The organism is Colwellia psychrerythraea, assembly GCF_000764185.1.
In the GTDB taxonomy this organism is placed as follows: domain Bacteria; phylum Pseudomonadota; class Gammaproteobacteria; order Enterobacterales; family Alteromonadaceae; genus Colwellia; species Colwellia psychrerythraea_B.
Window position 1 is genome coordinate 115,344 of sequence record NZ_JQEC01000011.1, and the last position, 115,343, is coordinate 230,686.

Genomic DNA, 115,343 nt, shown 5'->3' on the forward strand with positions numbered 1-115,343 from the left:
GGCAAATTACCTTCTAAAAAAGTTAAGCTTGAAATTGATAACTTAGCAAAACATTCTGCTCACTTAGCAGAAGAAGCAAGAGACAGATAACTTAGTTTCTTAGTTACATCGTTAAACGCATTACCCTTTTATAAAAGGTAATGCGTTTTTAACGTTTTCTTGCGTAGTTATCCCTCAAATCGAACAAGCAATAGCCAAACAAATAAAAAGTACAACTTTTTCGAAAAAAACGGTTGACGTAAGGCAGGTAGATTAGCATAATACGCCGCACTTGCTACAGAGCAGGTTGGTAAAGGCTACATAGCTCAGTTGGTTAGAGCACATCACTCATAATGATGGGGTCCCAGGTTCGAGTCCCGGTGTAGCCACCATTTTACTTCGGTATTTATACTTAAGTAGAGAGAGTTCAATACTCTTTAAAAATTTGAATGTAATGCGGGTTTGGCGGAATTGGTAGACGCGCTGGATTTAGGTTCCAGTATCGCAAGATGTGAGAGTTCAAGTCTCTTGACCCGCACCATTTCAAAGCAACTTTGTTGCATAAGTAAAAAGTAAGTACATTGCAGGGATATAGCCAAGCGGTAAGGCAGCGGGTTTTGATCCCGTCATTCAGAGGTTCAAATCCTCTTATCCCTGCCACTTTTTATCAATAGTTTCTAATTCTTAATTAGTATCTGATTATAAAAAGTCTGTAATGTAATTACCTCCCTGTAGGGATATAGCCAAGCGGTAAGGCAGCGGGTTTTGATCCCGTCATTCAGAGGTTCAAATCCTCTTATCCCTGCCATTTTTTTTAAAAAAATGGCTAACAGAGTCAAGTCTCTTTAAACCTTGGATGTATGCGGGTTTGGCGGAATTGGTAGACGCGCTGGATTTAGGTTCCAGTATCGCAAGATGTGAGAGTTCAAGTCTCTTGACCCGCACCATTTCAAATATCTAGAAAATCAAAACACTCCCTTTGTTGTCTAAATATTAAGTATTGCTTATATTGGATAATTACTTGTGTTTTAAAGGCTACATAGCTCAGTTGGTTAGAGCACATCACTCATAATGATGGGGTCCCAGGTTCGAGTCCCGGTGTAGCCACCATTTTTACTTCTGTAAAAGTGAATTCAAGTATATCGGACACTCCCAGTTAGCACCTAAAATCCTTCAAGTAATAAACTCAAATCAGTTCCTAGAAAAATTAAAATCGCATCTATATGCTCGACTGAAATGACTCAAGCTAACTAGTATGAAGGTTCAACTCCCCCGAGAAATGAACCAAGTTTTAATTAACTGTAACTCTGTCTATAAACCACAAGCATAAGCCAAGGCTTTATTCTTTATCGTGCTGTTTAGAAAAGGTACTTTATTAACGGCAAGTAATGCTAAATTACGCGCAACCTTAACAACGGGGGATGGATGACTAAAGCCGGCATATAAAGCGTCCATAGTAGACATCATCAACAAGTTTTCTTTGCGTCTCATTTTTTCATAACGCGCTAATACAGCTTCATGATGCCAAACTTCTCCATTACTAATAGCATCAGCAATAACATGCTGTAAGGCAATAACGTCCTTAAAACCTAAGTTTACCCCCTGCCCTGCCATTGGGTTAATTGTATGAGCGGCATCGCCTAATAACAGTACGCGTTTATGCTGATAAGTATTAGCATGCCTTCGTGTTAACGGGAAAGCACCTTTAGCAAGTACTCTGATGTTACCTAACTGTTTAGGAAATATTTTAAGGACTTCTTGCTCAAGCCGCACATTGGATAATGATACTAAACGAGTAATTTCATTGCGCTGATGATACCAAACTAATGATGCATAACCGCCCAAAGAGCTTTTTCCACCTAAGGGTAAAAATGCCACAGGGCCCGTAGGGGAAAATTGTTGCCAAGTGATATCTTGTTGGCACATGGAGGTTTCAACATTAATCAACATAGCAGATTGTTGATAATCCCAGCCAGTCATACCGATAGCTGACATTTGCCTAACTTTTGACTGTGCGCCATCAGCGCCGATAACAAGTTTTGCCGTTATCGAGCCATTTGTCAGTATTAATGTTGCTTTGTCATGGTCTTGCTTTAAAGATATTAAGCTATCAGGACAAAAAGTTGTGATATTGCTCATAACGTTAATTTTCTGCCATAACGCTAGCTGAATAAGTCTATTTTCAACAATATGACCAAGGTTTATTTGTTTAATATCATCGGCATTAAATTCTGTATAAGCACTTTCATGTTCCCACACGCCAAGACGCTTATAAGGACAAACTCGCCAGTCTTTAATTTTCTGCCAAGCACCTACTTGGCTTAATAACTGTTGGGAAGCTAAAGAAACAGCTGATACACGTAAATCAAAGCTTTGCTCAACAGAATAATCTTTTGCCGGGTGCGGTTCAACCAAAGCGACCTGTAAACCAAGTTGCGCTAGGGTAAGTGCACTCGTCGCCCCAACCATACCACCACCAATAACTACACAATCAAAATGTTCCATGCTTTAGAGTTCACAACTATATTGTAATATGCCCTTATTCTACCCATGCATAACACTATTTTCGACTGCTTTAATGTATTAATCTCACAAGTACATCACCTTTACTGCCACCACATGGGTTATCTAGTTGCTTGCTGGCATAAACGGCTCAAGTCACAGAGCATTATGAGCTTTGCAATAAAATAACCAGGGCCCCAATCAAGAAATCGGTTAACGCGTATATCAGTTTGCTGTTTTTGTTTTTTGTAGCTGAAATAGTTGTTGCTTGTTAGCCTTAAAAGCACCTAGTAGTTAAGCCGTGCTCTTTTTGTAAAAAAATATATTAATGCTTTAATTTCAGTAGCAATAGTTATCGACAAACTTACCTGTCTAGCTTGTTGAGTGTCTTGTAAATAATCGATTTTTTGTTTGAAACTAAGCAGTAAAATAATCAACCCAAGTAGGTTGAAATATCGGGGCTAGAACATGGATGTTAACATAAGCTGAAATAAACAATTTTTTTGATATCAAGGTAGTCAGTCAAAGCTTGTTTATGAATTAATTTCAGTTATAGTAAAATGCCAAGGCATTGAGGTTGCAAGGAAATATAAGCCTAAGCACTAAGGGTGTTTACTTTTAATTAAGTGGTTGCCTGATATGGGAACATGAGTAGTAAATAAATTTATTTAGTAAATCAAAAAGGAAGCACTATGTCTGCACAACCACAGAAATCGGCCACAAAACTAAAAACAGAAGAAAGACGAGTAAGTAAGGATATTAATTTAGTCTATGATTTTACTGAAAAGCCAAATCGTACTCAGTTAAAAGCACATGACGATCGCGCCGTTGTTGCCAAGTTAAGAGCTGATTTAGTATTACCCAACAATAAAATATTAACCGTAGATATAGATTTTGATAGTACAAGCGGATACCATAACAACACTATGTTGGTTATGGATGACTTTGGTGTTGAAATGTTAGTCACAGCCTTCGCAGTAAAATATGGTCAGCCGTTTGCTGATAAAATATCTAACGCTTGGGCAGAAAAACAACATCAAAATGATCCTCGAAAACCCACTTATTTATTGGTTCAAAAGCCAACCGTTGAAGGTAATATGCCAAAGATCTTTGCCGTCTGTGGCGATAGAGAACATGATAAGGATGGTACGAAAGGTACGCCACAAAGCATCGTTTAATACTGATACAAACACTATGGTATATTTTCAGGCTAAGCTCATTAAATTTTTTGCACTTAGCCTTTTCACTTTCAGCTTTATTAGTCACGCTAACACTACCGCACCTCTACAGACCCTTAGTAATATCAATGATATATTACAAGATAAACATGGTTTTATCTGGTTATCGGGTCAACAAGGGTTAACGCGCCTTGACGCCAACAATAAAATTACTTTTTCCCTTAATAATCAAGAGTGGCCATTACCTTTTTCATGGATACATAATATTGAACTCGTTGATAACAAGCTAATACTCTCCACTGAAATGGCTGGTTTATGGTTATTTGATACTCGTAATGGAGAAGCTGAAAAAATAACCACGGGTATCTCAGAGCCAAGCCACTACAAGGCAACACTATTTAAAAATAACTATTATAGTTATGCCGCAAATACAAATAAGTTTTATCGCTTTAATCCAAGTGATAATTCCACCCTGGTGATTGATCAAAATATAGGCATTAAAGACATTGCTCATACCCAAAACCAATTCTACCTATCAAATAATGATGGTTTGTATCAATTGCAAGGTAATAGTTTAGTACAAATCATTACAGGACCAATAACAGCATTAACGGCACTATCAAATGCAGTAATAGCGATAACAGCTAATAAAATCTATCGATTAGGTGATGATGGCAAGCAAACAAGTATCAAACATAATGAAAAGTTATACGGTTTAACAAAGGCCTATCATAATGATAGTTTTTTCACTGTTAGCTCAGAGGGTAAAGTAAGCAAGTATAACGGTGCTAAACTAACTGTACTGCCGCACAATTATGAGAAAAGTAAAACGGGTAGACTGAGAAACATGTTTCATGATGCTTCTGGAGTCTTATGGTTAGTGAGTAGTCAAGGTGTTGAGCAACTTAACGAAAACTATATTAAAAACCACAACCTTACTTTTGATATCCCCATCAATGGCAATGAAATAGCCTTATTTGATAATGACATTATTATTGGCAGTTATGGTGCAGGTTTGCAAAATTTCTTAGAGCCGGTATTTAATCAAGAGAGTAATACAGCTTTTACCCGAAAAGGCTTAAAAACATTTGACTTACTAGAGGTAAATAACAGTCTATATATCGGCTGCTTCGATGGTTTATGGCGTTATGATAAAAGTACCAACCAAGTGACTAAACTTGATATTGTTGGTGATAAATTAGTATTAAAACTAGAACAAAAAAATAATTTACTCTATATAGCCACTGATGGTTATGGTCTATATGTTTATGACTTAATCACTGAAGAGATGATTAATCATATCGATGAAAGCATTGGTTTACTGACCCCTGAAGTTATTGATGTATTACCGCTAGATAATGGTAAAATATGGATTGCTCATAATAACAAGGTCAGTATTTATCAGCAAAATAGCCACACGGTTACTACGCTTAAAACGCCAAATAGAAGCAAAGTTATTTCACTGGTTCTTGCCAATAATAAAATTTTTGCTTCTACTTTAGGTGACGGTATTCTGGTTTTTAACCAACAAGGTGACTTATTAGCCCATTTATCTAATAACCATAGTTTCACTGAAATGTTATTAGTTAATGGTGAGATTTGGGCCTCAGGTAAGCCTGGTCTATATAGGATTTCACCAACAAACTATCAAGTTACCATGATAGAGAACACCCAACAGTATTCTTTTGTTAGCAGTATGTTAGTCAAAGACGACATTCTTTACGCTATCCATTACAGTGGGGTTTTGGCGCTCGACCTTTCTGAACAAAAACAATTCAACCCTAATGTTATTATTAGTAAAACAACCATTTCTGGTAAAGCCTACTTACTCAATAAAACCATAGAAATTGAAAGTGGTAACGATGTAATTACCCTTGATTTAGCTAGCTTAGACCATAGACCGGGCCTAAATAAAAAGTTTCAGTATCGTATTAACAATAGTGATTGGCTGTTAATGAATAATAATCAGCTAACTCTAACGGGTCTTGCTTCGGGTAATTATCATGTAGAAATTATGGCAACCAATAGCTTAGGGCAATGGAGCGATATAAAAGCTTATACTGAAATTAATGTTGCTTACCCTTGGTATTGGACAGTCAACATCAGAATATTTTATGCGGTAATGGTTACCTTGACCATATTATTGACTTGTTGGTTACTTATTTTACGCACTAAATCGATTAGACATATTCATAATATTCTCAAGGACGATATGAGAAATTATGGCCAATTAATGAAGACAGTGCAGCGTAATTTACAGCTTGCCAGCTCATCTTTGAGCAACAATGAACTAGTACAAGGTAAGCAATTAATTGAAAGTAGTTTATTGGCCCTTGAAGAAAAAATTAACAGCCAAGAGCCTAACAATTTAGCCGGAAACACGTTATTAACTGCTATCCCCTTTCTAGGGGATTATCTGCAAAATAAATACCTAGCAAAGTTAAACTTTACTCTTGATGATAAAATCGATAATTGCAACTACGAGCTAAAAGCCGATGTCTATAAAGTAATATTTGAAGCACTTACCTCAGCAATATTTAAAAGTAACGCCGAGAATTTCACCCTTACTTTGCAAGAAGTGAAACATAAATTATGGCTTACCATAAATAGTGACCATAACTCCTTTAGTCAACTGACAAGTAAGGTTGATTTCGATCTGGCTAGCTATACTATTCGTCAAATTACCAATAAACATCACGCTTCTCTTAATACTTTTACGAACGATGATGGTACTAGTCAGTTAGTTATTAGTTTTCCTTTAATGACCTTAAATTAGCGTATTTTTTTGTTTTAAAATAAAATAATAAAGGCATTTACAACTTGTTGCCGTATTAATTCGAAATTTGCGCGTAATTGGTATAAAATACGCCTCCTTTTATCTGTACTGGGTTTGCATAAGCAATTTCCAGTATAATTTGTGCGTAAAGAGTGAAGTAAATGAGTAAGAAGCTATATATCAAAACTTGGGGCTGTCAGATGAACGAGTATGACTCGCAGAAGATGGCAGAATTGTTGGACTCAACCCATGGATTTTCCTTGGTTGAAGAAGCGGAACAAGCTGATGTTATCTTGCTTAATACTTGCTCTATTCGCGAAAAAGCACAAGAAAAAGTATTTCACCAACTAGGTCGTTGGAAGCGTTTAAAAGATACTAAGCCTGATTTACTTATTGGTGTTGGTGGCTGTGTGGCTTCACAAGAAGGTGACGCTATTCGTAAACGTGCGCCGTTTGTTGATATGATATTTGGTCCGCAAACATTGCACCGTTTACCTGAAATGCTTAATCAATTACAACACTCAAGTAGCCCGATTGTTGATGTTAGCTTCCCAGAGATTGAAAAATTCGACCGTCTTCCTGAACCTAAGGCTGACGGTGCTAGTGCTTTTGTTTCGATTATGGAAGGATGTAGTAAGTACTGTACTTTCTGTGTAGTGCCTTATACTCGTGGTGAAGAAGTTAGTCGACCACTGGACGATGTATTATATGAAATTGCCCAACTTGCAGAGCAAGGCGTGCGTGAAGTAAACCTATTAGGCCAAAATGTTAATGCTTATCGTGGTGAAATGCATGATGGCAGCATTTGCCGCTTTGCTGATTTAGTGCGCTTGGTTGCAACTATTGATGGTATCGATCGTATCCGTTATACCACTTCTCACCCTGTAGAGTTTACTGACGATATAATTGAAGCATATAACGATGTGCCAGAGCTAGTAAACCACTTACACCTTCCCGTTCAAAGTGGTTGTGACCGTATTCTTACACAAATGAAACGTGGCCATACTGCCATTGAGTATAAATCTCAAATTCGAAAACTGAAAAAAGCGCGTCCTCAATTATCAATGTCTTCTGACTTTATAATTGGCTTCCCTGGTGAAAGTGATGAAGATTTCATGGCAACTATGGACCTAATTAAAGCGGTAGATTTTGATTTAAGTTTTAGCTTTATCTATAGCGCTCGTCCTGGAACTCCTGCAGCTGACTTACCTGATGATATTAGCGATCAAACGAAAAAAGATCGTTTAAAAACTCTGCAAGACCAAATAACACACCAAGCATTACGTATTGCTAGACAAATGCTTAATACCGAGCAGCGCGTTCTCGTTGAAGGCCCTTCTAGAAAGAACCCAATGGAATTACGGGGCAAAACAGAAAATAATCGTACCGTTAACTTTGTTGCCCCACATAGCGTTATTGGTCAATTTGTCGATATCAAAATTACTGATGTGATTGCTAACTCTTTACGTGGCGAGTTAGTCCGTGAAGAAAAAGAGATGGGACTTCGAATTGCCCACTCTCCTGCTGATATATTGGCAAATAATCACCATACGGCAACGCCAAGTAATCTTGACGAATTAGGTGTAGGTACTTTTACGCCCTAGTATTACCACTTAGCACTCGATTAAATACGATTAATTTAACAAAGCGGAAATGAATTTGAGCACACCAACAACTAAAGCACTTAAGTTAAGCCGAGAAGTTTTCAACTTGGAGCCTGTAGATAATCACAGGCAAGCAAACTTATGTGGCCCGATGGACGATAACTTAAAAACTATTGAACGCCGTTTAGGTGTAGAGATAAGTTACCGAGGTAATGAATTTACTGTCGTTGGTAAACCGTCACATACTCAAGCTGTTATTCAAATTCTTAAAGACCTTTACCTTGAAAGCCAAAAAGTTAAAGGAGAAAGTAAGATCATTACAGCTGAAATGGTGCACTTAGCTATTTTAGAAGCTAATTGTCTTGAGCAAGAGCCAGTTAGAGGTAAGCTATCAGCTGAGTTAGATGATCAGTTAGGAAATAAATACGATGAAATGGTCACCATTAAAACCAAGCGTGGCCTTGTTAAACCGCGTAATGCTAACCAACAAGATTATGTGCAAAATATCATTACCAGTGATATAAGTTTTGGTGTTGGTGTTGCTGGTACCGGTAAAACCTATTTAGCCGTGGCTTGCGCGGTTGATGCACTAGAGCGTCAAGAAGTACGCCGCATTTTACTCACTAGACCTGCAGTAGAAGCGGGTGAAAAATTAGGTTTTTTACCCGGTGATTTATCGCAAAAAATAGACCCTTATTTAAGACCGCTTTATGATGCTCTCTTTGAAATGCTTGGCTTTGAAAGAGTCGAAAAACTTATCGAGCGTAATGTCATAGAAGTTGCCCCCCTCGCTTATATGCGTGGCAGAACACTAAATGATGCTTTTATTATTTTGGATGAAAGTCAAAATACTACCGTTGAGCAAATGAAAATGTTTTTAACACGTATTGGCTTTAACTCACGCGCTGTTATAACTGGTGATATTACTCAAGTTGATTTACCTCGTCATCAAACGTCTGGTCTTCGTCATGCCATAGAAGTTTTACAAGACATCAATGGCATTAGTTTCAACTTTTTTCAATCAAAAGATGTTGTTCGCCATCCTGTTGTTGCCAGAGTTGTTGATGCTTATGATAACCATGAGCAAAAAGTAAATAGGCAAAAACAAGAAAAAAAGCAGGCACAGCAAGCAAAAAATGCTGAGAGCGATTTAAGCTAATGTCTCATGTGATTGATCTACAAATTGCTTGTCAGCAAACAGAGTTACCTAGTAAAGAACAGTTTCAACTCTGGGTCGATACAGCTTTAGCAGCAGTGATCAGTAAACCAAATCAAGAGTTTGAACTTACTATTCGCCTAGTTAATAGTGATGAAAGCCAGCAGTTAAATAGTCAATACCGCGGTAAAGACAAGCCAACCAATGTGCTATCTTTCCCTTTTGAAGTTCCTGATGGTATCGAGCTTAACCTTTTAGGTGACTTAATAATTTGCATTGAAGTCATGAAACAAGAAGCACAAGCACAAAATAAAGCCTTATTTGATCATTGGGCGCACCTGGTTATTCATGGCTGCTTGCATTTACTTGGCTTTGATCATATAAGTGACGATGAAGCGTTAGAAATGGAATCGCTTGAAGTTGCTATTTTATCTAAACTAGGAATTAATAACCCTTATTTAGAGCAGTAAGTTGTTTACTGAGAATAATAACAAGATACTAACCAAATTAATTAGCCAATAATATGTTCAAGCATATACTCAATAGCTTGTTCATTAACTTAATATCAAAGGAATACAAATAGCTCTATGAGCGATGATAACCCCCATTCTAGTAACGGTTCAGCTAATAAGTCCTTTTTGCATAAAGTCATGCAAATATTAACACCTGAGCCGAAAAATAAAGATCAATTGGTTGATGTATTAAATGATGCTCAAGAAAGAGACTTGATCAACCCTGAAACCAAACAAATGATCAAAGGTGTACTAGACGTATCAGAAATGCGTGTTCGAGAGATAATGATACCTCGCTCGCAGATGGTTACTATTGATATTAACCACAGCCTTGAAGAATTCTTACCTATTATTCTCGAATCAGGTCACTCACGTTTTCCCGTTGTTAATGAAGATATCGATCATGTTAATGGTATTTTATTAGCAAAAGACTTACTTGCTTTTGGTTTTAATTCACAAAGCAGTGATTTTAGTCTAAGTGATATTATTCGACCTGCCATCATTGTTCCTGAAAGTAAGAAAGTTGAACCTTTATTAAAAGAGTTTCGTTCTAACCGTTATCATATGGCGATTGTTGTTGATGAATACGGTGGCGTTTCAGGTGTTATCACCATCGAAGATATTTTAGAGCAAATTGTTGGTGAAATTGAAGATGAAACCGATGATGAAAACGAAGAAGAAATTAAACATTTAGCGGGTAATGTATATCTAGTGAAAGCCCTTACTGAACTGGGCAACTTTAATGACTACTTTAACTGTAAATTTGATGAAGCAGGTGCAGATACCATCGGCGGTATTGTTTTGCGTCAGTTTAACCATATGCCGAAAAAAGGTGAATTATTCAGCTTAGGCTGTTTCGAATTTAAAGTATTAGTTGCTGATAGTAGGCGCATGCAAATGTTACAAGTAAGTGTTGATAAAACTCATCAAATTAATGGAAAAATGAGTGACTAATATCAGTATTATTTCCGTTTATCAAGCCATCAAAAATACACTTACAAACCCAAGCAATTGGTTATGTTTTTTAAGTGGCTTTTTGTTGGTTTTTGCTTATGCACCATTTTCCTATTGGTGGTTGGCATTAATATTACCTAGCATAATGCTTTACCAAGTAAACAATGCTGCCCCTAAGCTAGCGGCTAAAAAAATGGCTTTATTTGCCTTTGGCTGGTTTAGCAGTGGTATTAGCTGGGTGCATGTCAGTATTGACCAATTTGGTGGTTTGCCATTAGTTATTTCTTTGCTACTGATGTTAGGCTTATGTGCTTACCTCGCTATATTCCCGACACTTGCTGGCTATTTAACAGCACGATTTTCTAAAAATAAACAATTAAATTTGTGGCTATTACCCCCTGTTTGGTTATTGTGTGAATACTTACGCTCGGTAGTGTTAACTGGCTTTCCGTGGCTCTCTCTTGGCTATACTCAAATAGATAGTCCATTAGCTAGCTTTGCCCCTGTTATAGGTGAGGTTGGCCTTACGGGTATTATCTTGTTATTAAATATTTGTTTGGTCAACATTTACGCTAGCAGTTTGACCTTATTTAAAGGCAAGAACCTAGAGGCAAAGACAAACTCGTCTTGTAAAAACTTAACTTTGTCCCTTGCTCTAGCGACAATTATCATTGTTACTAGCTTTGGATTAAACCTAGTAAGCTGGACTGAGTTAACAGGAAAGAGCGCCAAAGTAGCATTGATCCAAGGTAATATCTCCCAATCAATAAAATGGCAGCCAGAGCAGGAATGGCCGACCATGTTGAAATATTTGGATTTAACGCGGGTTAACTATGATGCTGATATTATTGTTTGGCCCGAATCTGCAATTCCAGCGTTAGAGCCTGCGGTGCAAGATTATTTAACAACCGTAAATCGCTCGGCTATATTAAATAAAAGCACTATTATTACTGGTTTAATTAACTATAATTTTGAAAGCAAAGAGTATTTTAATGCCTTGCTTGTATTAGGCAAGAAAAATGCAGAAGATGATCAAGGTTACTATTACAATCACAGTAATAGATACTATAAAAGCCATTTATTGCCAATTGGTGAGTTTATTCCCTTTCAAGAGTTTCTTCGCCCTTTAGCACCTTTATTTAACTTACCTCAGTCATCTTTTACCGCCGGCAATTACGTACAACCAAACTTAATGGCTAATGGTCTACATATATTACCGTTGAATTGTTTTGAAATTGCCTTTCCAAAACAATTAGCTGCTAACTTTACCGACAATACCGATATGATATTAACGGTTAGCAATGATGCTTGGTTTGGTGATTCTCATGGCCCACATCAACATTTTGAAATAGCTAGAATGCGCGCCTTAGAGTTTGGTCGGCCCTTAGTTCGAGCAACAAACAATGGCGTTACTGGCATGATAAATCATTTAGGTGAAGTCACTGAAATAGCACCGCAATTTGAAGAGGTGGTTCTTAAAGGCACGGTTGAATTTGTTAGTGGTGATACGCCATATAGCCAATGGCCAAATTTAATTTTATGGTTAATGGTCATAGTTCCACTCTTATTCATGAAAGTTATGAGGTTATAACCGTAAAAAAGTGCCTATCTAGGGCACTTTTTAATAACTTAATTAATAATGTTTTATTTTTTAAACTTGTTTAGGATGTAACGAGGTTTTATTACGACCCGTTTCTTTTGATTTATACAAGGCCGCATCAGCGCATTCAATCCAAACCTCATGATTCTCAATGCTCTCGTCAACTTCTGCAATACCAATGCTAATGGTATAGTTTATATCTATATCATTATATTTTACTATAGCTTCACTGACTTCTTTTCGTAGTCGCTCAGCAAATACAAAAGCATTTTTAAGCGGTGTATCAGATAACAGTATAGCGAACTCTTCACCACCATAACGTCCACAAACATCAGTTTCTCTAACGTGGTGACGTATTAACCCTGAAATATGACGAATGACTTCATCCCCGACCATATGACCATAGCTATCATTCACATTTTTAAAATGATCGATATCAATCATCACTAAAGAACTTGCATGTTGACTACGACTCCAACGTTTATGCTCAGCTAATAAACATTGCTCCCAATGCGTTCGATTAAATAACTGCGTTAAACCATCGGTTTGACTTAATATAGCCAACTCTTCGTTAGCTTTTTTCAAACTCTGTTTATGCACGGCATTATCAGTGACATCATAAACCAGTAAACATAAATGGCTTACTTCTCCCGTAGAAGATAATAGAGGTATGAAAGTGGTGTTTTGATACATAAAATCAGCACTGCCTGTGACTGGGCGATAGCTATCAAACTTAAATAAATAAGGTCTTTGTTCCCATATTGTAAAAGCTTTATTTTTTAGTAAAAAAACAGACTCGGCCTTGCGAGTAAACCACTGCCGTGGAATTTCATCAAATAGATCAAATATTAACTTACCTTTTACTTCACGAGGTAATAAGCCACTATGGTTCTCCATAAAGCCATTAAATATTTGCACGGTGAATTCTTTATCAAGCACAACGAGGCCAACATCAATGTTATGCAACATTTCCATTAGCCAATGCAGTTCATTTAATTGTGATTTCTCTAACGTCATAACCTATTCCTGTCGTCGCTTAATCGCGCTAACTTATTCTTTTTGTTCTAAGTAATATATAAATTTCAACTTAGATTAACTGTTTAACTAATCAATTAAATAAGCCAACTTATTATTGAGTGTTTCCATTGACTTCTCAGTAAATAGTAACAGTAAGTCACATTTAATAGGATAATTTTCAATGCTATAGCTAATTTCAATCGCTAAGGTTTTTCTCCACTTACTGGCATTATTGGCAATTAAATCAGATATTTTTCTGTGTTGCCCTAATACCTCAGGATGCCCTTGACTAAATTGAATATCTAACTGCTCTGAGACCCCTTTTAGACAAGCTCCAATAAGTACATTAGCCAAATCCATTAACAACTCTAATTCAGTGCCCATATCAGCGTCGTATTGATAATTCATTAATGATGCGACATCTTTAAAGCTTGAATCGTTTAGGATAAGTAATGCTTCACCTGAAATACCGGCACTAATAAAACCTTGGCAGACACCTGAGGTACTTTCATGATTTTCTATATCTTTTAACGCCATGCGAATTTCACTTACCTCAATAAAATTCACATTTGGTATGGGTAACTCAACAAAAACATTGAGTAAACGAGCAAGTAAATCTCCTGCACGTCCCATTGCAACATTCGCTATTTCTTGGTAACAATCTCGCATGTCCGCTGATAAAGTCATTTCTGGTTCAATGCTCACTGGCGTACTTTCAACAGGAGAAATATCAAGCTGATTAGAAAAGAGAGTTTCCGGGATATCACGGGCTACATTAGAGGTTTCATCAGCCGAATTTTCAACAATGGAGGCAGATTCAATCGAGGTTACTTCGTTGCTGCTAACTACGTCGTTACTTACTTCATTGGAGAAAACCCCGTAAGACGATAAAACCTCGGTTAGAATAGCTTTATTTATCGGTTTTTGAATAAAACCTAACGCCCCTAAACTAGTGACGCGATGATGAGCTTCAGGTTGAATATCACCCGATATAACGATGGTAAGTGTTGGTAAGTCTTGAGCTAAAATGGCTTCGAGTACTTGATAACCATCCATTTCAGGCATATTTAAATCAAGTAAAAGTACATCACCTTTACCTGCCTTTATCGCTTCAATTCCTTCAACACCATTGGCAGCAAAACTTATCTCTACATCCCAACCATCTGGTAATGAACGCGCTACTTGTTTGCGCGCCATATTAGAATCATCACAAATTAATAATTTCGTGGTCATATTAATATTGGACCTTACATAAACGATAACTAAACAATAATAACGCTGGGTAAAAAATATCTACCCTCTATTGATAACCATAGAGTATCCAATTTAAAACACAATGATAAAGTTCTATTTATAGAGTTTTTACCACTAAACGGCTAAAATCACTTCACCTTAACCAATATTTTCAATAAATTATGAAATTTACTACTTCAAACATCACCTTAGCTGCTTTTTTGATCGCCACTTTAAGCATCACATTTGATACTCACGGTTACTCTTTTGATCTCGATAAACTAAAAGAAACCACTAACTTGGTTAAAGCAGGCAACAAATATGTCACGCTTTTAGGGGATCAAGTCAATGTTGGTGAACAAGCACCCACATTTAAAGTAGTTGATAAAAATTTTTCACCCGTGACACTTAATGATTTCCAAGGGCAAACCTTACTTATCTCGGTTGTTCCCAGTTTAGACACGGGTGTTTGCTCAATTCAAACTAAACGATTTAATGAAGAAGCGGCAAAGTTACCTAAAAACATCACTATTTTAACCATCAGTAATGATCTACCCTTTGCTCAAAAGCGTTTCTGTGATGTTGAAAATGTTGATGGCATTAAGATATTATCTGATTCAGTTTGGCGAGAATTTGGTGCTAACTATGGTTTATTGATAAAGGATATGGGCTTACTAACTCGGGCAATATTTATTATTAATGACCAAGGAAAGATTGTTTATAAAGAGCTTGTTGCAAATATCTCACAACACCCTAATTACGATAAAGCACTATCAAAGGTAAAATATACCGCACCTGTCATTGTGCTTGATGGCGATACAGTTAAAAATCAGTTAGAGAACCCGACTGAAACAAAATAAAATAAATCGAATTAAAACAAGTGGTTAAAATATATGATTATTTTTATTTATATTTATTCTTGAAAAAACAGTAATCAATCCCATCTCTAATTGTGTAGTCGCCGAAAGGGACTACACAACATACATTGCCTGTTCATTGTGAAAGGCAATTTATTTTAAATGAAGATAGCTTTTCGTAGTTTGGCTCTAGGCAATATTGTTTTGCTAGAAAATGACTTAAAAGATCAGTTGTACGATTTAAAATAATAATCAATTTATTGCTATATTATAGGATAACTCATTATGCGTAACTCTACAGATTTCAGTCCACTATACCGTTCATTTATTGGCTTTGACCATTTGGCCGGTTTAATTGATAAAGCTTCACGAGCTGACAAACAATCATCATACCCGCCATATAACATTGAATTATTGGCAGAAGATCAATACCGTATTACTATGGCTGTTGCCGGCTTTAGTGAAGAAGATATTGATATAGAATCTAAAGACAACAGTTTAATTATTGTTGGTATTAAACAAGCTGCAACAACCTCAAAATTAGATTCCAGTAAAGGCCAAAGACAGTTTATTCATCAAGGCATTGCTGAACGTAATTTCGAGCGAAAGTTCCAATTAGGCGAACACGTCAAAATTATTGGTGCCTTTATGAAAGATGGGTTGTTACATGTTGATTTAGAAAGAAAAATACCAGAAGCATTAAAAGCACGCAAGATAGCCATTAATGGTAAAAGCTTATTAAGTGGTGATTCTTAAACTTTAATTTACTTCATGTTCTTCCTTTTGTTTTTGCCCAGTCTTTGACTGGGCTTTTTTGTTTTCATGACTCTGTATTTAACAAAATAATTAGCCGTAAAAATTGAAGTAACAATTAAAACTTAAGTGAAAATAATAGCTCAGATAAATCTGGTTGCCATTGAAAATCTTTTAGTTTAACTCTACTGCCAAGTACCACTACCTGCTCATCTTGCAAATGCTGCTTTTGCTTAACAAAATATTCACTGCTAGGCGGAAATGAAATCTTACCTTGTGAGTTTATCACCCGAAACCAAGGCACACTCTGTCCTTGCCAGCCCTCCTTAGGCACTCTACCTAAGGCTTTGCCAACTAAACGCGCTCGGCCAGGCAAGCCAGACAAATCAGCAATTTGTCCATAACATGCAACTTGCCCTTTTGGAATTAACTGTACCGTTTGCCATATTTGATGGTAATGATCATTAAGCATTTTTATAGTCCAATTTTACCTAGCTTGAAATAGAGCACCTTTTCGTTAGCAAGTTTTTAATTACCGACTAAATTACGTTATCATAGCAGTATCTGTAAACGTTACACTAAGGAAAAATATGAGAATTTGGGTCGATGCTGATGCCTGCCCGGTAGTGATCAAAGAAATATTATTTAAAGCGGCTGATAGAACAAAAATAACCACTACTCTAGTAGCAAACCATAATATTCGAGTACCACCCTCACCTTTTATCAGTTTTATGCAAGTAACTAGTGGCTTTGATGTTGCTGATGATGAAATTGTTAAGCGTATCGAAGTGGGGGATTTAGTTATTACCAGTGATATTCCGCTAGCGGATGAAGTTATCGATAAAGGAGGCATAGCACTTAGTCCACGTGGCGAGCTTTATACTAAAGAGAATATAAAGTCGCGGCTCAATATTCGTGATTTTATGGATACCATGCGCGCGAGTGGTGTACACACAGGTGGGCCACCAGCATTGAATCAAACCGACAGACAAAACTTTGCCAATCACCTTGACCGAATAATTACTCAGTTTAAAAAGTCACAATAAGCAAAATAAAAGTAAGCTAACTAACCTTATCTATCAACGTAACAATAAAAAAGGCAGCTACTCAACAAAGTATCTGCCTTTTAAATTTCAGCTAGTTTAATTACTGCTTTATTTACTTATTTAACCTGTTTTTTTCAGTAACAGCGCTTTAATTTCAGCCAGTTCAACTTCTAATTTATCAATTTGCGCACGACTAGCAGGTTCACCGCCATCACCGCTCTCACCGTGTTGCTCAGCACGAAATTGCTCATGCTCTTGGCTCATAACTTCTAAAACAGTACCCACCATCATATTTAAAAAGATAAAGGCTGTTAAAAAAATAAAAGTTAAATAATAAATCCAGCTTAGTGGATGCACGGCCATAGTTTCATACATAACATCAGTCCAATCCTCAAACGTTGCCACTCGAAATAAAGTCAACATTGAAATAGAAACATCCCCCCACAATACCTCGTTGATGGGGTGAAAAAACATACTGCCAATAGCCGCATAGATATAGAAGATGACAAACATCAATAGTGCGATATACCCCATACGCGGAATGGCTTTGAGTAATGCATTAATCAATAGGCGCAATTCTGGTACCATTGAAACTAAGCGCAGAACACGAAATACCCTTAAAAGACGAGCTAATAGAACACCTGAGCCGCCAGACGGAACTAAGCTGCCAATAACTATAACAGTATCAAAAATATTCCAACCACTTTTAAAGAATTTCTTTTTCTCGGGGCAAGCCAAATAACGAATTGATATTTCTACTGCAAAAAAAACAGTTACTGCCACATCCAAAAACAGCAGCACCGCGACAACATTAGCGGATAGATTGTGCGTTTTGGCTCCTATCATTAGCGCTGATAATAAAATAACTGCTATAACAACGCCTTGGAAAGCTTTACTACTGTCTATTTTACTTAAGTTGCGCTGTGCCTGTATTATCATATTAGCCATTACCTAGCTCCTACTGCGGCATCACTAACATGAGGGTTACTACGGCGCTCTTGCCCAAATGTGCTCATAGGACCGTGACCTGGAATAAAACGTACATCATCACCTAAAAGAAATAAGTTCTCACGAATAGAATGAATTAAGGTGGCATGATCGCCGAGTGGAAAATCTGTACGGCCAATTGAGCCACTAAATAATACATCACCAACCTGAGCCAGCTTTGACTCACGATGGAAAAATACGATGTGGCCAGGGGTATGACCTGGACAAAAGTACACTTCTAAGCTGATATTACCAAAACTAACAGTATCATTTTGCTGTAAAAAACGGTTGGAGGTAAATTTTTCTGCATAGGCAAAAGCACTACCAAAAAGTTGTTTTTGTTCCTCAACTTTATCTATCCAGAATACATCTTCTATGTGTGGCCCTTCAATGGCTACATCATAATCGGTGGCTAAAGCATGAGTGGCACCTGCATGGTCTATATGAGCATGCGTTATTAATACTTTCTCAAGGGTTAAGTCATGTTTAGTAATGGCCGCTTTTATTTTTTCAATATCGCCACCGGGGTCAACAACTGCAGCCTGCTTAGTTTCACTACACCAAAATAAAGTACAATTTTGCGCAAAAGGTGTTACTGGGATAATTTCATGATTTAACATAACATGCTCTTCAATAATTACTATTTTCAAAATGGCAGCATTATACCATAAGTTCTCTACGCTTATTAGCTGGTAAAAATGTAACAAAAGCAATGAATAGTACTTCCCCTAAGCGGCTTAACTCGGTAAGCTTTGCGCAACTAATTCTAATGGCTATTAACTACATATGACCACCGCTTCTTCCCGTGATTCTTTTCATTCCCGTATTGGTTTTGTACTCGCTGCAGCAGGTGCTGCCATAGGCTTAGGTAATATTTGGGCCTTTCCCACTCAAGCGGCAAATAATGGCGGCGGTGCCTTTTTAGTAGTTTATCTTGTGGTGACGTTTTTACTTGCCCTGCCAGCACTTTATGCTGAAATTTATATTGGTAATCAAGCACAAACCAATCCGGTATCGGCTTTAGTAAGTGCCTGTGGTGAACGCTTTAAAAAGCTCGGTCATAGTGCAGGTATTATCGGTATTATTGGCGCTATGATGATGTTAAGTTTTTATACCATAGTCGCTGGTTGGATGCTCGCACATGCACTTGCTTCTTTAGCTGAATTAATGGGTTTGATTGATATATCGCAATGGTTGTCTACTTCAAGTACTTGGCGAAATATCATATTTACCCCTGTTTTTATCGTACTTGGCGCAGCCATAGTGCATCAAGGTGTTCACAGCGGTATTGAGCGTTGGTCAGCCCGACTAATGCCAATGTTATTAGTAATGTTATTAGGTTTAATCATCTATATATTACAACAAGAAGGTGCTACTGATGGCTTAAGGCTTTATTTAGTACCTGATTTTAGTCAAATAACTGAGCCCAAATTAATTATATCCGCAATGGGACAAGCCTTTTTCTCACTGGCTATAGGTGTTGGCGCTATGATGGCTTATGGCTCATATATGCCTAAAGGAGAAAGTGTTGGTAAATTAGTATTATCAATAACCTTACTTGATACTTTTATTGCTTTTATTGCCGGTCTACTGATTATCCCGGCTCTTTTTGTTGCCCAGCATAGCGGACAAGAAGTATTTGTTGACGGTCATTTAATTGGCGAAGGTCAGTTGATTTTTAACATTTTACCGACTTTATTTAGCTCTATGGGCACTGTTGGCTTAGTCGTCTCTTTTGCCTTTTTTGCTTTATTATCCATTGCCGCGCTTACCTCTACAATTTCATCAACTGAGGTGCCGGTTTCTTATTTAGTTGAAGATAAAGCCATGAGCCGTCAAAAAGCGACTTGGGTAATCTCAGGCTTAGTTCTTATTGCGAGTATGTTACTCATCGCCTTTTTTGAACAACTGTTTGGCTTAGTTATTCAGTTACTTACCACCATTTTACAACCACTGATGTCACTATTTTACTTTATCGTTATTGGTTGGTTGTGGAAGCGTGGTAATCAACTAACTGATTTATCAAAATTAAACCAGCACACTACCTTAAAATTACTTGGCTTTTATTTACGCTTCATCTGCCCAGTATTATTAGTAGTTGTTTTTGTTAATGTGGCTTTCTAGCCACTGTCAGCTCTATTTATATTGGTGTTATCTATACTGCCGTTATCTATATTTGGTATAAATAGCATCAATAGTACCATCAGCATTCAGTTCTTGAATTACCTTATTAACTGAGTCTCTAAGTTCCTTATCTTTAAAGGCTATATGCGAATATACATCAGACCACAGCCTATGAACTGTAAAGTCTGCTGCATTGGTTTGCGCTTCTCCTTCATAACGTTTATTGGCTAAGTCATGTAAGAAAATATGAATATCACCAACACGGATATCCTTATTGCCAGAAACCATTAAGTAAGTAGTATCTTTAGGATGTGAATGTTCACTGTATTCTGGGTTGGAGAGTGCCATTTGCCTAAATGTATTGCCAAGTAAGTCTTTAGCACCTTGGTAAGCCGCAATAGACAGCCCTGCTAGATCATTAACTTCTTTAACTTCTAGTTTGGCTGTTTTTTTTGATACAGCAACATCGGTATAGCGAAAAATAGGTGTTGATAAAAAAGCATTAACTTTTGAGTCAGAAAATATATTACATGCCACATCAATTCTTTTTCCTGAATTGATTTCATGAAGCAATCGGTGATTGCTCATAAAAATAAATTTCACATTGTATTCAGGTAATTTTTTGAATATTTCTTCAGTTATTTCGAGGAATAAGCCTTTGTGCTCTTCTTCAACAAAAAATGGTGGGAAGTTACCGACACCTATTTTTAATTCTTGCTTAGCCATTGTCATACTTGGTGAAAGTACTAGTGAAAGTAACAATAAACGATACAGAATTTTAATCATAAATGAATAAACACCAAGTAAGTAGTATAAATGAGTATAAACGAATCAATTAACAAGGGTAAACCTTTTGCTTGCAACAACTCGCGATAAGGCATAGAAAAGATAAAAAACAGTAATTTTTTCAATAACACGCTAGTAACAAGTAAAAGTAACGTCAGTTAATATGACTATTCAAGCAGTTCTACCCCTTTTTTTTCAGCAAGATCAACTTGCTCTATTTTCTCAAAACGACTAGATATCTTATCTGCTGAAGTATGTATTTGCTTCACATCAGTTGCCGCTTGATCTATATGTCTCGCAAGGTTAGCAAAACGACCTTTAAAGCGATTAAAGTCTTGCGCCAAATCTGATAAATGCGCCTGAATAATATGAATTTGTTGCCGAGTCGCCTCATCTTTAAGTACCGAACGTGCTGTGGTTAGTATTGCCATTAATGTGGTCGGCGAAGTTAGCCAAACACGTTTCTTATTGGCATATTCAACCAAATCACTTTGATGACCGTGGATTTCGGCAAAAATAGCCTCTGCTGGTATAAACATAATGGCTCCATCTGCCGTTTCGTTATCAATGAGATATTTATCGCTAATATCATTGATATGCTTTTTGATATCTATTTTAAACTGACGCAAAGCGGCCTTTCGTTCAACTTCATGGGCTTCAAAATCGACCATTTTACGATAACTTTCTAACGGAAATTTAGAATCGACCACGACATTACCCGTAGGTTTAGGTAAAAAGAGTACACAATCGGCTATTTTACCGTTTGATAAGGTGTGTTGCAGTTTGAAGCTTTGCTCTGGCAATACGTTTCTGATCAAGCTATTTAATTGCACTTCACCAAAAGCGCCACGTGAACGCTTATCATTAAGAACTTCTTGTAAACTAACTACATTGGTCGATAGCTCAGTAATTTTCTTCTGCGCATCATCAATCAACGCTAGACGTTGTAATATATCACTAAAGGTTTTGGTGGTTTTTTCAAAACCTTCAGCTAAGCGTTTCTCTACTTGGCCACTTATTTCTTGTAAGCGCTTATCGGTTGCCTGGGTTAAACCATCAATGCGCTTACTCATTTGATCACTGCTTTGTGCCAAGGTCTTCGCTAATTCTTCTCGATTGCTATGAGCAGTGGCATTTAAGTGTTTAATCAGTTGGTCGAGTGACTGATTTTGATTTTGATTTAATTGCGATTGTAGTTCATTGAATTGACGTAAAAGCTTAATACGTAAATCAGCCATTTGCTGTTCAAAGCTATTGGCTAACTGTAATTGCTGTTTTTCTTGTAACTGATTAAGTTGCTGTAAAAATTGCGTTTCAGTTTGTTTTGCTAGCTGACTAAATAATTCAATACTATGCACTTGCATACGTTTTTCTTGGCTTGATAGTCGAATTAACACCAGTATTAAAAGTAAAGCCAAAACAAAAAAAGCCAAAGTGGGCAACCAAGTTGATAACAATTGCTGTTGTTCAAGGGTAAAAGTCATTAGTGATTAATCTCAAAAAGTGTTTCGAAAAAAGTGCCAACGCACAACACTGTAAATATTACCAGTACCACTAAAGATAGCAAGTGTAAAAGAAAGAATAAAAACCTTGTCAAAATAGGCCAAAACGAACGGCAGTATCTTTAATCAATGTCTATACTCAGTTTTCCCCAACCTTTTGGCTTTTTACTGTCGAGTGCTAATTATGAAGCAAGGAAATTTCAAACAAATAACAATTAAGAAAAATACCATCCCTTTAAATAAATCATTGAGCATTATCCCCTATCTAGTATTACCCTTAGTGATACTCACTTTAGTCAGTTGCTCTAAAGCAGTGCCCGTGCCAAAAAGCGAATGCGATACTGTGATCAGTCATGTAAAAAGCATATTAAAAGATAAAGCACCAAGTAAATCAAAAATGCTTAAGCAATGTAATGCTGCCACTGATGAAGCCAGAGGCTGTATAATGGCAGCAGATAAACCAATGAAAATACTACAATGTGACTTTTAGTGTTGTTTACTTGATATTGTTTATTTGAACCCTTTTAGACTAAAGCAATCTTCGCGGCGCAAAGCTGTAATTTTGGCAATATAACTGTCAGCTCTTGGCCACGTCGTTTGCGAAATATGAGTACTGATACTTAACGCACCAAACGTGCTGCCAGCCTTATTTCTAACAGGTACAGGAATAGAGGTTAAACCCAGCTATTGCTCAACCAAAGAGTACCTTATTTTCCAGCTAGTGAAATTTCTGCGCCTAGCTCAACTTTGTTAATTAACGTATGCACTGTATATTGATCTAGCTGACAAGTGTTTAAAAAGTCATACAATAGTTTTTCTGTCATTTCAGCTAACAATCAATCGTCTAAGTGATGTTGCAAATGCAGGTTAGCGAGTACCTACATCTAAGCTAACAGACGTTAAACGTTTAGTGCTAGCAACACGCCCGACATAAACAACACCTTCTAAACTGTTGCTGAGCACGACCTATTAAGTTGTTCAACTAGCTGCTACATCAGTGGTTTTGTGTTTTTACAGACATATTTTCAATCGAGGTAAGCAAAACCCAAGTTAACTATTTTCGCGGTTAACGAAAACTGTTTCCCCGCTTGTTTAGCATAACCTTCGTTGACTAAAATCAGTAAAAAACGCCTTGCAGCTGCATGCGTGCCCCATGTGGCCGTAACTTTGTTGCCATTATGACAATGGTAGCAACAAAAACCTTTGCACTTTGCACTTTTCGCCATGTGTATTTGTGTTGGTGTTGGTGTTGGTGTTGGTCAATACATTGCTATAGTTATCGAAAGATACAATGAAAATGAACAATAGAAAGTACACTGGAAATGCATCAGTAATTAATCGAAAGCCTGTAAATCAATCAAAAATGGCTAGCTTTACCTAACTATTTCATTAGTTTTAAAAAGATTTGAGTAACTAATACAATCCTATCTCCTTATTCTGCCAAGCAGTGATTAAATAAGATGAAATAGAATCGCCACTTCCCATTTTATATTGCGAGCTATCTGGAGACTTTGTCCCTTCACTGTTTGCCGTTACATCAGTTACTGAACTGTTTAAAGAAAAAGCTTGGAGTTGTTCACGGGAAAACCACTGTGCATCTTCTAAGTCATCTTGGCTAATATCAATTTTTTCTGAGTTAGCTACAGCAGTAAAACCTAACATGATTGAAGCTGGAAATGGCCAAGGTTGCGAGGCAATATATTTTGGCTTTTCAGCAAAAATGGCGGTTTCTTCTAATACTTCTCTGATCACCGCTTGTTCAAGTGTTTCACCTGGGTCAACAAAACCCGCTAAGGTAGAATACATACCGTCAGGCCAACTTGCTTGTCTGCCTAATAAACAACGGGCAATGCCATCATCAAACATTTTCTCAACTAACATGATGACCGCAGGGTCGGTGCGTGGAAAGGTCATATTCCGACAATCAGAACATCGTCGAGCATGCCCTGCTTCTACTGAGCGATTATGATGCCCACATTGACCGCAAAATTGGTGGCTTATATGCCAATGCACTAACCCTTTAGCAAGCGCTAAAATTGAAGCGTCAATGGCAGATAAATTAGCAGTGACTTTTCTAAGGCCTTGCCACTGTCCTAACTCAGTGAGCTCTTCCTGAGTAGAAAAGCGTAATTTATTAAAATCGATGACAAAAAATGACACGGCTTCAGCTTTGTTATTCTCTATGCTGCATTTACCCTTATCCCCCTTCTCGAATTCACCTTCACCCAAACTGCCTTTGCCTAAATAAAGGCAACTATCAACATTTACTGTTGGCAGTTGCGCTTTATTGAGATAAATAGGAGTAAATAATTCACCTTTTTCAAAAAGGCTCATGCCCTTATTGATAACGCAAAATAAAGTATCTGGGTGATTGAACTCTGCACTTAACCAACGTTTATTCTTCCGTTGATTGGTACATCTATCTAATGGCATATCGCCATAAGCTAAAGTCATGATTTTTTGTTTTCCATAAGTGCTTGAGCCCATTGAGATGACCAAGTGCCTAATGGAGAAATAATTTCAAATAAGTCAAAGCCTTGGGAGGATAATTGATAACCAGATTCTTGGTTTTCAATAAGTTGCAGTGTTTTCAGCTCTTTTAACCGTGTATTTAACAGAGTAGGTGAAATTTTTTCACAACGTTGTTGTAACTCTCGAAATGTTGCTGGACCACTGCGCAGGTTCCAAATAATACCTAATGCCCATGTTCGGCCAAGCAAATCGAGTAACGCCATAATAGGCTTACCTGTTTTAGAGCCGCGCACTTGTGCACCTGGTAGTGGTATTGTCATAATTTTCCCTGCATACATATAATATGAAATGTTAAAAAACATGCTACATTATTTGTAGCAAACTTACTATAGCAAGAAAAAATTGACAACAGTGGTAAAAAATAGTCCTGTATTTATATAAATATTTAACTCTTAACTAAAAGCTTGATTAACCTTTAACGGCTTACCTGCAACGTCAACATTATGAATAGGTAAATAAATATCAAATTGACTGCCTTGGCCAACTTTTGAGATGACATCAATATGACCCTGATGATCTTCAATAATCGATCTTACTATATGAAGTCCTAAGCCTGTCCCCTTACCTACTGGCTTAGTAGTAAAAAATGGATCAAAAATACTTTTCAAGTTCTCTTGAGCAATGCCAGAGCCATTGTCTTCAAAACGAATATTAATTTCTTGCTCAACAATACGTGACGAAATGCAAATACTGCCTTGAGTTTCAATGGCATGAGAAGCATTTACCAACATATTAATAAAAACCTGTAATAACTTTTGAGGAAAACCAATAACACTAGCATCTGCTGCTAAGCGTTTAGTTATTTCTACTTTATACTTCAGCTCATTAGCAACTAGAGTAAGGCTTTTTTCAATTAATACATCAATAGAAATTGCTTCGGGTAACTTATCGTCAATATGGGCATAATTACCTAAATCTTTGATAATTTTACTTACTCTTGCCGCCCCCTCTAAAGTTGAATTTATGAGCGGCTCAATATCATCAAGAATAAAAGATAAGTCTTCTTGTTGATAAAGCTCTTGTGCGCTACTTTTTTTATCAGGTCCTTGTCTTAACTCTATATCTGTTAATTTGATGTAAGCAAGTAACGGTTTAAAGTAATCATTTAGTACATCTAAATTACTACGGATATATCCTACAGGATTATTAATTTCATGAGCTATACCTGCGGACAATTGACCAATAGATGCAAGCTTTTCTGCATTTATTAATTGCTCATTTAATGAAGACAGTGCTTTTTGACTATGTTTCCTTTCATTAATATCATTTAGGGTAATTAAATAATTAACAGCCCCCATGATAATTATTTTCCGCCCAGAGAATTCAATATGCGGGTGTTCGAAGCTAGGAGCTAATAAAGATTCTTCCATATTTCTTAACACTATTTCACTATCAAAGTGACCATCTAAGGTTGCTAACGCCGGTACAAAGTGAGAAACCGGTTTTTCAATAATATTACTTTTTTCATTTAATAATAATTTTTCAGTTTCTATATTGCACTCTTTTATGACTCCTTGTTCATCGACAAGTAACACTGAACAAGGGATGGTATTCATGATGATATTGGCTTTATCATTTGCCTTAACAACATTACGCCGCTCTTGCTCCGCTCGATTCCTTTCAATGGTGATATGCTGAGTAAATTGTTGAATAGCGCTAGATAAGGTGATTACTTCAGTAGGTGCCCGGGTTTGCCTAAACTCAACGTCTGCGTCATTAGTTATCGGCTGCTGGGCTAAAGCAGTAATATTTTCAATAGGTTTTACTATATATTTGCTAAAACAACTTACTGTGAATGTGATAATAAACATATAAAGGGAAAACACAAATAAAGACAGCTTGGTGAAGTTTCCAGAGGCTAGTTCAGCCTGATTCTTTAAGAGATTATTTGCAGTCAAAACTTGTGTTGATAACTTTTCTAAATCGTTAACATACCTTGTCGTAATTCGGTCTGATTCAGCAACAGTAGTTTGCCAAAATTCATTTTCTTGCATTGCGATATCCGAAAATAAATTGACTATTTCATCATTTAATTCAATGCCGGTAATCAAACCTTGTACCAAATATTTATCATCACTCGTTGGCACTTTTATTTTAACTAAGGTAAGGGTTTTTTTAAGTTGCTGCGATTGTTCAGAAATACCTTTGGCTAAATACGTTTGTCTGCCTGAAAAAAGTAAGTCTTGTGTGGTTAACCAAAGCTGCGACATAGTAAATAAATGCTCAATGGTCTGAACCAATAAACGTGACTCATAATGTGCACGAGATACCTGCTCGACCTTTTGGTATTGATGCCATAAACTTGCAAAGATGATTACGCCAGAGAGTAGCGTTGATATTGCTAATAGCTGATTATAATTAGAAATCCTCATAATTGACTCGCCACTTTTTAGTACTTTGAATATGAATGCTATGCTATACCATAACTATAGCTCTTCTAATTCATCTCCCCATAACATTTCGGTTAATAACAAAGTTTTTAATGCACACCGTAAAACTACATTAGCCAGTTCAGGAGCCTGTTGTACTTTTTCCAGCACCTCTTTTTTTGCAGTAACACCATCATTACTTAATAGGCCCTTCAATTCTTGATAGTTTTTACCAATAAAAATATTTTTAAAGCCGATTTCTTGAGCTATTTTCTTTTTCGGGCTTCTACAGCGTTGAAAAGCAAAGTTAGTTATTTTTAAATCCTTATCAATTGCCCACACTATTTCAACCAAGCCCCAATCACTTTGCTCTGATCTAACATGGATATAACCTAGTGATTCTTTGCCTAACATAGCGATATACAAAGTATGTTGACCTAGCTCACTAAAATGTAGATCGTTACTTGGTAATGCAATTTGCACCTGAGCACGGGTGTTATCATTTACCGTTTTAACAATAGATAGCTGATTAGTTTTTTGCGGGTAAAGCTGGCTGATTTGTGCAACTGGGTCACGTAATGAGCAATATGCAATTGCGTTAACATTACCAGACGGTAATATCAGCATAAGTAAAACCAGTATTAATAAAGTCTTTGATAACAATGTTAAGAGAATTTTCATATCAGTACCTATACCTTACTTGTACTCTAGCCAATTGCTGTTTTTTTCCACTTGCCGGGTTATTTATTTGTTGTCCCCCTGACATGCTTAGCTCTAACTGAGTATTAAATTGATAACTAAAGCCAATATTGACTAGTTTATCTGCACTATTTTGAGACTCCCTATCTCTAATAATAAGCTGGCTATATAACTTTAACTGTTCATTAATGGCGGTTTTATTTAGCTCTATTAAACCGTATTTTTCTTTTTGCCAACTCTGATTTTGCTTATCATCTTCACCTAGCGCTAACTCCCCTAATAGTCCCCACGTGGTCCAATAATATTGCCAATCAAGCGCTAGTCTTTTTCGGGAATACCCATCAATTTCCCCATCAAAAATGGATAGGCCAATGACAAAATCTAAGTGACTTAATGAACCAACTCGGCCAGTAATTGCATAAGAGCCATCAACCGATTTGGCTTTGTCTTTACCACCAAGGGTATAACTAACATTATATTCTATTTTGTTTATTACTTTATTAAGACTAAGCCCCCAATCTAACTTGCTTCCTAAATTTTTTCCAAGGTAATAATCAAGTAAACGGCCATTGGTATCAATACTCTCCTCTAGTCCAAAAGGCAGGGTAAAGTGACCCACTCGGATATTAGGCAGCCAATCTGGGCCGGCAGTATAATTGAGATGAGCTTCTCGAATAATAAACTCACTATCATCTTTATTGGTGAATAAAAATGGAACTGGCATGTGGTTTGATAACTTAGTCCAATACAGCTGGCCAACACCGTAACCTATATCACCGTTTGAATTGGTAAATACTTTATGAGTATCTAAGCCTAAGGCGTAAATACGACTGGTATTATCCAATGCTGCATTCTGATTCAAGCGAGCACTACCATCTAAGCTCCACCTGAAATTCTCAGTCAAATTGGCATAACAAGGCATAGATATAACCGCAAAAAAAAGTAGTAAAAAGGTAATTAACAAATTGAAAATTAAAGATTTCATTATTTCCTCACTATAAAATAAGCTTTAAAATTAATGTTTATAAATGAGTAATTACAATTTTACTGCCAATCTATTAAGCACTACCTCTCCAGTACAAACTGAAGCAGCTAAGGAGTACTCAGCATTAATAATCAAATCATCAGTAAGAGTGTCTTCTAAGTTAGCAATCCCCAGATTAGGGCGTAAAAAATTAGGACTATTTTGAGCTAACCAGATAATTCGTTTAGCAAGTAAAACGGCATCGTCAGCGCAGGTTTCAATAAGTAAAATAGCAAAGGTATTATCTCCCCACTTTATTAAGGGATCTGATGCTCGACGTTTTAATAATTTTATCACTGCCAAGTCACGGTTTTTAGTCGATTTTTTGGTATCTATTGCATCTATTTTTACTAACAGTAAACTTAAAGAGTGTTGATAACGTTTAGCGCGTGCTACTTCATAACTTAACCAACTTTCTACAAAATAATTTTTAGATAAGACGCCATCGCTTTCAGCGTAAGAGACTCTACCCATTGCGCCTTGTTTGAATAAACCTCTTTCGATACGAATGAGCAAGGTTTTTATATCAAAGGGCTTTATGATGTAATCATCCGCGCCAGAGAGCAAACCTGCACTTTCCTCTGTTATTTCACAAGTCAGCATAATGATCATAGTCGCGGCAAACTTACTATCACGCCTTAAAATACTACAAGCTTTTAAACCATCCATAACCGGCATACGAATATCCATAAGAATTAAATCAGGCGGGAAATTATTCGCTAAAGCAATAGCTTCTGCACCGTTGCCAGCTTCGGTAATAGATACACGTTTGCTACCTTTATTAAATTGGCGATGAATACCTCTTTTTAATGTTTGTCTAACACCTTCTTCATCATCAACTATGAGGACACTTTTTTCTTTTAACATATTTTCCCCTTATCCTGAAAATATAAAATATAAAAAATAACAAATAACAAATAGAATTTAATTATCTAACTTTAAAAGCGAATAAACGCTGACTGATAGTTGAATTGCAATTGATATACCAAGACATAAAAAAATGATAAAACAGACTTATAAGTCACTATTTACATAGGTTGTAGCAAGAGAAGTTATTTTAGTTAATGTGATATATAAACAGTTACGATATTATTAATTTGAAAATAATTTGCACTATGCAACGCAGAATAATAGTCGTAAATCTAGCAGTTTTTACATCCATGGACATTAGTCCGAAGTATTGTTGACTGCTTGAAATGGGTGTCTAAAGATTTGATAGGCATAAAGAAGCCAGCGTCAAGCTGGCTCTAAGGCAGATTTTGAAAAAAATGGGGGACTAAATTCTTACACCTTCAATATGTAATGCCATTTCAACATGTGTTGACGCTGGCCCTAAATTGTAAGTAATACCATAATCAGCTAATTTCAAGCTGGTGGTTCCAGAAAAACCCGAGCGATAACCGCCCCAAGGGTCTTGCCCTTCACCAATTTTCACTACTGGAAACGAGATGGTATTAGTAACACCTTTTAAAGTAAAGTCGCCAGTAACAACCGCATTTTCATCATCGCTGAATTTAATGCTATTACTGGTAAACGTTGCCTTTGGAAAGCTATTAACATTTAAGAAGTCTTTACCTTTAAGGTGTTTATCACGCTCTGCATGATTTGAATCGATACTTTTAGTATCAATTTCAATATTAATTTTTGCATTATTTGGTGCTTTCTCATCATAGGAGAAACTACCATCAAAAGTATTAAAACGGCCTATTAACCAGCTGTAACCTAAATGCTTAATCTTAAACTGAACAAAGGCATGTGCACCTTCAACATCTACTTTATAATCTGCTGCTTGCACGGTGCTCGCTGATAATGTCGCTAATATTGAACTGGCTAATAAACTGCTAGTAAGTACGGTTGTTAATAGTGTTTTTTTCATCTGATATTCCTTTTCTATTTCAAATACATTTATTTGTAGTGAATTAATTGATCTGGTTAATTACTTTCTTGGTAATACTTTTAGCATTCTCACTAAGGTATTATTTTTATTAATAAAGTGGTGTTTAAGTGCCGCAAGCGCATGTCCGGCGCTAAGTAACACTAAAGTCCATGCTAAAATCTCATGAATATTGCCTGCGATATCTTCTTGGTTATTGATACTTATTGGCAATGCCGGTATCGATAGTAAGCCAAAAATATCTATTGCTCGGCCATCGGCAGTAGATATCAAATAGCCACTTATCATCAAAATAGCCATCAAGGCATAAAGTGCAACATGGGCATAATGCGCCGATTTCACTTCGAGTTTACTTGCGCTTTGATCCACATTTTTAGGCGTTACATTAACAACGCGCCAAAAGACTCTTAACATTAAAGCCACAAATAACGTCATACCAATATTTTTATGTAAATCTAACGAGCCTTTATACCAAGCATCGTAATAAGTAAGCTCTACCATATAGAGACCTAAGCCAAACAAAGAAAAAATAGCGACGGCCATCAGCCAGTGAAAAATTATCGCGATTAGACCATAACTGCTTTCGGTGTTTTTAAATATGTTGTTGCTCATATGACTATCTCTTTCACTCTTCATTTCATTATTATTTAGCTATCTACTTTTTATACCTATTTTACTATCTACTAGGTATCTACCTTGGTACGGCCAGAGTGAATACCAATAACTAACAACATCCTAATCAAGTAATAACGCTACTATAACCAATGAAAATCTATTAAAAAACATCAATAAATGCGAAACTGTTGTGCAAATATGCACAACTAATTACAATTTATGTAATTAAGTAATGAGATGAACGATGAAAGATACTTCTTGGGATGATTATAAAATAGCGTATCAAGTTGCTATAGATGGCAGCTTAAGTAAAGCTGGTATTTCATTGAGAATAAATCATGCCACCGTATTAAGACGGATAAATCAATTAGAGCAGTCACTTGAAGTAAAGCTATTTATTCGTCACCAGCGCGGTTATAAACTTACCGATGCAGGTTTTCTACTTATGGATGAAATGCCTGAAATATTGGCAAAATTTTCTAGCTTGGAAAATAAACTACAAAATGTAGAGGGTGATATTAGCGGCGAGCTTAGGATCACTACGGTGAGTTCATTCTCTCCAGTGATTACTCCGATATTAAAAGCATTTAGAGATGAATACCCAAAAATTCGCCTCAAGCTTATTTCTACCGATGATATTGTGCCGCTCGACTCTGGTGCTGCACATGTATCTTTACGAGCAGGCCCTAGCCCTGCGGGAGTAGATCTGATCGTTAAAAAGCTAACCCGATTAACAACGTCTTATTATGCAACACAAAAATATGTCGATAAATACGGAAAACCCAATTCTCCTGAGCAGTTTAATGAGCATATTTGGGCGCTACCGACTCCAGATAAGTATCGTATCCCGTTTGTCAGTTATGTGGTTGATAAAATTGATAAGGATAGAATAGCTTTTCAAAGTAACCACTTCCCGGATATTCATGAAGCCGTTATTGCTGGTATGGGCATTGGCCCATTAGGTGAACACCAAGTTGAAATGAATCCGACAATGGTAAAAATGGATTTTGACATTCCTAATAAAGATGAATCAATTTGGTTCGTTTATCATAAAGATTTACAAAATAGTGTCCGTATTCAGTGCTTTTATCTGTTTTTAACACAAGCTATTGGCCAATAACTTGTATGAAATAGCTTGTGTTAAATAACCTGAGCTCTGGATAATGAGTATTTGGTGTTAAGTAAAAACAATACTTAGGTTGCTAACAATAAAATTGACAAGGTTAAGTAGCGATAAATCCTATCAATGTTTCAATTTATTTGATTATCAAGGCAAAATATTTATGAATGACGGAGTATTTATCGGCGTTTTAACACTGAGAATCGGATGAAAAGGAACCTTGAGTAAGTGCTGCTTTTCCAGAGTTAAGGTTAAATGGCTTGCTTTAAAAAACTAAGCAACCAAGCCATCACTAGTTTCCCATCTGCTGACTGTACCAGTGATTTAAGTCCCTGATTATAGTTTTCCTCACTAATAATAGCTTTTCGACTTTGCATAATAGCCTTAGCATAATCGCAACTAAACTCTGGATGGCCTTGTAAACCAACAAAGTGTTTACCCACCTGTATCATGGCATAAGGACAAAAATCATTGCCCATTAATACTTCTGCCTGTGGCGGCAATTGGTAGATTTGTTCTTGATGACTTACCACAAGTTTAATTGTTTTTTTTGCAGGATCCATCCAAGCTTCTTGACTGTGTATTTTTGTTGTCGCAACGCCAACGCCCCAACCTTTATCAGAGCGAGCAACTTTTCCACCTAAGGTTTTAGCAATCAATTGGTGACCAAAGCATATTCCTACAAAAGATTTTTTGGCCAAAAACAATTGCCAAACAAAACGCTCTAAGGCATTAATCCAAGGTAAATCATCATTAACACTGGCTTTGCTGCCACTTGTCATATATGCATCACACACATCAATATCTTCAGGGAAAACACCATCAACCACACAATAATAATATAGCTCTATGGTGCTATCACATTGAGATAATAGCTGTGCAAACATCTCTTGATAGTCGGCAAATTCTTCTTGCAGTGCAGGCTGAACATGGTCACAAAGTAAAATACCTAATTTCATAATAACCACTCCTCAATTTCAAAGACTTATCAGCAAACACTTAGTACTCACCGTGTACTGCCCTTTTGAAAATATCACTATACTGCTGAGCACTAAATTTTATTGGATTTCCAGCCGAACTTGCATCATTAAACGCCATCAAACCGATATCATCTGCTCTACTGGTATTTATTGCAATTTCTTGTAAGGAGTTGGGTATAGCTAATTGATCCCGCAAAGCTAAAACCCAGTTAAAAAAACCAGCAAAGCTTTCTTGCTCTAGGGCCAAATAACGACTTAACCGTGATATTTTTTGGGTGACGGCCTGTTCGTTGGCTTTGAGTACATAAGGCATCAAAATGGCATTAAGTAAGCCATGATGACTATCATAGAGTGCGCCAAGTGGATGAGCAAGCGCATGCATACCGCCGAGACCACGCTGAAAAGCCGTAGCCCCCATAGTAGCAGCCGCCATGACTTGAGCTCGCGCTTCAATATCTTTGCCATTAGCGGTTGCTCTAGGTAAAAAGTCTTTTATAAGCCTAATCGCCTCAATGGCAATGCCAGCAGCCATAGGGTGAAACGCAGGCGCACAATAAGCTTCAAGAGCATGCGATAAAGCGTCCATACCCGTTGCTGCAGTTAACATAGCCGGCAAACCAACGGTAAGTTGCGCATCTAATATGACTATTTCAGGCAACATTTTCGGATGGAAAATAATGCGTTTAAGATGATTACCTTTATTGCTTTCATCAGTAATAACTGATGCTCTCCCTACTTCAGAGCCTGTTCCTGAAGTGGTGGGAACGGCAATAACTTTAGCCATTTTAGCTGTATTGACTCTTTTAAAATTATCGCCTTTATCTTCAAAGTCCCATAATGGTTTGTTTTGACCGACCATTAAGGCAATTGCTTTACCAGCATCAAGTGCTGAGCCACCGCCAAAAGCGATTACCCCGTCGTGTTTGCCTTGCTTATATGCCGCAACCCCATCTTTAATATTTTGCCCATTAGGGTTAGCTTTAATACTAGAAAAGACTTTTACTGCCATTTTCTGTTCAATGAGGTGGGAAACAGCACTTTTTAGCATCGGCATATCAGCTAGGGCGGGGTCAGTGATAACTAATGGGGCATTTATACAGAGCTCTTGACAAGCTAAGGCCAGTTCCTTAATACGGCCAATACCGGCTCGAATCGAGGTAGGATAATGCCAGTTGCCATAAAAGTCATTTTCCAAAGAGTGGCTTTTCTGATACTGATTGTTATTCACTGACATTATCCTTTAGTTAATTTTCAGCTTTGCACTAGTTACTTTTTAGGTCTTGGGTACTAGGTGTTAGATGCTAAGTCTTGCTCAATTTAATATGAAATGACTTTGCCCGAGTTAACGCGGCATAACCTAGGCTAGATAAAGTACAACCGCTCCCTGAATTTTTAACCCCCCCCCAAGGTAAGGCGGGGTCTAGATAGTCACAGCGATTAATAAAGAAAGTCCCTACGGCCAATTGCTCTCCCAGTGTTATGCCCTGCTTGATATTGCGGGTAAAAACGGCTGCGGTTAAACCAAAATCTGAATCATTCATTAAGCTAACCGCCTCTTCATCATTACTAACTTTCATAATGCCGACAACAGGGCCAAAGCTTTCATCAAACATCACTGACATACTATGATCAACCTTGGTCAATACTTGTGGTGCCAGGTAAGCACTACCGGGCTTATCTAATGGGAAGTCACGCCTATCAATATGCGCTTTCGCGCCAGCAGCAATGGCCTGTGTTATTTGCTGACGAACAAAATCAGCATTCTCAGCTTTAACCAGAGGCCCAAGTGTTGTTTCAACCTCATCTGGCCGTCCTAATTTATAGTCATTCACCAATGCCACTACCTGGCTAACAAATTTTTCATAAATATCACTGTGTACATAAATACGTTCAATGCCACAACAAGACTGACCCGAATTAAAAAATCCACCATCAGCACAAACGACTGCCGCCTCAGCAATATTGGCATCCGCACGAACATAAGCAGCATCTTTGCCACCTAATTCTAAGCCGACACCAATAAAACGGCCGCTAGCAGCGCGTTCAAGCATTTCACCGCCAGCAACAGAGCCGGTAAAAGCGACATAATTAATGACCGGCTGCTTAATAAGTTTTTCAGTATCTGCATGGCTAAGGTATAAATGTTGAAAGATACCTGCTGGCAAGCCTGCCTTAGCAAAAGCTAAGGCAAACTGCTCACCGCATAACGGTGTTTGCGCAGAGTGTTTTAACAACACGCTATTGCCTGACATAATTGCTGGTATTATGGAATTAATTGCGGTTAAGTAAGGGTAATTCCACGGCGCAATAATAAAAACAACACCTAAGGGTTCACGTTTAATGTAACGAATAAAGCCTGGTTTATCGGCTAGCTCAATATCCTTGAGCGCATTTGTCGCCTCGGTAATCATAAAGCGCGCCCGATCCGCCATACCGTTAACTTCGCCCTTGCCATACCGAATGGGCCGGCCCATCATCCAGCATAACTGCTCAGCAATTTCATCCGCTTTACTCAGTAAAATATCAACCATGGCATGACAACAAGCAGCCCGTTGCTGCAATGAGCTTGTTCGCCATTGCGCTTGTGCACTATTGGCAAGTTTTAGTGCTTGCTTTATTTGTGTTTGACTAGCCAGTTCACGCTCAACATAAATACTGTTATCAATAGGTGAACGTGTGGTTTGAATATTACTCATAACTTCCTTACCTATAAGCTAACTTAACAATGATCGCTTGGACTTATATAATTTCGAAGTAGCGACTCAGTTCCCAATCAGAAACATGTTTACGATACTCTCGCTCTTCCCATTCCCTACTGGCGCTAAAGTGTTCAACAAAGTTTTGACCAAACATTTCAATAGCAGCTTTCGACTGCTTAAACTGAGTTGCGGCTTCAAATAAAGTACTCGGCAATGCTAATTCCGCGGGGTGACTTTGTTGATAAGCATTTCCTTTAATTTGCGGTAATGGTTCAAGCTTTTCTTCAATGCCAATTAACCCTGAGGCAATAACCGCCGCTAACGCTAAATAGGGGTTAGCGTCCGCAGCGCCAAGTCGATATTCAATACGTTGTGACTTTTCCGTACCCGGAATTACCCGCAATGCGGTAGTACGATTTTCTACCCCCCAAGTGGCATCAAGTGGTGCCCATAGGCCAGGTACCATACGACTATAACTATTAACAGTTGGCGCAATCATAGCGATAAACTCAGGCATAAACCGTTGTTGTCCTGCAAGGAAGTGACGCTGAATGTCACTCATGCCATGCTCATTACCTTGTTGGTAAAAAGCTGACTTACCTTGAGCATCTTTTAATGAAATGTGAATATGACCACTCTGCCCAGGCCAGTCAGGCGACCACTTAGCCATAAACGTCGCCATTAAATTATTTCGCTGTGCCCAAACTTTAATAAATGTTTTGAACAGCGCGGCTTTATCTCCCGCATTTAACGCTTGGTCATGAGCAATTGCGGCCTCTAATACACCAGGCCCCGTTTCGGTATGTAAACCTTCAAGAGGAAAGTCCATTTGCTCACCAAGGTCCAAAATTTGATGATGTAAGTCTGCATGTACTGAGTTGCGAATCATCGAATAACCAAAAAAATCAGGGGTAAGTGGTGTTAGATTTTGGTAATTTTTTGCGCGAACAGACTCTGGCGTTTCATTAAAAATAAAAAACTCATACTCAAGAGCCGCAATCACTTCAAAGCCTTGGGACTTTGCCCGTTCAAGCACACGTTTTAAGGTATTACGAGGACAAATAGGCTCTGCATTATCGCTAAATTCAGCAATAAACAACAGCATATCGCCTTCATAAGGTAACGCTCGACAAGTTTGTGGCAAAATGCGCACAGGGGCATCAGGGTAACCAGTGTGCCAACCAGTATATTTGCCATTATCATAAAGCTGATCTTTACAATCCCAGCCCAGCACAACATCACAAAATGCAAAGCCTGAAGCTAAAGCAGAAAAAAACTTTTCTTTACTCATGTACTTGCCACGCATAATGCCATCAATATCAAACAGGCCGACTTTCACATGACTGAGCCCTCTTTCTTCGACAATAAGTTTGGCATCCGCAATGGTTCTTACATCTCTTGGCATTAACATGCACTTTCCTCTTTAACTGTATTACGCTGTATTCAATTAGTTATTAAATTATCTAGAAGTTATCTAGAATATTGATAACTAGAAAGATTAATCAGTAAGTCTCGTTAAAAGTAATAAGAATTTCACTTACCTTTAGAGTAAAGCTCAACAGGATGTATTTTTCAAAATAACTCTGCATTCATTAACTGGAACAGTAAAAATCAAGCGTAAAAAAGCCAGTCGACAGACTGGCTTTACCTAGAAGGGTTTAACAACACTAATGAATATAGTCAAACACTTACGGTGAACCTCACTTTACTGGATAGTGCTGAGCCGTTTTAATAAACTGGCTTGCCAATAAGGAAAGTACCGCAAATCCTGCGCCGGCATAAAAGACTAACGAGTGATCATAAAGCCAAATTAAACCAAAAGTCGCTGGAATTACCACAGCGGCAATATGGTTTATACTAAAACTAACACCTGCACTTGAGGCTATGTCTTTTGGATCCGCTATTTTCTGAAAATAGGTTTTCAACGCTATGGCCATAGCAAAAAACAAATGGTCAATCACATAAAGCACCGCAGCGATATTGGCTGATTCTACTAGCGCATAACCAACAAAGACTGTAATTAAACCTAAATACTCTAACGTTAATGCTTTACGCTCACCCACTTTTGCAATCCAAGCGCCAATCTTTGGTGCCAAAAAAAAGTTAATAACATGATTAATCATGTATAACAGAGTGATTTGTTGAACACTGTAGCCAAATTTTTCCACCATAAGAAAACCCGCAAAAACCACAAATATCTGTCTGCGCGCGCCGGCTAAAAAAGTTAATAAATAATAAAGGCTATAACGCTTTCTTAAAATAATTTTTTTATGCTGGGCATGTTCCATAGTGAATTTAGGCATAACAAACGCCAGCCAAAGGGTTAGTAGTAAACCACTTAAACCAAAAAACAAATACATCACTTGGTAGCTGGCAGAAAACACGCTAAAACCTAACCAAATCAAACCATAACAAGTTAGTGATGCCGCAGATTTTATTGACATTAACTTGCCAAGCTTTGTCGGCGCCTCATCTTTGCTAAACCATTGCAGGCTTAAGGAGGTATTCAAGGTTTCATAATAGTGAAAGCCAATAGACATCAATACTGTTGTCGCATAAAGGCCGTAAATACTAGGGAACAGCCCGGTAATGGCAACACCAATCGATAACACACATAATGAAATTAAGGCAAAGACTTGCTCGGTAAATACCAATAAAACAAACACTGCGGTAAAGGCTAAGAAACCAGGGATCTCTCGTAAAGATTGCAACATACCTATTTCAGCACCAGTAAAAGCGGCTTGCTCAAAAACAAAGTTATTAAGCATCGCCATCCAACCGGCAAACGTAACGGACATAACAATGCTAGCAATAGCTAAAAAAACAAAGGGACTTTGCCATTTGGTTTCCTGAGCAACTATGCTTTGGCTTACTTGTTCCGATTGTCTATCTTTGGCTAATTCTTCCATAATGTTCCCTGATATATAACTATTACCTAAATATATTAATTAACGACACTAATTAACTAACATGTCACAAACGCTTTACAAAAGTTCAGCTTGTGCCGCTTGAATGACCATTATATGATGATTTCAACCTGACCAATAGCGACAATTATGACACTTAGTTTATCAATTCAGACAAAATCAAGCTGGCATCAACAAAGCCCCAGTCGGCTTTACCCAAGTTTACCTCGAGCGGTAATACCTACGTCTGCAGAATTTAAGCCCATGACTCAGATTGTTAGCCATTCACATCCATGGTCGCAGCTCTCTTATTCTTGTATTGGCGTGATGCATATTGAAACCGATACAGGTATTTTTGTTATACCACCTGAGCAAGCATTATGGTTACCTGCTGGCATGGCACATCAGCACTTTTGTAAAAACAGAGTAAGCTACCGTAGCTTATATATAGACCCTGTTTTGAGTGAGATGCTTGGTAATAAAGTTCGGCCGCTAACGGTTGACCCTTTATTAAAATCGTTGATTTTGGAGATCTCAAGTTGGCCTGAGGATTATCAAGAAACCGAACAAAGCCAGCGCTTTATTCTCGTTTTATTAGACCGCCTAGCCATGGCAAAAAGTAACCAGCTATTTATGCCAACCATTCAAGATAAAAGACTATTACCGATAATTGAAACGTTAAACCAAGAGCCAGCAAATAAATTTACCGTAGAGCAATGGGCATTTAAGGTAGGCGCATCAAGTCGTACCCTTAATCGGTTATTTAACCAAAATTACGGCATGGGTTTTAGCCGCTGGAAACAAAAACTAAGAATATTAAAGTCATTAGAGTTACTTAATAGCAATATGCCACTGGTAGATATTGCCTTTGAGTTAGGTTATGAATCCACATCAGCATTTATAACAGCCTTTAAAAAGCACTTAGGTTGTTCTCCTAAAAAGTATCTCAGCCAGTAATTAACCTGAACTCTGGATAAGAAGAATTTTCTCAATATTCCCTTTAAATCCAATTCTCAGCGTTAAAACGTCGATAAATAACCCGTTATTCATAAACGTTTTGCCTTGATAATCGAATAAATTGAAACATTGATAGCGATTATCGCTATTTAATCCGGTAAATTATATTTTTAATAACCGTAAATTGCTGTTTTGACTTAAACATCAAGCATTCATTATCCAAAGTTCAGAGTAGTTTGTGATAGTTTGGTTTCTCATTTTGTTAATCATGAAAAAACCTTTAGTGAAATTTTAGCGTTTATTCATCAGTGCAGCGGCGATCAAAACATCACTCTTGAAGAAGTAGTAGCTAAGTCTGAAATGGAACATGGTTTTAGAAACATTGCTTTAGCCAACTTAATGAAAAGTTTTGATAACTTTGACAATGATGTCATCGAGGTATTACAAACCTACTTTAAGCATTGCTCTAAGCACTGCTCCATTGTGATGAATGCCCAGCAGTTATCGCGCTCTATGTTGTATCTAGCAAATGATGGCACAGATCCTATATCAAACAAGCAGCTGATTAACTCAACACAAGCAAAACGTATTAATTCATTAATGTTAACCTGTGGTCATTATGATGCCTCAGGGGATTTTGATTTTCGTGTTGGCCTACCCGGTAAAAGTGGTGTCGGCGGCGGTATAGTGGCAGTTGTGCCAGGGAAAATGGCTATTGCAGTATATTCTCCAGCAATAAATGAATCAGGTAATTCATTAGTGGGGACAAAAGCGCTAGAGCTTTTTACTACCAAAACTGGACTCTCTATTTTTTAAATGCCCCTTAAAAATAACAGCTACATCCTATAAATGACATTAGACTTAATTCACTTGGGTGAATGTATTAAAATAAATGTCACCGCCATAAATAATAAGCTCTACCTCTGACAATAAGGTTTAGAGGCTCTGCACAAGACTACACCACATAACAGACTTAATAGAATCAAATGAAAGAGTAAGAGAGTCCGTCAAGGGTGAAGTTATAATACTATCTTCTTGAACAATATGTGAATCCAATTCCCATGCTCTCGTAAAAACGGTTTTTGAATATTATTGATATAAAAAGCCAGCCTTGTCGAAACCTTTTGTAGAAAACTTCTCTCAAATGGCGGAGGGAGCATTCGATTGTTACAATGTATACATGGCTCTTCTTGATTATAAGTGCCGTATGGATTGCCGGCAAAATCCATTAAAGCCGAAGATACTATGTTTGTATGAGTAACCGATTTACCAATAAATGACACTTCGCAGATATTAAACTTAGGAAATAGTTTAGCCAGGCGGTTTTCATCAAAACTATTCACATGCCCCCACGGGGGGTTCTTTTTTCCACAGGTGTAGCACGTTGTACGACCAACCCTGATATCCTGTTTATAAGGTACTCCTATAAGTAAATACTCTTTAGATACACGGCTTATTTCAGAACATGCTTTGTAAAGTAATGGAACAGGTATATGTTCTAGTACCTCAGCACAAAAGACTAAGTCATTTGAATTATCAAAGAAGCCTAAATTAGTAACATCACCTTGAACACACATAATATTTGGGTGATGCATGGTTGGTTTTTCTAAATCTAACGCAATAACGTTTTTATATTTTTCAGTTAGCAATTTGGAAAAGTGACCGTCTCTAGCTCCAATATCAAGTGCGGTATTACCTCTCCCTGTAATAAGGCGCATCAAATCTTCCGTACGTATTTTCTCAGAGTCACTTTCTCTGTATTTCGTTAGGTCCATTTGAAACACCATAGTAAGAGGCATAACCATATATTATGGATACGTCTCAGTAATACACCAACATAAAAAGTAAATTAACAACTATTTTTGGACTCTGCGATAAAGCCCTCTACTGGGTGACGTGTAATACTGAGACGCCTCAGTTGCATGATCGAAATGATTTATTAGAAATATGTATAAAAAATATTATGGCTAAATAAGCAACATTAAAATCTTAATAGACTTAGTTTTGTATATAGCTTTACTTGATACTTTCAAAATAATGCTATTCCTATATACAGTCTAATTAATATGTACTCGTCCTTGAGCCTTAAAGGGAAATAATAGTTAATTACTCATCTATTGCTGGTCGATAACTTACCAGAACAAATAAAGGCTATTGCTATTAATCAAGATTTCTTCTGCTTATCTATGTGTTTTATTAACCTCTTAAACTCATCTAGCTTTTATGTAAAATCCTTGTTTGTACTTAAATTTACATAGGTATTACATTATGAAACTACCTTTTCAGTTGTTAAACGCTTTCCTATTAGCACTTGCTTTAACTGCTTGTGGGGAATTTTAACGATATTAACTTATCGACTGATGGTTCCATCTATATGGTCGATGATGATATTAACGGCTTTTGGTATATAAACCCTGTCACCAATGAGCGGGTGATCTTAAATTAAAATATCCGTAGAGAAAGGGCACGCTATTCACAATTTAGGATGGTGCACGGTTCTAGCTATTGCATGTAGCCTATCTACCTTTGTGCCCCAAACCACCATGGAATCATTAAATTTATCTCCACTGTATGATCGGAAAGTTGCCCATAAAATCCAAGAAGTATCTATGTCTCGAATGGGCACCAAGAAGCCCTTAACAAAAGGACTAATTAATTTGGAATTCACTAGCTTTTTGAAATAAGATGTTAAGGGCGGTAAGTACCACTTTGTTGACCTTAGCAGCAGTAGTAGAAAACTGAGTCTTTCATGGTTGTTTTTTGCTCTATAGTTGACATAAATCACACTCGTCGAATAACGCAGCTTTATGAACAATAGAAGCATTTACCTAATTGGCAAATGCTTCTTGATGATTATTGATGATATAGTGTTACATGGGGTTATTCTGGCATACCATCGTCGACAATTAATTGATAGTAAATCTGTAGAATTAAGGTTGTTTATTGTAGCGACGTGATGCTAAACCGAGAATGCCTAATGCAAAGATGGCGAGGGTTGATGGTTCAGGCACTTGAGTTCCGCTTGTGTTGATTGTCCATGATGTGCCTAGACCATGATATGCTGCCGAGACTTGTGTATGTTGCGATACATCCATCCTAATTCCTGTAACCATTGTGCCTGTAAATATAACTGGACTGGCATACAGAGATAGTATGGATATATTAACATTGTTACTTATTGCTGAAGAGAATATATTCATCCAACCACTAGTCGTTAATATCTCGATAACAGCCGCTTGCGCTGAACCATGATCGTGAAATAATGCACCGCTACTAAAATTAGCCAACGTTATAGTGTCAACATACTCTGAAGCAAATAAAAACTCAATACGATCAAAATTAGAGGAACTCGCTGCGTTGGAGGGGTAATATATTGCCGACCCGGATGTCCCAAGTATTAAAGTAGCATTAGCTAAGCAACTTACAGACAGCGTAAAACCAATAAAAGCCGCTTTTAACATTTTGATATTCATTTTAAATTCCTTATTATCCCTGTCCAAACTGCGGAGTGGATATGAGTTAGAGTAGAAAATAGTATCGGTTAAAAATAAAGCATAAAATATACCACGCTATTAAAATCCTTTTTTTTCAGTGATGTAGTAATGACCGATAAATCATCAAACTCAAAAGTGTAAAATAAGCGGACACATGTCCAATCATAAATGTTAATCAATTCAGTTAAACAATCACTTATTACGCTGTAACCTACCAGTCCAAACACTAAAGACTTCCTTACAATAATCCTGTATAAACCACGCACTAAAGTTCACCTGGGTCATTTACAATTAGTAAAGGCGCGCTATGACAGTTACTCAATTTGACCCGAAACAACTCACAACACTAGAAACACCTATAAAGGTCATTGAAGAGCAGTCAACTACTTTCACCTCTAACGCTAGACAAGGTGAACAAAGTTCAGAGAACGCTGCAAAGATAAGCTTCGTAAGTCTCGATTGATCAAATAGCTTACGGCTTAAGCGCGTTTTTAAATTAATAAAATGATCGTCGTTATTTATTATCAATCATATACCATCTGACTTTTTAGTAATTTAAACTAACCTTTTTGTGGCCGTTGTTAGCCTTTCAAATGAATTAAAAAATGTCCACTTTTAGCTAACGGTTGCGCACAATTCTGAAAATTAGCCACAGCCATACTTATAGTCCCTTAAACATAGGAGCACTATCATGTATGACATGATTCCATACACCCCAAAAGCTAGCTGGAATAAAGGAAAACTGGTTGGTCAAAAACTTCCTCTAAAACTTGAGGAAATTTGGTCTATTAGAACAAGGCTTGATTTAGCAAATAACCTACGTGAATTAACGATGTTTAATTTGGCTCTAGATTGCAAATTAAGCGCATGTGATTTCATCAAGCTTAAAGTGATGGACATTGCTCATGGAGAAAACATCCAATCACGAGCATTGTTAATTCAACAAAAAACAGGAACTCCTGTTCAATTTGAAATAACAAAAAAAACTCGAACAGCTTTACAAAAATGGACTTTATTTCAATCACTTCATTCTAGTGATTATTTATTTGGAAGTAGAGTAAAAGATAATTTCCATTTATCGACTCGGCAATATGCCAGAATAGTAAAAAAGTGGATTGCTAGTATTGGCTTGGATGTAACATCCTATGGCACTCATTCAATGAGGCGCACTAAGGCTACTTTGATTTATAAAAAAACGACGAACCTGAGAGCTGTTCAAATTTTGCTTAGTCATACAAAGCTAGAGAGTACGGTTCGTTATCTTGGTATAGAGGTCGATGACGCACTTGAGCTATCTGAAACGATAGATATCTAATCGCAAATGACTTAGGAAGTATGGACGCTTCCTACCGCAGAGCGGTCCTAATTATTAGAATCATTACTCACACGTTTATGGCCATTATCTTCAAGAATAGCTGACATTAACAGTATTATTCTAAGGCTCTTTCGCCCCCATTGCGAGTTAGCAACTATAAACTTAAGGCTGAATTACTTAGCCACTACACTTGTTGTCGATTTGATCTAGTAGTTTCTCGAGTACGCAGCGGCGCTGTACTAGCCCTACCACTTTGCCTACCTCAACCACTGGCAATACCCGGCGATTCTGTTGGAGGAACTTATCCGCAACATCGACCAGGTTGGTATTGACACCGATCGATTCGACTTCAGTTGTCATCCGGTCACGAACTAACTCGCCGATGGTCGAGAAATAGCCTCCCATCAGCGCGCCGCGCATACAGTCAGCTTCGGACAGAAAGCCGATTAAGTTGTTATCGGCATCAACCACCGGCGCACCGGACATACTGGCGGTTAGCAGTTGGCGCAGGGCTACGATCACCCCACTCTCGGGGCGAAATGATAACGGTGAACGGTCCATGATGGTTTCAGCGGTAATAGTCTGCATGTAAGTCTCCTGAAGCGGTGGCTCGCTCGTTTGGGTATTGTTGATTATTATTTGTTGTCGAATGATAGTAGCAACAGCCGTGCCACCTATTCCATATGAGAATTAACTGTTTTATAACAAACAGTTAATTTTTTTATACAGCAAAAAAAATAATCACTCTCTGGTAATGTATAGCGATTAAAGTGTTGTAGGAGTCTTCCTTGCACCGAAATGGTGCTATCCGCCGAGGCGTGCATGGGAGGGGAAGACTAACCAGCAGTCATAAGAGAGTGATTGATGCTAACCACTGCCAATATTAATGAAAGTACGAAAAAAAGCACAGCAAGGCATGCACTTCGAGCAATTCTCTATTGTTACTAATGCCGCCGTTGCCGGACTTTGTGTCGCTTTATTACCACGTTTTTTGATTAAAAATGAATTACAACGCGGAGAATTACAAGTAGTTTGTAATAAAGCTGTGCATACAGAAGGTGACTATTACTTAGTGATAGCTAGTGAAAAAGTTGTAAATATAAAATAGCTAAAATTTATAACGAAAAAAGGCCTGATAAAATCAGACCTTTTTTATAAGTAAGTAACTAATATGAATTATGCCGGATTAGTTATTTTTTCAACGTCAATAGCGCATTGTTCTTTAATCTGTACTGCTTCTTCATCAGGATCTTCTATAACATCACCGTCAGGCAGCACTGCATTTAAAATCAGCGCAATTAAAGAGCCCGTAGTAATGCCTGAGGCTAAAATTATCTTAATGAACTCGGGTAATTGACTTAACAATTCAGGACGAACTGTTACCGCCATACCTGCGCCAATACTTACCGCGATAATAATACCATTTCTTTTGGTATGTTTAGTCTCTGATAAAATATTTACCCCTGCTGTGATGATCATGGCAAACATAACCAAACCTGCACCACCCAAAACTGGCAGTGGTATAGATACAACTAATGCACCAATAATTGGGAAAAGACCAGCAAGAATCAACATAGCCCCAGTAATCGCAACAACATAGCGACTCGCCACTCCTGTCATACCAACAATACCAACGTTTTGAGAGAAAGAAGAGAAAGGCGTGGTAGAAAATACTGACGCTAAAGCTGAACCTAGCCCGTCACATAAAATACCGCTAGATAACTTCTTACCGGTTAACTTTGTTTTAGTGACATTCGATAATGCTAAGAAATCACCGGTAGATTCAACGATAGTCACTAAGTAAGCAATTGACATGCCGATAATACCGCTAATAGGAAAGCTTAAACCAAAATGAAAAGGACTAGGTAAGGCAAATAAAGGCGCCTCTTGCACGGGCTTAAAGTCAACAAGACCTAAAGTAACACAGACAATAAAACCTACGATCATACCAATGACAACGGCTGCCGCTGACAAGATACCTTTACCGAACATAGACAACAGTACTACCATTGTTAAAACCAACATACCAATGGCTAAGTTAGGTAGTGAAGCATAACCTTCTTGACCTACTTGTCCACCAGCAAACCAATCAACCGCAACGGGGATTAATGACAGACCTATTAAAGTCACCACGGTACCGGTAACAATCGGCGGGAAAAATTTCCTGATGAATGGCATAAAGAAGCTACCGACGATCATCACTAGTGAAGCGACCAGAGCAGAGCCTAAAATTCCGGCAACACCATGCTCAAAACCAATGGCAATAGAGACACCAACAAAAGTAAAACTGGTGCCCATAACACAAGGTAATCTAATACCTACGGGACCAACACCTCTACATTGAATAATTGTAACCACACCGGAAACAAGCATTGCGGCATTTACCAGCACGACAATATCTTCTACGGGTAAACCCAAAACACCACCAACAACTAAAGGCACGGTAATTATCGCCCCTAAAGCAGCAAGTAAATGTTGTGCTGCAAGTATTAGAGATGTGCCTACAGGTGGCTTATCTTCAACTTTATATAGAATTTCCATCGTACCATCCGAATTTTTATTATTGTTTAAAGACGCTGAAAAACAGCGCGTTTACTACATTGTTGGTATAGTAATATCTCGATACTTCCACAAAGCTGACATAGTCGTCAATATTTTATCATTCCACAATGTGGATGAATATTTATAACAAAAACGATAGTTTTTATTCTAAATGCGAAGCACTTTCCTGAGCCATATAATTGTTATTTTGGATATTTAGTCATTTGAAAAAGCAACAGTGTAAGGTATGCCACGTTTAAATTCAGAACTTTTATCTTTATGATAATTAAGATAAATTAGTAACTATTAAGATGTATTCCCTGTACCGACGAGTCGAAAAACAAGTGACTTAAAGGAAGTTTATATGTCAGAAGTGGATATCAAAAAACTAATAAAGATGTATCGACTTATCTGCACAGGCGTTCTTGACCTATTTCTTATGTTCGCAATTGTCGCTGATGAATTCTTAATAAATAGCCCTACTCAGTCAACGCTTTGATCTAGGTTTGCCTTTATCAGCCGTTGATCCGAGCTTTATATGGCCTACGGTAATTTTGGGCTTAAATGTAGTACTTTATTTGCCTTTCTATTCTTTTTAAAAAGTCTTAATTGAAATAGTTAAAGCTAAATAACAACAAATAAAGCATCCTATAGCAATGTAAAAACAGTTAAACAAATACCCTCTATAAATTATGGATACCTATTATGAATTTAGATAAATCAACAAAACGTATTTCAAAAAGAGTTAAAAAGGGCTTTCAAGGTTATCCTCAAATTACCTTGGCTTATTTTGGTGAAACAACTGATTGTGCGTCAGAAGTCGTCGTGGGTTACATCTTAGAAGAAGGCGCAACGGTGCAAGAGCAGAAGTTTTCCAGTAAGGCTGATGCTAGAGCAGATGAAACCATACAAACAACATTATTGAAGATAATCGAACGAGCTGATGCAAAAACAGTCACAGAAATTGCAGGTGTTGCAGTTATCCAATGATACTAGTAAGTTAAACTACTGCTAACAGGGAAGTAATTTTTCAATTTAAGCATTAACAAGTACTTTTCATAGCTAAATACACATTTAGATGAATAAATTTATAGGGATATTATGAAATCATTTAACTTCTATAACATAACTAACTCGGCTTTTAAAAAACTCGGGTTTAGCTGCGCTTTCACTTTTGCAATTATCGCCAGCAATACCTTGGCTGAAGATAAATTACCTACTCAATTTACCGATGTTACTCTTGACTCAAAGTTAAAAATTGACTTTGAACCGGTCAATGACATGTTAGATGCTAATGTATTTAATATGGGACCATCTCGAAGAGTAAACGCCAAACGTCCCAGGGCTTCTATGGGTACTAAACTAAAGCGTGCTATTAGTGCATCGACTCATAATGAGGCGAATAGATTTACTTACGAGTTGATACAAAAGAATAACCATGAAGATAAAGTCACAGCAATTAAACTTTATCTAGAGTCCATTCCGGCTAAAACGTCACTAAAGCAATATAACAGAGCAGAGCAATTGGCTTACTGGCTAAACCTCTATAATATCACCGTAATTAATGAAATAGTAAAACGTTACCCAAGAATACGACTAAAGAAACTATTAACAGGCAGTAACTCACTGTTAGATGAAAAACTCATTAATATTGATGGTATTGAGTTAAGTTTAAATGACATACACCATGATATTTTATATAAGAATTATTATAAAAACCCACTGATCATTTATGGTTTATATCAAGGCAATATCGGCGGCCCCAACATTAATAAAAAAGCCTATACCGGAAAAAATGTTTATCGTTTATTAAAAGCAAATGCCACGGAGTTTATTAACTCGAATAGGGGCACCAATACAGATATGTTTAGTGAGTTAGAAGTTTCTAGCTATTATGCTCGCAATGCTGATTATTTCCCTGATTTTGAACATGATTTAAGATCCCATTTGCTACAGTTTGCTGATGAAAAAACCAGTAAAAAAATCGACCTGGCAGATGAGCTCACAGCAAACATAAATAATTGGAAAGTCACTGACTTATATGGCAGTGATAGGGTATTTGGTGGCGGTACAGCACCTGGCGCGGCAGGGATGTTAGGCTCAGGTGCGGACCCATCATTAACCCAGAAAGTAATGGAAGATGCAAATATGGGTAAAGGAGTTAACCTTACCGATACTCAAATCAGCCGACTTAGGCAGCTTATGAAAGTTAGAGCTAAAAACATCGGTAATACCTCGGTAACCGTAAATGATTTAGACGACTCAGAAGATGACAACTAAAAAATTAATTCTGATAAAGCGGCTCCCCCCGTTCTTCAGATATTTTTAAAGTGCAAGAAAAGCAGGTAACTCGATGTAGTCACCTGCTATTAATCACCTTAATATCTATAACTTATAAGTTGAATAATTAAGATCTAACTTATGTTCACACTCATTCTTATTTGACCTTTTTTATAGCTCATAGTTTGAACCAGCCTTAGAGCTGGTAGCGGTAAATAAAAGTACCAGCAGAGTTCTAAATACCATTCTTCGATATTAAAAGATATCTCTTAACTGTTACAGGCTCGTAAAACACAGAAAAGCAGATTAAGATTTTAAAGCCTCACCATAAAGCTCACTAACAAAATCAAGAAACGCTTTCACTTTGGGTATTTTAGCGCGATGTTTTGGGTACAGCGCGAAGACATCCACAGCTGCTGTGCCCCAATCTGGTAATATCTTAATTAACTTACCTGCTGCAACCTCACCACGGCTCATATAATCAGGCAACACTGCAATGCCTAAACCATCAACAATGGCTTGTTTAAGCATAACAAAATCATCAACTAATAACCTTGGCTGACAATCTAAGGTAAACGACAGCCCTTGCTTGGATAACAAGTTTACAGTTAAGTTTTTATTAACGCTGTTGCTGATTGGATTCATGATCAGTAATTGATGATTAGTCAGCTCTGCTACGGCCTCAGGTTTACCATTTTTAGCTAAATAAGCGGGACTGGCATATAAACTTCTAGAGACACTACCTAACTTTTTAGCAATAAGCATTGAGTCTTTTAATTGGCCGATGCGGATAACCACATCAAAACCTTCTTCAATAAAATCAACACGCCGGTTAACGAGGTTAAGTTGTACTTTCAACTCAGGGTATTGGTGCATAAACTTGCCCAATGCCGGCCTTAGAATTTGTTGCCCTGTGGCAACCGATGCCCCTACTTTTAACTCGCCGGCAAAACTATGGAAAAGTTCACAAACTGAAGCGGTCGCTAAATCAAGTTCATCATGAATGCGTTTGCAGTGTTGTAAATAACGTCGCCCTGCTTCTGTTAAATGCTGAGAACGTGTTGAACGCTCTAATAAAGTGACCTCAAGGTTTTGTTCTAAACGCGACACTTTCCTGCTGACATTGGCTTTAGGGATACCTAGCCTATCCGCTGCTAAAGTAAAGCTGCCCGTTTCAACCACGGCCAAAAACACCATCATGTCATTTAAATCATGTTCCATAAAACCTCCAAGATAAGACTTTCAATTTACCTTGTGTTTATTGTTGTTGATATTGAGATTATCTTATCAACTAAACAGTATTTATCAAACAATAACTAAGTCCTATTATTACAACCACTGAAACAACTTAAGCAATTAACAACATTCAAGGGAGCATCACATGCAAGTACTTAGCAGAAAATCACTACCTTTAGGTGGCTTTGCCGGATTAACTGAGCACAGATTAGTAACAGACAGACGCGTTTTTGGCGGTCGTAAAACACCAAATACTTTTGATGGTATTGGCAATTTTGTCTACCTTGCTGATGCACAATTTAATCCAGGTGGCGAAACACATATGCATCCACATAAAGAGATTGATGTTATTTCTATCATGATGACTGGCCGAGTAAGCCATGAGGGCTCTTTAGAGCATGGACAGAGTTTAAATGCAGGTGAAGTGCAAGTTCAGCGTGCTGGCGGTGAAGGTTTCTCACACAACGAAATCAACCCTGATAACACGAAAAACCGGATGTTGCAATTATGGGTATTGCCTGAAGAAGCAGGACAATCGGCTGGTTATAAACATTACACATTACCTGAAACAGGTGTTACACGAATATATGGCAGTAAAGGACATGAAGGTTCACAGGGGAAGCAGACTTTTGCGAGCAAAACCACTATTGATATTGTGCGTTTAACAGCAGGTGAATCAATTACCTTTAGCGAAGAAATTTTAGCTTATGTCAGTAAAGGTACTGCTGATTTTAGCGATGAAAATAATAGTTTTAAATCCGAAGATGGTGACTTAATTCGTAGCTTTAAAACTGAGATTACCGCCACAAGCGAAGTAGAGATTGTTGTCGTTAGCCAAGCTTAGTTAACGACTTAATATATAAAAATTAAAATTAAAATTAAACTAAAACAGGAATACATCATGAACAAATTTGCCGAAACATTAACAATAGACAACGCCGTATTAGCCATGATCGATCATCAAACGGGGCTTTTAGTTAGCTGCCGAGATCAAGACCCACATTTAATGACCGAAAACATTAAAGGTTTGTGTGCCATGGCTAAAGCGGTTGATATACCGACTGTAACCACAGCAAGTATGCCTGACGGTCCAAATGGTCCTATTATGCCAGAAATTATCGAGATATTAGGTGATGAAGTGATTGAACGTGCGGGTGAAATTAACGCGTGGAAAAGTCCTGAATTTAAAAAAGCTATTGAAGCAACAGGTCGTAAAAAGATCATCATGGCAGGAGTGGTTACTGATGTTTGTTTAATGTTCCCTGCCATATCAGCAGTAGCCGAAGGTTATGATGTTTACGCTGTTGTTGATGCATCAGGCACATGGAATGACGCAGTTGCTCAAGCATCAATTCATCGCATGAGCCAAGCCGGCGTAAAAGTGGCGACCTGGGCTTCAGTACTTGCAGAAGTAATGGATGATTGGCGCAGCGAAAAAGGCATGGAGCTGGGCGGAATATTAGGTCAGCATACGAGTTACCGCTGGGTATATAATAGTTTTGTACAAGCTAGCCAAGCTAAGTAAATGAGTAGCCATGTCGGGTAATAAGTAATTGCCCAACATGGCCAAAACTTTAATTATGCACTTATCTTTAACCATTAAGCAGGAGTCATTTATGAAACCACCCAATAAACACCTAATAGCACTAATTAACTATATTGCGCTTGTGCCATTGGTTTATTTCATTCCGCAGTGGCTTGGTCCGTTTTTACCCGCAAACCAATTGCTGCAAGTGTGTATTATTGTCGCGGTTATCGTGCCGATTATTTCTTATGTTGTTATGCCTGTTACCATGAAAATCCTTCACCGCAAGTCCAAAACGTAAGAAAAAAAATTAACCAAGTCAAATTTTAGTCATAAAAAAGAGCGCCTAATGCGCCCTTTTATACAAAGTATTATTTATAACTAGTTGATCAGTATACTAGTACTGTCAGCTAGTGCTCTTATTACGACTTTACTTTTGCTTCAGCTTCTTGAATTTTCACTTTCCAAATTTCAGGGCCTGTTACATGCGCTGATTCACCTGTACTATCTACCGCAACAGTCACTGGCATATCTTCTACTTCAAATTCATAGATAGCTTCCATACCCATATCTTCAAAAGCAACTACTCTCGCCTTTTTAATTGCTTTAGACACTAAGTACGCAGCACCACCAACAGCCATTAAGTACACTGACTTATGTTCTTTAATGGTTTGACAAGTCGCTGCGCCACGTTCGGCTTTACCGATTGTGCCTAACAGGCCAGTTTCAGCTAACATCATTTCAGTAAATTTATCCATACGTGTTGCTGTAGTAGGACCTGCTGGACCTACGGCTTCATCACCAACAGCGTCTACTGGACCAACGTAATAGATAAACTTGTTAGTGAAATCTACTGGCAGTTTTTCGCCTTTAGATAACATATCTTTAATACGTTTATGCGCTGCATCACGACCAGTTAAAATAGTACCACTTAGCAGTACCGTTTCACCCGTTTTCCATTCGCTAATATCAGCTTTACCTAAATCATCAACATTAACACGGCGAACATTTTCACCTACTTCCCAAGTAATTTCTGGCCACTCTTCAAGTTTAGGTGGTGTTAAATCAGCGGGGCCTGAGCCATCAAGATGAAAGTGTGCATGACGTGTAGCCGCACAATTTGGGATCATCACTACGGGTTTAGAAGCTGCATGAGTGGGCATGGAATTAATTTTCACATCAACCACAGTAGTTAAACCACCTAAGCCTTGCGCGCCAATACCTAATCTATTTACTCGGTCAAAAATCTCTAAACGTAACTCTTCTTCAGCGTTTTCTGGGCCACGCTCAATTAAATCTTGAATATTTACTGGTTCCATTAGGCTTTCTTTGGCTAATACACCTGCTTTTTCAGCCGTGCCGCCCACACCAATACCTAACATACCAGGTGGACACCAACCCGCGCCCATTGTCGGTAGCGTTTTAACTACCCAATCCGCAATAGAGTCAGATGGGTTTAACATCGCCATTTTAGCTTTGTTTTCACTACCGCCGCCTTTAGCAGCAATCATCACTTCAATTTCATTACCAGCCACCAAATCAATATGAACAACAGCTGGGGTATTGTCTTTAGTATTTTTACGCGCGCCTGTCGGGTCTGCCACAATAGAAGCTCGTAATGGATTATCCGGATTTAAATACGCACGACGCGTACCTTCATCAACCATTTGTTGTACAGTCATGTCAGTCTTATCCCACTGAACAGCCATACCGACTTTAACAAAACAGGTAACTATGCCAGTGTCTTGGCAGATTGGGCGCTTGCCCGTTGCTGACATGCGTGAGTTAATCAAAATTTGTGCGATTGCGTCTTTCGCCGCCGTTGATTCTTCTTTGTTATAGGCTTTTTCTAGTGCCTGAATAAAATCAATCGGATGATAATAAGAAATATATTGCAGTGCATCTTCAATACTGTCGATTAAGTCTTGCTGTTTAATGATGGCCATAGTGCTCTCTTAGGGACTGTTGTACTTTCAGGTTTAGCCTCTGTTGCCCTTGAAAATGTGGCAATCGAGGCATTTAATATAATGTTTGGTTGTTCCCAATGCATATTAAAAAACAAAGAGTGGCGCTTTTTCAAGCGCAACCCAAAGGGCTACGGCTAATTTTCAAGTTATCATCGTTGAAAATCGTTTAGGTAGAGTGACTACATCTACACTCTTTTCGCCTTGTTAACTCTAAAATTAGTCGATAGCAGAGACCAAATTGAAAGTTCAACAATCCCTAGCTTTAAAATTGCGAGGTTGAAAGTTATAATAACTCTATTGCCTATAATAACCTGCTATTGAAAGTGCTACCAGTCTCTTATGATTGATATGTACTATTTAATTAGCGAATACTTAAGTGAATAAAGCCTTGTTCAAGACTATCCCTGACACATACCAAGCCACTGTTATATCAGCTAAAGAATTGCCAGTAAAAAGTGGTACTAGCGCCGAATCAATATTTAGTCACTTTGCTGATCAACCATGGGCAATGTGGTTAGACTCAGGTAACAGTGATCATGTTGATAGTCGTTTCGATATTTTAGTATGGCAGCCTGTGGCTAGCTTAACGACAAAAGGCCCTAATACTGAGGTTTCCTTCGCTGCAAAAGATTTAACTGAAACAAGTACTGAAGATCCATTATTATTACTTAAAACTCTTCAGGCTAAATTATTTAACACTGCCGATAGTAGCCATGAATTCTTACCTTTTTTAGGTGGCGCCTTAGGTTATTTCGCCTATGATTTAGGCCGACGTTTTGAGATCCTTCCTAGTTTAGCTGAACAAGACATCAATTTACCCGATATGGCGGTCGGCCTTTATAACCGAGCGGTTATTTATGATAATAAGTCCGCAATATTCTACCTCGTTTGCCCTGAAGGTGATCGTAGCGAACTTGAAAAGTCACTGATTAATTTTACCAAGCGACCAAGTCAAACGAACACAAGTTCTTTTCAGTTAAATACTGCTTGGCAAGCCAATATGGATAAGACCAGCTATATTGAAAAATTTCAACAAGTGCAAGATTACCTATTAAGCGGAGATTGTTATCAAATTAATCTAGCCCAGCGCTTTAGTGCTCAATACCAAGGTGATGAATTCGAAGCTTACTTAGCTCTTAAAGAAGCCAACAAAGCACCCTTCTCAGCTTTCATTCGGTTAGATTGCGCTACCATTTTAAGTGTATCTCCCGAACGTTTTTTACAGTTGTCTCAAGGAAAAGTGCAAAGTAAACCAATCAAAGGTACCATGCCGCGCAGTGGCGATAAAGTTCAAGACGCAAAGAATGCGGAATTATTGAGGCACTCAATTAAGGATAACGCTGAAAACCTGATGATTGTTGATTTGCTGCGTAATGACATCAGTAGAAGTTGCCAAGCAGGTTCCGTAAAAGTACCTAAATTATTTGATATTGAAAGCTTCCCTGCCGTACACCATTTAGTGAGTACCGTTGAAGGCACGCTTTCTCCTGAAAAACATGCCACAGATTTACTTCGCGGTGCTTTTCCTGGCGGCTCAATTACAGGAGCACCTAAAATACGCGCCATGGAAATAATTGAAGAGTTAGAGCCACATCGCCGTAGTGTTTACTGTGGTTCAATTGGTTACCTGTCTAATTGTGGCACTATGGATACCAACATAACCATTCGCACCCTAATATGTCAGCCAACTCAAAAACCTGCTAACACTTATCCAAATGAGACTAAGACAATTCATTGCTGGGCTGGTGGTGGGCTAGTCGCTGATTCAACCGCGGAAAGCGAATACCAAGAAACTTTTGATAAAGTAAATTGCATATTACCGGTATTATCAAAACTCAATCAGGTGTAGGCTTAACTTATAGCAATTGCCATTAACTCTTTTATAATAAAGCGATAAGTTGTACGCCTATGACCAAAAATGAATTTTTAACTCGCTTTAATTTATTACAATTGGCTGAGTCTGAGCATAATTACCAGCACCCTAGTCCGCTGAGATCGGCCGCGGTACTTATCGCTTTGGTTGAGTCTGATAATGGCGGAGGTTTGCAAGTATTATTAACCAAGCGGGCCAGTCATTTAAAACATCACCCATCACAAGTGAGTTTTCCTGGCGGTAAAGTAGAGCCTGAAGACAAATCACTTATCGATACAGCCCTAAGAGAAGCTTTTGAAGAGATTGGCTTACCACGTGCAGCGGTAACCGTAGTAGGGCAAATACCGCCTTATCAAACCATTAGCGGCTTTCAAGTAACTCCCATCATTGCCATTGTCGCCAGTTCACTAGTTTACCAAATAGATAAAAATGAAGTGGCTGAAATATTTCAAGTACCCCTACAGCATTTTTTAACCTCCACTGACCACCATGTTTTTGTTGCCCATAAAGGTGGTAAACAACACAATGTGCACTTTTTACCTTATAAACACTACAATATATGGGGTGCTACTGCAGTTATGCTCAAAGATTTAGTCGCCCATATAAACTAATTATCTGTAGCCTTTGTTCAATAAAAAAATCTGGTTAGTGCATTTAGTTCTTTTTTAGTCGAATATTTTGTTTCTTTATCTAATAACTTTCAGCTAGAATTACCACCAACAAAAAACAATCGACAATAATTTCATTATTCTTAAAAAAACTAGTTATTATTTGGAAAGTAACCTAAACCTCCATATTTTATATAGAACAATCTTGTTTGTCTCGAGCTTTTGCTTGAACACGCTAGGGTCTATAATTAAAGAATAGTGTCAATTAACCAATTGGGCTCCCCCACTTGGTACTAATATAAGCAGAGCAAAGGTAAAAGTATGATCAGTGTATTTGATATGTTTTCTATTGGCATAGGTCCATCAAGCTCACACACAGTAGGCCCGATGAAAGCAGCAAAACTGTTTGTTGATGAATTAGTTAAGCAAGAATTATTGACTAAAGTCGACAGAGCTAGATGTGAACTGTTTGGCTCATTAGGGCAAACAGGCATCGGTCACGGTACTGGTAAAGCGGTTATTTTAGGCTTCACCGGCCAAACACCAGAAGGTATTCCGGTAGAGTCAATAGAAACGACCTTAGCTGAAGTAGTCGCGAGTCAAAAGATATCACTTAATGGCACTCATGAAGTGGACTTCCCTAAAGATGACGCTATTGTCTATCACAGAAAAAAAACGCTGCCTGCTCATGCCAATGCCATGACTTTATATGCATATAAAGGTGATACTTTATTATTAGAGCAAACTTATTACTCTATAGGTGGTGGTTTTATTGTTGAAGCTTGTGACTTTGAACAAGAGAAAGATAAGGCCTTATCCCTACATAACAATATTAATCGTCCACATATTTTCAGCTCTGGTGATGAGTTATTAGCCTTAGCCTGCACTAAAGGTTTAAGTTTTAGTACCATCATGATGGAAAACGAAAAGTGCTTAAACGATGAAGCAACTATACGTACTAAATTAATTGAAATTTGGCATGCGATGAAAGCCAGTGTTGATCGCGGAATGAACACCGAAGGTATTTTACCTGGCGGCTTAAAAGTAGCTCGCCGTGCCCCGGGTCTTTATCGCTCTTTAATGGTCGAAAAATCTAATGATCCACTAACGGCAATGGACTGGGTTAACTTATTTGCCATGGCAGTAAATGAAGAAAATGCTGCCGGTAGCCGCGTAGTCACCGCACCAACAAACGGCGCGGCTGGTATTATTCCAGCAGTACTTTGTTACTACGATAAATTTGTAAAACCGGTTAGTGATGATGATTGTATTCGTTACTTATTAACCGCTGCAGCGATTGGTATTTTATATAAAACCAATGCTTCAATTTCTGGCGCGGAAGTAGGCTGTCAGGGTGAAGTGGGCGTAGCTTGTTCGATGGCCGCCGGTGCATTAACTGAAATTATGGGCGGCACTGCCGTACAAGTTGAAAATGCGGCTGAAATAGGTATGGAACATAACCTTGGTTTAACTTGTGACCCTGTTGGCGGCTTAGTTCAAGTTCCCTGTATTGAACGTAATGCTATGGGCTCAGTCAAAGCAATAAACGCATCACGCCTTGCCCTGCGCGGTACTGGCACACAAAAAGTTTCTTTAGATAAAGTCATCAAAACCATGTGGGAAACAGGTAATGATATGAAAACTAAATATAAAGAAACCTCACGTGGTGGTTTAGCGGTAAATATAATAGAGTGTTAATTTTTCGCTAACGGCTCGCTAATTTGACGTTAAATAGAGACTAGCTAAGCTAGCTGTTATTTACGAAAAACAGCTATTCATGTAAAAGCCCTAACAATAATATTGTTAGGGCTTTTTATTCATATCACAAAAATTAATTGCACAGGCATTCGTTAGCTTACAGTTCACTAAATACTAAAACTCACTTAATGAAAATCTATAGCTGAACTGTCACCTCCGCCGCCAGAATCCCCCCAGGTAATTACAGAGCCATCTAATTTAATAGCGACAAAAGCCCTTCTATTACTATAAATAATGTCTACATTGGTAAGATCTGTTTGCACTGCTGAGCTATCTCCACCCAAACCGGCAGTGCCCCATGCAACGACCGAACCGTCAAGCTTAATGACCGCAAAAGCACCATAAGTACCGCTGATAGTTTCTACATTGGTTAGCTGAGCTTGTACTGAGCTACTATCTCCGCCATAGCTGGCATCCCCCCAAGTAACCACTGAGCCATCATTTTTTACGGCGGCAAAGGCATAGGCTGATCCTAATACCATTTTTACGCCGTTAAGTTGTGCCTGAACCGTACTACTATCACTACCATAACTAGTATTGCCCCAGGTAACTACTGAGCCATCTAATTTCACTGCCGCAAATGCTCCATCTGTAGACGAAATAGCAACTACATTTGTCAATTGAGCTTGTACGCTGCTGCTATCCCCTCCCAAAGTGGAGCTACCCCAAGTGACCACTGAGCCATCAGGTTTTAATGCGGCAAAGGCATAATCAGTAGCAACAATTTCAGCCACATTGGTTAACTGTGCTTGCACAGTGCTACTATCACCACCCCACCAAGAATAGCCCCAAGTAACAACAGAGCCATCCGACTTTAATGCGGCAAAGGCACTAGAAGTACCGGTAATACTTTCTACATTGGTTAATTGTGCTTGGGCCGCAGAGCTATCACTGCCTTCACCAACTTCTCCCCAAGTAACCACAGTACCGCCAGCTTTAATTGCTGCAAAAGCACTACTAGTACCCGAAATTTTTTCTACACTCGTCAGTTGTGCTTGCACAGCTGAACTATCGGCCCCTTTAACTGCATCCCCCCAGGTAACCACTGAACCATCACCTTTAATGGCCGCAAAGGCGCGGTCGGTCGAGCCTATATCTATCACACCGCTAAGCTGAGCCTGTACCCCAGAGCTGTCTGCACCATAGTTACTATTGCCCCAAGTAACCACTGTCTTGTTGGTTTTTATTGCTGCAAATGCAGAGCTACTGCCAATCACTTTTTTAACACTTATAAAAACCGATAAACTAGCGTCATTGCTGCTAATAGCATTTAAATTTGCACTTATGGTACTAGTACCTGTGGTAACCCCCTCAGCTAAGCCGCTAACTATAGTTGCTACGCCGGTATCACTACTTAGCCAATTTACTGAAGCAGTAAGGTCAACAATACTTGAATCACTATAAGTACCCATCGCTGTATATTGCAGAGTATTACCATCAATAATCGTCGCGCTACTCGCGCTAATTTGAAGAGATGATAATATCGCCGCCGTTACCGTTAAGTCTGCAGTGTTACTTTGAATACTCAAATGATTGGCTGATATAGTACTTCCGCCGGTATTAACACCTACGCCAGTGCCTGCGACTATAGTTGCAATACCAGTATCGCTACTATTCCAGCTTACGATCGCAGTAATGTCGACAGTACTACCATCAGAAAAAGTACCCATCGCGACAAATTGCTGATCATTACCTTTAGCAATACTACTCATATTTGGAGTAAGGGTAATTTCTGTTAATACTTCATCATTAATGGTTAAACCCAGCACATTACTTACTACACCTGAGTGACTAGCGCTTACGGTGCTTGTGCCAACAGCTTTGCCAGCAGCTAAACCACCGGTAATGGTGACAATACTGGTATCACTACTTAACCAACTGACTTGCGTAGTAATATTTACGCTACTACCATCACTGTAATCACCTATGGCTTGGTATTGCTCTGTTAGCCCATTGGCAATACTTGAATTGTTTGAGCTAATATTGATGGCAACTAATGTTGCTGAGGTAATAGACAAGCTAGCAATATTACTCTCTACAGTATCTAAGCTGGCAGTGATACTGGTGTTTCCTAATGTGACACCTTGGGCATTTCCATCAACAACTGTCGAAATATTGATATCACTACTTAACCAACTAACAGCATTGGTAATATTGAGGGTGGTAAGATCACTATATATGCCAATAGCTTGATACTGCTGTTCAAATCCTATTGCAATAGTGCTATCAGCGGGCGTAACTTGAATAGCTGTTAATATTGCTGAAGTGACCGTAAGCACTGTTTCGTTACTATTAATGTCTAAGTGTTGCGCCGTGATAGTACTATCACCAACATTGTTCGCTAAAGCTGAACCGGCTAAAATAGTGGCAATCTCTATATCACTACTTAACCAAGTAGCCACATCGGTAATGTCTATTGTACTACCATCGGTATAAGTACCAAGTGCTAGATATTTAACCGTATTACCGAGCGGTACAACGTTGCTAGCTGGAGTTACTTGTATTTCAGTTAGTTGAACAGTTGTCACAGTTAATTCTGCAACATTACTGATTAATGATTCATAATAGGCACTAAAGCTGACTTCACCCTCTTTATTTGCCAGACCAAGACCAGCGCCATCAATACTTAGCACTGCACTATCACTCACTTGCCAAGTTACTTTCTCAGTTATATCACTAACAGTAGTATCGCTATAATTTGCCATCACAGTGAACTGAATACTGGTACCGAGAGGAGTTTGTGTTTTACTTGGCGTTACTTGAATTGAAGTGACGGTAGCTGAAGTAACAGTAAGCTCTGCTAAATTGCTGGACAAACCATCAAGAGTGGTTTGAACTGTTGATTCACCTTCGACACTTCCAACAAGGCTGCCCTCTTCATCCATGATGACAACATTTTCATCACCAATAAGCCAGTCAACCTGCTGGCTAATATCTTCAGTCGTATTGTCAGAGTAGATAGCCAGTGTTTGGTACTCTTGATGTTGACCTTTGGCAATACTCGATATCGCCGGAGTAAGTTGTAATTCAGTTATTACTGCTGAAGTAATGATAACTTGGCTGGTATTACTTTTGATATAAGCTGAATGCGCTCGAATAGTAGTAGTGCCGACATTACTCCCAACCGCTAGACCTGAGTTGCTAATCGTCGCAGTATCACTGTCACTACTTGTCCAGTCTACTTGATCTGAAATATCCTCTGAACTACCATCTCGGTAGATACCCGTAGCAATATATTGTTGGCTACTTCCTTTAGCAAGGGTGACTCCAAGACTACCACGTGAGTTCACTTCAGCGGGTGAGATTTGAATAACAGCGAGAGCTGAGGGACTGAAGTCAACACGATGACAGCCCAGCAATAACATGAAACAAGTAAAGTAAACAAATATATAGTAAAAATCCTTTAAAAACAGCTGCATAGTAAAGATTCTCGCTAAGGGTGACTTTAATAACTTCAAAATAAATATTAAATTACATCCTTATATCATTTCATTACTTCCTTATTACATCTGTATATATATCATACATTTTTGCTATATCATTATTTTTTTTATTCTAGTTTTCTAATTTTACAAAACATATATATAAATAGATCAGTTCATTTACATTATAACAGCCAAGCTAAAAAAGACCTGCAGCAAAAACTACGGGTATTTCATTATAGAATCGTCAAAATATCTTATTACCAAGCTACCTTTCGATAATCAATAATTGATAGTAACTAGTTAAAGGTTATACTGATAGCCAACAGAAACGGTTAACGGTTTACTGACCATACCGAGCTATGCATACGGGTAGCGATGTAAGATTCATAGAATAAATTATCAATACTAAACCGTACTTGCTGATTTTGAGCAACGTCGTAACTGGCAACGAAATCCTCCCCTCTCTGCACATCTCCCAAAAATTCTGTTTCAAAACGGTTACAGGTGCTTAGTGTTAGCTTGATACAGAACAAGAAAGCCAAAAATAACAGGCTTGAAATAAGTTACATGCGCAGGTATTAATTAATCATGGTGAATAAAGTACACAGTTAATGGCACTTTCGTGCAATTAACTTATCAGAGTATTATGTTGGCTAATCTGCGTTAACTTATATTTGTGACTATGATACTAATATGAAGTGAATATATAGGTTTATACCCAAACAACCTTAAGATGTAGGATTCAGCTGGAATTAGACACGCCTTTAAGCAAGACATTTTCTAATAAACCACATCCATGTTGCGCCCCTGTCGAAATCAATAACGATAGATAAGAAGTATCTAAACCAACAGTATGGGGCGAATGAACAACGAATTTTCATCGTCGCGTATGCAATTAAGGGAGTATCCATTAATTGCATACGCACCTTGATTATGAGTTGAACGCCGTCCTGAAACGTGCATTTTGAAGTAGTTTAGGAATACGAGTATCAACTAAACATAATTATTTGTACTATTGACAGAAAACAACATATTTATTTTCTAACGTTAGCAAGGCAAGCAACAATATGATTAAATTTTTTACACACCTTACTCTCCTTGTCATTAAAGTATTACTACTATTAACGTTAACAAGCTGTCATGACTACGAAAACGATCAAGTACCTCTTGTGGTTGAAGAACCTCCTGTGGTTGAAGAACCTCCTGTGGTTGAAGAACCCCCTGTGGTTGAAGACCCCCCCGTGGTTGAAGAACCTCCCGTGGTTGAAGAACCTCCCGTGGTTGAAGAGCCACCCGTGGTTGTAAATGTTGCCCCTATAGCCAGTGAAGTAATCATTACCCCACCAACTCAACCCAACAATAACATCAGTGCTAGTTATACCTACTTCGATGAGCATGATATTGAGGGTACGAGTTTATACTCATGGTTAATTGATGATATTGAACTCAATAATTCATTAAGCTTCACCCTGCCTAATGACAGTGAAGGGGGGAATTTAACTTTTTGTGTTACCCCCATTGCTGCAGCTGGGGAAGAAATTCAAGGCATTAAGGTTTGTACTGATATAACTATTACCGGAGAATATTCAAAGCCCTCTGCTGAATTGATAGTACTAACTGACTCAATTACTACAGGTATTGAAATATCTGCAAGTTATTCATTTATTGATGAAAATAACAGGCTTGAAGGTCAAAGTATTTTAAATTGGAAGATAGATGATAGCGACTTTAGTAGCGATGAACATATTACCTTAGCTGCAAGCCATCAAGGAAGTTTACTTTCTTTTTGCTTAACTCCTATAGCTATCTCTGGAGAAAATGCCACTGGTGATGTTGTTTGTAGTGAAGAAGAACTTATCAACGCTAAAGCAGGGACGGCGCCAACAATAGATAACTTGCTGTTAGTTAACTTTGCCAAGGCAGGTAATAACATGTCGGTATCCTATGACTACGTTGATGCTGACAACGACTTAGAAAACAACACAAGCATCAATTGGCTTATTGATAGTATCGAAGTAAGCAACAGTGATACCTATACACTTCCTGATGATAGTGCAGGCAAGGCATTATCTGTATGTGTCACACCTTCTAGCATAACGGGAATACCTACTGATGGAACGGCTCAATGCACTAACCAAATGATTGCAGATATTGTTATTACGGGTGAGTTAGAGTTGCATCAAATAATCTCTTTAGCCATTACGGGCTATAGCTATAACGGCGTAACTTGGCGGATATTACACCCAAGTTACTCGCCAGTAAGATCTACCGATGATACTTCTTTCACTATTACGGGTACTAGTCCAATAGAAGAAGCAAACTGGCTAGTAGGCCATGATCTTGAAGTTTGCATTGATACTATTGAGGCGGGCGAAATTTGTTTATTGGCTTCTGAGCAAGCAACCACTGATATATCTGGTGGTTTACCAACTGAGTTAGATGCTGATAATAAAATAACTAAACGCGTCATTTCACCAGTAAGCTTTATTGATTTAACCATATCAGGTGTCACAAAAAGATTACATCGACCATTAAACGTTACTGAATCAACATTATTAAATATTAGCTCTGCTGGTGCCGTGCCATTACATAATGGAGAATACACTGATGTAAATACTTCTATTGTTTGGGCAATTTACGATTGGCAAACGGCAACGGATAGCTGTGTAAACCAAAGTATGAACTTACCTGTTCAAGGGGTCAGCGATACTTCAGATGCCTTTGGCTTACACCAATTCTATAATCAAACGGCTATTAATTATTCACAGTTCCCAAACTCCTACATTACCAGAGCTATGGGTTGGCCTGGTATCTATTTTAGGTCATCCTCTTTTCATTCCGCCGGTAAGCATTATGATTATTACTTAGTCACCGGTAGTGATGACTTTATCAATGACAATACCGCTGAAGGCGCCTCATGTTTATCAACATTGCCTTAACTAAGCCTCAGCTAATCCATCACTAAAACATAAACCATAGCTATTAGTTACCTCAGAGGTAGTTAATAGCTATGACTCGTAAGCTTTCCCCGAATAAGTACAGGCTATTTCCTTTCATCGTTAATGTTTTTCTGGTTCAACCGAACTTGTTGGATAGCTAAATAGTACACGAGCCTTAGCCTTAAGACCTTTAGCATTAAAAGCCGTTTTAAACATATATAGCCACTGATGAAAACTAATATACAAGGGGTTATTGGATTCTATTTGGCCGATAATACCGTAGCGACACGGACCATTTTTTTCAGCATTTTCTTCCATATATGTACCAAACAATTTATCCCAAATAATTAATACTCCGGCAAAGTTCTTGTCTAAATACGCTTTATTAACGGAATGGTGCACCCGGTGATGTGAAGGGGTATTGAATATTTTTTCAAACCAACCGAGCTTATAAATAATTTCGGTATGAACAAAGAATTGATAAGCTAAGTTAAGCGCAACCACAGTGAAAACAGTATTGGGATCAAAACCGATAATTATCATCGGCAACCAAAAAATCCACATTCCTGCTAATGGATACATCAAGGATTGTCTAAAAGCGGTGGAGAAGTTCATTTTAGTTGAGCTATGATGCACTACATGGGCTGCCCATAACCAATGAATATGATGTGACGCTTTATGAAACCAATAGTAGAGAAAGTCTTGCAATAAAAAAGCGATACAAACGGTAGTGAAACTGAGTGAAATATCAAATACAGCAAACTGATGTAACCAATAAAAAAATGGCATCAACAGTAATAAAGCAATGGCATCAGAGCCTTGATGCATAAGTGCTAAAGCGGTATTTGCCATGCTGTCTTTAATATCATAAAGTTTGCGGTGTTTAACAAATTCATAAATAATAAAGCCGACAAAGATCGGGCTTAATGCTAATAAAATGATTTCAATACTCATGCTGGCTTCCCTGATGAAGAATCAGCTTTTGAAGCCTTCTCGACTAAACAGTTATCACTTGCAACGTTTTCGCTGGCAGCCTGGCTGTCGGAAAAGTATAGTGCTAATTTTTTCATCGAATTTTTGATATCTCGGCCAACAAAAAATTTCAACAAAAAGTCAGGTAACCATTTTGGTCCATTAAACTGAATCACATAATCAAGTTGTGTACTTTGATTGGCAATCCCCTCTGCAATTAACTGAGTTTCTGATAAGTGAATATCACCTTGATGCTCAGAAACAGGCCCTTTGCCAACGATGCGATAGCAAATATGCATATTACTGGCACTAATAATCTCCTCGTTAAAGACTATTTTTCCGATAGCTATTTGACGAATAGCGCCCTTGCCACCTAATAACTCGCCTTTATTTTGTGGTTTTATTAAGGTTATTTTGGCATTAAAAAATCGGTCTAGCTGTGCATGATCTAATAAAGCTTGGCTTACTTGCCCCAAAGGAGCAGCTACTTGTTGTTTCACTACAATGGTAATCATATGTCCCACCAAAAATATTCATACAGGTGTTTAATTAATTTTATTCAACCAGAGTTAGACTAAAACAACAAGTGTTTATTTTTTCTTCATTGTAAATACCTAAGATTACAAACAAATAAAAAGCCCCAACAAGTTTATTTGTTAGGGCTTAATTTTAATAAGTAAAACGAACCTTCAAGAAGTTAAGCTGCTTTATCTAATACCGGCTTAGCATCGTCAGTACTTACTTTAAGCCAAACTGTCTTTTTAGTTGGTCTAACAAAGTAACTAACCAGACCTATAAAGAAAATAACCAGTAACCAATAGAGTGTACTGTAATCAGTTTCTGCCGGCTCAGATTTAGCCTGCTCTTCCAGCTTTTGACCCGAAACTTGCTCAGTTGCTTGGCTTGCTTCTTCTGCGGGTGGCGGAACTTCTGGCTGTGCCAGCGTCTGTGCTAATGCCTCAGAGAGTGGCATCATACCAAAACCAACCGCTGCAGAATCCATATACTCATTAAATTTTACATTGTCAGTAGCAACATCAAACTGAGTAGCAAGTTCTGAGTAAGTTTCTACCATTTTCTTGATAGTTTCTTCATCTGCATCCCAGTAACCTTTACGAACGGCTTCAAGCATACGTTCAATAATTTGTGCTAAACTTTCAGCGTTATGCTCTTCAAAGAATTCGCGCATATCCATTTGGTATTTATCTTCAACATACACTTCGAAGAACTCCTGCCATTGGTCGTCACGTATCGCTTCAGGTGTCATCACTTCCCAGCCCCACATGTTGTTCATGCGATCAAGGATAACTGTAGCACCAGCATAACCAGAGTCTTGCATCGCTTTAATCCAACGTGGATGAAAATAACGACTACGCATTTCTTGGTTAACAAACTCAGCTAAGGTTTGTACTTTTAGCTGATCTTTTTTACGCAAGTTCGAAACATACATTTCCGGCGTTTTACCATCGAGATGCCGTACGGCTAGGCCGATACCACCAAAATATTGGAATGGGTCATCGTTAGTCATTAAAGCGTAGAGATTAGTTGAGCGTGAGAAAATTACCCCGTTAGTCCCTGAGAGAACTTTAGAATATAAGCCTTCCCCTTCACCTAGTGCATTACTAACACTTTCACTCCAACGTTTTTCATCCGCGCCATAAGCAAAACCCATACGACCTAGATAAAGATTCGCTAATTTATCATCGGTTTCCCAAGTATCAGAAGCTAAAGAACTGCCTGCTAAGCCAGTACCATAGTTGCCTGTTTCATTAGAAAAAATACGAATAGACGATAAATAGTCGGCATCTTCTTCTGACTTACCCTTTTCAAGTAGCTCTGTTTTTAAAGCGGTAGCATGGCGATAAACAAAGTTATTGTCTTCTTTCATTTTAGCCACTTTATCAATGGCTTTTGCTATCCATAACATCACATTAGGAAAAGCATCTCGATATAAACCTGTTGCAGAAATAACGACATCGATACGTGGGCGCTTTAAATCCTTATAGGGAATAACTTCTGTACCAATAACTTGTCCCTGATGATTCCACTTAGGTTTTAAACCAAGGGCATGAAGAATTTGCGCTTCTAAAGCGCCTTGATGACGCATTGTTTCAAGTGACCATAGTGAAAAGGCTAACTTTTCTGGGAATTTACCATGCTTAGCTACATAAGCATCAATGGTTTGATTCATCAAAATAACACCAGCATCGTAAGCTTCTTTTGAAGGTACTTTTGCTGGATTAAAACCAATTAGGTTACGACCGGTTGGCGTAGCTTCTGGGTTGCGAATAGGGTCGCCACCGTAACTGGTTGCAATATAGTTCGCATCAAGAGCAAGCATTAAGTTCTGTGTTTCCGCTATGGCTTGAAAGTTTTGCCAATAGGTTTTTGCCACTTCTAAATCAGCGGCTAACTTTTCATCTAAGTCTGTTAAAGACACAGGCTTACCTTTAGAAGAGCCGATAAAGGCTTTTAATAACTGAAAACCATCAAGCGCAGGTAAATTTTTAACATTACGCTGATCAAATTGCTCAGCCGCTGGCACTGTCATGTCATGCGCTTGCTCATATTCGGCAGCACGTTTGGTAAAATCATCTCCTAACATTTGCAACATAGTCGTAAATAAATGAGCATTTTTTGGCAAGTCCCCAAAAACATGCACACCTAATGGTTGGCTCATTTGTGCCAAGGCGTTTAAGTGGTCTTGTAATTTAGCAATATATTGATCAAAATCAGCTGCCATGGTCTCTGGCTCAATGGCTAAATCTTTTAACATATTTAGCTCTTGTGCTAGCACTATGATGCCAGCTTGAGTATTCGCTTTAGTTTTACCTTCAGATAACATTAAGTAATTATTAATTTTTTCACTTAAGGTTGCTACTTCAGTATATAAACCTGCTTTGGCAAAACCTGGCGTTAGGTGACTTATCATAGTCGCTCGACCACGACGTTTAGCCTGCATAGCTTCACCGACGTTATCAATAATATAAGGATAAAATACCGGTAAGTTTCCTAGGGCTAAACTTGGCGCATCATAAACTGATAAGCCACGCTCTTTTCCCGTTAACCATTCTTGACTGCCATGAGTACCCAAATGAATATAAGCATCTGCGCCGAAAGTTTCACGGGCAAATAAATAGATAGCAAGGTAGCTATGATTAATAGGTGCTTTAGTGCTGTGGTATAAGTTTGCATGTTCCTTGGCATCTTCACCACGTACGCCTTGTGGCATAACAATCATATTACCAAGATTCATTCTTGGAATAACAAACGAAGGTATTGTTTCGCCGTTAATTTTAGCTTGTCGTAACATGCCGCTTTCTTCTGGCTTGCCCCAACGTTCAATAATAGGTTTAGTGACATTTTCAGGTAGTGCATTAAACCAATTAAGGTAAGTGCTTAATGGCATGTATTCTGCTAAGTCTTGGGCTATTAATTGCTCTGCATCTTCGCCGGGCTTTCCGTGACGATAGTATGGACGTAATAATTTACCTGCTGACTCAATAATTTCTTTATGGCCTTTAACATCAACGTTATAGCCTTTTACTTTCATTGCTTTAGCAATATTTTCAATTGATGTTGGTACATCTAAAAAGGCGGCACCAATATTTTTTTCACCCGGCGGATAATTCCAAATAAAGGTCGCTACTTTTTTCTCACTATTTTTGATGTAGGCAAGGTTTGCATAATTAAAGGCGCGCTCAACTAAGGCATTTAATTGATAATCGATAGCAGTTTTAACGCCATTATTATTAGCAGCAATGATGGTTGGATCAGCACTACCAGTATCTTCTGGCATGACCAAGAAAAATGGCGTTAATGAAGGAGAAATACCTGCATTATCTTTTTCGAAACTTGCTTGGTCGCCTTCAGTATAATTAAGCGCATGTAATACTGGCACGCCAAGTTTTTCAAATTCGCTGCGACGTTTAGCGACAAAGTGCAATGAACGGTAGTTAATTAATAAATCAACACGGCTATCAAACCCCTTAGCACTGTCAACATTCTCTACACTTAAAAGATCGGTGAAGTTCATTGGCTGGTCTTCGCCTTCGAAGAAATACGCTAGCGCTTTTGCCCCTTTAGCTTCAAGACCTTTGATCAAAGCATCAACAATTTGTTGTTGCTCATAATCAATCACACTGCGGTGAACACCAATCGCAATTACCGGTTGATTGTCGCTAATATTGAGTTGCTGAAAAAAAGCATCTTCATCTGCGCTAACTAAACCGGGGAAATCATAATGATACAATCCGACACTAGGTACAATGATTGGTGCTTTGGCACTAACTGAAGATAATCCTAAAAAATCATTGGCAAGATAAACCATCAAATTAGCATAGTTATCACGACCGGCATTATTATAATAACTGCCAATGTTTTTGGCTTGCACACTAGATAGCCCTTGGTTCATGCTAGTGTTAACTAAATCACCCATGGAGATAACTGGCACTGACGCAAATTTAGCGGGATAACCTTGGTATTTACCAAACATATATTTAGACAAGGCGGGATTAATGCCATCAAGCATAATTAAGCTGGCTTTCGACCAAGCCGCTTTAATGTCTTCGTCTGATTTACCTTTGCTTGAGTAATTAACTAACTCAAACGGTTGACCTTTAGCTAATAATTGTAATAAGTCACCTTTAGGTTTAGAGGCGTGCGAGGACATCATTAATAATATTTGAGGCCTATCTTGTAGCGTGCTCTGTGACTTACTTTCAGGTTTATTTTGCGCCTTGGCTTGCGATTCATTTTGCCCAGCAATACTAACATTAACCAAACACATCAGTGCTAAAGTCGTTAGTAAAGTAAGCTGATTTAAAATTTTTGTTATCATTATTTCTATAAGCTATTTAGGCTTAGCTCCTGTTTTATCTTTGCCACCTTCAGGTACGTAAACAAAACTGCCATCTGCCATAGTATAAGCAATGCCAGCACGCATGCCTTCACCCGAGCCCACTTCGCCAGTTGACTTGTATTGTTTAATTTCTTTGCCTTTTTTAACAATGATTTCCATATTTGGTTTACCGGCATTTTTAATTACCGTGACATCTTCACTGGAAAAAGTGCTCAAAGGGTTTTGCGCCAAAGCGATTAATAGAGCGGCGATGATCACCAAAAACACATCAACCAAGTTAACAGCGCTAAGAATAGGGTTTAGCTCTTCATCTTCATCAAGAAAGCGCATTATGCGTCGCCTCTAATTTTTCGGATGTTAATTAATTCAACCGCACACCAGCGTTTTTTCACTGAAGCAGGCCAAAAGGTTAACGATGAAATAACCATGCCCCAAATAACGGCGGCAAAGGCAATAATCAAACTTTCACTAATTCCTTGGATATTACCATCGGCTAATGCTTGCAGTGCTGGTCCCATAGGGATCATTGTGGCTATCAAACCAAGCATTGGCGCAATACGTGTCACTATGCGTAAGTTTTCTAATTGCTTCAGAGCAACCACCTCTAACTCATCTTCGCTGGCTTTAGGGTTTTCGATAAAGTAATTATGAATTGGGTAACCATTGTGTGTCGTTACTTGTGCACTCCCTATAGATGCCACTTGACGAATATAAGCTAATTTATTTTGTTTTCTAACCAAGTACTGCGAGAAAAATCGCCCTAAAGCATAAATAGCATAAACGGCTAACGTACAGATTAAAATAATAACGGGAGCCATCAATAACTCTGAAGTTTGCGCCATGGTCATTTCTAAAGATTGAATATTCACTGTGCTAATTACCTCATTAAAATTAAGCGGTGGAATTGTACATACACCCGATAAATTTATCAAATAATAATTATTCTTATTTAGGTTTACATTTGTATTTTCGTTATGTATGGTATGCACGAAATTAATAAGCAGCGCCTACTTCTTGCACAAAAACACTACTTTATAGTGGGCACTGGACCATATATTGCTTTTCCTGAAGCAAATTATTTACTTGATACCTTGACTTGATATCTTTATTTGGTCCCTAGGTATACCTCTTTCTTAATAGGAATTAAAAATGTTTATGCCCAAGCGCGCCCTCCTCGCCACTGCAATTTCAACTGCTCTTTTTATAGCTCCATCAAGTTATGGCGCAGATAATATCGATGATGCGGTAAATACAGATTTCGAAATAATCGTTGTCAGTGGTACTAAAACTGAAAAGCCTTTAAAAGATGTGGCAGGAAGCATATCGGTAATCACTGAACAAGATATTGAAAAGCAGCTGGTGACAGATATGAGCCAGTTATTTAAATATGACCCCAGTGTACAAGTGACTGGTAATACTGGCGGCGCACAAAATATTATCGTGCGTGGTATGGGCGGTGATAGGGTATTGATGATCAAAGACGGCATGCGTATGAACGAAGGTTATGGCGCTAATGGCCTAAATGACATTGTTGGCCGTGGCTTTATTGAAACCGATACCTTAAAACAAGTAGAAGTAGCTAAAGGTGCATCATCTTCACTTTATGGCTCTGATGCCTTAGGTGGTATTATTGTTTTCACTACCAAAGATGCTTCTGATTATTTAACCGATGGCGAAACCTTTGCAGGTAATGTAAAAGTTGGCTACACCGATGATGGTGAGCAAGGCAACATTGGTACTACCTTTGCCCTAGCGACTGGCGACTTTGAGCAGGTACTTAATCTAAGTTATCGTAACGGTGCAGAGTCACAAAACTATGCTGAGACTAAACCAGCATTAGACATTGAATCAAACAGTGTCTTCTACAAAGCTAAATACAATTTCAATGAAGATAGTTACCTAAGTTTTACTGCTGATGTTTGGCATCAAGATGTGACTGGCGATGTAGCTTACGGTTTATTAGGCTACTTTAGAGATCTTGACGGTTATACAATTGTTGATGAGAATAGTGAAAGTCAAAAGGATAACCAATCCTTTCAATTGCGCTTTCATAGTGAATCACCAACAGCTATTTATGACATGCTCAATGTTTCAGTGTATGCAAATAGTACTGAACAAGAAGATGTTGAATATGGTCAGTTAGACATTAACGCTAATTATGGTTATCCGCTTATTGAAATTCGCGATATGTGGAAAACATCAGTATACAAACAAGAAACCCAAGGATTTTTATCTAACGCTAGTTTAGCGCTTAATGAGACTCATACCATTGGTTATGGTTTAGACATTGAACAATCGACCTCAAGTAGAACGGAGTCAAAGCTCTACTCAGTAGAAGGTACACCTAAACCAGGTTATCCACAAGAAAGTGATAAATTCCCAGAAACTGATGTTTTTCGTGCAGGTTTCTTTATCAATGACGAGATTTCATTATTAGATAATAAGCTTATTATTACTCCAGGTGCTCGTTTTGATATATATGAAATGGACGCTAATGGCGCACTTAAAGAAGACGGCACCCCTTACGCAGATTTTGATGAAAACCATCTATCATTAAGCATTGGCGGCCTATATAAATTTACCGAGACTATTGCTGGTTTTGTCCAATATGGACAAGGTTTTAAAGTACCAGCTTATGACTTAGCGTACATCGAGCATGATAATTCAATGTACGGTTATAAGATTGTGCCTAGTGATGATTTAGCCCCTGAAGAAAGTGATAATTTTGAAATTGGTTTACGTGGTCATACTGGCGACTTCTTCTTTTCAACAGCCATATATTACAGCCAGTTTGATAACTTCTTAGCAACAGAAGTTATTGGCCATGAAACCGTTACTGACCCATATACGGGCCAAGATATGGTGGTAGCAATTAATCAATATCAAAATATTGATTCGGTAACGCTTAAAGGCATTGAAGCAGCGGTTCGTTATCACCTCAATGATAGTGTTTCTGTATTTGCTAATGCAGCATACCAAGATGGTAAAGATGATGCTACCGGTGATTACCTAACCAGCATTTCACCACTTTCAGGCATTACTGGTGTTAGTTATGAAGTTGACGCCTTATCAGCTGAGCTTATTCTTAATTGGGCTACCCGTATGGATAAAGTGAATGAAGGTAATGCCGAAGTTGCGGGTTATGGCACAGTCGATTTTTTAGCAAGTTACCAAGTTAGTGACGAATTTAGAGTTAATCTTGCCTTAACTAACTTAACTGACAAAGAGTATGTTAAATACTTAAACGGCGCTGGCCATAAAGATAATTCAACCCTAATGGATGTGACTGAAGCCGGCCGTGGTTTTGCCGTATCAATGCGTTATGATTTCTAAATGTATACACTAATAGTATCTCATTAATTATTGGTAGATTAGCAGTCAACCAATAGGTGAAGAATAGAATGACCATATAATGATATGGTCATTTTTATTTTAAAAAGATTACGACTCAAGTCAAGAATACTTGCTTGAAGGCTCACTCAACTTATTATGCTTACTTCAATAGCCTCTTTAGCTAATAGCCTAACAAATCATTTCACCGTTAACTTTTTACTGTTAACTTTTCAGCACAAAGCGCGTTAAATACGCCCACGGAAAAATATAGTCACTACGGACAGCTATGCGCTTTTACTTTAGGATGATAGTTATTCTAATCCAAAGACCTCCGGAAAGTGAGTGGTTCCAATGAGTGATACTAATGAAAGTAAGCAAGCGCACTGGGATACTATTTTTTCAGCAAAACAAGATGCTGAGTTAGGCTGGTTTGAAGATGATTGCAGCCAAACCCTAAGCTTTTTGAAGAATACTGCTATCTCTGCAAGCTCAACATTATTTTTAGCCGGTGCTGGTACCTCTAAGCTAGTGGATGAACTAATAAATACAGATGCCAACTTGATAATAAATGATATTAGCGCCAAGGCTTTAGAACAGTTATCTCAAAGACTTAATAATACTAAATGCCAATATTTACACCATGATTTAGGACATAGTTTCGATAAAGGCTTCGATAAAGGTTTTACTGTCGATGTCTGGATTGATCGCGCTGTTTTACACTTTTTACTCACTGAAAAGCAAATTACCCACTACTTTGAAAATCTTAAAAGTACGGTGAAATGTGGAGGTTATGTGCTATTGGCTGAATTCTCAAACGCTGGAGCAACACATTGCGCAGGATTAGCTGTGCACCGATACTCCGAGAATGAAATGCAAGTAAGATTGGGTGATAATTTTGAGCTTATCAATAGTAAGCAATATACTTTTGTTAATCCGTTCAAGCAAGAAAGACCTTATATATACGCACTCTTCAAACGTCGGCAGTAACAATAGGCCAATTGTTATCATAACTCTTATCACCTAACCTTATTTATTAAGTAAATAAGGTTAGGTTTTGTGTTACAACTAACAAGCTGGTGCATACTATTTAGCTGTTACACGGCAAATTAATACTTAATCACAACATAGCACTCATAACTTTCTACTTTAAGATCATTAATAGTTCGCCTTGCCCTAAATTTGTAGTTATGTTATTTCAAAGTTGATAATAAGTTTGTCAACTCCATCGGCTTACCCCATAAGAAGCTTTAAAAATAACAGTTACTAATCTAATTTATTTAAAATTACATTTGTTAGCAACATACCAACAACAAAGCAATGACAAGGATCAACAATTAACTTCTCCAGTAAATCATCTCAAAGCCCTCACTGTATTTACACAAAAATCACATCCTCGTTACCTTTTGTTACTCTTTGTTACACCGGACCCTGCCACTAAGTGTATACAATATAAAATATGTGCATATATATAGTGTGCACATAAAATTTTAGCATCACCAAAAAATAAATATAATAAATACATCTAAGGAAGAATAATGCGTATAACTAAGACATTTAAGCTATCAGCTCTCTCTGCAGCTATGCTATCGATTGCATCAAGCATGGCTACACCTGTTTTTGCCGCTGAAGAAGAAGAGGTTGAAAAAATCATGGTTACCGGTTCACGTATTGCACGTGCCGAAGTTTCCTCGACATCACCAATTACCGTAGTGACTAAAGCACAACTGACTAAATTAGGTATTACCGATGTAAGCTCGGCTTTACGCCGATTACCCGCGATTACAGGTAATAGCGCTAATAATCAAAGTAGCTCTGGTACAAACAATATTCAAACAGCAACATTACGTGGTATTGAAGCGACAAATACTTTAGTACTATTAAATGGGCGTCGTATAGTGGGCTCAGATGAAGACGGCCTAGTTGATCTATCATCAATCCCCTTTGAAGCCATCTCTCAAATTGAAGTATTAAAAGATGGCGCCTCAGCTATTTATGGCTCAGATGCGATTGCCGGTGTTATCAATATCATTACCCGTAGAAACTACGAAGGTTTTGAAGTAAATGCTCGTTATGGCGAATCGTCTGAAGGAGATGCCCAAGAACGTGAGCTTGGTTTAGTCATGGGTTTTAGTACGGACAAAGGTAGCATGATGATTGCTGCTTCAACCAGCAACAACTCTGGTTGGGAAGAAAAAGATCGTTACATGACCCAAGATACTGATCAATCGTATTTAGGTGGTGATGATACAAGCTCGGGCACAACACCATTTGCTCGTTTGTCTGGTTTTGGTTTAGATCCAAGTCAAACATGGACTGTACTCGATGCTAATAACCCAAGCCAAGTTACTGCATTTGACTATGACACCATGGGTTATAACTATCGTGCTGCACAATCGGGTGCCAATGATAACAAAACCACCAGTGTTTTTATTACTGGTGACTACGAGCTAGCTGAAGACTTGATGTTTTTTACTGAGTTATCTTTTCATGACGGTTTTGTCCAAGGTAACCAAGCCCCTCCTGGTACCGATACCGGTTGGTATGGCGACAATGTCGATACACCAAATGCTTTTAAACGCTACACTGACTCTGATGGCAATAACTATGGTGTTGGTGCAAACCAAAAATATAACCCGTTTGGAGAAGCAGGTAATGTGAGTCGTCGTTTCAGTGAGTACGGTTCACGTATCTATAAAACAGAGAGTACGATTCAACGTTATACGCTTGGTCTACAAGGCATAATTTTTAATGAATATGATTGGGAAGTAAACTTCTCTAGCCAATCTGCTGAATTGATTAGCCGAGGTGGTCCACAGCCATCACTTATCCAAATTGAGCGTGCTTTGTCTAATGAGTGTGAAACTACAGCCGATCCTAGTTGTGTTGCTTTAAATGTATTTGGTCCTGAAGGCTCAATCACCACAGAAATGTTAGACTTCATTAATACTACGGCGCCGGTAGTAACCAATAGAAATGATCTAATGTTTATGCAAGCACATATTTCAGGCCCGGTTATGGAATTACCTGCTGGTGATTTAATGTTCTCAACTGGTGCTGAGTATCGTGAAGATCAATTATCTTTAGAAGTTGACCAAGCACAGCGCACAGCAACATTTGATGTTTCATGGGGTGGTTCAAGTACTCCGGTAATCTCTCCAGTACGTGAAATTACGGAACTATATTTAGAGTTAGCAATTCCTGTATTAGATAACTTAGATTTTGAAGCCGCTGTTCGTTATAGTGATTATAGTGATATCAACGAAAGCACCACCAATCCAAAATTTGGAGTTATTTACCAACCATTTGATATGTTAAAGCTTCGTGCTAGTTACAGCACCGGTTTCCGCGCTCCAACCATGGCGCAGATGTACCAAGGTAGAACGTCAAATATCAATACTAATATGTATGATCCGTGTAACCCTAATAACGATGCGAACTTTAGTTCAACTAAACCAGAGTGTGTTGCTTTAGGTTTAGATCCTGCCCATAGTCAAAATGCTATTCAAAGCAATGACATTATTGGTGGTGGTAACCCAGACCTTAAGCCTGAAGAAGCTGAAAATATGACACTTGGTTTAGTCATAGAGCCTATTAATAACTTGTCGTTTACCCTTGATTACTTTGAAATTGAGCAAACCAATGTGGTTTTTGCTAGCTCTCGTTATGTTATTGACCAAAACTTGGCTGGTAACCCAAGCTATGCTGGTGATGTTTTACGAAGCAATAACGGCACAGGCTTTATTCAAACGATCAACTCACCTCAGAACAACATTGCCGCACGTAACATTTCAGGTTTTGACTTAAATGCTAATTACGCTTTTGAAACGGATATAGGTGATTGGCGTATAAACTTTGATACCACATTAATGGATAAGTTTGAGGTTCAAGATACTAGTGATTCTCCATTTAGAGATATTGTTGGTACTTACGATCCTGCCTTTGGTAGTATTCCTGAGTACAAGGCAAATATTCAACTTGATTGGTCAATGGGCAACTACCGAGCCACTTGGGATGCTAACTACAACTCAGAAATTGAAGCTGCTGAAGATGATGTTATGTCAGCGACAGTATTCCATAACATGCAAGTAGGTTACTTTATTGAAGGTATTGGTACTGATGTACATGTTGGGATGCAAAACATATTTGATAAAGAGCCACCTTTCTTAAAGGCTAACGGTACTGCTACCGATGATAACCTTTACTCATTCCGTGGTAGATTCTTCTACATGGGCGTGAAAAAAGAATTCTAATCATTTAAGCAATAGAAACATCGAATGCTTTATCAAAGCCACACTGAGTAATTGGTGTGGCTTTTTTGCTATTTTAATAGAGCAATGAGACTTATGTTTACTGTTTAAAAGTAAACAGCTGTTTAATCGTGGCATGACATTCATCCCCTCAAATTCAAGATAATCTCTAGTTAGCTAAAGAACCCTCTTGTAAAAGCTAAGTGCTCCCGCCCTTGTAAACTACAATTACGGACAAATATGACCTTTTATTGTAGGATATTAATTACTCTATAACAAAAGTTATCATGATAAATGAGTGCCAGTAATGAAAAGTAAACAAAAACATTGGGATGATATATTTTCAGCAAAACAAGATACTCAGCTAGGCTGGTATGAAGATGATTGTTCTCAAACCCTGAACTTTCTAAATAATATTTCGATCTCAGCAAATTCAACATTATTTTTAGCAGGTGCTGGTACTTCCAAACTGGTAGATGAACTTTTAAAAACAGATGCCTATTTGCTGGTAAATGATATTAGCGCCAAGGCACTTGAAACCTTATCTCAGAGGCTTAATGCTGCTCAGTGCCAATATTTACAACATGATTTAGGTGTGCCATTTAATAATCATGGTAATAAGTACTTTGATAAGAGTCTTGCTATCGATATCTGGATTGACCGTGCTGTTTTACACTTTTTACTCACTGAAGAGCAAATTAACCACTACTTTGCTAACCTTAAAAACTCGGTAAAATGTGGAGGGTATGTTTTGTTGGCTGAATTCTCAGATAGTGGAGCAACACAGTGCGCGGGATTAGTAGTGCATCAATATTCAGTGGCGGAAATGCAAACAAGACTCGGTGACAACTTTAAGCTTATTAGTAGCAAAGAATACAGCTTTATTAATCCCTTCAAGCAAGAAAGGCCCTATTTAAACGCGTTAGCTAAAACGACTATTCTGGATAAGCAGCATTTGCTCAATATATCGCTATTTAATCCGGTAAATTTTATTTTAAATAACCATAGGTTGATGTTTTTACTTAAACATCAAGTACTCATTATCTAGAGTTCAGGTTAAGTAAACTCAAGCAATAAAAAAGGCCAGCTGTTATCAGCTGACCTTTGTCGTTTTACTCTTTGTATTTAGTTGTCTCTTAAGTTCTGTCTTAAGCTATTTATTGAGTTACTACTCACAGCTTAATGATTACTTTTTAACACCTAGACTGCAAATGGATATTTAATCGCGTCATGGCACTCATAACCTTCTACTTTGAAATCATCCATAGTTACCCATGTTTCTAAATCTTCTAATGATTTAATTTCAGGGTTGATGATAAGTTTAGGTAGCGCCATCGGCTCACGTTTTAACTGAACATCTTGCATTAACGATAACTGGTCTTCATAAATATGGGCATTTACTATTTTATGATACGCCATACCTGCTTTTTTACCGGTGATTTGCGCCATAATAGCCAAAAAGAAGAATACTTGTACTTGATTAAAGTTAAGCCCTAACGGCACATCACATGAACGTTGAAAACTTGTTAAATGCAAAGTATCGCCCAACAATGAGAAATTATGGGTATGCATGCAAGGTCTTAAACAGCCCATATCAAATTCACCTGGATTGTAAAATGTCATAATTTCAGCACGATCATCAATACCATTTTTTAGGTTATCTACGATCTTCTTTAATTGGTCGATAGTACCACCGTCAGGCTTGGCCCAAGCACGAGCTTGCACACCATAAACGCGGCCCATATCATCCTCACCTTTTCGGTGTGAGTTATTAAGCCAAACTTCATTTAAGTTAGCATTAGCGTCCCATGTTTTAGTGCCTAATTTGCGAAAATCAGCTGCGTTATCATAACCACGGATATAACCAATAAACTCAGCAATTGCCGACTTAAAAAAACTTTTACGAGTGGTGATTAACGGGAATTGATTATCGCCAACGTTATATTCTAGATCAGCATTAATCACTGTTAAACAGCGTTTACCGGTGCGCTCATTTTCAACCCAAATACCTTGGCCGATAATTCGTTGACATAAATCTAAATATGCGCGCATTAGTTATTTCCTTTTGCTGTTTTTTTTGATGATGAGTTAGCTGACTTCTTCGATGAATTATCCCTGTTATGTGCCTGAGTTATAGCCGCCTTTTGTTGGGCTAAATGACCTAAATAAATCACCAATACCCCCACTAAAATCATTGGAATACTTAAAATTTGCCCTTTTGAAATAAAGGAGAAATACAAACCAAGGTGCGCATCTGGCTCACGGAAGAACTCAACAATACTTCTAAATACACCATAACCAATCAGAAAGGCGCCGGAAGCTAGACCCAAGCGATTAGTTTTACGTGTAATGATATATAAAATAGCAAACAGCACTACGCCCTCAAGGGCAAACTCATATAATTGCGAAGGATGACGTGGTACTTGTAATGAATCGGTTGGAAAAACCATTGCCCATGGCACATCCGTTTGACGTCCCCAAAGTTCAGCATTAATAAAGTTACCTAAACGACCCATACCTAAACCAATAGGTACTAGAGGTGCAACAAAATCGCCAACTTCTAAAAAAGATTTTTTGGTTTTTCGGGCAAAAATAAATATAGCTAAAATAACGCCCAGTAAGCCACCGTGAAATGACATGCCACCTTGCCATATCTCGAATAAATATAATGGGTCAGATAAAAAGTACTCAAACTGATAAAACAATACATAACCAACGCGGCCACCTAAGATAACCCCTAAAAAGCCATAAAACAATAAATCACTGACTTGCTCACGTGTCCATAAGCCGTTACTTCTATCAGCGGTTCTGTTTGCCATAAACATAGCTGCAAGAAAGCCAATTAAATACATAGTGCCATACCAACGTAATGAAACTGGGCCAATACTAAAGATGATCGGGTCTATTACTGGAAATTGTAAAAACTTATCTGTCATTGCTTATCCATGTTCTCAAAGTAGAAGGTTAAAAAGTAGAAAGTTAAAAGCTATTAGCTTATTAGCTTATTAGCTTATTAGCTTATTAGCTTATTAGCCGAGATTATACCCTGTTATGTCTAAAAGTTTACCTTAAAAGTACCACTGTAAATTTCATTAACCAAGCATCATTTTAATAGCCACACAGATCAAGAAAATAGCAAAGAATTTTTTTAAGGTTTTTACCGGTAATTTACTGGCATATTTAACCCCTAACGGCGCAAAAATTGACGAACTAATAACAATACCGAATAAAGCGGGTAAATAAAGATAGCCTAGGCTCCACTGTGGCAAGTTAGGTAAATTAAAACCGGTAATGATATAACCAAAGGAGCCAAACAAGGCCACCATCACTCCACAAGCCGTTGCTATACCGATACTATGACGTACAGACACGCCGAAATAACTCAACGTGGGTACTAGAATGGCTCCGCCTGCAATCCCCATTAAACTTGCAATAATGCCCGTTATAAAGCTAATAAATTGCAAAACATAAGTCGCGGGTAATGACCTTTGTTTTGAGGCATTAATTGAAAGTAACATGTAAACAGCCAGGAAAACCACGACTATGGAGAAAAATCCAGTTAATGTTTCACTCGAAAGAGAGTCGGCAATAAAAGCCCCTAACAAAGCTCCTGCTGCAACTAAGATCAATAATGGTTTTGCTAAAACCCATGGGATATTATTTTTTTTATGGTGCGCTACTGCGGCACTTGCCGAAGTAATAACTATCGCCCCTAAAGAGGTAGCAAGTGCCATAGGCATCACGATTTCGCTACTCACGCCAACCATAGGCAATAAGTACACCAGTGCCGGCACGATAATAAGGCCGCCACCTATACCTAAAAGACCAGCTAAAAAACCAACGATACTACCTAAGGCAATACACGAAATTAATACGGTTAAAATCATTCTTCTTTGCGGAAAATCCGCTCCTAAATATGGGGTAAATTATAACTATTGGTATGTTTTGAGTAAAAAACTATGCCTAAAACTGGCACCTATCACTAAACACTTAGAATTTATGCCTAAAGGTATGTAAAAAATTAATAACCTGCACGTATAAAGCCACCTAAACCTAAGGTTTCAAGTTGTTCATTTAAGTAACTATGTACTTTTTTTGCCGTTGTTAAGGTTAATGTTTTTTCTAAAATAATTTGTGCTTGTTCAAAGGTTATATGACGAATAACCCATTTAATACGCGGTATGTTATGACCATTCATACTAATTTTGTCAAACCCCATAGCTAAAAGCAAAATAGCTCCGGCGGGTTGCGAGGCAAGCTCTCCACATAAACTAATCGGGGTTAATTGTTTTGCTGATTGCTGCGCAAGATTATTCAAAGCATTTAATACCGCAGGATGAAAGGCGTCATATAAATTGGCTACTTGGCTATTATTTCGATCAACCGCTAATAAATACTGGGTTAAATCGTTGCTACCAACCGAGAAAAAATCAACTCGCTTAGCCAAGGCTTCCATTTGAAAAATAACAGAAGGTACTTCCAACATAATACCCACTTTAGGTCTTACTAATTTAGCAGAAACTGTCTGTGCCTTAACCTGAGCTTGTTGCACACTTAAGTGACCATCTTCGTTGCTAGCAGACATCAGTTCTTTAATTATATCTTGGGTTAATTCAGTTTTAAGCTCAAAAAACGCCTGATTAATTAACCTAAGGGCTTCATCAACTTCTTCAACTCCTGAGATCATAGGTAACATGATCTCTAAATTATTTAATCCTTGATTTGCACGAAGCATAGCACGTACTTGCACCAAGAATATTTCAGGGTGATCTAAGGTAATTCTAATACCGCGCCAACCAAGAAAAGGGTTATCTTCGTTAATAGGAAAGTAGGGTAATGATTTATCACCGCCAACATCAAGAGTACGCATGGTAACGCCATGTTTTGGGAAAGCTTGTAGTACTTTACGGTATAACAGTGTTTGTTCTTGCTCTGATGGAAAACAATGTCGGTTCATAAAAGGTATTTCAGTACGATATAAACCAATACCTAATGCTCCAAGTTGGGTGGAGTGTTCAAATCCTGCCGATAAACCGGCATTGAGTAAGACTTCAATAGCTCGACCATCTTGAGTAATACAAGGCAAGTGTACCACTGCCATAACTTTATCGGTGAGCGCCTTTTCTTGGCTCAATAAATATTGATATTCTTGTATTAAACCATCATCAGGGTTAATAAATAGCTCACCACTATAACCATCAAGTATCGCCTGTTGCTGGTGCAATTGACTTAACACATTCGCATTAACACCCATGATGGCTGGCAGACCTAACGAACGAGCTAAAATAGCTGCGTGAGAATTATTCGACCCCGATAAAGAAATGATGCCTAACAGGCCCTGATGTTGATATTGAGCTACCATTGATGCACTAACATCTTGTGCCAACAAAATAAATTCATTTGGCAACATCAGCTCTTCTTTTGCTTGTTGCTGAAGGTTTACTAATAACCGTGTACCTAAGTCTCGAATATCACTAGCTCGTTCACGAAAATAACTATCCTCAATGGCTTCAAATTGGCTAATGTAATGTTCAATCACTAATTTTAAGGCACTATCTGCACGCCAGCCCTGTGATATTTTAGCACCGACTTCTTGGCCTAAATTAGCTTGTTCTAATAACTGTTTATAAACATCAAAAATAGCGAGACTATCGTCATCAATAGACTCACTTAATAGCTTACTCAACGCATTGAATTCTAGACGGGTCTTGGTAACCGCTTGTTCAAAACGCAACAATTGCTTTTGTTTATCAATGGTTTTTTTTAATGATACCGCAGCGAGATCTGCTTGAGGTTGACATACAATGATTTCACTTAAGGCTATTCCGGGCGCACCAGGAATGCCATATAACTGTTTAACACCTTGATTTTGTTCTTGCTGCTGATTAAGCAAACTTTTAATTTCGGCATTAGCCACAGCGCTGGCTAGTTGCGCCGATAGTGTCACTAAGAAGGCCTCATCATTTTCGGTAAAGTGACGCGATTTCTTTTGCTGAATAGCTAAAATACCGAGTACTTTACGTTGATGAATAATGGGCGTGCCTAAAAAGGCATTAAATTCGTCTTCTTCAACTTCGGGTGCGTGAATAAAGTCTTGATGCTGTTGAGCATCAGCAATATTTAACGGCTCTTCGCGTTGTCCCACTAAGCCAACCAAACCTTCGGAGAAACCTATACTCGCTTGACCCTGCGAAGACTTAGCTAAACCGTCTGAAGCCATTAATACAAAGTGTTGTTGGTGATAATCCGCTAGATATATTGAACAGCAATCTGTTTTCATTGCTTTTTTTACACGATAGACCATACGTTCAAGCGCAGTTTGCAGTTCGGCCTCTTGACTAAACTCCAATACTATTCGACGTAGGGTTGCTAACATTTAATTCCTCTATAATTCGTGGTTACCGTAAAGTAAATATTTAGAAAAAAATAGCCCACAATAAAGTGGGCTATTAGGATTCTTAACGCGAATCTACAATCATAGTAATAATTAAGCTAGTTAACTAAGCGCGACGTTTACGACGCTCAGGTCGTCGCTCATACGTTAACGGTAAAGCAAAACTGACAAACTCTTTCATGACCTTGCGATAAACATCACGCTTAAAAGACACTACCTGCCTAACTGGATACCAATAACTTACCCATCGCCAATCATCAAATTCAGGATGCGGGCTATTGAGTAAATCAACTGAAGATTCAGCTGCAGTGAGTTTTAACAAAAACCACTTTTGCTTTTGTCCAATACAAACGGGTTTCGAGTCATGCCTAATATAACGTTTTGGTAATCTATATTTTAGCCAGTGTTTGGTTGAAGCAACAATTTTCACATGTTCCGGTTTTAAGCCAACTTCTTCATGTAACTCACGATACATGGTTTGTTCAGCCGACTCACCTTCATCAACCCCACCTTGTGGATATTGCCATGAATGTTGTCCAAACCGTCTTGCCCAAAATACTTGTCCCCTGTCATTAATTATTACTATGCCGACGTTGGCGCGATAGCCTTCGGCATCGATCACAGGAACTCCTGACAATATATAAAATTCTTGTATCAATTCAACCATATTAACGTCTGTGGGGCAAATGATTACTTTGATTTTTTTAGCTATTGATTAATAATAACCAGTAACCTTAGTAAGAAAATATTTCATGGTTAATTCTACTCACTTATGAACATACCCTGCTCTGAACAAGTATTAATGCAACGCGCGCAAAACTTAGCGGGCTTAACCTTAGGTGAAATTGCTGAACAAGCTGGCATTGCTGTACCAAAAGATTTAACGCGTAACAAAGGCTGGATAGGTTTGTTGTTAGAACATGTGCTAGGGGCCAGTGCTGGTTCAAGGCCCGAGCCAGATTTCCCTCACTTGGGTATTGAATTAAAGTCATTACCAATTAATGAACAAGCCAAACCCCTAGAGACCACCTTTGTCAGTGTTGCCCCTTTAACAGGCCTTGTTGGTATCAATTGGCATAATTGTTATGTGCGTAAAAAGCTTGCCCGAGTACTCTGGGTACCCGTGATTACACCTAAAGATGCTGCAATCAGTGAACGTTTAGTTGGTACTCCTTTTTTATGGTCACCTAATACCGCAGAAGAAGCACTATTAGCGCAAGACTGGCAAGAGCTTACCGATATGATTGTACTAGGTGAAGTGGAAAATATTCATGGTAAACATGGCCAAGTGATGCAGTTAAGACCCAAAGCCGCCAACAGCAAAGTAAAAACCCAAGCCTTTGATCGACACGGCAAGCCTTTTATGACCTTACCACGGGGATTTTACCTGAAGATAAACTTTACCCAAGCTTTATTGCACCGCTATTTACGGATTAACTAATGATAATTCAAACCGTCGAAGTTCTTCTTAATACTGAAGTTTAGTTTGGTGTTAACCAGAATGCAGCTAGATTTTAGTTAGAACTGAGTTAGATATTATTAACACTGATTTCTTGCGAGATAATAATCATTTTACCTGCTGGCAGTTCTTGCCATTGAGTATTCGCCGCTTCTAAGCAAACATATTCTTGCTCGCCACCATCGTGAACATCAGCCATGGTATTGGCAAGTTCAGTACCTGGATTCCATAATACCCACTGCTCGCAATTAGTACTTACGATATCAATTTTACGCTGCCAGTTATTATCAACAATGGTCATTTTTTCACAGCTATGATATTCACGGTCAATTTCGCCAATACAACTGACTGATAGCTGCTGCACACTTGTACTCGCAGTTAATTTGTCATGATAGTGAACACCTGTTAGTGCATCAATGCTGACATTTTTTGGATTACTGACAGCAAAGTAACTATGTAATGCCGTAGAATACTGAGCACCTTGGGGTGAAAGGTTAGTCATGGCTAATGTTTGTTTAAAGCTTTTACCGAAAAAGAGTGTTTGTGTTAATTTATAGGCATTGGGCCAAAGTGGGTGTTGCTTCTCACCTACTAAGACCAAAATAAGGGTGACACCACTTTCATCGGCTGTGAGTGCTTCAACACGCCAAGGTAATTGCCTGGCAAAACCGTGTTTGTCTGATTTATTACCCTGAGTTTGTTTATTGTTTTCACCAAACCACGGCCAACATAGAGGAATGCCACCACGAATGGCTTTACCAGCTTGGTAACTGGCTTTCTCACTCAGCCATAATACCTCTTGTTGATCTGCTGGTTTAAAGCTTAATACTTGCCCGCCAAATAAACTTACTTGCGCTTGACAATGATCATGAGTGATACTTATTCCATCAGGATAATCATTCTCTTTATCTGGGTTTAGTGTCAATGTGCTAACGTGAGTAAAATCGTTATCTAGTAATATTTTTGTCATGGAATACCGTTCTGTTATTGAGTCGCTTGGTTACTAAAAAATCAACGGCTAAGTGCTCTGTTGCTAAGTACTATGTTATTCAAATAAGTACTCTGTTATTTAATTATTTATCAATTAACCGTTGAGCAAGCATATTTAAAAAGAAAGTTTATAAGATGTCCTTTATGTTTGAAAGCCTAAAATATTACACTGATAGTTCATCTTTAAAAGTTTTTTCCTATTGATAAGAATACAGAAGACTTACCGCCCGATGCAAAACCAACACCAAAAACTGCCGGACCAAAACTGGTGTCTGTGCCTAAATAAATACTGCCAGAGTGAATTAAATCACTATATTTCACCGTTTCGTTAACTTGCCAAATATTACCGGCTTCAGCACTTACACCTAAGTAAATAGGCAAACCGCCCTCGGCAGGCATTTCACGACCTAAATCATATTGATAAACAATAGCAGCAAATACTTTATGAACACCAATAAGGGCATCTTCTTGATAACCTGATAGGTTTAAAAATCCACCTAACTCAGTAACATGCACGCTAAAATCTTCTTCATTTTCAACGGTAGCTAAAGAAGCAATACCAACAAAAGTATGATTTCTAATGCCAAAAGCGCCACGCCAATCAAGGTTCAATACTAGCGATTTATCTGTATCGGCAACGCTTAGTTGTGATGAATATTGATCATTGAGCCACTGCACTTTCATTGAAAATTTATTGCCCTGCGTGGGAAAGTTGATACTGTTTAGCGTGTCATAGCCAAATTTTACAAAACCACCATAGGAGTTGTAGTCAGACTCACCTCCAGCAAGCGCATCAAAAGAAAGGTTTCCCGTTTCGGCTATACCACCAACTTCCATAATGCCATTAAAAGAATAATTATAACCTAGCGCTAAAAGGCCACTGTAGTGATCATTGCTCAGTTCAGGACGAGTTTTGGTTTTTTCCCACTTGTCTTGAATGTAGGCCACTCTAGCACGACTGTAAAAATCGTGTGATTTAGTTAGTGGTTGATAGAATTCAGTAGCAAGTAAGGTTTCCCAACCCACTTTTACTTCATTTAACCAACGTCCGCCATTATCCGTAACATCGGTCATCATATAAGACATGTTAAGTGAGACAATAGCCCTGTTGGCAAAGTCAGTTTTTAGATTAAAGCCAAAATCGAAATAGTTTGGCCCCCAAGATTTTGCCTTTGTATGTAAGATTAAGACTCGTCCCTGCTCAGTATCATTAAACTCAACAGTGACTTGTTCAAATTTATCAAGGGCATAAACTCTATCAATGGCTAAATCTAATTCATTCTTGCTCAAGCCTTTACCTAACTCAACAGCCAAATGAAGCGCAATAATATCATTCTCTACTTTCGAGTTATTTTGAAATTTAATTTCAATTATTTTATTAGGTAACTCAGCAAACCATTTTTTAGCTTTGTTTTGTTTTTGTTGTTTATATACTTGATAGTTGTCATCACTGATTGCTAACTTCATTAATGCGGGTGCTTGTGCATTAGCCTCTTGCTCCCCTAAGTTTAATGCTTGGGGCATAACAGACCAATTCGTCGTACTTAACTCATCAATAGCCGGACGTAGCAACACATCTTTATCACTCAGCAATACTTTTTGCGCCAAACTAGTATTGTTAGTCAAAATGGTAGATAACTGATTTAGCACAGCAACCGTACTGGTTAGTTCACTTTGTCCTGCTAATGGCGAACCGATATCAACAGCAATAACAATATCTGCGCCCATTTTTTTAACCACATCTATTGGCATATTATTAGTGATGCCACCATCAACCAGCATTTTTCCATTAATTTCAACTGCAGCAACAATGCCAGGAACAGCAGCAGAAGCTTTCATCGCCTGATTAATGCTGCCAGAATCAAGAACTACCATTTGTGCAGTGGCAATATCCGAGGCAACTGCCCGAAAAGGAATGGCAAGTTCATCAAAACTATCAAAAGAGCTAACAGTATCGGTTGAACGCTGCAGTATTTGATAGGCACTTTGACCCAATAATAAACCGTGTGGTACTTTAAATTCACCGTCACTGTAACCTAATCTTATTGATAAATTGTATCTATCTCGGTGCTGTTTATTGACATAAGATAAAGCCTCTCTGGGAATAAAGTCTGAATAGCCATCAGACCAAGGCAGCCCAAGCATAATACGTTCAATTTCATCAACGTCATAACCTAAGGCGTACATGCCGCCGACATAGGCGCCGATACTAGTACCAACGATATAATCGATTGGAATATTGTTTTGCTCTAATACTTTAAGCACACCAATATGAGCAGTACCTTTAGCGCCGCCACCACTTAACACTAGGCCAACTTTGTCTCTGGAATTAGCAGAAAAAACAAAACTAATTAAGGTTAAAAAAAGCAGTATGATAAGAGAAAAACGCATAATAGTTACTTAGAAAAGAGTTAGTTAAGTTACAGCTGTATCACAATAATAATGATCAGTAATAAAATTACAAGTTTAATATCTTGGCTACATTTACAGCTAGCTTTGCAATTACGGGCCATATAGCACTTACCATAATTACTTATTTTATAATAATGACGATACAAATAAAAAACCCGCATTTAAGTTTCCTTAAAGTACGGGCTTTATTCACTATGCGGCGAGTGCCTATCAGAGCAATAACGGATCGAGATAATCAATAAATACCAGAAATGTTATCACCTACTGATTAGCCTTTACTTAGTATAGCCACGTGGCATGCTGCTATCTGTAGTATAGCGCTGACGTAAAACATCTTGGCGTGATCTTAACGACATGGCATTACCATTGATCCACATAAAATCTACCTTGGTGCTTATTTCAAAGGGGTCACTGCTCCATAAAACTAAGTCAGCATTTTTACCCACAACAATACGACCAGCATTCAAATGAAAACTATCAGCAACATTAGCAGTAACTGCAGCTAAAGCACTAGTTGGTGCTAGGCCATTGGCAATAGCAATGCCTGCATCAAAACGTAACTGATTAATGTTATAACTCTCACCACTATTACTGATAATTACCTTGATACCCGCTTTAGTTAATTTCGCAACATTATTGAGTGAATTATGTAATGAATCAAAACTGCTCGGTAAGTTATCAATAGCACTCATCATCACAGTGACATTCGCTTTTGCTATTTCATCGCTAACCAGTACAGCATCACTTGCACCAACAAGCACTAAATCAAGCTGATATTGCTCTTTTAATTTCAACAAAGCTAAAATATCTGTTGCTCTATCCACGTATGCCAATAATGGTTTTTCGCCTGATAATAAAGCATACATTACCTGTTCTGAGCGAGAAGGAGTTTTAGCTTCTTTGTCTTCTGTATTTTTTGATTTTTTCTTCTTAGTTTTAGCTTTTTCGATTTTGGCTAACGCTTTTTGGGCATCTTCAAGTTTATTGCTTAATGTTTGTAAGCTCATTGCTCTTGAGCCTTTACGTTTACTGCCAAGCTCGACAATCACAGCATTTTGCTGAGCAATAACACTGTCAAATTCACCTGATAAATTTACCGTAAAACTTTGACCCGTAAAAACGTTCTCGCCACCATGTGGCATAACTAAGCTACTGGTGATACCGCCCTTGCGAGCATAAGGGATCAACGTCGACTTAGGGTTAAACGCCAGACTGGCATCAAAGGTTATATCGGCTTTTTTATCAGAGCCATCGCGGGTAGCCGAGACTGCGCCCACTTCGACTAAACCCAGTAAGTTGCCTGAAGCAATAAAACCAGGCGTTAAAATACGTCCTTTCGCGTCAATCATAGTGTCTGCGCTAAGTGACTCTGGTACATCATCTTTGCTATAAACAGCAGTAATGATGCCATCATCAAAAACAACAGTTGCCTGTGATAAAATACCTTGCTCAGCCACTGTGTATACAGTGGCATTAGTTATTGCCACTGACTCAGCATGTACTTGGCTAGTAGTCACGGCAAGTGCGCCAAATAAAGCATAGCGCAATGAAGTAATTAATTGAGTGTTTTTCATTGGGGTTCCCTTATTTAGTAATTAGCTTGGTTGCTGACTTATTAATATGATTATCTAAATTCTGACCAAGTAAAAAGTCACTTTTCGCTTGGTATTTATCATCCAATCGGTCATAAACTTTTGCGCCATCAATAAACACTTGTTCAGCTTGGGCATAAACACTAAATGGGTTTGTATTCCAAACCACAACATCAGCATTTTTACCTGTTTCTAAACTGCCTACTTCATCATTGATACCTAAAGATTTAGCTGCATTAGCAGTAATCCACTTGATAGCATCTTCTTCTTTTAAAGCAAAGCCATTTTCATTGGCGCGATACATCACTTTTGCCGCTTCTTGGTTTAAACGCTGAATAGTGCTTGCAGAATCGGAATGAACTACTGCACAAGAATTTTTCACTGCATCAACAATGGCGGCATTTTCTTCAACCATGTCAAAGGCTTCCATTTTAAAGCCCCACCAATCTGGCCACATAGCCGCACAATTACCATTAGCTGCTAGTAAATCGGCAATTTTATAAGCTTCAATAGCATGATGAAAAGTACCTGAGTGGTAATTAAATTCATTACCAAGGTCTATCATTACAGCCATTTCTTCCGCTTTGTAACAATGGTTATGAATTAATATTTCACCGTCTAAAACGCCCATTAAGGTATCAAGCTCTAAATCGCGCTTTGGTGCTTTAGGGTTTTTACCTGCACTGTAATCCGCGTCATACTTATCCCATTCACGTTTGTACTCTGTGGCAGCAAGCCAAGCACTTCGGTAACCGGCAACATTACCCATACGAGTTGAAGGTAAAACTTTTCTGCTACCGTAAACGCGCTTAGGGTTCTCGCCACAGGCCATTTTCAAACCATAAGCAGCATCGACAAACTTCATGCCTTGCATGGTTACACTGGGTACATTACGTAAAGTAACACCGCGACCACCAAATAAATTAGCTGAACCAGGTAATATTTGTAAACTGGTTATACCGCCGGCACGCGCCGCTTCAAAACCAGGATCTTGTGGCCAAACACTGTGCTCTGACCAAACTTCTGAGGTATTAGGAGAAGTCATCTCATTACCATCTGAGTGTGATTCAACTTGCGGATTAGGATAAACACCTAAATGGGAGTGAACATCTATAATACCAGGCGTGATCCACTTACCTGACATATCAATAACCTTGGCGTTATCTGCAGATAAATCATTACCTACTTGGCTAACCTTGCCATTAACAAGTAAAATATCGGCATCATTTAAACGCTCACCTGTGCCCGTTAAAATAGTGGCATTGGTTAATAAAGTACTTTGAGCTGGCAATGCTTGGTAAGTACTTGGGTAAGGATTTTTATTGATAACAACTTTAGCATCTTGTTTTTCGTTGGGTAGACAGGCCGTTAAGCCGAGTGACAACATACTGGTAGCAAGTAGGGTATACGCAGTTTTTTTATCAGTAACTTTATTGGTAAAGTTACTGATAATTGAATTACGCGGTAATGATTTTTTAAGCATCTGAATTCCTGTAGCGAAACATAGTGGCCAATACCATAAATTTATTTCGATAAAACAACAAGGTTATGGCGATAAACAGTCAAATTTTTACGTTTAATTACAAGTAGTATTCAAATAACTTGCTATTGAGCGATCACCACTTTGCTTCTGCCGCTATTTTTTGCTTGATATAGTGATTTATCTGCATGGGCAACGAAGGTTTCGCCATTAATAAAAAAGTCACTTTACCACTGACTCACGCCGATACTCATTCATTGACCCCAAACTAACTCTGCCATAACTACCTATTATTGATTCCCTTACACTTGTCTAATATTCTACTTTTTCTGCGTCGAGTAATACTCGCCTAAGATCTTTGAATAGTATTGTTAGGTTATAGAATAATCTGAATGATAACCGTTGAAGAAAGGGCTATATTTTTGATGTTTTTCGATTAAATGTCGACCGCATCAACTTTTTTATTTTTGTATAGCGAAATGACAATAATATTCCAACCAGAAGAAAATAAAACAGTGGCGATAGCAGTTCAGACTTAACTGACCAATAAAAATGAACAGCAACCAAAATAATAATCAGATAACTTAGGTTATGTAATTTTTGCCATGACTTACCCATTTTTCGCCTAAGACTATTTAGGGAGGTAATAGCAAGCGTGGCTAATAAAACAAAGGCGATCATGCCAAAGGTGATATATGGCCGCTTAACAATTTCGTTAAAAAATAACGACCAAGCAAACTGTAAGTCAAAAGCTAAAAAATTAAAGACATGCATAAAAGCATAACTAAAAGCATACAAGCCCAATAAGCGTCTTACTTGCAATAAAAAACCTTGCTTAAAGCGCTTGGCGAGTGGCGTAACCGTTAATGTAAGTAATAACAAATTAAAGGCTCCAATTCCGGTAAAATGAATCACTCTCTGAACAGGATCAGCGCCAAGTAAGTCATAAAAAGCCAGATAGTATAAGTTAATTAAAGGCAAGAGAGCCGCTAAATGAATAACGGTTTTTAACATTAATACTTTATTTGAGGTGGTTAATCTTATATTCATTTAAAGCAGACCTAATAATACTTTCTTAAATTCATATTTTTATACAAATGAGCTACCTGCTCGCCATAGCCATTAAAGGCTAAGGTCTCAATTCTGTTTCGCGCAAACAAACCCCCTGACGTTATTCGCCTTTCACTCGCTTGGCTCCATCTCGGGTGGTCATGTTCAGGATTTACGTTAGCATAAAAGCCATATTCATTAGGCGCTAGCTTATACCAAGTGGTTATAGGCTGCTTACTTACCAGTTTAATTGATACAATTGACTTGATACTTTTAAAGCCATATTTCCAAGGTACCACTAAGCGTATTGGCGCACCGTTTTGCGGCGGTAAGGTTTTACCATATAATCCGACACTCATTAACGTCAAAGGGTTCATCGCTTCATCAATACGCAGTCCTTCAACATAAGGATAAGCGATACCACCACCTAAACGTCTATCATCTTGACCCGGCATTTGTTTAGGATCGTGCAATGTTTCAAAAACCACGTATTTAGCAGAAGAGTTAGGGGCTACTTTTTTTAATAAATCAGCTAAAGAAAAGCCAATCCAAGGTACCACCATAGACCAAGCCTCTACACAGCGCAGTCTATAAATTCGCTCTTCAAGAGCAAACATTGAGGTTAAATCATCATAATCTAAGGTAATCGGGTTATCACATTCACCTGAAATAGTCAGCTGCCATGGATTTACCTCAAAGTTTTGAGATAGCTCTGCAGGCTGATTTTTTTGTGCGCCAAATTCATAAAAATTGTTGTGCGTGGTCACTTTACTTTCAGGGGTAAGTATTAGTTTAGCGGTGTTTGCATCAGCGGTATATTTTAAGGGGATTGTTTTAAACTTAGTGGCTTCTTCTTTACTAAACCAACCAGCGTTCGCGTTGGCACTTGCGGTTGCGAACAAAGCACCAGCACCTAAAAATCCCATGCCCTTTAATAATTCACGTCGATTTAAAAAGACATTTTCAGGGGTTATTTCACTTTCTTTTAAATGGTAACTCTTGGGTGTTTTTATCAGCACAACTAAAACCTTATTAAATGATACAACTAGTAATAAGATAGGGTTTAGGGCAATTAAATTTCACATAAAAAAAGTGCGCCAAGAGAGGCACACTTTATAAGAATTACGATCAGTTTAATTTTACCTTAATAATGGTAAAATTAAACTGTATTGAAAGTTAACTAAACAAGCTCAATTAGGCTGCCTTAGTTAATGTTTGTAGATGGGCAACAACATCATTTGACTCATATAACCATTGAACTTGGCCATCTGCTTTTTCAATACGTAGACAAGGCACTTTACGTTTACCGCCTTCACGAATTAACTCTTGTTGAAAGTCATTTTTACCACTGATATTGCGTAATTCAATTTTTAAACCTTCACGTTTCATAGTACGGCGAACTTTTACACAAAATGGGCATGATGGTAATTGATACAAACTTAATGTTTGAGTTTTATCATCAATTTTAGCTTGTTCAGCTTCAGCACGTTTTGGTGAACGTGGTGAAAATATAAAGTTTAGTAATAAGATTAGTTGCCCTATGGGCCAACGGATAGCTTTCATCAACATAATAAAAATAACTCTTGTTAATAATGAAGACCTAAGGCTTTTGCTAACCGCTTGTTTACGTTAGCCAATAGTATAGGTACGAGTATTTAAGGTATATATACCCCACAATAGGCGAATATTCTAACATAGTAAGCCGATACTTATCAGCTTGTGCATATGTCTATTTTATCTACCACATTAAATCATCTGGAATTTGGTAATCCGCGTATGGATCATCTTCATCGGTTTCTTCTACTGTAACTTTATCGTTTTGTACAAGAATCATACTACTGTCAAGTTCTGCTACTTTAGCAGCCGTTTCACTAGTAACAAGATAGGTGCTTTCATTTAAGCCACACAATGCCAAACGGCCATTAACCAATGCTTTATGGGTAATGGAATTAAGCGCTAATTTTTTCACTTTATTATTAAAGGTATAGTTATAGTCACTTTCGCCCTTAACACCGGTTAATTGGTGGTGTTCAAGGATTTGTTTGATTCGTAAATTTTGCTCTTTTTTGGCTAGCTCAATCTTTTTGGCTTCATTTAGGGCGGTATCTTTAGCCAGTTTATCTGCTTTAGATATTGCTAAGTCTTGTTTTACTTGTTCTTGTAAACTTGCGCCATGCTCAACACCGCTACGCTGTTGTTTATTTTTCTTACGTTTATCAGAGTTTGCTTGACGAGTTTTTTGCTTGGTGGTTAATCCGGCTTTGAGCAATTGATCTTGAAGGGAGGCCATAGGTCGTCCGTACTGCTTTCGTACTGTTTAGTACTATTGCTGTAATTAAAGTGAATTGATATTGCAGCTATTCTACCCATATTTATGCTTGAGTGCTAATTAAGACTAATAATGATCTTGGATACTCATTTAAACCTGGTTATGGTGATACCTTACAAATAAATCGATGACGTTTTCGTTTTTTTCCCGCCAAGCGCTATTATGTGCTCCACATTAATTTATCACATTGTGATAAATTAATAACGAAGCTTATCGTAATAAAATCAGCTCACTCTTTGAAAGAAACAGCCTAAGCATTGTGTTTTAAATAGGCTAATTACAGTGAACAGTCTGGCATATAACTTACCATGATGTTTTAAACAAGCGTATGACACCTAATATATACTTAGGCAGTTCAATCAGATAAGGCTCGAGTTCCATTTCTGTTACTTTCATTTGCCATTAAGATACGTTACTGTACGGGTGCTCAATTATATAATATTTCATAATAAATATAATTTCACAAAACAGAAATAGGAAACAAGTATGTCTCAAGCAAGTGCACGCCACCTTTTAGTAGATACAGAAGAACAGTGTTTGGCATTAAAAGCGGAAATTGAAGCAGGTAAAGACTTTGCTGAAGTTGCTAAAGAACATTCGAACTGCCCATCAAATGCCCAAGGTGGCGATTTAGGTAGCTTTGGCCCTGGCCAAATGGTTCCTGAATTTGATAAAGTTGTTTTTTCAGCGCCTTTAAATACTGTGCAAGGCCCAGTGCAAACTCAGTTTGGCTATCACTTATTAGAAGTGACTGAACGTAGTTAAGCTCCTGCCAAATGAGCAGTGATTTAATCAAATGACTTTTAACAGTTCTGGTTGAATATAGATAACAAAAAAGCCGCAATTCATTGCGGCTTTTTTTATCTATTTACTGGAGGTTATCTAAAAAGTAACTACTTAGCTAATAGTTACTTAGCAAAGCGTACTAGCTAAACGTTGCCTGCATAATCCAGAAGAAGATTATAGATAAACCAGCACCTACCGGTAGAGTAATAACCCAAGATACAACAATGTTACGTACAACACCTAAGTTAATAGCAGCAATACCACGCGCCATACCCACACCTAGCACAGCACCTACTAAGGTTTGTGTAGTTGAAATAGGTAAGCCTGCACCGGAAGCGATGACTACAGTACTAGCAGCAGCTAATTCAGCCGCAAAACCACGACTAGGTGTTAAATGTGTAATACCTTGGCCGATAGTAGCAATAACTTTATGACCAAATAAGGCTAAACCCGCAACAATACCGAAACCACCTAATGGCAGTATCCACCAAGCAATTGCAGATTTAGCCGCAATTTCACCATCATGGTCAACAATACTAACAACCGCAGCTAAAGGGCCAATAGCATTGGCAACATCATTTGAACCATGGGCAAAAGCCATGGCACAGGCAGTAACTATCATTAGAATTGCAAATACTTTTTCAACATTGACATAATGCGCTTCTTTAGCAAGAGTCTCATCAAATTTTAAGCGATTAATAAAGACTTTACCTATAGCTGCAACGATAACAGCGACAATAGTTGCTAGGTAAAAACCACCCGCGCCTTTAATTTCAAAGTTAACAAAGCCAAGATCTACATTTTCTAAGCCAATATGCTTAAGGCCTTTTTTGATAGTAACCAGTGATAGAACAAAACCAGCAAGGAACATATAAGCAGGAACCCATCGTTTTGCTTGTTGTAATGGTTTGTCAGTATCAAAAATAAGTTTTTGTGCACTGTTAAAAATGATAAAAGCAATGATACCTGAGATAAGCGGTGTGATAATCCAACTGCCAACAATACCAACAACCTTGCCCCATTCAACCGCATCAGCACTTACGCCAACAGCAGCAAAACCAACAATAGCACCAACAATAGAGTGTGTAGTAGATACCGGCCAGCCTAGAGCTGAAGCAATTAATAACCAGGTAGCTGCAGCAAATAATGCTGAAATCATGCCATAAACAAGTAATTCAGGGCTATCAACAAAGTAACTGGCGTCAATAATGCCTTTACGTATAGTTGATGTTACTTCACCACCCGCAAGATAAGCACCAGCAAATTCAAAAACCATCGCAATTATAATGGCTTGTTTAATAGTTAATGCTTTTGAACCAACAGAGGTTCCCATAGCATTAGCAACATCATTAGCACCAATGCCCCATGCCATAAAGAAGCCAACAACGGCAGCAAGGATTACAAAAGTGCCGCCTGAGTTAAGTATAATTTCCATCAGTTAAGCCTTATTTTCTAGCAAGAAGAATTTCTAAACGTGCACCTACACGTTCAGCAAGGTCGGCTAAGTCACCAACCCAATCAATAATTTGATATAAGAACATTACATCAACTGGATTCAAATCCTTTTCAATCGCTAATAAGTTTTTACGCAAAGTAATTTGCAAACCATCGGTATCATCTTCGATAGCGTCTAACTGGTTGATCATTTTCTCAACCAAAACAACTTCACGGCCACGAAAGCCTGTTTCTAATAAATCATCTAATTCATTAATTGCTTCAGCAGCTTTTTCAGTCGCATCAATACAACGCTCTAGATAAACAGAAAACTCAGCTTGTAAGCTAATAGGTACTTCAAGCTTACGCCCTAAAACACGACCGGCGATATCTTTTGCCTTGTTGGCTATTTTGTCTTGCTGGGTAAGAAGTTCAAGTAAGTCAGCTCTATCAACTGGCATAAATAAGCCACCAGGAAGCTCTAGACGTAATTGACGTTTAAGGGTATCTGCATCTTGCTCTAACTTAGATAGTTTACGACGAATTTTTGCCGCTTCACTCCAGTCTTGCGCAGTACACGCATTAAAAAATGGGATAAGTTGTTTACTACATTTAACAACTATTTGAATATGTTTTTCTAACGGTTTAATTGGTGATTTTGCAAATACACCTATGATTGTATTTCTGGCCATAATTATGTTTTCCAGTCAGTATAACTCTCGTCATTGCTATTCGCCGCGGATAGTAACCCATTTAACTTCCAATGTTAAATGCTAATATGAGCTTATATTGTTGCCTACATTAACTAACCGCTACGGCTTGAATTTATTTTAACTAAACAGCAGTAAAGTATTTAGCTAATCGTTTGAATTTTATATATTTATTACTATCACTATTATTTAAAGTAACTTATAAATTTTTCATCTCTTCTGCTGTGGTATGACGAACAACCTTACCTTTTACAAAATAAATGATGTATTCACAGATGTTTTGACAGCGATCACCAATACGTTCCAGTGCTCTAGCAGACCAAATAACCGTCATCACTTGCGGTATAGAACGAGGGTCCTCCATCATGTAAGTCATCAATTGACGTATCAGCGCTTCATATTCACGGTTGATTTTATCATCCATTTGATGAATTTTAATAGCTGTATCACAATCCATACGTGTAAAGGCATCAAGGCTGGCCTGTAAAAACTCTAAAACTCGCCGACCTAGGTTATCTAGATTAACCAGTAAGTCTTTTTGTGAAGAAGAAAAATTTTCTAACGTAACTCGTGCTATTTTTTCAGCTTCATCGCCAATGCGCTCTAAGTCTGCAATCGTTTTTACAATAGCCATAATTAAACGTAAGTCACCTGCCGCGGGTTGGCGTTTAGCAATAATACGGGTACATTCGTCATCAATACTGACTTCATAAGCATTAACTTGGTAATCATTGCTCAATACTTGTTTAGCTAGCTCAACATCAACTTGTTCAACAGAAGCTAATGCATCCGATAGCTGTTTCTCAACTAAACCGCCCATATGCATGACATTATTAATAACACGTTCTAAATCTTCATTGAACTGGCCAGAAATATGACGGCCAATTTGTAAATTATCCATGGAATATCCTTTTATAGGTATGGTCTTGCATACTTTATTTATTGCTAGTGACTTACTAATGAATCACTAATAGATTACTACCTGAGATTTAACCGTAACGGCCGGTAATATAATCTTCAGTTTTCTTTTTCAACGGCGTAGTAAATAAAGTATTGGTATCGCTATATTCTATTAAATCCCCCATATACATAAATGCCGTTTGATCAGACACTCGTGCAGCTTGCTGCATATTATGGGTAACAATAACAACTGTAAATTGCTTTTTAAGATCATTGATTAATTCTTCAATGACCAAGGTCGAAATCGGGTCTAGTGCTGAAGTCGGCTCATCAAGTAGTAGCACCTCTGGTTGAATAGCAATGGCTCGAGCAATAACTAAACGCTGCTGTTGACCACCGGAAAGGCCTAAAGCGCTTTCATGTAATCTATCTTTGACTTCATTCCAAAGCGCAGCACTGCGCAATGATTTTTCTGCGGCATCATCCAATCTTCTACGGTTATTTTCGCCCATAATGCGTAAACCATAAACGACATTTTCATAAATAGTTTTAGGAAACGGATTAGGACGCTGGAATACCATACCTACTTTTCGTCTTAACTCAGCAACATCAACATGTTTGTCATAGATGTTATTGCCGTGTAGGTTAATTTCGCCACTGATATGACAATCATCAACTAAGTCGTTCATACGATTAATACAACGTAACAAGGTAGATTTACCACAACCACTTGGCCCAATAAACGCAGTAACCTGCCCTTTAGGAATCGACATGGTAATATTGTTTAGCGCTTGTTTTTTACCGTAGTATAAATTTAGTTCATTAATGTTTAAGGCAATTTGTTCAGGAGCTAAATTATTTAAGTCCAACTTTTTTGAAAATGATGGATCTGAGCCAGTAGCTAATGCTTTTGGGATAATAGAAATCATAATAGGTTTTTCTCTAATTATTTTTCATTGATCATTGTTTAGTAAAACAATAAGTCATTTCAAGTGACTCATTGTGAATTGTTCTTTTAGCTAATACCAAGTCCATTAAGTTAGTTCCCACTCAGAGCTTGCCAACGGTTTGAGAACAAATAGAATTTTTTGCATATAGTCACTCTATATGAAAGAAATTCTGTACAGTTATCGAATCGCTGGAACGCTCCCAAAGGGCGAGTTTAAAAGGCTTATATGCTACGTTATTGATTTTGATAAGGGAATACCATTATCTACAATCAATGCCTTACCTCTAAGCCTTTTAACTCTCGCTGAGTGGGAAGAAACTTATTGGAATTGGTATAATTAGTGCTCTAACATTTTATATTTTTCACGTAATTTATTACGGATTGAAACTGCCGTCATATTCAAAGCAACGATAATGCTTACTAAGAGCAAAGCAGTTGCAAACACTAACGGCCTTGCAGCTTCTACATTGGGACTTTGAAAACCAACATCATAGATATGAAAACCTAAATGCATGAACTTACGATCTAAATGTAAGAAGGGAAAGTTACCATCTAAGGGTAAATTAGGCGCCATCTTCACTACGCCGACCAACATTAACGGCGCAACTTCCCCTGCAGCTCGAGCAATGGCTAAAATAATACCTGTCATAATAGCAGGACTGGCGATGGGTAAAATAATACGCCATAAGGTTTCAGCCTTTGTTGCACCCAGAGCCAGTGAGCCGTAGCGCATCTCCAATGGAATACGTGATAAACCTTCTTCGGTAGAAACTATTACCACAGGTAAGGTCAATATTGCCAGTGTTAGCGCAGACCATAATACGCCAGGTGTGCCAAACGTTGGGCTAGGTAGGTTTTCTGAGTAAAACAATTGGTCCAGTGACCCGCCTACCATATAAACAAAGAAACCTAAACCAAATACACCATAAACGATAGACGGTACACCAGCCAAATTAATAACAGATATGCGTAACAGCTTAGTAAAAGAATTTTTACCTGCATACTCATGTAAGTAAATGGCAGCAATAACGCCAAAGGGTGAAACAATCACAGTCATCAACAGCACCATAAGCACAGTACCAAATATAGCAGGAAACACCCCGCCTTCGGTATTGGCTTCGCGCGGGTCTTCGATTAAAAAGGATCCTATCTGGCTAATAAATAATGCCGTTTTATCTATTAAACTAAGTTGATTATTAAAGGTCACTTTAAGAATGTATTCAAAGTTAATGGTAACAAGTTGGCCATCCATAGCACGCATCACGATATGGTCACGAGATATTTCTTCTCGGTAGCCTAGTAATTCTTGCTCAAGCTTGGCATAGCGTTGATTTAAACTAGTCACTTCACTATCAATTTTTGCTTGTCGCTCAGGCGTTAATTTATCTTGTAACTGATATTTACGCGCTTTTAATCGTAAACGTTCTAATTGATAGTTTATTGCGCCAATATCTGACTTTTGTAAATCATCAATTTGTTGTTGAAATTTATCAACTCGTATTAACAACTCATTTAATTGATTTTCGTCTACTTTCTTGCCATCAACAACAACACTGTCAATATAGCCGTAAAAGTTACCATGGGTACGGCGCTCAACGACTGCCAAGTCTTTCGGTGTCTGAGTTTTGGTAATGTTATGACTTAATATCCAACGAAAGTCTAGACTTACTAACTCTCGGTTACCTGTTTTGATCAACAAGCGCTCTAACACTTCTTGCTCTGGATCGAGGTCTAAATTTAAATGCGCTAATTGACCAACAGGTATTTGCTCTCTATCGTATATTTCGCCAATAACTACACTCTTAACGCCATTTTTATCAGTAAGATCAAATTGATAAAGTTCGCTCGGCCAAAAGTAGGATAAGCCGCGTGATGCAATAAGCCACAATAAACCTAACACTGAAATTAAACTAATACTTACGCCACCTGCTGAAAGCCATATCCAAGGTGAACCTGATTTAAACCACTTATTCATAAAGGAACTCTACAATTTGTTTATAGCTACACACTTCGTTGCTGTTTAGCTCAATTTAGTTGTCGAAAGTACTCATTGATAATTATCAACTCCGTGCTTACTTCTTTAAATTAAGCGATACAGCTTATAAGTGAGCAGCTATATAATTAATTTATTAAATCTGCATTATCTAAAATTAAAACCAAAATCATCACATTGAGCTGTATTTTTCACGTAATCGTTGTCGAACAAATTCTGCGAGTGTGTTGAAAATAAAGGTGAATATGAATAGAACAAACGCTGCTAAGAACAATATACGGTAATGGGAGCTATCCACTTCGGCCTCCGGCATTTCTACCGCAATGTTGGCCGCTAGTGTTCTCATGCCTTGAAAAATACTCCAATCTAATATGGGGGTATTACCCGTTGCCATCAAAACGATCATAGTTTCACCAACAGCCCGACCAAGCCCCATCATAACCGCGGAAAATATACCTGGACTTGCGGTCAACAGCACAACCCCTATTAATGTTTGCCATTGGGTGGCACCAAGCGCTAATGAACCACTGGTTAAATGTCCTGGAACACTAAAAATTGCATCTTCAGCCATAGTGAATATGGTCGGAATAACTGCAAAGCCCATAGCAATACCGACTACTAAGGCATTCCTTTGGTCAAAATTTATACCCAAGTCGTTAGTAAGGAATTGACGCATATCGCCATTAAAAAGAATAATCTCTAGCTGTGGTGATAAAGTAAAGGCCACATAGGTTGTCAATATTATCACTGGGATTAATAGCAGTGGTGCCAGGGTTTCAGGTAATTTATCTTTGACCTTATTGGGTAGTTTATGCCAGGAAAAAGCAGTTAACACTGTCGCCAATGGTAATAAAATAAACAATAGGAATATTGCTGGTAAATACTCTTCCATTAATGGTGCTAACCATAGTCCCGCTAAGAAGCCTAAGATAACTGTCGGTAGTGCTTCCATCATTTCTATAGTAGGTTTGACTTTTTTACGTAAGCGTGGCGTCATAAAATATGCTGTATATATTGCCGCACTTAAGGCAACTGGTACCGCAAATAACATCGCATAAAAAGCCGCTTTAATGGTGCCAAAAGAAATAGGCACTAAAGAAAATTTAGCTTCAAAATCATCCGATCCAGAGCTAGATTGCCAGATATAATCAGGCTCAGGATAACCTTCATACCAAACTTCTTGCCATAGCGCTTGCCAAGTAACCTCAGGGTGCTCGTTATGAACACTGAAAGTTTGTAAATTTCGCTTATTGGCATCGAGTGGGTCATTACCAATAATAATTAAACCATTGGCTCGCGGCGCTATAGCAAATGCTTCCGGCTGACTTAAAGCTAACTGTCCTTGCCATAAATCTGCCGAGCTAGTGGTATAAAAGACATTGAGCATGCCGCTTGTGGTCATGGTGTAAAAACTTTTTCTAAAGCGCTCAGTATAAATAGCGGTTATTGCGTTTGATGCTTTTTTTGCTCTATCATTAGTTGCCTTGTCATTATTAGTATCGCTATTACCGGTGGTAAAGGCTCTAATTTTCTTAAACTGACGGCCTGAATCTGTTGCAACTTCAAACCATTGACTGATTCCGCCACTACTATCACCCAGTAAAACAGAGCTACTACCAGAAAGCAGTGCCATAGAAGTAAGGTAAGTAGCCTCGTTATCTAATGTTGGGATAATTGTTGCTTTTAGACTAACTTCATCTTCATCAGTTAGCGAGTAAACACGCACTGTTGAGCCACTACGAATAAAGGCTAAACTTAAATCTGGAGTTACTTTTATTTCATCAATATCATCAGCTGGATAATCAATGAGTTGATGATTCGTTTCATAGTCAACATCATCACCGTCATTTGAAGAACTAAAATCATCATCAGCAATAAAGCTAGTTTTTATCAGACGTTTATCTTGAGTAAAAGCAACAAAGACAATTTTTTCATCATCCATTGCAAAGGCCAACTGAGAAAACGGCACTTGCTGTTCATCAATAATTAATGAACTTTGACCTAAAGGATAATTTACTTGTGGGATTATTTCACGAGTATCATTGGCATATTTAGCGTAAAAACTAGGTTGAAATAATAGAGTTTTACCACTGACAGTATGTAGTAATATGTTTGCAGTAAAAGAGTTAGCTACACTAGCGACTTTTTCTTGATGAAAGTCGTCACCAGTAAGTAGTAACTTTGAAAGTGAATTTTCACCAATAGAGAACTGATTACCCGCTTGGGGATCGCTGGCCTTTAAATGATAGAAATCGATATTACCTGTATCGGTAATTTGATAAGCCAACTCTTGTAACTCATCAACACCGGTAGTTAACACTTTTTCATTAGCTTTTAAGTCAAGATTAACTGTAACTTTTGGCTCAATTTGAGCAGACTCAAAAATAGGTTTAACAACGTATAACAAATATAAAAAAATTAGCACTAGGGTAAACAAAACGCTAATACCACCAAAGGTGATTAACCATTTTGCCAGTGAATTCTTAATGCCACGGCTTCGGTTTGAACTGATAAGATCTGCCACTTAAATTAACCTTATTATCAATAAACTAAAAACTAGCTTATCTAATATAGAGAAGATGATAAATTAACTGGGCAAAGTATAAGTCAGTTATGTGACATTTATATTACAGCTCTACTTTTCCAATAGGAATAAAAAAAGCAGTACCTCAACTAGGTACTGCTTTTGTAATTTAATAAAAGTGCTCGTGTGACTTTTATATTAAGTTTGACTATTGCTAGTTTATTAACTTAAGAAATTAATATACCAAGGCATAGCTTTATCTATACCCTGTTGAATTTTAAACTCTGGATCAAAGCCAATTAATGATTTTGCTTTAGAAATATCAGCTTGTGAATGCCTAACATCACCGGCTCTAAAATCTTGATAAGTTGGTGACTTATCATAATCAACGCCATTAGCTTTTAGTGCGACCTTTAAACTATCAAATAAAGTGTTCAAGCTTGTTCTATCACCTAAGGCAACATTGTACACTTGGTTCTTACCTGAATCATTCGCTGTTGCCGCTAAAATATTTGCTTGTACTGCATTTTCAACAAAACAAAAATCACGGCTGGTTTCACCATCACCGTTAATCAATAACTCTTGGTTCGCTATCATGGCAGCAGTCCACTTGGGGATTACCGCAGCATAAGCGCCATCAGGGTCTTGCCTTTTACCAAAAACATTAAAATAGCGTAGGCCGGTGCAGTTTAAACCGTAGGTTTTATGAAAAACATCAGCATAAAGCTCATTAACATACTTCGTTACCGCATAAGGGGATAGCGGTTTACCAATGGCATCTTCAACTTTAGGCAAAGCTGGATGGTCGCCATAAGTAGAGCTGGAAGCAGCATAAACAAAGCTTTTAACGTTAGTTTCTTTCGCCGCTGTTAACATTGTTAAAAAGCCAGTGATATTTGCTGAGTTGGTTAATAACGGATCAGCAATAGATCTTGGTACTGAGCCAAGCGCTGCTTGATGAAGAATATAATCAACACCAGCCTCATAATGGCTTAAGGCTTTATTACAATCACCAAGTTCTCTAATATCACCTTTAACGAAATGGAAACTTTTCCATTGTTCAGCTGATACTTGAGTTTTCACTTCATCTAAATTGTGTTGGTGACCTGTGGCAAAGTTATCTAAACCCACTACCTTTTGGTTTAGTAGCAGCAAGGTTTCTAAAAGGTTTGAGCCAATAAATCCGGCACAGCCTGTGATAAGCCAAGTTTTAGGTGCATTGATAAGCTCTTTCTTAATGGTTTGATACTTATTCATTTATTAAATAGTCCTTTTTAAAAAGCCCTCCTTCGCTGAAGAATCAGCTAAGGAGGGCTTAGGTTATATATAGGTTTAATGGGAGTAAAAAAATATTATAAGCGAATATCAGTTAACTCTTTATCTAGCATATATTTTAGATCATAAATTACATGTTCTTTATTCATCAAAGCTTTAATTTCATCAGCAGATAATGCTTTAAATTCGTTATGAGCTACTGCAAAGATTACAGCATCATAATGAGCTTGTTTAGGCACTGGAATTAAATCAATATCATATTCATGTTTTGCTTCTACAGGGTTTACCCAAGGGTCATAAACATCAACATTAATATCAAATTCGTCAAGTTCAGCGATGATATCAACAATTTTAGTATTACGAACATCCGGACAGTTCTCTTTAAAAGTTAAGCCCATCACTAAAACATTAGCACCATTAACAGGTAATTTCCTTTTGAGCATGGTTTTTACTAATTGTGAAACCACATACTCGCCCATAGAGTCATTAATACGACGACCGGCAAGAATAACTTCAGGGTTATAACCAATAGCTTGTGCTTTATGCGTTAGGTAATAGGGATCGACACCAATACAATGACCACCAACAAGACCCGGTCTAAACGGTAAGAAGTTCCACTTAGTACCTGCCGCTTTTAGTACTTCTTCGGTATCTATATTTAGCTTATTAAAAATGACTGCAAGTTCATTGATCAAAGCAATATTTAGATCACGTTGAGTATTTTCAATCACTTTTGCCGCCTCCGCTACTTGGATACTTGAAGCTTTATATGTGCCTGCGATAATAATTGATTTATAAAGGTCATCAATAAAATCTGCTATTTTAGGCGTAGAACCAGAGGTCACTTTTAATATATTGGTAACTCTATGTTCTTTATCCCCTGGATTAATGCGTTCAGGGCTATAACCGGCAAAAAAGTCTTGATTGAAAACCAAGCTGCAATGACGTTCAATTTCAGGTAAACACACTTCTTCAGTAGCTCCTGGGTAGACAGTGGATTCATAAATGACGATATCGCCTTTATTCATCACTTTTGCCAACATAGCACTCGCTTTTACTAACGGGGTTAAATCTGGCTGTTTGTGTTGATCAATAGGTGTTGGCACGGTAACAATATAAACATTACAGGCTTTTAAGTCATCAACTGTAGCAGAATAGGAAATAAACTGTGAATCAGCTAACTCTTCACTTGATACTTCTAAAGTAAAATCATGACCTTTTTTTAAGTCTGTTACACGCTTGGCATTGATATCAAATCCCAGTGTAGGATATTTTTTCCCAAACTCTACCGCTAAAGGTAAACCAACATAACCTAATCCTATAATGCCTAGTTTTACGTTTTCTAATGAGTGCAACATACCACGTCCATTTATTGTATTTTTAATTTATTTCAAATTACTACTGACATAAAGTCATCATTTAGATATTTGTTGAATTGCTTATCCAGTGACTTTAAAGTCATTGTTCAGTCAGCGATTTTTACAATTACCCTAGGCTAACTTCAAAAACTTTAGATTCATTTAGTTTAGCCAAGGTAATAATATAGTCACTAAATACCGCTGATGGCTGCAATTGCCACTGCGGAATTATAAATAATACTTGTTACGCTTGTCCATAAGGCTAAGTTATTCATGTACTCAGCATCAAGCGGCACAACGATGGTATCACCTGGTCTTAAGTTATCGCCAGCATCACTGCTAAACCAATTACCACTATCCATCATTTTAATACTGCCATTAGCGGCAATTATATAGATTCTGTCATCATCCGCACGCTTTTTACTGCCACCACTCTGCGCTAAGTAGTCTTTTGCTGATAAATTTACATCGTAAATATGTGATGAGGTCACTTGTACTTGGCCGACAACATTAATAGAATTTTTCATCGTTGGTACATAAAGTACATCGCCATTTTCAAGTAAAACATCGTAATTACTTTGATTGACCACTTTGGGTAGATCAAGCACTAAACGGCCTATCGGCTGAACATTCTCCATATCCGCTAACATTTTTTGCACATCGTCATAAGATTGCGAGTAATTTTGATCAGACATCGACTTAGAAGCCATTTCAGTTCGCAAATCAGCGGTTAATTTTAATAAATTTTGTTGCTCTATTTCGCGTAACTGTACACGAGTAAAAACAGAGCCCTCTTGATGAGCAAACTTAGTAAAACCTCCTGCCTTAATAATTAAGTCTGCTAGGCTTTCACCACGGCGTATAGTATATTTCCCTGGAAAGACAAACTCACCTCTAAGCTCAACAACATTATTTTCACTCCATGCTGGTATTTGATGAATATTGATTCTATCTTTTGAGCGTAATAAAATATTATCTTTTACATCACCGGCTAAAGCTGCACTTAAACTAACAGCCATAGAGGTTTGCTGCGCCATATGATTAACAATTTGGTTACGGGTCACTTCAGCGCGTACCACATAAGCCGACTCTGTTAAACCACCCGCTGCAGCAATTAAATCGTTCACTCGGGCATTTCTAGCCAGTGGGTAAACGCCGGGAAATTTCACTTCACCATCAGCTTCAACTAATTGAATCGGCTGTCCTGACTTACCTTGACGTTTTAGTTTTTCAATTATCGGCATTAACAAACGTTGACGAGAGAAAAGAGTTAACTCTCTAACATCGAGTTCATCTTCTAAATCACCACCGCTAAACTGAGCAATCGATTTTTCGACTAACTTAGCGGCGGCAGCAGCTTCATTATCAAGCTGTGCAATTTGATCTTTATCACCGTATTTTAGCCAGAATTGCTTTTGCTTAAATTTGGCTTTAGCGAGTTCCTGTTCTTTTTTAAAGAGGTTTTCTTGAGTAAAAGCCAGTGAATCTAAACTAATTTTACTATCTATCAATTTAATAACATTAGCAAAGACTAAAACTTTGTCATTACCTTGTAAGACAATATTATCTTTTGAATTTGGAGATGAAATAGCGTTAGCTAAGTCAAATTGTAATACTTCAATATTACGAGCAATGTCGATTTCACGAATAATAAGAGAATAATTAAGGTCAGCAGAATGTAATAAATGTGAGTCAATATTTGGGAAGATATCCGTTATACGCTGCCCTGTTTGCCATTGGTATTTACCTGGACGAGTGACTGCGCCAATAACCGTGATAGATTGCTCAAACATTTCTGCAGCTTTCATTACATGTACTGCATCGCCTGCTTGGGCTTGTTTAACTAAATCACTCACTTTTGTTAAATTAATATTCATTACAGTACGCAAGGCGTCTTGATTATAACGTTCAACACGGGTTGTTTTGGCAAATGCTGTTGGTAATAAACCTCCAGCCATAGCTAGAACATCGGCAAAGTTAGCATTTTCTGTTAATTCATAAATTGCTGGACGTCGTACTTCGCCTTCAACACTGATGGTATTACCTTTAGGCGCAATAAAAACTACATCGCCAGATTGCAATAATTCATCGCCACTGGAGTCACCATCAATCAATAGATCGTATAAGTCAAAGGTGCTTACTAGTTTACCCGCACGTTTCAATTGAATATTACGCAAGCTACCAATATCGCTAATACCACCGGCGGCGAAAATTGCATGGGTAATACTTGATAGAGAACTTAAAGTATAAGGACCTGGTTTAAAAGCATCACCTAAAACAAAAACACGCATTGAGCGCAACGAAGCTATACCAACAACTACATCAATACCAATCACTTTTTCTTTAATTCGTGCTGTAAGTAAACGTTTCATCTCATTAAAAGATAAACCAGAGACAGTAAACGGGCCATGTGATGGAAAGACAATTTGCCCTTCGCGGTTAACCGTTAATTCTAGTTCTTCTCTATCTTTACCAAATATTTGCACTGATATTTTATCGCCTGGGCCAATAATATATTCAGCAGGGATGGCGATATCCATCATAGGAGCAAAGGTTTGTGGGGCATTTGCAAAAACATCGTAACCAAAAGGTTTTAACTCATCATTGTCTTTATCTGTTAACTCTTCTTGAAAATCAGTTATCGGATTGCCTTCGGCGTCAAACTGAGTGCCACGTGGGAAGCTTTTAGTATTTCCCACCTGTTTACCGGACCCACCAGCCGACACATGCCCTTTAAGACTATTAATATCAACGCCCATTTGCTTGGCTAGTGCTTCTTGCTGTGCCGGAGGCAGTTTTTTGAACTGCTCAATTTGTGCAGTAGTCGGTTGGGCGTAAGCTAATGCTTTTGATGGAAAGTTTGCTAAGGTAAAAGCCAAAATTAGCATTGCCGTTACAAAGAGATTTTGGATATTTGTTTGGTGATTTTTAATATTGTGTTTTATAGCGGTTATCATTTTAGCAAAAATTCCTATTATAGAGCTTGTACAGTAATACACTTAAGTTAGGCAGCAATCTATCCATAAATTGATAGAGCCTTAGCTTAACCACTAAAATTAGTGACGACGAAGTTTACCAGCATATGAGTATGCAAACAATACGTTAGCGACTAGAGAGGTAAGTTATTGTACAGCGCAATTTGGTAAGTCTCAGGAAATATTTCTCTACAACCTCCAAAGCGAGATCATCATTGATTTATAGCAAAACTTGCCTTTATTTGTTCACACAGGTATAACACCCCTTTACTAAAAAACATTGTATACATATTTACATTTTAAATAGTTACAGTAAAAATTAATGCTAATGATCATAAAAATAAAATCTAGGATAATTATATGACTCAACCTAATGCGGGTACGCTGTTTGGCCACCCTAAAGGACTTTTCCTTTTATTTGGTACTGAAATGTGGGAGCGTTTCGGTTATTACGGTATGCGTGCCTTATTGGTATTGTATCTAATTGCCTCAACACAAGATGGCGGTTTTGGCTGGACTAACCAAGAAGCGTTAAGGTTATATGGTTTTTTCACCATGGCTGTTTATTTAACGCCGGTAATAGGTGGTTGGTTAGCCGATAACTATATTGGTCAACGTAAAGCTATTATTTGGGGCGGACTAATTTTCTCCTTAGGTTATTTTACCTTGGGCATTCCAAAGTCGATGATTGTCGGCATGGAAGAAACTGTATTTTATATCGGTTTAGCGCTTATTATTATTGGTAACGGCTTATTTAAAGCTAATGTTTCAAGTTTAGTCGGTGAGCTTTATGAAGATGGCGATCACAGACGTGACGGCGCTTTCACTATTTTCTATATGGGTATCAACTTAGGTGCTTTCTTAGCTCCTATTACTGTTGGTGTTCTTGGCGAAACCGTTAACTGGCATTACGGCTTTATCTTAGCCGGATGTGGTATGTTAATTGGTTTAACCTTACAGCTAAGCCTAGCGAATAAATATTTAGGTGATATCGGTGTCGAACCATCAGCTAAACGCACTAAAGGTGAGAAAAAAGCAGATGCACCGTTAACCCCTCAAGATATCGATCGCATGAAAGTTATTTTAATTATGAGCATGTTCTCGGTAATTTTCTGGGCGGGGTTTGAACAAGCTGGTGGTTTATTTACCATTTATGCGTCCGACTTCACCGACCGTACTATCTTTGGTTTTGAAATTGCAGCTTCATCATTTCAATCATTGAACGCGATGTTCATTATTATGTTAGCGCCTTTTGTTGCCTCTACTTGGGTTAAAATGGGCTCAAACGAGCCAACCTCACCGAAGAAGTTCGCTCTGGCGATGTTATTTTTAGCACTAGGTTTCTTCGTGATGTTATGGGCTACCATGGTTCAAGGCGGCGATGTTGCAGTGAAAGTAAGTATGTTGTTCTTAGTATTCGCTTACCTTTTCCATACCTTAGGTGAGTTATGTTTATCACCGATTGGTTTGTCTATGGTAACTAAATTAGCACCACTTAAATTTACCTCCCTATTGATGGGTATTTGGTTCTTCTTTACCGCTTTATCAAACTGGTTAGCTGCATTTATTGGCTCATTTGTTGGTGAAGGTGAAGAAATGGTAAATAATGCCGCGAATATCTTTATGGGTGTTGGTATTGGTGCTTTAATTACCGGTCTTATCATCTACCTTTCAGCAGGTAAATTAGTTGAATGGATGCATGGCGCTGAAGGTGAGAGCAGCCATGATTTAGAGAGTAAGATTGAAGAAGAAATTTCAGTGACAGGTACTCACGAAGGTATTTCTGAAACTCACAGATAATACGTAAGAGTTACAAGTTACAAGTTACAAGTTACAAGAATAGTATTAAGCTGGGTGAGTAATCACCCAGCTTTTTTTATTCCTATAAATAATAAAGAACGTATAAAGATAATTCCCTTATGAATGCACGCTCACAATTACGAAAAGAAATTAGACAACGCCGTAATACCTTATCAGCAACTGAACAGCATAATGCTGGGACAGCTCTAGCTACGAACTTATCTAGCCATACTAAAATCCAACAAGCTAATAACATTGCGATTTACTTAAGTAATGATGGTGAGCTTGATACAGAAACTTTTATTGACTGGTGCTGGCATGAGCAGAAGCAAGTTTACTTACCGGTAATGCACCCTTTTAGTCCAGGACATTTACTTTTTTTACGTTACCAACGAGATACCCTGTTAGTAAGTAATATCTATGGCATTTTAGAACCCAAATTAGATGTCACTAAAGTGTGTCCCTTGACCGATTTAGATATCATATGTACGCCGCTAGTAGCTTTTGATGAGACTGGCACCAGGTTAGGCATGGGAGGTGGTTTTTATGATCGAAGCCTTGCCCACTGGCAACAAACTAAGCTTTATCCACTAGGGCTGGCCCATGATTGTCAACTAGTTGAAGGTATCCCGATAGAAAATTGGGATATTCCCTTACCCGAAATCATCACACCAAGTAAAAATTATTCTTTTATTTAACGACTTCAGAATAGTGCTCAGGGCTAAAAAGTATTAAGAAAGTTAAATAAGCAAAAACCTCTAATTCAATGGCCATTTTAACTCAGTAAAAACCTGCTGCCATTGCCCATCGAACGGTGCTGATATTTTCACTCTTGTATTAGTAATCGGGTGATTAAACTCTAATGATTGTGCGTGCAGCATTAAACGCTTAAAACCAAAGTGATCAATAAAAAATGGATTTTGTTTATTATCGCCGTAGTTAATATCCCCTAAAACGGGGTGACGTAAATGGGCTAGGTGGCGACGAATTTGATGCCGTCTGCCAGTAACAGGCTGCACTTCAACTAAAGAATAACGCACGCTATCAAATTTACCGACTTTGATTGGCAAACTCGCCTGCCGCTGCACTTTATAATAACTTTGCGCTCCTTGGGCAGGTTTGTCACGGCTAACGTTTTTATCACCCAATTTATCCAGTTTTTCTTTTAAGGAATGGTCAATAAAACCAGTTGACTCTTTTAAGTGGCCACGTACCAAAGCATAATAAGTTTTTTTCATTGCTAAGTCACTGCCATCGACATTAGCATCGACATCGTCAATGGCTTTAGGCGCTTCAACTTGTTGTTGGACTTCGAAATCCAGTTCAGTTTTATTCTTAGGTTTAAGTGCTGCCTGACTAGATTTATTAGCAAAGGCTTCGCTTAGCATTCTGGCAGCTTCTTTAGTTAAAGCAAAAAGAAGTACCCCCGATGTTGGTCTGTCTAAGCGATGCACAGGATAAACATATTGCCCTATTTGATCGCGCACTAATTGCAAAGCAAAATAAATCTCATCTCTATCCATAAAACTGCGATGGACAAATAAGCCTGCGGGTTTATCAACCGCCACCATATATTCATCATGATATAAGATAGTCAGCACTGGTTTTGCTAACTCTTCATTCTGGTTTCCAGTAGAACGCTCAGTTACATCAAGAGGATTGATTTCAGTCACTTTTAGTTTCCTTGTCCCGTCATTACCTGATCTATTTTATGGATTACATTAAGCAAAGGTTTAGTATTGTCAACTAAGTGCTTATAAACCTGTTCAGCCATTGGACTTAGGCCAATTTTAGTTGGCAATGGTTGTCTTAGCTTAATCATCTGCATGATTTTAGGAATAAAGATAAATTGCAACCATTGCTCGAAAGTTAAAGTATCACAGCAAAAAGGTGCACTGCTAGCAAGCTCAGTTGTAGTAGGGATCTGTGTTTGCCAAAGGTCAAGTGATTTAAGCTCATTAGCTAACTCCTCAAGCAAAGTAACAATAGCTTCAATGTCTGTTTTCATCATCTGTTATTTATTTTATCTCACGCACTTAGTCTAGAGAACTTAAGACCAATTATTTAGGTCAAAAGTTTAGCCCAATAGTTTTACTATGTTAATGGTCTCATTATCCTTATAATAAGGCGCTATAACAAGCGACAATATTTTTGATTTTATGACTGACACACCGCCAGCAGCGAACATAGCTACCCTC

94 protein-coding genes and 6 tRNA genes (2 of these 100 cut by a window edge) are annotated in these 115,343 nt (G+C 38.0%); 43 read left to right on the forward strand and 57 right to left on the reverse strand.

The genetic code is table 11. The features are described 5' to 3' along the window. The 7 genes from GAB14E_RS17605 to GAB14E_RS17575 all read left to right on the forward strand — a co-directional run. Nucleotides 1-90: the final stretch of a DUF3718 domain-containing protein gene (locus GAB14E_RS17605; RefSeq protein WP_033081142.1), read on the forward strand. Its footprint begins 252 nt before the window's first position; only the last 90 of its 342 coding nucleotides appear in the window; its start codon lies off the left edge, out of view; the stop codon is at nucleotides 88-90. Nucleotides 91-294: 204 nt separating this feature from the next. Further along, nucleotides 295-371: transfer RNA gene (locus GAB14E_RS17600), tRNA-Met, on the forward strand. Nucleotides 372-435: 64 nt separating this feature from the next. Further along, nucleotides 436-520 (forward strand) — tRNA-Leu (locus tag GAB14E_RS17595). A 44-nt stretch (nucleotides 521-564) separates the two neighbouring features. Beyond that, a tRNA-Gln gene (locus GAB14E_RS17590) sits at nucleotides 565-639 on the forward strand. 73 nt (nucleotides 640-712) lie between these two features. Continuing rightward, nucleotides 713-787 (forward strand) — tRNA-Gln (locus GAB14E_RS17585). A 54-nt stretch (nucleotides 788-841) separates the two neighbouring features. Beyond that, nucleotides 842-926 (forward strand) — tRNA-Leu (locus GAB14E_RS17580). Nucleotides 927-1,012: 86 nt separating this feature from the next. Further along, a tRNA-Met gene (locus tag GAB14E_RS17575) sits at nucleotides 1,013-1,089 on the forward strand. A 201-nt stretch (nucleotides 1,090-1,290) separates the two neighbouring features. Here the strand turns inward: GAB14E_RS17575 and GAB14E_RS17570 are convergent. Further along, entirely contained in the window at nucleotides 1,291-2,484 is a 1,194-nt protein-coding gene (locus GAB14E_RS17570) for an FAD-dependent oxidoreductase (protein ID WP_033081143.1), read from the reverse strand. A gap of 689 nt (nucleotides 2,485-3,173) precedes the next feature. On the opposite strand from GAB14E_RS17570, the gene GAB14E_RS17565 reads away from it, so the two are divergent. The 7 genes from GAB14E_RS17565 (at nucleotide 3,174) to lnt (ending at nucleotide 12,252) form a co-directional block, all read left to right on the forward strand. Next, entirely contained in the window at nucleotides 3,174-3,659 is a 486-nt protein-coding gene (locus GAB14E_RS17565) for a hypothetical protein (protein ID WP_033081144.1), read from the forward strand. Beyond that, on the forward strand, nucleotides 3,616-6,435 hold the full coding sequence (locus tag GAB14E_RS17560) for a ligand-binding sensor domain-containing protein (RefSeq protein ID WP_231561987.1): 2,820 nt from the start codon (nucleotides 3,616-3,618) through the stop codon (nucleotides 6,433-6,435). Before GAB14E_RS17565 ends, GAB14E_RS17560 begins: the two co-directional genes overlap by 44 nt. A 161-nt stretch (nucleotides 6,436-6,596) precedes the next feature. Next, nucleotides 6,597-8,039 (forward strand): tRNA (N6-isopentenyl adenosine(37)-C2)-methylthiotransferase MiaB, encoded by a 1,443-nt coding sequence (gene miaB / locus GAB14E_RS17555; RefSeq protein ID WP_033081145.1) that lies wholly within the window; start codon nucleotides 6,597-6,599, stop codon nucleotides 8,037-8,039. 151 nt (nucleotides 8,040-8,190) lie between these two features. Then, nucleotides 8,191-9,198: a PhoH family protein gene (locus GAB14E_RS17550; RefSeq protein WP_231562000.1), complete on the forward strand. Its 1,008-nt coding sequence runs from the start codon at nucleotides 8,191-8,193 to the stop codon at nucleotides 9,196-9,198. Then, the gene (ybeY, locus tag GAB14E_RS17545) at nucleotides 9,198-9,665 is read left to right on the forward strand and encodes an rRNA maturation RNase YbeY (RefSeq protein ID WP_033081147.1); all 468 of its coding nucleotides are present in this window, start codon (nucleotides 9,198-9,200) and stop codon (nucleotides 9,663-9,665) included. The genes GAB14E_RS17550 and ybeY overlap by 1 nt, the downstream gene beginning before the upstream one ends. A 117-nt stretch (nucleotides 9,666-9,782) precedes the next feature. Then, a complete protein-coding gene (locus GAB14E_RS17540) occupies nucleotides 9,783-10,661 on the forward strand; it encodes an HlyC/CorC family transporter (RefSeq protein ID WP_033081148.1) in 879 nt (292 codons plus the stop codon). Further along, nucleotides 10,654-12,252 (forward strand): apolipoprotein N-acyltransferase, encoded by a 1,599-nt coding sequence (lnt, locus tag GAB14E_RS17535; RefSeq protein ID WP_081967720.1) that lies wholly within the window; start codon nucleotides 10,654-10,656, stop codon nucleotides 12,250-12,252. Before GAB14E_RS17540 ends, lnt begins: the two co-directional genes overlap by 8 nt. Before the next feature lie 60 nt (nucleotides 12,253-12,312). On the opposite strand, the gene GAB14E_RS17530 is transcribed toward lnt, so the two are convergent. Then, nucleotides 12,313-13,278, reverse strand: a complete 966-nt coding sequence (locus GAB14E_RS17530) for a sensor domain-containing diguanylate cyclase (protein ID WP_033081149.1) — start codon at nucleotides 13,276-13,278, stop codon at nucleotides 12,313-12,315. An 87-nt stretch (nucleotides 13,279-13,365) separates the two neighbouring features. Further along, on the reverse strand, nucleotides 13,366-14,511 hold the full coding sequence (locus tag GAB14E_RS17525) for a response regulator (protein ID WP_033081150.1): 1,146 nt from the start codon (nucleotides 14,509-14,511) through the stop codon (nucleotides 13,366-13,368). 182 nt (nucleotides 14,512-14,693) lie between these two features. On the opposite strand from GAB14E_RS17525, the gene tpx reads away from it, so the two are divergent. Continuing rightward, nucleotides 14,694-15,371, forward strand: coding sequence for a thiol peroxidase (gene tpx / locus GAB14E_RS17520; RefSeq protein ID WP_052093491.1), 678 nt, complete (start codon nucleotides 14,694-14,696; stop codon nucleotides 15,369-15,371). Nucleotides 15,372-15,653: 282 nt separating this feature from the next. After that, the gene (locus GAB14E_RS17515; protein WP_033081151.1) at nucleotides 15,654-16,124 is read left to right on the forward strand and encodes an Hsp20 family protein; all 471 of its coding nucleotides are present in this window, start codon (nucleotides 15,654-15,656) and stop codon (nucleotides 16,122-16,124) included. A 115-nt stretch (nucleotides 16,125-16,239) separates the two neighbouring features. On the opposite strand, the gene GAB14E_RS17510 is transcribed toward GAB14E_RS17515, so the two are convergent. Then, complete coding sequence (locus GAB14E_RS17510) at nucleotides 16,240-16,593, reverse strand: MGMT family protein (RefSeq protein ID WP_033081152.1); 354 nt, start codon at nucleotides 16,591-16,593, stop codon at nucleotides 16,240-16,242. Nucleotides 16,594-16,711: 118 nt separating this feature from the next. Between GAB14E_RS17510 and GAB14E_RS17505 the strand changes: the two genes are divergently transcribed. Beyond that, on the forward strand, nucleotides 16,712-17,167 hold the full coding sequence (locus GAB14E_RS17505) for a YaiI/YqxD family protein (protein WP_033081153.1): 456 nt from the start codon (nucleotides 16,712-16,714) through the stop codon (nucleotides 17,165-17,167). A 120-nt stretch (nucleotides 17,168-17,287) separates the two neighbouring features. On the opposite strand, the gene GAB14E_RS17500 is transcribed toward GAB14E_RS17505, so the two are convergent. After that, nucleotides 17,288-18,106 (reverse strand): ion transporter, encoded by an 819-nt coding sequence (locus GAB14E_RS17500; RefSeq protein ID WP_033081399.1) that lies wholly within the window; start codon nucleotides 18,104-18,106, stop codon nucleotides 17,288-17,290. Nucleotides 18,107-18,114: 8 nt separating this feature from the next. Continuing rightward, the gene (locus tag GAB14E_RS17495) at nucleotides 18,115-18,774 is read right to left on the reverse strand and encodes an MBL fold metallo-hydrolase (RefSeq protein ID WP_033081400.1); all 660 of its coding nucleotides are present in this window, start codon (nucleotides 18,772-18,774) and stop codon (nucleotides 18,115-18,117) included. A 166-nt stretch (nucleotides 18,775-18,940) separates the two neighbouring features. Here GAB14E_RS17495 and GAB14E_RS17490 point away from each other — a divergent pair, with 166 nt between their 5' ends. Then, on the forward strand, nucleotides 18,941-20,278 hold the full coding sequence (locus GAB14E_RS17490; RefSeq protein WP_033081154.1) for a sodium-dependent transporter: 1,338 nt from the start codon (nucleotides 18,941-18,943) through the stop codon (nucleotides 20,276-20,278). A 42-nt stretch (nucleotides 20,279-20,320) separates the two neighbouring features. Here the strand turns inward: GAB14E_RS17490 and GAB14E_RS17485 are convergent, their stop codons facing one another. Then, on the reverse strand, nucleotides 20,321-21,064 hold the full coding sequence (locus tag GAB14E_RS17485) for a substrate-binding periplasmic protein (protein WP_033081155.1): 744 nt from the start codon (nucleotides 21,062-21,064) through the stop codon (nucleotides 20,321-20,323). A 167-nt stretch (nucleotides 21,065-21,231) separates the two neighbouring features. Beyond that, nucleotides 21,232-22,548, reverse strand: coding sequence for a DNA recombination protein RmuC (locus tag GAB14E_RS17480; RefSeq protein ID WP_033081156.1), 1,317 nt, complete (start codon nucleotides 22,546-22,548; stop codon nucleotides 21,232-21,234). A gap of 202 nt (nucleotides 22,549-22,750) precedes the next feature. Between GAB14E_RS17480 and GAB14E_RS0122580 the strand changes: the two genes are divergently transcribed. Continuing rightward, the gene (locus GAB14E_RS0122580) at nucleotides 22,751-23,056 is read left to right on the forward strand and encodes a hypothetical protein (RefSeq protein ID WP_231561988.1); all 306 of its coding nucleotides are present in this window, start codon (nucleotides 22,751-22,753) and stop codon (nucleotides 23,054-23,056) included. 923 nt (nucleotides 23,057-23,979) lie between these two features. On the opposite strand, the gene nudC is transcribed toward GAB14E_RS0122580, so the two are convergent. From nudC to GAB14E_RS17445, 8 genes are all read right to left on the reverse strand, one after another. Next, nucleotides 23,980-25,020 carry an NAD(+) diphosphatase gene (gene nudC, locus GAB14E_RS17475; protein ID WP_033081157.1) on the reverse strand — a complete coding sequence of 347 codons (1,041 nt, stop codon included), beginning with the start codon at nucleotides 25,018-25,020 and terminating at the stop codon, nucleotides 23,980-23,982. Continuing rightward, nucleotides 25,017-25,358: a winged helix-turn-helix transcriptional regulator gene (locus GAB14E_RS17470; protein ID WP_033081158.1), complete on the reverse strand. Its 342-nt coding sequence runs from the start codon at nucleotides 25,356-25,358 to the stop codon at nucleotides 25,017-25,019. The genes nudC and GAB14E_RS17470 overlap by 4 nt, the downstream gene beginning before the upstream one ends. 132 nt (nucleotides 25,359-25,490) lie before the next feature. Further along, nucleotides 25,491-27,470, reverse strand: coding sequence for a PAS domain-containing sensor histidine kinase (locus GAB14E_RS23915; RefSeq protein ID WP_052093493.1), 1,980 nt, complete (start codon nucleotides 27,468-27,470; stop codon nucleotides 25,491-25,493). A gap of 54 nt (nucleotides 27,471-27,524) precedes the next feature. After that, a complete protein-coding gene (locus GAB14E_RS17465) occupies nucleotides 27,525-28,148 on the reverse strand; it encodes a hypothetical protein (RefSeq protein ID WP_052093494.1) in 624 nt (207 codons plus the stop codon). Nucleotide 28,149: 1 nt separating this feature from the next. Continuing rightward, the gene (locus GAB14E_RS17460) at nucleotides 28,150-29,151 is read right to left on the reverse strand and encodes a hypothetical protein (protein ID WP_033081159.1); all 1,002 of its coding nucleotides are present in this window, start codon (nucleotides 29,149-29,151) and stop codon (nucleotides 28,150-28,152) included. 51 nt (nucleotides 29,152-29,202) lie between these two features. Then, the gene (locus tag GAB14E_RS17455; protein ID WP_033081160.1) at nucleotides 29,203-30,057 is read right to left on the reverse strand and encodes a response regulator; all 855 of its coding nucleotides are present in this window, start codon (nucleotides 30,055-30,057) and stop codon (nucleotides 29,203-29,205) included. 409 nt (nucleotides 30,058-30,466) lie between these two features. After that, on the reverse strand, nucleotides 30,467-31,066 hold the full coding sequence (locus GAB14E_RS17450; RefSeq protein WP_033081161.1) for a YceI family protein: 600 nt from the start codon (nucleotides 31,064-31,066) through the stop codon (nucleotides 30,467-30,469). 60 nt (nucleotides 31,067-31,126) lie between these two features. Then, a complete protein-coding gene (locus GAB14E_RS17445; RefSeq protein WP_231561989.1) occupies nucleotides 31,127-31,696 on the reverse strand; it encodes a cytochrome b in 570 nt (189 codons plus the stop codon). 247 nt (nucleotides 31,697-31,943) lie between these two features. Here GAB14E_RS17445 and GAB14E_RS17440 point away from each other — a divergent pair, with 247 nt between their 5' ends. Continuing rightward, complete coding sequence (locus GAB14E_RS17440) at nucleotides 31,944-32,819, forward strand: LysR family transcriptional regulator (protein WP_033081162.1); 876 nt, start codon at nucleotides 31,944-31,946, stop codon at nucleotides 32,817-32,819. A gap of 251 nt (nucleotides 32,820-33,070) precedes the next feature. Here GAB14E_RS17440 and GAB14E_RS17435 read toward each other — a convergent pair whose 3' ends face one another. The 5 genes from GAB14E_RS17435 to GAB14E_RS17415 form a co-directional block, all read right to left on the reverse strand. Then, complete coding sequence (locus GAB14E_RS17435) at nucleotides 33,071-33,778, reverse strand: glutamine amidotransferase-related protein (RefSeq protein ID WP_033081163.1); 708 nt, start codon at nucleotides 33,776-33,778, stop codon at nucleotides 33,071-33,073. 40 nt (nucleotides 33,779-33,818) lie between these two features. Continuing rightward, nucleotides 33,819-35,027, reverse strand: coding sequence for an iron-containing alcohol dehydrogenase (locus GAB14E_RS17430; RefSeq protein ID WP_231561990.1), 1,209 nt, complete (start codon nucleotides 35,025-35,027; stop codon nucleotides 33,819-33,821). A gap of 73 nt (nucleotides 35,028-35,100) precedes the next feature. Beyond that, the gene (locus GAB14E_RS17425; RefSeq protein ID WP_033081164.1) at nucleotides 35,101-36,495 is read right to left on the reverse strand and encodes an aldehyde dehydrogenase family protein; all 1,395 of its coding nucleotides are present in this window, start codon (nucleotides 36,493-36,495) and stop codon (nucleotides 35,101-35,103) included. 43 nt (nucleotides 36,496-36,538) lie between these two features. Next, nucleotides 36,539-37,909, reverse strand: a complete 1,371-nt coding sequence (locus GAB14E_RS17420; protein WP_033081165.1) for a glutamine synthetase family protein — start codon at nucleotides 37,907-37,909, stop codon at nucleotides 36,539-36,541. A 289-nt stretch (nucleotides 37,910-38,198) separates the two neighbouring features. After that, a complete protein-coding gene (locus GAB14E_RS17415) occupies nucleotides 38,199-39,407 on the reverse strand; it encodes an MFS transporter (RefSeq protein WP_081967722.1) in 1,209 nt (402 codons plus the stop codon). 147 nt (nucleotides 39,408-39,554) lie between these two features. Between GAB14E_RS17415 and GAB14E_RS17410 the strand changes: the two genes are divergently transcribed. Both GAB14E_RS17410 and GAB14E_RS17405 read left to right on the forward strand, forming a co-directional pair. Beyond that, nucleotides 39,555-40,361, forward strand: a complete 807-nt coding sequence (locus GAB14E_RS17410) for an AraC family transcriptional regulator (RefSeq protein ID WP_033081166.1) — start codon at nucleotides 39,555-39,557, stop codon at nucleotides 40,359-40,361. A gap of 210 nt (nucleotides 40,362-40,571) precedes the next feature. Next, nucleotides 40,572-41,177, forward strand: a complete 606-nt coding sequence (locus GAB14E_RS17405; protein WP_414734057.1) for a glutaminase — start codon at nucleotides 40,572-40,574, stop codon at nucleotides 41,175-41,177. A gap of 203 nt (nucleotides 41,178-41,380) precedes the next feature. Here the strand turns inward: GAB14E_RS17405 and GAB14E_RS23920 are convergent, their stop codons facing one another. Beyond that, a complete protein-coding gene (locus tag GAB14E_RS23920) occupies nucleotides 41,381-42,136 on the reverse strand; it encodes a class I SAM-dependent methyltransferase (RefSeq protein WP_052093496.1) in 756 nt (251 codons plus the stop codon). A gap of 1,155 nt (nucleotides 42,137-43,291) precedes the next feature. Next, nucleotides 43,292-43,834, reverse strand: coding sequence for a PEP-CTERM sorting domain-containing protein (locus GAB14E_RS25255; protein ID WP_033081167.1), 543 nt, complete (start codon nucleotides 43,832-43,834; stop codon nucleotides 43,292-43,294). 328 nt (nucleotides 43,835-44,162) lie between these two features. Here GAB14E_RS25255 and GAB14E_RS24725 point away from each other — a divergent pair, with 328 nt between their 5' ends. Together GAB14E_RS24725 and GAB14E_RS17390 are read left to right on the forward strand one after the other, a co-directional pair. After that, a complete protein-coding gene (locus tag GAB14E_RS24725; RefSeq protein ID WP_197061158.1) occupies nucleotides 44,163-44,318 on the forward strand; it encodes a hypothetical protein in 156 nt (51 codons plus the stop codon). Nucleotides 44,319-44,546: 228 nt separating this feature from the next. Continuing rightward, on the forward strand, nucleotides 44,547-45,170 hold the full coding sequence (locus tag GAB14E_RS17390) for a tyrosine-type recombinase/integrase (protein WP_156115663.1): 624 nt from the start codon (nucleotides 44,547-44,549) through the stop codon (nucleotides 45,168-45,170). Between the two features lie 177 nt (nucleotides 45,171-45,347). Here GAB14E_RS17390 and GAB14E_RS17385 read toward each other — a convergent pair whose 3' ends face one another. Continuing rightward, nucleotides 45,348-45,758: a CBS domain-containing protein gene (locus GAB14E_RS17385; RefSeq protein WP_033081169.1), complete on the reverse strand. Its 411-nt coding sequence runs from the start codon at nucleotides 45,756-45,758 to the stop codon at nucleotides 45,348-45,350. 298 nt (nucleotides 45,759-46,056) lie between these two features. Here GAB14E_RS17385 and GAB14E_RS17380 point away from each other — a divergent pair, with 298 nt between their 5' ends. After that, nucleotides 46,057-46,278, forward strand: a complete 222-nt coding sequence (locus tag GAB14E_RS17380) for a LysR substrate-binding domain-containing protein (protein WP_033081170.1) — start codon at nucleotides 46,057-46,059, stop codon at nucleotides 46,276-46,278. Between the two features lie 68 nt (nucleotides 46,279-46,346). On the opposite strand, the gene GAB14E_RS17375 is transcribed toward GAB14E_RS17380, so the two are convergent. Further along, nucleotides 46,347-47,711: a nucleobase:cation symporter-2 family protein gene (locus GAB14E_RS17375; RefSeq protein WP_052093497.1), complete on the reverse strand. Its 1,365-nt coding sequence runs from the start codon at nucleotides 47,709-47,711 to the stop codon at nucleotides 46,347-46,349. Nucleotides 47,712-48,416: 705 nt separating this feature from the next. Here GAB14E_RS17375 and GAB14E_RS17370 point away from each other — a divergent pair. Then, complete coding sequence (locus GAB14E_RS17370; protein WP_033081171.1) at nucleotides 48,417-48,701, forward strand: hypothetical protein; 285 nt, start codon at nucleotides 48,417-48,419, stop codon at nucleotides 48,699-48,701. A 111-nt stretch (nucleotides 48,702-48,812) separates the two neighbouring features. After that, nucleotides 48,813-49,991, forward strand: coding sequence for a DUF547 domain-containing protein (locus GAB14E_RS17365; RefSeq protein ID WP_033081172.1), 1,179 nt, complete (start codon nucleotides 48,813-48,815; stop codon nucleotides 49,989-49,991). A gap of 306 nt (nucleotides 49,992-50,297) precedes the next feature. Here GAB14E_RS17365 and GAB14E_RS17360 read toward each other — a convergent pair whose 3' ends face one another. Further along, on the reverse strand, nucleotides 50,298-51,212 hold the full coding sequence (locus GAB14E_RS17360; RefSeq protein ID WP_033081173.1) for a LysR family transcriptional regulator: 915 nt from the start codon (nucleotides 51,210-51,212) through the stop codon (nucleotides 50,298-50,300). A gap of 160 nt (nucleotides 51,213-51,372) precedes the next feature. Here GAB14E_RS17360 and GAB14E_RS17355 point away from each other — a divergent pair, with 160 nt between their 5' ends. From GAB14E_RS17355 to GAB14E_RS17345, 3 genes are all read left to right on the forward strand, one after another. Further along, nucleotides 51,373-52,071 carry a pirin family protein gene (locus tag GAB14E_RS17355; RefSeq protein ID WP_033081174.1) on the forward strand — a complete coding sequence of 233 codons (699 nt, stop codon included), beginning with the start codon at nucleotides 51,373-51,375 and terminating at the stop codon, nucleotides 52,069-52,071. A gap of 57 nt (nucleotides 52,072-52,128) precedes the next feature. Further along, nucleotides 52,129-52,752 carry an isochorismatase family protein gene (locus GAB14E_RS17350; RefSeq protein ID WP_033081175.1) on the forward strand — a complete coding sequence of 208 codons (624 nt, stop codon included), beginning with the start codon at nucleotides 52,129-52,131 and terminating at the stop codon, nucleotides 52,750-52,752. Nucleotides 52,753-52,843: 91 nt separating this feature from the next. Further along, nucleotides 52,844-53,053 (forward strand): hypothetical protein, encoded by a 210-nt coding sequence (locus GAB14E_RS17345; RefSeq protein WP_033081411.1) that lies wholly within the window; start codon nucleotides 52,844-52,846, stop codon nucleotides 53,051-53,053. Nucleotides 53,054-53,174: 121 nt separating this feature from the next. Here GAB14E_RS17345 and GAB14E_RS17340 read toward each other — a convergent pair whose 3' ends face one another. Next, nucleotides 53,175-54,698: a fumarate hydratase gene (locus GAB14E_RS17340; RefSeq protein WP_033081176.1), complete on the reverse strand. Its 1,524-nt coding sequence runs from the start codon at nucleotides 54,696-54,698 to the stop codon at nucleotides 53,175-53,177. Nucleotides 54,699-55,095: 397 nt separating this feature from the next. On the opposite strand from GAB14E_RS17340, the gene pabB reads away from it, so the two are divergent. From pabB to GAB14E_RS17325, 3 genes are all read left to right on the forward strand, one after another. Continuing rightward, a complete protein-coding gene (gene pabB / locus GAB14E_RS17335) occupies nucleotides 55,096-56,568 on the forward strand; it encodes an aminodeoxychorismate synthase component I (RefSeq protein ID WP_052093498.1) in 1,473 nt (490 codons plus the stop codon). Between the two features lie 59 nt (nucleotides 56,569-56,627). Continuing rightward, nucleotides 56,628-57,203, forward strand: a complete 576-nt coding sequence (locus tag GAB14E_RS17330; protein WP_033081177.1) for a CoA pyrophosphatase — start codon at nucleotides 56,628-56,630, stop codon at nucleotides 57,201-57,203. A gap of 318 nt (nucleotides 57,204-57,521) precedes the next feature. After that, entirely contained in the window at nucleotides 57,522-58,898 is a 1,377-nt protein-coding gene (locus GAB14E_RS17325; protein ID WP_033081178.1) for an L-serine ammonia-lyase, read from the forward strand. Nucleotides 58,899-59,083: 185 nt separating this feature from the next. Here the strand turns inward: GAB14E_RS17325 and GAB14E_RS17320 are convergent, their stop codons facing one another. Beyond that, a complete protein-coding gene (locus GAB14E_RS17320) occupies nucleotides 59,084-62,323 on the reverse strand; it encodes an Ig-like domain-containing protein (protein WP_033081179.1) in 3,240 nt (1,079 codons plus the stop codon). A 1,127-nt stretch (nucleotides 62,324-63,450) separates the two neighbouring features. Between GAB14E_RS17320 and GAB14E_RS17315 the strand changes: the two genes are divergently transcribed. Next, nucleotides 63,451-65,322, forward strand: coding sequence for a hypothetical protein (locus GAB14E_RS17315; protein ID WP_033081180.1), 1,872 nt, complete (start codon nucleotides 63,451-63,453; stop codon nucleotides 65,320-65,322). A 120-nt stretch (nucleotides 65,323-65,442) separates the two neighbouring features. On the opposite strand, the gene GAB14E_RS17310 is transcribed toward GAB14E_RS17315, so the two are convergent. The 5 genes from GAB14E_RS17310 to GAB14E_RS17290 form a co-directional block, all read right to left on the reverse strand. Then, entirely contained in the window at nucleotides 65,443-66,276 is an 834-nt protein-coding gene (locus GAB14E_RS17310) for a sterol desaturase family protein (RefSeq protein ID WP_033081181.1), read from the reverse strand. Further along, nucleotides 66,273-66,809: an SRPBCC family protein gene (locus GAB14E_RS17305; protein WP_081967727.1), complete on the reverse strand. Its 537-nt coding sequence runs from the start codon at nucleotides 66,807-66,809 to the stop codon at nucleotides 66,273-66,275. Before GAB14E_RS17305 ends, GAB14E_RS17310 begins: the two co-directional genes overlap by 4 nt. Before the next feature lie 182 nt (nucleotides 66,810-66,991). Further along, complete coding sequence (locus GAB14E_RS17300) at nucleotides 66,992-71,134, reverse strand: cobaltochelatase subunit CobN (RefSeq protein WP_231561992.1); 4,143 nt, start codon at nucleotides 71,132-71,134, stop codon at nucleotides 66,992-66,994. A 12-nt stretch (nucleotides 71,135-71,146) separates the two neighbouring features. Next, complete coding sequence (locus GAB14E_RS17295) at nucleotides 71,147-71,485, reverse strand: DUF2149 domain-containing protein (RefSeq protein ID WP_033081182.1); 339 nt, start codon at nucleotides 71,483-71,485, stop codon at nucleotides 71,147-71,149. Beyond that, the gene (locus GAB14E_RS17290; protein WP_052093499.1) at nucleotides 71,485-72,024 is read right to left on the reverse strand and encodes a MotA/TolQ/ExbB proton channel family protein; all 540 of its coding nucleotides are present in this window, start codon (nucleotides 72,022-72,024) and stop codon (nucleotides 71,485-71,487) included. Before GAB14E_RS17290 ends, GAB14E_RS17295 begins: the two co-directional genes overlap by 1 nt. Nucleotides 72,025-72,304: 280 nt before the next feature. Between GAB14E_RS17290 and GAB14E_RS17285 the strand changes: the two genes are divergently transcribed. From GAB14E_RS17285 to GAB14E_RS17270, 4 genes are all read left to right on the forward strand, one after another. Beyond that, nucleotides 72,305-74,488, forward strand: a complete 2,184-nt coding sequence (locus tag GAB14E_RS17285; protein ID WP_033081183.1) for a TonB-dependent hemoglobin/transferrin/lactoferrin family receptor — start codon at nucleotides 72,305-72,307, stop codon at nucleotides 74,486-74,488. A 351-nt stretch (nucleotides 74,489-74,839) separates the two neighbouring features. Next, a complete protein-coding gene (locus tag GAB14E_RS17280) occupies nucleotides 74,840-75,475 on the forward strand; it encodes a methyltransferase (RefSeq protein ID WP_033081184.1) in 636 nt (211 codons plus the stop codon). A 548-nt stretch (nucleotides 75,476-76,023) separates the two neighbouring features. Further along, nucleotides 76,024-78,738 carry a TonB-dependent receptor gene (locus tag GAB14E_RS17275; protein WP_033081185.1) on the forward strand — a complete coding sequence of 905 codons (2,715 nt, stop codon included), beginning with the start codon at nucleotides 76,024-76,026 and terminating at the stop codon, nucleotides 78,736-78,738. 304 nt (nucleotides 78,739-79,042) lie between these two features. Then, a complete protein-coding gene (locus tag GAB14E_RS17270) occupies nucleotides 79,043-79,783 on the forward strand; it encodes a class I SAM-dependent methyltransferase (protein ID WP_197061159.1) in 741 nt (246 codons plus the stop codon). A 152-nt stretch (nucleotides 79,784-79,935) separates the two neighbouring features. Here GAB14E_RS17270 and GAB14E_RS17265 read toward each other — a convergent pair whose 3' ends face one another. The 5 genes from GAB14E_RS17265 to rppH form a co-directional block, all read right to left on the reverse strand. Further along, complete coding sequence (locus tag GAB14E_RS17265) at nucleotides 79,936-80,787, reverse strand: thymidylate synthase (protein ID WP_033081186.1); 852 nt, start codon at nucleotides 80,785-80,787, stop codon at nucleotides 79,936-79,938. Further along, a complete protein-coding gene (gene lgt / locus GAB14E_RS17260; RefSeq protein WP_033081187.1) occupies nucleotides 80,787-81,671 on the reverse strand; it encodes a prolipoprotein diacylglyceryl transferase in 885 nt (294 codons plus the stop codon). Before lgt ends, GAB14E_RS17265 begins: the two co-directional genes overlap by 1 nt. Before the next feature lie 156 nt (nucleotides 81,672-81,827). Then, on the reverse strand, nucleotides 81,828-82,622 hold the full coding sequence (locus tag GAB14E_RS17255; protein ID WP_033081188.1) for a sulfite exporter TauE/SafE family protein: 795 nt from the start codon (nucleotides 82,620-82,622) through the stop codon (nucleotides 81,828-81,830). Nucleotides 82,623-82,756: 134 nt separating this feature from the next. Then, on the reverse strand, nucleotides 82,757-85,111 hold the full coding sequence (gene ptsP, locus GAB14E_RS17250; RefSeq protein WP_033081189.1) for a phosphoenolpyruvate--protein phosphotransferase: 2,355 nt from the start codon (nucleotides 85,109-85,111) through the stop codon (nucleotides 82,757-82,759). 124 nt (nucleotides 85,112-85,235) lie between these two features. Continuing rightward, nucleotides 85,236-85,751, reverse strand: a complete 516-nt coding sequence (gene rppH, locus GAB14E_RS17245) for an RNA pyrophosphohydrolase (RefSeq protein ID WP_033081190.1) — start codon at nucleotides 85,749-85,751, stop codon at nucleotides 85,236-85,238. 150 nt (nucleotides 85,752-85,901) lie between these two features. Here rppH and mutH point away from each other — a divergent pair, with 150 nt between their 5' ends. Next, on the forward strand, nucleotides 85,902-86,570 hold the full coding sequence (gene mutH / locus GAB14E_RS17240) for a DNA mismatch repair endonuclease MutH (protein ID WP_033081191.1): 669 nt from the start codon (nucleotides 85,902-85,904) through the stop codon (nucleotides 86,568-86,570). A gap of 88 nt (nucleotides 86,571-86,658) precedes the next feature. Here the strand turns inward: mutH and GAB14E_RS17235 are convergent, their stop codons facing one another. The 8 genes from GAB14E_RS17235 to GAB14E_RS17200 all read right to left on the reverse strand — a co-directional run bounded on the left by GAB14E_RS17235 (nucleotide 86,659) and on the right by GAB14E_RS17200 (nucleotide 96,402). Further along, nucleotides 86,659-87,558, reverse strand: coding sequence for a D-hexose-6-phosphate mutarotase (locus GAB14E_RS17235; protein ID WP_033081192.1), 900 nt, complete (start codon nucleotides 87,556-87,558; stop codon nucleotides 86,659-86,661). Nucleotides 87,559-87,761: 203 nt separating this feature from the next. Further along, nucleotides 87,762-89,969 (reverse strand): patatin-like phospholipase family protein, encoded by a 2,208-nt coding sequence (locus GAB14E_RS17230; RefSeq protein ID WP_033081193.1) that lies wholly within the window; start codon nucleotides 89,967-89,969, stop codon nucleotides 87,762-87,764. 296 nt (nucleotides 89,970-90,265) lie between these two features. After that, on the reverse strand, nucleotides 90,266-91,564 hold the full coding sequence (locus GAB14E_RS17225) for an amidohydrolase family protein (RefSeq protein ID WP_033081194.1): 1,299 nt from the start codon (nucleotides 91,562-91,564) through the stop codon (nucleotides 90,266-90,268). A 10-nt stretch (nucleotides 91,565-91,574) separates the two neighbouring features. Then, nucleotides 91,575-92,969 (reverse strand): amidohydrolase, encoded by a 1,395-nt coding sequence (locus tag GAB14E_RS17220; RefSeq protein ID WP_052093528.1) that lies wholly within the window; start codon nucleotides 92,967-92,969, stop codon nucleotides 91,575-91,577. 507 nt (nucleotides 92,970-93,476) lie between these two features. Beyond that, the gene (gene msrQ / locus GAB14E_RS17215) at nucleotides 93,477-94,112 is read right to left on the reverse strand and encodes a protein-methionine-sulfoxide reductase heme-binding subunit MsrQ (protein WP_033081195.1); all 636 of its coding nucleotides are present in this window, start codon (nucleotides 94,110-94,112) and stop codon (nucleotides 93,477-93,479) included. Between the two features lie 11 nt (nucleotides 94,113-94,123). Then, nucleotides 94,124-95,131 carry a protein-methionine-sulfoxide reductase catalytic subunit MsrP gene (msrP, locus tag GAB14E_RS17210; RefSeq protein WP_033081196.1) on the reverse strand — a complete coding sequence of 336 codons (1,008 nt, stop codon included), beginning with the start codon at nucleotides 95,129-95,131 and terminating at the stop codon, nucleotides 94,124-94,126. 175 nt (nucleotides 95,132-95,306) lie between these two features. Then, a complete protein-coding gene (locus GAB14E_RS17205; RefSeq protein WP_033081418.1) occupies nucleotides 95,307-95,675 on the reverse strand; it encodes a glutaredoxin family protein in 369 nt (122 codons plus the stop codon). Between the two features lie 175 nt (nucleotides 95,676-95,850). Further along, entirely contained in the window at nucleotides 95,851-96,402 is a 552-nt protein-coding gene (locus GAB14E_RS17200) for a DUF2058 domain-containing protein (protein ID WP_033081197.1), read from the reverse strand. 525 nt (nucleotides 96,403-96,927) lie between these two features. On the opposite strand from GAB14E_RS17200, the gene GAB14E_RS17195 reads away from it, so the two are divergent. Next, complete coding sequence (locus tag GAB14E_RS17195) at nucleotides 96,928-97,206, forward strand: peptidylprolyl isomerase (RefSeq protein WP_033081198.1); 279 nt, start codon at nucleotides 96,928-96,930, stop codon at nucleotides 97,204-97,206. A 160-nt stretch (nucleotides 97,207-97,366) separates the two neighbouring features. On the opposite strand, the gene GAB14E_RS17190 is transcribed toward GAB14E_RS17195, so the two are convergent. From GAB14E_RS17190 to GAB14E_RS17150, 9 genes are all read right to left on the reverse strand, one after another. Then, nucleotides 97,367-98,662: an inorganic phosphate transporter gene (locus GAB14E_RS17190; protein ID WP_033081199.1), complete on the reverse strand. Its 1,296-nt coding sequence runs from the start codon at nucleotides 98,660-98,662 to the stop codon at nucleotides 97,367-97,369. Between the two features lie 10 nt (nucleotides 98,663-98,672). After that, entirely contained in the window at nucleotides 98,673-99,353 is a 681-nt protein-coding gene (locus GAB14E_RS17185; RefSeq protein ID WP_033081200.1) for a TIGR00153 family protein, read from the reverse strand. A 217-nt stretch (nucleotides 99,354-99,570) separates the two neighbouring features. After that, on the reverse strand, nucleotides 99,571-100,272 hold the full coding sequence (gene phoU, locus GAB14E_RS17180) for a phosphate signaling complex protein PhoU (RefSeq protein ID WP_033081201.1): 702 nt from the start codon (nucleotides 100,270-100,272) through the stop codon (nucleotides 99,571-99,573). An 88-nt stretch (nucleotides 100,273-100,360) separates the two neighbouring features. Beyond that, on the reverse strand, nucleotides 100,361-101,200 hold the full coding sequence (gene pstB, locus GAB14E_RS17175) for a phosphate ABC transporter ATP-binding protein PstB (protein WP_033081202.1): 840 nt from the start codon (nucleotides 101,198-101,200) through the stop codon (nucleotides 100,361-100,363). 357 nt (nucleotides 101,201-101,557) lie between these two features. After that, on the reverse strand, nucleotides 101,558-103,195 hold the full coding sequence (gene pstA / locus GAB14E_RS17170; protein WP_033081204.1) for a phosphate ABC transporter permease PstA: 1,638 nt from the start codon (nucleotides 103,193-103,195) through the stop codon (nucleotides 101,558-101,560). A gap of 190 nt (nucleotides 103,196-103,385) precedes the next feature. Further along, the gene (locus GAB14E_RS17165) at nucleotides 103,386-105,737 is read right to left on the reverse strand and encodes an ABC transporter permease subunit (RefSeq protein WP_033081205.1); all 2,352 of its coding nucleotides are present in this window, start codon (nucleotides 105,735-105,737) and stop codon (nucleotides 103,386-103,388) included. A gap of 222 nt (nucleotides 105,738-105,959) precedes the next feature. Continuing rightward, nucleotides 105,960-106,994, reverse strand: coding sequence for an NAD-dependent epimerase/dehydratase family protein (locus tag GAB14E_RS17160; RefSeq protein WP_033081206.1), 1,035 nt, complete (start codon nucleotides 106,992-106,994; stop codon nucleotides 105,960-105,962). 95 nt (nucleotides 106,995-107,089) lie between these two features. Further along, complete coding sequence (gene tviB, locus GAB14E_RS17155; protein WP_033081207.1) at nucleotides 107,090-108,370, reverse strand: Vi polysaccharide biosynthesis UDP-N-acetylglucosamine C-6 dehydrogenase TviB; 1,281 nt, start codon at nucleotides 108,368-108,370, stop codon at nucleotides 107,090-107,092. Between the two features lie 191 nt (nucleotides 108,371-108,561). Further along, nucleotides 108,562-111,327 (reverse strand): SLBB domain-containing protein, encoded by a 2,766-nt coding sequence (locus tag GAB14E_RS17150; protein ID WP_052093500.1) that lies wholly within the window; start codon nucleotides 111,325-111,327, stop codon nucleotides 108,562-108,564. A gap of 378 nt (nucleotides 111,328-111,705) precedes the next feature. Here GAB14E_RS17150 and GAB14E_RS17145 point away from each other — a divergent pair, with 378 nt between their 5' ends. Continuing rightward, entirely contained in the window at nucleotides 111,706-113,145 is a 1,440-nt protein-coding gene (locus GAB14E_RS17145) for a peptide MFS transporter (protein ID WP_033081208.1), read from the forward strand. A gap of 119 nt (nucleotides 113,146-113,264) precedes the next feature. Then, nucleotides 113,265-113,843: a 5-formyltetrahydrofolate cyclo-ligase gene (locus GAB14E_RS17140; protein WP_033081209.1), complete on the forward strand. Its 579-nt coding sequence runs from the start codon at nucleotides 113,265-113,267 to the stop codon at nucleotides 113,841-113,843. 60 nt (nucleotides 113,844-113,903) lie between these two features. Here GAB14E_RS17140 and GAB14E_RS17135 read toward each other — a convergent pair whose 3' ends face one another. Together GAB14E_RS17135 and GAB14E_RS17130 are read right to left on the reverse strand one after the other, a co-directional pair. Continuing rightward, nucleotides 113,904-114,716, reverse strand: coding sequence for a pseudouridine synthase (locus tag GAB14E_RS17135; protein ID WP_156115672.1), 813 nt, complete (start codon nucleotides 114,714-114,716; stop codon nucleotides 113,904-113,906). Nucleotides 114,717-114,820: 104 nt separating this feature from the next. Beyond that, on the reverse strand, nucleotides 114,821-115,156 hold the full coding sequence (locus tag GAB14E_RS17130; protein ID WP_231561993.1) for a YqcC family protein: 336 nt from the start codon (nucleotides 115,154-115,156) through the stop codon (nucleotides 114,821-114,823). A 148-nt stretch (nucleotides 115,157-115,304) separates the two neighbouring features. Here GAB14E_RS17130 and GAB14E_RS17125 point away from each other — a divergent pair, with 148 nt between their 5' ends. Continuing rightward, nucleotides 115,305-115,343 carry the 5' portion of a DUF3549 family protein gene (locus GAB14E_RS17125; protein WP_033081211.1) on the forward strand. Its footprint extends 1,026 nt past the window's final position, so the window shows 39 of its 1,065 coding nt (coding positions 1-39); the start codon lies at nucleotides 115,305-115,307; the stop codon falls past the right edge of the window.

Coding starts and splice junctions, on each gene's coding strand:
- GAB14E_RS17570 (WP_033081143.1), bottom strand. CDS start 2,484: ATGGAACATTTTGATTGTGTAGTTATTGGTGGTGGTATGGTTGGGGCG.
- GAB14E_RS17565 (WP_033081144.1), top strand. CDS start 3,174: ATGTCTGCACAACCACAGAAATCGGCCACAAAACTAAAAACAGAAGAA.
- GAB14E_RS17560 (WP_231561987.1), top strand. CDS start 3,616: ATGATAAGGATGGTACGAAAGGTACGCCACAAAGCATCGTTTAATACT.
- miaB (WP_033081145.1), top strand. CDS start 6,597: ATGAGTAAGAAGCTATATATCAAAACTTGGGGCTGTCAGATGAACGAG.
- GAB14E_RS17550 (WP_231562000.1), top strand. CDS start 8,191: ATGGACGATAACTTAAAAACTATTGAACGCCGTTTAGGTGTAGAGATA.
- ybeY (WP_033081147.1), top strand. CDS start 9,198: ATGTCTCATGTGATTGATCTACAAATTGCTTGTCAGCAAACAGAGTTA.
- GAB14E_RS17540 (WP_033081148.1), top strand. CDS start 9,783: ATGAGCGATGATAACCCCCATTCTAGTAACGGTTCAGCTAATAAGTCC.
- GAB14E_RS17530 (WP_033081149.1), bottom strand. CDS start 13,278: ATGACGTTAGAGAAATCACAATTAAATGAACTGCATTGGCTAATGGAA.
- GAB14E_RS17525 (WP_033081150.1), bottom strand. CDS start 14,511: ATGACCACGAAATTATTAATTTGTGATGATTCTAATATGGCGCGCAAA.
- tpx (WP_052093491.1), top strand. CDS start 14,694: ATGAAATTTACTACTTCAAACATCACCTTAGCTGCTTTTTTGATCGCC.
- GAB14E_RS17515 (WP_033081151.1), top strand. CDS start 15,654: ATGCGTAACTCTACAGATTTCAGTCCACTATACCGTTCATTTATTGGC.
- GAB14E_RS17510 (WP_033081152.1), bottom strand. CDS start 16,593: ATGCTTAATGATCATTACCATCAAATATGGCAAACGGTACAGTTAATT.
- GAB14E_RS17505 (WP_033081153.1), top strand. CDS start 16,712: ATGAGAATTTGGGTCGATGCTGATGCCTGCCCGGTAGTGATCAAAGAA.
- GAB14E_RS17500 (WP_033081399.1), bottom strand. CDS start 18,106: ATGATAATACAGGCACAGCGCAACTTAAGTAAAATAGACAGTAGTAAA.
- GAB14E_RS17495 (WP_033081400.1), bottom strand. CDS start 18,774: ATGTTAAATCATGAAATTATCCCAGTAACACCTTTTGCGCAAAATTGT.
- GAB14E_RS17490 (WP_033081154.1), top strand. CDS start 18,941: ATGACCACCGCTTCTTCCCGTGATTCTTTTCATTCCCGTATTGGTTTT.
- GAB14E_RS17485 (WP_033081155.1), bottom strand. CDS start 21,064: ATGATTAAAATTCTGTATCGTTTATTGTTACTTTCACTAGTACTTTCA.
- GAB14E_RS17480 (WP_033081156.1), bottom strand. CDS start 22,548: ATGACTTTTACCCTTGAACAACAGCAATTGTTATCAACTTGGTTGCCC.
- GAB14E_RS0122580 (WP_231561988.1), top strand. CDS start 22,751: ATGAAGCAAGGAAATTTCAAACAAATAACAATTAAGAAAAATACCATC.
- nudC (WP_033081157.1), bottom strand. CDS start 25,020: ATGACTTTAGCTTATGGCGATATGCCATTAGATAGATGTACCAATCAA.
- GAB14E_RS17470 (WP_033081158.1), bottom strand. CDS start 25,358: ATGACAATACCACTACCAGGTGCACAAGTGCGCGGCTCTAAAACAGGT.
- GAB14E_RS23915 (WP_052093493.1), bottom strand. CDS start 27,470: ATGAGGATTTCTAATTATAATCAGCTATTAGCAATATCAACGCTACTC.
- GAB14E_RS17465 (WP_052093494.1), bottom strand. CDS start 28,148: ATGAAAATTCTCTTAACATTGTTATCAAAGACTTTATTAATACTGGTT.
- GAB14E_RS17460 (WP_033081159.1), bottom strand. CDS start 29,151: ATGAAATCTTTAATTTTCAATTTGTTAATTACCTTTTTACTACTTTTT.
- GAB14E_RS17455 (WP_033081160.1), bottom strand. CDS start 30,057: ATGTTAAAAGAAAAAAGTGTCCTCATAGTTGATGATGAAGAAGGTGTT.
- GAB14E_RS17450 (WP_033081161.1), bottom strand. CDS start 31,066: ATGAAAAAAACACTATTAACAACCGTACTTACTAGCAGTTTATTAGCC.
- GAB14E_RS17445 (WP_231561989.1), bottom strand. CDS start 31,696: ATGAGCAACAACATATTTAAAAACACCGAAAGCAGTTATGGTCTAATC.
- GAB14E_RS17440 (WP_033081162.1), top strand. CDS start 31,944: ATGAAAGATACTTCTTGGGATGATTATAAAATAGCGTATCAAGTTGCT.
- GAB14E_RS17435 (WP_033081163.1), bottom strand. CDS start 33,778: ATGAAATTAGGTATTTTACTTTGTGACCATGTTCAGCCTGCACTGCAA.
- GAB14E_RS17425 (WP_033081164.1), bottom strand. CDS start 36,495: ATGAGTAATATTCAAACCACACGTTCACCTATTGATAACAGTATTTAT.
- GAB14E_RS17420 (WP_033081165.1), bottom strand. CDS start 37,909: ATGTTAATGCCAAGAGATGTAAGAACCATTGCGGATGCCAAACTTATT.
- GAB14E_RS17415 (WP_081967722.1), bottom strand. CDS start 39,407: ATGGAAGAATTAGCCAAAGATAGACAATCGGAACAAGTAAGCCAAAGC.
- GAB14E_RS17410 (WP_033081166.1), top strand. CDS start 39,555: ATGACACTTAGTTTATCAATTCAGACAAAATCAAGCTGGCATCAACAA.
- GAB14E_RS23920 (WP_052093496.1), bottom strand. CDS start 42,136: ATGGACCTAACGAAATACAGAGAAAGTGACTCTGAGAAAATACGTACG.
- GAB14E_RS25255 (WP_033081167.1), bottom strand. CDS start 43,834: ATGAATATCAAAATGTTAAAAGCGGCTTTTATTGGTTTTACGCTGTCT.
- GAB14E_RS24725 (WP_197061158.1), top strand. CDS start 44,163: ATGACAGTTACTCAATTTGACCCGAAACAACTCACAACACTAGAAACA.
- GAB14E_RS17390 (WP_156115663.1), top strand. CDS start 44,547: ATGTATGACATGATTCCATACACCCCAAAAGCTAGCTGGAATAAAGGA.
- GAB14E_RS17385 (WP_033081169.1), bottom strand. CDS start 45,758: ATGCAGACTATTACCGCTGAAACCATCATGGACCGTTCACCGTTATCA.
- GAB14E_RS17380 (WP_033081170.1), top strand. CDS start 46,057: ATGAAAGTACGAAAAAAAGCACAGCAAGGCATGCACTTCGAGCAATTC.
- GAB14E_RS17375 (WP_052093497.1), bottom strand. CDS start 47,711: ATGGAAATTCTATATAAAGTTGAAGATAAGCCACCTGTAGGCACATCT.
- GAB14E_RS17370 (WP_033081171.1), top strand. CDS start 48,417: ATGAATTTAGATAAATCAACAAAACGTATTTCAAAAAGAGTTAAAAAG.
- GAB14E_RS17365 (WP_033081172.1), top strand. CDS start 48,813: ATGAAATCATTTAACTTCTATAACATAACTAACTCGGCTTTTAAAAAA.
- GAB14E_RS17360 (WP_033081173.1), bottom strand. CDS start 51,212: ATGGAACATGATTTAAATGACATGATGGTGTTTTTGGCCGTGGTTGAA.
- GAB14E_RS17355 (WP_033081174.1), top strand. CDS start 51,373: ATGCAAGTACTTAGCAGAAAATCACTACCTTTAGGTGGCTTTGCCGGA.
- GAB14E_RS17350 (WP_033081175.1), top strand. CDS start 52,129: ATGAACAAATTTGCCGAAACATTAACAATAGACAACGCCGTATTAGCC.
- GAB14E_RS17345 (WP_033081411.1), top strand. CDS start 52,844: ATGAAACCACCCAATAAACACCTAATAGCACTAATTAACTATATTGCG.
- GAB14E_RS17340 (WP_033081176.1), bottom strand. CDS start 54,698: ATGGCCATCATTAAACAGCAAGACTTAATCGACAGTATTGAAGATGCA.
- GAB14E_RS17330 (WP_033081177.1), top strand. CDS start 56,628: ATGACCAAAAATGAATTTTTAACTCGCTTTAATTTATTACAATTGGCT.
- GAB14E_RS17325 (WP_033081178.1), top strand. CDS start 57,522: ATGATCAGTGTATTTGATATGTTTTCTATTGGCATAGGTCCATCAAGC.
- GAB14E_RS17320 (WP_033081179.1), bottom strand. CDS start 62,323: ATGTTATTGCTGGGCTGTCATCGTGTTGACTTCAGTCCCTCAGCTCTC.
- GAB14E_RS17315 (WP_033081180.1), top strand. CDS start 63,451: ATGATTAAATTTTTTACACACCTTACTCTCCTTGTCATTAAAGTATTA.
- GAB14E_RS17310 (WP_033081181.1), bottom strand. CDS start 66,276: ATGAGTATTGAAATCATTTTATTAGCATTAAGCCCGATCTTTGTCGGC.
- GAB14E_RS17305 (WP_081967727.1), bottom strand. CDS start 66,809: ATGATTACCATTGTAGTGAAACAACAAGTAGCTGCTCCTTTGGGGCAA.
- GAB14E_RS17300 (WP_231561992.1), bottom strand. CDS start 71,134: ATGATAACAAAAATTTTAAATCAGCTTACTTTACTAACGACTTTAGCA.
- GAB14E_RS17295 (WP_033081182.1), bottom strand. CDS start 71,485: ATGCGCTTTCTTGATGAAGATGAAGAGCTAAACCCTATTCTTAGCGCT.
- GAB14E_RS17285 (WP_033081183.1), top strand. CDS start 72,305: ATGTTTATGCCCAAGCGCGCCCTCCTCGCCACTGCAATTTCAACTGCT.
- GAB14E_RS17280 (WP_033081184.1), top strand. CDS start 74,840: ATGAGTGATACTAATGAAAGTAAGCAAGCGCACTGGGATACTATTTTT.
- GAB14E_RS17275 (WP_033081185.1), top strand. CDS start 76,024: ATGCGTATAACTAAGACATTTAAGCTATCAGCTCTCTCTGCAGCTATG.
- GAB14E_RS17270 (WP_197061159.1), top strand. CDS start 79,043: ATGAAAAGTAAACAAAAACATTGGGATGATATATTTTCAGCAAAACAA.
- GAB14E_RS17265 (WP_033081186.1), bottom strand. CDS start 80,787: ATGCGCGCATATTTAGATTTATGTCAACGAATTATCGGCCAAGGTATT.
- lgt (WP_033081187.1), bottom strand. CDS start 81,671: ATGACAGATAAGTTTTTACAATTTCCAGTAATAGACCCGATCATCTTT.
- GAB14E_RS17255 (WP_033081188.1), bottom strand. CDS start 82,622: ATGATTTTAACCGTATTAATTTCGTGTATTGCCTTAGGTAGTATCGTT.
- ptsP (WP_033081189.1), bottom strand. CDS start 85,111: ATGTTAGCAACCCTACGTCGAATAGTATTGGAGTTTAGTCAAGAGGCC.
- mutH (WP_033081191.1), top strand. CDS start 85,902: ATGAACATACCCTGCTCTGAACAAGTATTAATGCAACGCGCGCAAAAC.
- GAB14E_RS17235 (WP_033081192.1), bottom strand. CDS start 87,558: ATGACAAAAATATTACTAGATAACGATTTTACTCACGTTAGCACATTG.
- GAB14E_RS17230 (WP_033081193.1), bottom strand. CDS start 89,969: ATGCGTTTTTCTCTTATCATACTGCTTTTTTTAACCTTAATTAGTTTT.
- GAB14E_RS17225 (WP_033081194.1), bottom strand. CDS start 91,564: ATGAAAAACACTCAATTAATTACTTCATTGCGCTATGCTTTATTTGGC.
- GAB14E_RS17220 (WP_052093528.1), bottom strand. CDS start 92,969: ATGTTGTCACTCGGCTTAACGGCCTGTCTACCCAACGAAAAACAAGAT.
- msrQ (WP_033081195.1), bottom strand. CDS start 94,112: ATGAATATAAGATTAACCACCTCAAATAAAGTATTAATGTTAAAAACC.
- GAB14E_RS17205 (WP_033081418.1), bottom strand. CDS start 95,675: ATGAAAGCTATCCGTTGGCCCATAGGGCAACTAATCTTATTACTAAAC.
- GAB14E_RS17200 (WP_033081197.1), bottom strand. CDS start 96,402: ATGGCCTCCCTTCAAGATCAATTGCTCAAAGCCGGATTAACCACCAAG.
- GAB14E_RS17195 (WP_033081198.1), top strand. CDS start 96,928: ATGTCTCAAGCAAGTGCACGCCACCTTTTAGTAGATACAGAAGAACAG.
- GAB14E_RS17190 (WP_033081199.1), bottom strand. CDS start 98,662: ATGGAAATTATACTTAACTCAGGCGGCACTTTTGTAATCCTTGCTGCC.
- GAB14E_RS17185 (WP_033081200.1), bottom strand. CDS start 99,353: ATGGCCAGAAATACAATCATAGGTGTATTTGCAAAATCACCAATTAAA.
- phoU (WP_033081201.1), bottom strand. CDS start 100,272: ATGGATAATTTACAAATTGGCCGTCATATTTCTGGCCAGTTCAATGAA.
- pstB (WP_033081202.1), bottom strand. CDS start 101,200: ATGATTTCTATTATCCCAAAAGCATTAGCTACTGGCTCAGATCCATCA.
- pstA (WP_033081204.1), bottom strand. CDS start 103,195: ATGAATAAGTGGTTTAAATCAGGTTCACCTTGGATATGGCTTTCAGCA.
- GAB14E_RS17160 (WP_033081206.1), bottom strand. CDS start 106,994: ATGAATAAGTATCAAACCATTAAGAAAGAGCTTATCAATGCACCTAAA.
- tviB (WP_033081207.1), bottom strand. CDS start 108,370: ATGTTGCACTCATTAGAAAACGTAAAACTAGGCATTATAGGATTAGGT.
- GAB14E_RS17150 (WP_052093500.1), bottom strand. CDS start 111,327: ATGATAACCGCTATAAAACACAATATTAAAAATCACCAAACAAATATC.
- GAB14E_RS17145 (WP_033081208.1), top strand. CDS start 111,706: ATGACTCAACCTAATGCGGGTACGCTGTTTGGCCACCCTAAAGGACTT.
- GAB14E_RS17140 (WP_033081209.1), top strand. CDS start 113,265: ATGAATGCACGCTCACAATTACGAAAAGAAATTAGACAACGCCGTAAT.
- GAB14E_RS17135 (WP_156115672.1), bottom strand. CDS start 114,716: ATGGTGGCGGTTGATAAACCCGCAGGCTTATTTGTCCATCGCAGTTTT.
- GAB14E_RS17130 (WP_231561993.1), bottom strand. CDS start 115,156: ATGATGAAAACAGACATTGAAGCTATTGTTACTTTGCTTGAGGAGTTA.